Source organism: Corallococcus sp. AB011P (assembly GCF_003611605.1).
GTDB classification, from domain to species: domain Bacteria; phylum Myxococcota; class Myxococcia; order Myxococcales; family Myxococcaceae; genus Corallococcus; species Corallococcus coralloides.
In genome coordinates this window covers 115,343-229,731 of the sequence record NZ_RAVX01000008.1, presented here as the reverse complement: position 1 = coordinate 229,731, position 114,389 = coordinate 115,343, and the positions used below count along the sequence as shown (strand labels likewise).

The 114,389-nt window shown below is 70.1% G+C and carries 92 protein-coding genes, 11 tRNA genes and 1 other RNA gene (2 of these 104 running past the window's edge); 64 read left to right on the top strand and 40 right to left on the bottom strand.

The genetic code is table 11. The annotated features are described in order from the left end of the window. Positions 1–1,465, top strand: the 3' portion of a protein-coding gene (locus D7X30_RS22200; protein ID WP_120564934.1) for a glycosyltransferase family 39 protein. Its footprint begins 8 nt before the window's first position; the window shows 1,465 of its 1,473 coding nt (coding positions 9–1,473); its start codon lies beyond the left edge, outside the window; the stop codon is at positions 1,463–1,465. 86 nt (positions 1,466–1,551) lie between these two features. Here D7X30_RS22200 and ffs read toward each other — a convergent pair. The 9 genes from ffs to D7X30_RS22155 all read right to left on the bottom strand — a co-directional run bounded on the left by ffs (position 1,552) and on the right by D7X30_RS22155 (position 9,241). Further along, positions 1,552–1,644, bottom strand: an RNA gene (gene ffs / locus D7X30_RS22195) — signal recognition particle sRNA small type. A 28-nt stretch (positions 1,645–1,672) separates the two neighbouring features. Next, a tRNA-Ser gene (locus tag D7X30_RS22190) sits at positions 1,673–1,759 on the bottom strand. A gap of 13 nt (positions 1,760–1,772) precedes the next feature. Then, a tRNA-Ser gene (locus D7X30_RS22185) sits at positions 1,773–1,859 on the bottom strand. A 7-nt stretch (positions 1,860–1,866) separates the two neighbouring features. Continuing rightward, positions 1,867–2,334: a tRNA adenosine(34) deaminase TadA gene (tadA, locus tag D7X30_RS22180; protein ID WP_120564933.1), complete on the bottom strand. Its 468-nt coding sequence runs from the start codon at positions 2,332–2,334 to the stop codon at positions 1,867–1,869. A 24-nt stretch (positions 2,335–2,358) separates the two neighbouring features. Beyond that, positions 2,359–2,435: transfer RNA gene (locus D7X30_RS22175), tRNA-Arg, on the bottom strand. 29 nt (positions 2,436–2,464) lie between these two features. Further along, positions 2,465–2,554: transfer RNA gene (locus tag D7X30_RS22170), tRNA-Ser, on the bottom strand. Positions 2,555–2,596: 42 nt separating this feature from the next. Next, positions 2,597–2,683 (bottom strand) — tRNA-Ser (locus D7X30_RS22165). A 125-nt stretch (positions 2,684–2,808) separates the two neighbouring features. Then, a complete protein-coding gene (gene serS / locus D7X30_RS22160; protein WP_120564932.1) occupies positions 2,809–4,089 on the bottom strand; it encodes a serine--tRNA ligase in 1,281 nt (426 codons plus the stop codon). 169 nt (positions 4,090–4,258) lie between these two features. Then, complete coding sequence (locus D7X30_RS22155; protein ID WP_120564931.1) at positions 4,259–9,241, bottom strand: tetratricopeptide repeat protein; 4,983 nt, start codon at positions 9,239–9,241, stop codon at positions 4,259–4,261. Between the two features lie 229 nt (positions 9,242–9,470). Here D7X30_RS22155 and D7X30_RS22150 point away from each other — a divergent pair, with 229 nt between their 5' ends. From D7X30_RS22150 to D7X30_RS22140, 3 genes are all read left to right on the top strand, one after another. Further along, on the top strand, positions 9,471–10,784 hold the full coding sequence (locus D7X30_RS22150; protein ID WP_120564930.1) for an NAD(P)/FAD-dependent oxidoreductase: 1,314 nt from the start codon (positions 9,471–9,473) through the stop codon (positions 10,782–10,784). 78 nt (positions 10,785–10,862) lie between these two features. Continuing rightward, positions 10,863–11,573, top strand: a complete 711-nt coding sequence (locus D7X30_RS22145) for a glycosyltransferase family 2 protein (RefSeq protein WP_120564929.1) — start codon at positions 10,863–10,865, stop codon at positions 11,571–11,573. Positions 11,574–11,588: 15 nt separating this feature from the next. Further along, positions 11,589–12,536 carry a polysaccharide deacetylase family protein gene (locus D7X30_RS22140; protein WP_120564928.1) on the top strand — a complete coding sequence of 316 codons (948 nt, stop codon included), beginning with the start codon at positions 11,589–11,591 and terminating at the stop codon, positions 12,534–12,536. Between the two features lies 1 nt (position 12,537). Here D7X30_RS22140 and D7X30_RS22135 read toward each other — a convergent pair whose 3' ends face one another. Further along, positions 12,538–13,962: a DUF2252 family protein gene (locus tag D7X30_RS22135; protein ID WP_120564927.1), complete on the bottom strand. Its 1,425-nt coding sequence runs from the start codon at positions 13,960–13,962 to the stop codon at positions 12,538–12,540. 91 nt (positions 13,963–14,053) lie between these two features. Between D7X30_RS22135 and D7X30_RS22130 the strand changes: the two genes are divergently transcribed. Together D7X30_RS22130 and D7X30_RS22125 are read left to right on the top strand one after the other, a co-directional pair. Further along, positions 14,054–14,908, top strand: coding sequence for a lysophospholipid acyltransferase family protein (locus tag D7X30_RS22130; RefSeq protein ID WP_120564926.1), 855 nt, complete (start codon positions 14,054–14,056; stop codon positions 14,906–14,908). Continuing rightward, positions 14,905–15,870, top strand: coding sequence for an SDR family oxidoreductase (locus tag D7X30_RS22125; protein ID WP_120564925.1), 966 nt, complete (start codon positions 14,905–14,907; stop codon positions 15,868–15,870). The genes D7X30_RS22130 and D7X30_RS22125 overlap by 4 nt, the downstream gene beginning before the upstream one ends. 345 nt (positions 15,871–16,215) lie before the next feature. On the opposite strand, the gene D7X30_RS22120 is transcribed toward D7X30_RS22125, so the two are convergent. Continuing rightward, entirely contained in the window at positions 16,216–16,665 is a 450-nt protein-coding gene (locus D7X30_RS22120; RefSeq protein WP_120564924.1) for a hypothetical protein, read from the bottom strand. 92 nt (positions 16,666–16,757) lie between these two features. Here D7X30_RS22120 and D7X30_RS22115 point away from each other — a divergent pair, with 92 nt between their 5' ends. Both D7X30_RS22115 and D7X30_RS22110 read left to right on the top strand, forming a co-directional pair. Further along, entirely contained in the window at positions 16,758–20,360 is a 3,603-nt protein-coding gene (locus D7X30_RS22115; RefSeq protein ID WP_120564923.1) for a tetratricopeptide repeat protein, read from the top strand. 52 nt (positions 20,361–20,412) lie between these two features. Beyond that, positions 20,413–20,757 carry a hypothetical protein gene (locus D7X30_RS22110; RefSeq protein ID WP_120565008.1) on the top strand — a complete coding sequence of 115 codons (345 nt, stop codon included), beginning with the start codon at positions 20,413–20,415 and terminating at the stop codon, positions 20,755–20,757. Here the strand turns inward: D7X30_RS22110 and D7X30_RS22105 are convergent. The 4 genes from D7X30_RS22105 to D7X30_RS22090 form a co-directional block, all read right to left on the bottom strand. Then, complete coding sequence (locus D7X30_RS22105) at positions 20,754–22,811, bottom strand: ATP-dependent DNA helicase RecQ (RefSeq protein WP_120564922.1); 2,058 nt, start codon at positions 22,809–22,811, stop codon at positions 20,754–20,756. The genes D7X30_RS22110 and D7X30_RS22105 overlap by 4 nt on opposite strands. A gap of 51 nt (positions 22,812–22,862) precedes the next feature. Next, complete coding sequence (locus tag D7X30_RS22100) at positions 22,863–23,123, bottom strand: DUF3006 domain-containing protein (protein WP_120565007.1); 261 nt, start codon at positions 23,121–23,123, stop codon at positions 22,863–22,865. Next, positions 23,123–23,884: a DNA repair protein RadC gene (radC, locus tag D7X30_RS22095; RefSeq protein WP_120564921.1), complete on the bottom strand. Its 762-nt coding sequence runs from the start codon at positions 23,882–23,884 to the stop codon at positions 23,123–23,125. Before radC ends, D7X30_RS22100 begins: the two co-directional genes overlap by 1 nt. A 179-nt stretch (positions 23,885–24,063) precedes the next feature. Continuing rightward, complete coding sequence (locus tag D7X30_RS22090) at positions 24,064–24,522, bottom strand: cyclic nucleotide-binding domain-containing protein (RefSeq protein WP_120564920.1); 459 nt, start codon at positions 24,520–24,522, stop codon at positions 24,064–24,066. 81 nt (positions 24,523–24,603) lie between these two features. Between D7X30_RS22090 and trxB the strand changes: the two genes are divergently transcribed. The 3 genes from trxB to moaC are packed head-to-tail and all read left to right on the top strand — an operon-like array spanning position 24,604 to position 27,232. Continuing rightward, positions 24,604–25,569 (top strand): thioredoxin-disulfide reductase, encoded by a 966-nt coding sequence (gene trxB / locus D7X30_RS22085; protein WP_120565006.1) that lies wholly within the window; start codon positions 24,604–24,606, stop codon positions 25,567–25,569. Between the two features lie 38 nt (positions 25,570–25,607). Continuing rightward, the gene (locus tag D7X30_RS22080) at positions 25,608–26,795 is read left to right on the top strand and encodes a PLP-dependent aspartate aminotransferase family protein (RefSeq protein ID WP_120564919.1); all 1,188 of its coding nucleotides are present in this window, start codon (positions 25,608–25,610) and stop codon (positions 26,793–26,795) included. Continuing rightward, positions 26,792–27,232 (top strand): cyclic pyranopterin monophosphate synthase MoaC, encoded by a 441-nt coding sequence (moaC, locus tag D7X30_RS22075; RefSeq protein ID WP_120564918.1) that lies wholly within the window; start codon positions 26,792–26,794, stop codon positions 27,230–27,232. The genes D7X30_RS22080 and moaC overlap by 4 nt, the downstream gene beginning before the upstream one ends. On the opposite strand, the gene D7X30_RS22070 is transcribed toward moaC, so the two are convergent. The 4 genes from D7X30_RS22070 to D7X30_RS22055 form a co-directional block, all read right to left on the bottom strand. Continuing rightward, positions 27,229–27,807, bottom strand: a complete 579-nt coding sequence (locus D7X30_RS22070; RefSeq protein ID WP_120564917.1) for an NUDIX hydrolase — start codon at positions 27,805–27,807, stop codon at positions 27,229–27,231. The genes moaC and D7X30_RS22070 overlap by 4 nt on opposite strands. Positions 27,808–27,825: 18 nt before the next feature. Beyond that, the gene (locus D7X30_RS22065; RefSeq protein WP_120565005.1) at positions 27,826–28,650 is read right to left on the bottom strand and encodes a SirB1 family protein; all 825 of its coding nucleotides are present in this window, start codon (positions 28,648–28,650) and stop codon (positions 27,826–27,828) included. 85 nt (positions 28,651–28,735) lie between these two features. Then, positions 28,736–29,011, bottom strand: a complete 276-nt coding sequence (locus tag D7X30_RS22060; protein WP_120564916.1) for a hypothetical protein — start codon at positions 29,009–29,011, stop codon at positions 28,736–28,738. A gap of 19 nt (positions 29,012–29,030) precedes the next feature. Further along, positions 29,031–30,626 carry a YiiX/YebB-like N1pC/P60 family cysteine hydrolase gene (locus D7X30_RS22055; RefSeq protein WP_120564915.1) on the bottom strand — a complete coding sequence of 532 codons (1,596 nt, stop codon included), beginning with the start codon at positions 30,624–30,626 and terminating at the stop codon, positions 29,031–29,033. Between the two features lie 203 nt (positions 30,627–30,829). Here D7X30_RS22055 and D7X30_RS22050 point away from each other — a divergent pair, with 203 nt between their 5' ends. The 3 genes from D7X30_RS22050 (at position 30,830) to D7X30_RS22040 (ending at position 32,574) form a co-directional block, all read left to right on the top strand. Beyond that, a complete protein-coding gene (locus D7X30_RS22050) occupies positions 30,830–31,147 on the top strand; it encodes a DUF2795 domain-containing protein (protein WP_120564914.1) in 318 nt (105 codons plus the stop codon). Between the two features lie 84 nt (positions 31,148–31,231). Next, on the top strand, positions 31,232–32,134 hold the full coding sequence (locus D7X30_RS22045; protein WP_120564913.1) for a hypothetical protein: 903 nt from the start codon (positions 31,232–31,234) through the stop codon (positions 32,132–32,134). Further along, positions 32,131–32,574, top strand: coding sequence for a CoA-binding protein (locus tag D7X30_RS22040; RefSeq protein ID WP_120564912.1), 444 nt, complete (start codon positions 32,131–32,133; stop codon positions 32,572–32,574). Before D7X30_RS22045 ends, D7X30_RS22040 begins: the two co-directional genes overlap by 4 nt. Positions 32,575–32,652: 78 nt before the next feature. Here D7X30_RS22040 and D7X30_RS22035 read toward each other — a convergent pair whose 3' ends face one another. After that, on the bottom strand, positions 32,653–34,254 hold the full coding sequence (locus D7X30_RS22035) for a S8 family peptidase (RefSeq protein ID WP_120564911.1): 1,602 nt from the start codon (positions 34,252–34,254) through the stop codon (positions 32,653–32,655). 155 nt (positions 34,255–34,409) lie between these two features. After that, on the bottom strand, positions 34,410–35,288 hold the full coding sequence (locus D7X30_RS22030) for a patatin-like phospholipase family protein (protein WP_014394832.1): 879 nt from the start codon (positions 35,286–35,288) through the stop codon (positions 34,410–34,412). Positions 35,289–35,387: 99 nt separating this feature from the next. Here D7X30_RS22030 and D7X30_RS22025 point away from each other — a divergent pair, with 99 nt between their 5' ends. The 3 genes from D7X30_RS22025 to D7X30_RS22015 are packed head-to-tail and all read left to right on the top strand — an operon-like array spanning position 35,388 to position 40,948. Continuing rightward, entirely contained in the window at positions 35,388–36,284 is an 897-nt protein-coding gene (locus D7X30_RS22025) for a metalloregulator ArsR/SmtB family transcription factor (protein WP_120564910.1), read from the top strand. Continuing rightward, positions 36,281–39,796 (top strand): methionine synthase, encoded by a 3,516-nt coding sequence (metH, locus tag D7X30_RS22020; RefSeq protein ID WP_120564909.1) that lies wholly within the window; start codon positions 36,281–36,283, stop codon positions 39,794–39,796. The genes D7X30_RS22025 and metH overlap by 4 nt, the downstream gene beginning before the upstream one ends. 57 nt (positions 39,797–39,853) lie before the next feature. Beyond that, on the top strand, positions 39,854–40,948 hold the full coding sequence (locus tag D7X30_RS22015) for a hypothetical protein (protein ID WP_120564908.1): 1,095 nt from the start codon (positions 39,854–39,856) through the stop codon (positions 40,946–40,948). Between the two features lie 26 nt (positions 40,949–40,974). Here D7X30_RS22015 and D7X30_RS22010 read toward each other — a convergent pair whose 3' ends face one another. Both D7X30_RS22010 and mutY read right to left on the bottom strand, forming a co-directional pair. Next, a complete protein-coding gene (locus D7X30_RS22010) occupies positions 40,975–41,217 on the bottom strand; it encodes a DUF2934 domain-containing protein (RefSeq protein ID WP_014394836.1) in 243 nt (80 codons plus the stop codon). Between the two features lie 199 nt (positions 41,218–41,416). Beyond that, positions 41,417–42,607: an A/G-specific adenine glycosylase gene (gene mutY, locus D7X30_RS22005; RefSeq protein WP_199724483.1), complete on the bottom strand. Its 1,191-nt coding sequence runs from the start codon at positions 42,605–42,607 to the stop codon at positions 41,417–41,419. Positions 42,608–42,750: 143 nt separating this feature from the next. Here mutY and D7X30_RS22000 point away from each other — a divergent pair, with 143 nt between their 5' ends. Beyond that, positions 42,751–43,716, top strand: a complete 966-nt coding sequence (locus tag D7X30_RS22000) for a PD-(D/E)XK nuclease family protein (RefSeq protein WP_120564907.1) — start codon at positions 42,751–42,753, stop codon at positions 43,714–43,716. A gap of 6 nt (positions 43,717–43,722) precedes the next feature. Here D7X30_RS22000 and D7X30_RS21995 read toward each other — a convergent pair whose 3' ends face one another. Together D7X30_RS21995 and D7X30_RS21990 are read right to left on the bottom strand one after the other, a co-directional pair. Next, positions 43,723–44,622, bottom strand: a complete 900-nt coding sequence (locus D7X30_RS21995) for a ThiF family adenylyltransferase (RefSeq protein WP_120564906.1) — start codon at positions 44,620–44,622, stop codon at positions 43,723–43,725. A 29-nt stretch (positions 44,623–44,651) separates the two neighbouring features. Continuing rightward, positions 44,652–45,449 carry a TatD family hydrolase gene (locus tag D7X30_RS21990; RefSeq protein WP_120564905.1) on the bottom strand — a complete coding sequence of 266 codons (798 nt, stop codon included), beginning with the start codon at positions 45,447–45,449 and terminating at the stop codon, positions 44,652–44,654. Positions 45,450–45,588: 139 nt separating this feature from the next. On the opposite strand from D7X30_RS21990, the gene D7X30_RS21985 reads away from it, so the two are divergent. Further along, positions 45,589–47,055 (top strand): PD40 domain-containing protein, encoded by a 1,467-nt coding sequence (locus D7X30_RS21985; protein ID WP_120564904.1) that lies wholly within the window; start codon positions 45,589–45,591, stop codon positions 47,053–47,055. A 349-nt stretch (positions 47,056–47,404) separates the two neighbouring features. Here the strand turns inward: D7X30_RS21985 and D7X30_RS21980 are convergent, their stop codons facing one another. Continuing rightward, entirely contained in the window at positions 47,405–47,653 is a 249-nt protein-coding gene (locus tag D7X30_RS21980; protein WP_014394842.1) for a hypothetical protein, read from the bottom strand. 366 nt (positions 47,654–48,019) lie between these two features. Here D7X30_RS21980 and D7X30_RS21975 point away from each other — a divergent pair, with 366 nt between their 5' ends. Next, entirely contained in the window at positions 48,020–48,982 is a 963-nt protein-coding gene (locus tag D7X30_RS21975; RefSeq protein ID WP_120564903.1) for a hypothetical protein, read from the top strand. Between the two features lie 10 nt (positions 48,983–48,992). Here the strand turns inward: D7X30_RS21975 and D7X30_RS21970 are convergent, their stop codons facing one another. Then, positions 48,993–49,586: a nucleoside triphosphate pyrophosphatase gene (locus D7X30_RS21970; protein ID WP_120565003.1), complete on the bottom strand. Its 594-nt coding sequence runs from the start codon at positions 49,584–49,586 to the stop codon at positions 48,993–48,995. A gap of 105 nt (positions 49,587–49,691) precedes the next feature. On the opposite strand from D7X30_RS21970, the gene D7X30_RS21965 reads away from it, so the two are divergent. Next, positions 49,692–50,957, top strand: a complete 1,266-nt coding sequence (locus D7X30_RS21965; RefSeq protein ID WP_120564902.1) for a metallopeptidase family protein — start codon at positions 49,692–49,694, stop codon at positions 50,955–50,957. A 9-nt stretch (positions 50,958–50,966) separates the two neighbouring features. After that, positions 50,967–52,145 carry a class I SAM-dependent rRNA methyltransferase gene (locus tag D7X30_RS21960; protein ID WP_120564901.1) on the top strand — a complete coding sequence of 393 codons (1,179 nt, stop codon included), beginning with the start codon at positions 50,967–50,969 and terminating at the stop codon, positions 52,143–52,145. Between the two features lie 32 nt (positions 52,146–52,177). On the opposite strand, the gene D7X30_RS21955 is transcribed toward D7X30_RS21960, so the two are convergent. Both D7X30_RS21955 and D7X30_RS21950 read right to left on the bottom strand, forming a co-directional pair. Next, positions 52,178–52,675, bottom strand: a complete 498-nt coding sequence (locus D7X30_RS21955) for a caib/baif family protein (RefSeq protein ID WP_120565001.1) — start codon at positions 52,673–52,675, stop codon at positions 52,178–52,180. 28 nt (positions 52,676–52,703) lie between these two features. Further along, positions 52,704–53,264 (bottom strand): hypothetical protein, encoded by a 561-nt coding sequence (locus D7X30_RS21950; protein WP_233591705.1) that lies wholly within the window; start codon positions 53,262–53,264, stop codon positions 52,704–52,706. Positions 53,265–53,298: 34 nt separating this feature from the next. On the opposite strand from D7X30_RS21950, the gene D7X30_RS21945 reads away from it, so the two are divergent. The 4 genes from D7X30_RS21945 to D7X30_RS21930 all read left to right on the top strand — a co-directional run bounded on the left by D7X30_RS21945 (position 53,299) and on the right by D7X30_RS21930 (position 57,953). Next, a complete protein-coding gene (locus tag D7X30_RS21945) occupies positions 53,299–55,365 on the top strand; it encodes an ATP-dependent helicase (protein WP_120564900.1) in 2,067 nt (688 codons plus the stop codon). A gap of 169 nt (positions 55,366–55,534) precedes the next feature. Continuing rightward, the gene (rplM, locus tag D7X30_RS21940) at positions 55,535–55,981 is read left to right on the top strand and encodes a 50S ribosomal protein L13 (RefSeq protein ID WP_043321175.1); all 447 of its coding nucleotides are present in this window, start codon (positions 55,535–55,537) and stop codon (positions 55,979–55,981) included. A gap of 8 nt (positions 55,982–55,989) precedes the next feature. Further along, on the top strand, positions 55,990–56,391 hold the full coding sequence (gene rpsI / locus D7X30_RS21935; RefSeq protein ID WP_120526842.1) for a 30S ribosomal protein S9: 402 nt from the start codon (positions 55,990–55,992) through the stop codon (positions 56,389–56,391). A gap of 143 nt (positions 56,392–56,534) precedes the next feature. Then, positions 56,535–57,953, top strand: coding sequence for a type IV pilus twitching motility protein PilT (locus D7X30_RS21930; protein ID WP_120565000.1), 1,419 nt, complete (start codon positions 56,535–56,537; stop codon positions 57,951–57,953). 30 nt (positions 57,954–57,983) lie between these two features. Here D7X30_RS21930 and D7X30_RS21925 read toward each other — a convergent pair whose 3' ends face one another. Then, on the bottom strand, positions 57,984–58,721 hold the full coding sequence (locus tag D7X30_RS21925) for a hypothetical protein (RefSeq protein WP_120564899.1): 738 nt from the start codon (positions 58,719–58,721) through the stop codon (positions 57,984–57,986). A gap of 36 nt (positions 58,722–58,757) precedes the next feature. On the opposite strand from D7X30_RS21925, the gene D7X30_RS21920 reads away from it, so the two are divergent. From D7X30_RS21920 to D7X30_RS21860, 13 genes are all read left to right on the top strand, one after another. Further along, positions 58,758–59,264 (top strand): regulatory protein RecX, encoded by a 507-nt coding sequence (locus D7X30_RS21920; RefSeq protein ID WP_120564898.1) that lies wholly within the window; start codon positions 58,758–58,760, stop codon positions 59,262–59,264. Positions 59,265–59,276: 12 nt separating this feature from the next. Then, a complete protein-coding gene (locus D7X30_RS21915) occupies positions 59,277–60,047 on the top strand; it encodes an outer membrane protein assembly factor BamD (RefSeq protein WP_120564897.1) in 771 nt (256 codons plus the stop codon). After that, positions 60,044–60,748, top strand: a complete 705-nt coding sequence (locus tag D7X30_RS21910; protein ID WP_120564896.1) for a hypothetical protein — start codon at positions 60,044–60,046, stop codon at positions 60,746–60,748. Before D7X30_RS21915 ends, D7X30_RS21910 begins: the two co-directional genes overlap by 4 nt. Positions 60,749–60,785: 37 nt before the next feature. After that, positions 60,786–61,508, top strand: a complete 723-nt coding sequence (locus D7X30_RS21905; protein WP_014394857.1) for a lipopolysaccharide assembly protein LapB — start codon at positions 60,786–60,788, stop codon at positions 61,506–61,508. A gap of 37 nt (positions 61,509–61,545) precedes the next feature. Next, a complete protein-coding gene (locus D7X30_RS21900) occupies positions 61,546–62,490 on the top strand; it encodes a DUF4388 domain-containing protein (protein ID WP_120564895.1) in 945 nt (314 codons plus the stop codon). Between the two features lie 12 nt (positions 62,491–62,502). Further along, positions 62,503–63,567, top strand: coding sequence for a selenide, water dikinase SelD (gene selD / locus D7X30_RS21895; protein ID WP_120564894.1), 1,065 nt, complete (start codon positions 62,503–62,505; stop codon positions 63,565–63,567). Positions 63,568–63,630: 63 nt separating this feature from the next. After that, entirely contained in the window at positions 63,631–64,437 is an 807-nt protein-coding gene (locus tag D7X30_RS21890) for an N-acetylmuramoyl-L-alanine amidase (RefSeq protein ID WP_120564893.1), read from the top strand. Positions 64,438–64,485: 48 nt separating this feature from the next. After that, the gene (gene rph / locus D7X30_RS21885) at positions 64,486–65,190 is read left to right on the top strand and encodes a ribonuclease PH (protein WP_014394861.1); all 705 of its coding nucleotides are present in this window, start codon (positions 64,486–64,488) and stop codon (positions 65,188–65,190) included. Continuing rightward, on the top strand, positions 65,187–65,777 hold the full coding sequence (gene rdgB / locus D7X30_RS21880; protein WP_120564892.1) for an RdgB/HAM1 family non-canonical purine NTP pyrophosphatase: 591 nt from the start codon (positions 65,187–65,189) through the stop codon (positions 65,775–65,777). The genes rph and rdgB overlap by 4 nt, the downstream gene beginning before the upstream one ends. 71 nt (positions 65,778–65,848) lie before the next feature. After that, a tRNA-Pro gene (locus D7X30_RS21875) sits at positions 65,849–65,922 on the top strand. A 40-nt stretch (positions 65,923–65,962) separates the two neighbouring features. Beyond that, positions 65,963–66,036, top strand: a tRNA-Arg gene (locus D7X30_RS21870). Between the two features lie 93 nt (positions 66,037–66,129). Then, positions 66,130–66,203, top strand: a tRNA-His gene (locus D7X30_RS21865). Positions 66,204–66,223: 20 nt separating this feature from the next. Beyond that, positions 66,224–66,297 (top strand) — tRNA-Arg (locus tag D7X30_RS21860). Between the two features lie 95 nt (positions 66,298–66,392). On the opposite strand, the gene bet is transcribed toward D7X30_RS21860, so the two are convergent. Continuing rightward, on the bottom strand, positions 66,393–67,469 hold the full coding sequence (gene bet / locus D7X30_RS21855) for a phage recombination protein Bet (protein WP_120564891.1): 1,077 nt from the start codon (positions 67,467–67,469) through the stop codon (positions 66,393–66,395). A gap of 333 nt (positions 67,470–67,802) precedes the next feature. Here bet and D7X30_RS21850 point away from each other — a divergent pair. From D7X30_RS21850 to D7X30_RS21780, 15 genes are all read left to right on the top strand, one after another. Then, positions 67,803–67,875: transfer RNA gene (locus D7X30_RS21850), tRNA-Lys, on the top strand. Between the two features lie 129 nt (positions 67,876–68,004). Then, a tRNA-Leu gene (locus D7X30_RS21845) sits at positions 68,005–68,086 on the top strand. A 103-nt stretch (positions 68,087–68,189) separates the two neighbouring features. Beyond that, positions 68,190–69,467 (top strand): trigger factor, encoded by a 1,278-nt coding sequence (tig, locus tag D7X30_RS21840; RefSeq protein ID WP_120564890.1) that lies wholly within the window; start codon positions 68,190–68,192, stop codon positions 69,465–69,467. A gap of 47 nt (positions 69,468–69,514) precedes the next feature. Further along, positions 69,515–70,135 (top strand): ATP-dependent Clp endopeptidase proteolytic subunit ClpP, encoded by a 621-nt coding sequence (clpP, locus tag D7X30_RS21835; RefSeq protein ID WP_120549147.1) that lies wholly within the window; start codon positions 69,515–69,517, stop codon positions 70,133–70,135. A 232-nt stretch (positions 70,136–70,367) separates the two neighbouring features. Further along, positions 70,368–71,651, top strand: a complete 1,284-nt coding sequence (gene clpX / locus D7X30_RS21830) for an ATP-dependent Clp protease ATP-binding subunit ClpX (protein ID WP_014394869.1) — start codon at positions 70,368–70,370, stop codon at positions 71,649–71,651. Positions 71,652–71,838: 187 nt separating this feature from the next. Next, positions 71,839–74,025: a prolyl oligopeptidase family protein gene (locus D7X30_RS21825; protein ID WP_233591704.1), complete on the top strand. Its 2,187-nt coding sequence runs from the start codon at positions 71,839–71,841 to the stop codon at positions 74,023–74,025. A 194-nt stretch (positions 74,026–74,219) separates the two neighbouring features. Then, entirely contained in the window at positions 74,220–76,679 is a 2,460-nt protein-coding gene (gene lon, locus D7X30_RS21820; protein WP_120564889.1) for an endopeptidase La, read from the top strand. 175 nt (positions 76,680–76,854) lie between these two features. Beyond that, positions 76,855–78,516 (top strand): peptide ABC transporter substrate-binding protein, encoded by a 1,662-nt coding sequence (locus D7X30_RS21815; protein ID WP_120564998.1) that lies wholly within the window; start codon positions 76,855–76,857, stop codon positions 78,514–78,516. 3 nt (positions 78,517–78,519) lie between these two features. Beyond that, positions 78,520–79,404, top strand: coding sequence for an ABC transporter permease subunit (locus D7X30_RS21810; protein WP_120564888.1), 885 nt, complete (start codon positions 78,520–78,522; stop codon positions 79,402–79,404). Then, on the top strand, positions 79,401–80,213 hold the full coding sequence (locus D7X30_RS21805; RefSeq protein WP_120564887.1) for an ABC transporter permease subunit: 813 nt from the start codon (positions 79,401–79,403) through the stop codon (positions 80,211–80,213). Before D7X30_RS21810 ends, D7X30_RS21805 begins: the two co-directional genes overlap by 4 nt. Before the next feature lie 65 nt (positions 80,214–80,278). Continuing rightward, complete coding sequence (locus D7X30_RS21800; protein ID WP_014394875.1) at positions 80,279–80,728, top strand: response regulator; 450 nt, start codon at positions 80,279–80,281, stop codon at positions 80,726–80,728. Positions 80,729–80,788: 60 nt separating this feature from the next. Next, a complete protein-coding gene (locus tag D7X30_RS21795; RefSeq protein WP_120564997.1) occupies positions 80,789–81,334 on the top strand; it encodes a YqgE/AlgH family protein in 546 nt (181 codons plus the stop codon). Further along, positions 81,334–81,591, top strand: a complete 258-nt coding sequence (locus D7X30_RS21790) for a BolA family protein (protein ID WP_120564886.1) — start codon at positions 81,334–81,336, stop codon at positions 81,589–81,591. Before D7X30_RS21795 ends, D7X30_RS21790 begins: the two co-directional genes overlap by 1 nt. A 17-nt stretch (positions 81,592–81,608) precedes the next feature. After that, positions 81,609–81,926, top strand: a complete 318-nt coding sequence (gene grxD, locus D7X30_RS21785) for a Grx4 family monothiol glutaredoxin (RefSeq protein WP_120564885.1) — start codon at positions 81,609–81,611, stop codon at positions 81,924–81,926. A 92-nt stretch (positions 81,927–82,018) separates the two neighbouring features. After that, positions 82,019–83,401 carry a DUF2914 domain-containing protein gene (locus D7X30_RS21780; RefSeq protein WP_120564884.1) on the top strand — a complete coding sequence of 461 codons (1,383 nt, stop codon included), beginning with the start codon at positions 82,019–82,021 and terminating at the stop codon, positions 83,399–83,401. Here D7X30_RS21780 and D7X30_RS21775 read toward each other — a convergent pair. Further along, on the bottom strand, positions 83,382–84,122 hold the full coding sequence (locus D7X30_RS21775) for a 16S rRNA (uracil(1498)-N(3))-methyltransferase (protein WP_043322782.1): 741 nt from the start codon (positions 84,120–84,122) through the stop codon (positions 83,382–83,384). The two genes, D7X30_RS21780 and D7X30_RS21775, sit on opposite strands and share 20 nt — an antisense overlap. 104 nt (positions 84,123–84,226) lie before the next feature. Here D7X30_RS21775 and D7X30_RS21770 point away from each other — a divergent pair, with 104 nt between their 5' ends. Continuing rightward, positions 84,227–85,411 (top strand): tRNA-uridine aminocarboxypropyltransferase, encoded by a 1,185-nt coding sequence (locus tag D7X30_RS21770; RefSeq protein WP_120564883.1) that lies wholly within the window; start codon positions 84,227–84,229, stop codon positions 85,409–85,411. A 6-nt stretch (positions 85,412–85,417) separates the two neighbouring features. Here the strand turns inward: D7X30_RS21770 and D7X30_RS21765 are convergent, their stop codons facing one another. Next, complete coding sequence (locus D7X30_RS21765) at positions 85,418–86,509, bottom strand: acyltransferase family protein (RefSeq protein ID WP_233591702.1); 1,092 nt, start codon at positions 86,507–86,509, stop codon at positions 85,418–85,420. 140 nt (positions 86,510–86,649) lie between these two features. Between D7X30_RS21765 and D7X30_RS42360 the strand changes: the two genes are divergently transcribed. From D7X30_RS42360 to D7X30_RS21745, 3 genes are all read left to right on the top strand, one after another. Beyond that, positions 86,650–87,414 carry a hypothetical protein gene (locus D7X30_RS42360; protein WP_199724480.1) on the top strand — a complete coding sequence of 255 codons (765 nt, stop codon included), beginning with the start codon at positions 86,650–86,652 and terminating at the stop codon, positions 87,412–87,414. A 204-nt stretch (positions 87,415–87,618) separates the two neighbouring features. Next, positions 87,619–88,746 (top strand): cytochrome-c peroxidase, encoded by a 1,128-nt coding sequence (locus D7X30_RS21750; RefSeq protein WP_120564881.1) that lies wholly within the window; start codon positions 87,619–87,621, stop codon positions 88,744–88,746. 50 nt (positions 88,747–88,796) lie between these two features. Next, the gene (locus D7X30_RS21745; RefSeq protein WP_120564880.1) at positions 88,797–89,192 is read left to right on the top strand and encodes a hypothetical protein; all 396 of its coding nucleotides are present in this window, start codon (positions 88,797–88,799) and stop codon (positions 89,190–89,192) included. Positions 89,193–89,247: 55 nt separating this feature from the next. Here D7X30_RS21745 and D7X30_RS21740 read toward each other — a convergent pair whose 3' ends face one another. Continuing rightward, the gene (locus D7X30_RS21740; RefSeq protein ID WP_120564879.1) at positions 89,248–90,711 is read right to left on the bottom strand and encodes a chondroitinase-B domain-containing protein; all 1,464 of its coding nucleotides are present in this window, start codon (positions 90,709–90,711) and stop codon (positions 89,248–89,250) included. Between the two features lie 166 nt (positions 90,712–90,877). Between D7X30_RS21740 and D7X30_RS21735 the strand changes: the two genes are divergently transcribed. Continuing rightward, complete coding sequence (locus D7X30_RS21735; protein ID WP_120564878.1) at positions 90,878–91,381, top strand: hypothetical protein; 504 nt, start codon at positions 90,878–90,880, stop codon at positions 91,379–91,381. 10 nt (positions 91,382–91,391) lie between these two features. Here the strand turns inward: D7X30_RS21735 and D7X30_RS21730 are convergent, their stop codons facing one another. The 3 genes from D7X30_RS21730 to D7X30_RS21720 form a co-directional block, all read right to left on the bottom strand. Then, positions 91,392–92,096 (bottom strand): DUF4476 domain-containing protein, encoded by a 705-nt coding sequence (locus D7X30_RS21730; protein WP_158619321.1) that lies wholly within the window; start codon positions 92,094–92,096, stop codon positions 91,392–91,394. Positions 92,097–92,205: 109 nt separating this feature from the next. Further along, entirely contained in the window at positions 92,206–92,805 is a 600-nt protein-coding gene (locus D7X30_RS21725) for a 2,3-diphosphoglycerate-dependent phosphoglycerate mutase (protein WP_120564876.1), read from the bottom strand. Between the two features lie 94 nt (positions 92,806–92,899). Next, entirely contained in the window at positions 92,900–93,160 is a 261-nt protein-coding gene (locus D7X30_RS21720; protein WP_120564996.1) for a phosphopantetheine-binding protein, read from the bottom strand. Between the two features lie 137 nt (positions 93,161–93,297). Between D7X30_RS21720 and D7X30_RS21715 the strand changes: the two genes are divergently transcribed. Continuing rightward, positions 93,298–96,966, top strand: coding sequence for a type I polyketide synthase (locus D7X30_RS21715; RefSeq protein ID WP_120564875.1), 3,669 nt, complete (start codon positions 93,298–93,300; stop codon positions 96,964–96,966). A 9-nt stretch (positions 96,967–96,975) separates the two neighbouring features. Here the strand turns inward: D7X30_RS21715 and D7X30_RS21710 are convergent, their stop codons facing one another. From D7X30_RS21710 to D7X30_RS21700, 3 genes are read right to left on the bottom strand one after another with little or no spacing between them, the layout of a single operon-like run. Beyond that, entirely contained in the window at positions 96,976–109,800 is a 12,825-nt protein-coding gene (locus tag D7X30_RS21710) for a non-ribosomal peptide synthase/polyketide synthase (protein ID WP_120564874.1), read from the bottom strand. Between the two features lie 55 nt (positions 109,801–109,855). After that, positions 109,856–110,119 (bottom strand): phosphopantetheine-binding protein, encoded by a 264-nt coding sequence (locus D7X30_RS21705; RefSeq protein ID WP_014394893.1) that lies wholly within the window; start codon positions 110,117–110,119, stop codon positions 109,856–109,858. Between the two features lie 19 nt (positions 110,120–110,138). Beyond that, positions 110,139–111,725, bottom strand: a complete 1,587-nt coding sequence (locus tag D7X30_RS21700) for an AMP-binding protein (protein WP_233591701.1) — start codon at positions 111,723–111,725, stop codon at positions 110,139–110,141. A gap of 279 nt (positions 111,726–112,004) precedes the next feature. On the opposite strand from D7X30_RS21700, the gene D7X30_RS21695 reads away from it, so the two are divergent. The 4 genes in view from D7X30_RS21695 to D7X30_RS21680 are tightly spaced (at most 9 nt apart) and all read left to right on the top strand, a layout consistent with a single transcriptional unit that may run on beyond the window. Further along, entirely contained in the window at positions 112,005–112,952 is a 948-nt protein-coding gene (locus D7X30_RS21695) for a 1-deoxy-D-xylulose-5-phosphate synthase N-terminal domain-containing protein (RefSeq protein WP_120564872.1), read from the top strand. Continuing rightward, on the top strand, positions 112,949–113,986 hold the full coding sequence (locus D7X30_RS21690) for a transketolase family protein (RefSeq protein ID WP_120564871.1): 1,038 nt from the start codon (positions 112,949–112,951) through the stop codon (positions 113,984–113,986). Before D7X30_RS21695 ends, D7X30_RS21690 begins: the two co-directional genes overlap by 4 nt. 1 nt (position 113,987) lies before the next feature. Next, complete coding sequence (gene lysW / locus D7X30_RS21685) at positions 113,988–114,191, top strand: lysine biosynthesis protein LysW (protein WP_120564870.1); 204 nt, start codon at positions 113,988–113,990, stop codon at positions 114,189–114,191. A 9-nt stretch (positions 114,192–114,200) separates the two neighbouring features. Continuing rightward, a protein-coding gene (locus D7X30_RS21680) for a RimK family alpha-L-glutamate ligase (protein ID WP_120564869.1) crosses the window boundary here: on the top strand, positions 114,201–114,389 show its start. The gene runs 666 nt beyond the window's last position; only the first 189 of its 855 coding nucleotides appear in the window; its start codon is at positions 114,201–114,203; the stop codon falls past the right edge of the window.

Genomic DNA, 114,389 nt, shown 5'->3' with positions numbered 1-114,389 from the left:
CCCCTCCTCCGACGACGCGCCCCCGGCCCCCGGCTCCTCCCAGGCTCCGCTGGAAGTTCCGGCCCCCGTCGTGCAGACGGGGCTGCCTGGAAGCCTCCGTGTGCTGGGGCTCCTCGCGGTGGCGCTGGCGCCGTGTGTCCTCGCGGTGAGCGAGTTGGGGCGCATCCACCCGGACGAGGTGTTCCAGGCGCTGGAGCCCGCGTACTGGCGCGTGCACGGCTACGGCGTGCTGGCCTGGGAGTGGCGCGAGGGCCTGCGCAACTGGGCCGTCCCCGGCGTGCTGGCCGCCTTCCTGAAGGTGGCGCACGGGTTTGGCGTCACCGACCCGCGCGTCTACCGGGGCGTGGTGGCGCTCCCCCAGTTCGCCCTGCACGCCTGGAGCCTGTGGGCCGTCTACCGCTTCGCGGAACGCAGGGCGGGCCCCTGGGGTGGGGCGCTCGCGGTGTTGCTCGTGGGGCTGAGCGCGCCGGTGCTCCTCTTCGCCGGACGCACCCTGTCGGAGTCCTTCTCCGCGTCCTTCCTCCTCGTGGCCATGGAGGCCCTGGACCGACCGGACACCGGCCTGGCCGCGCGCGTGCGCCGGGCGGGACTCCTGGGCGGCATGGCCCTGGGGCTCGCCGTGGTGACGCGCTATCCGTCCGCCCTCTTCGTGGTGGCCGCGCTCCTGTGGCTGGCCGCCGCCCGGAGGTGGCGCCTGTTCGCCTTCACCTGCGTGGGAGGCGCGGCGGTGGCGGTGGGACTGGGCCTGCTCGACTGGGGCACCTGGGGCACGCCCTTCCACTCGTTCCGGGCCTACGTGGACTACAACCTCCTCTCCGGGAAGGCCGCCGCCGCGTTCGGTGCCTCACCGCCGGACTTCTATTGGGGGCCGTTGCTCCAGGCCGTGCCCCTCTGGGCCTGGGCCGCCGTGCCCTTGTCGCTGGCCCCCCTGCCGCGCTTTCGCGCGCTGTCCCTGCCGCTCACCTGCGCGGCCGTCTACACCGCCGTCCTCCTGGCCACGCCCCACAAGGAGGAGCGCTTCCTCTACCCGGGGCTGGTGGTGGCGCTGCTAGCGGCCGCGTCCCAGCTGGCCGCTAGCAGCGCCACGCTCTCCCGACAGGGCCTGAGGAATGGGGCGGCGGTGCTCGCGCTGGCCCTGGGCTTCGTGCATGGCCGCGGCTTCCCGTCCAACGACCTGCGAGCGGACCAGTTCCGCGCCATCGCCCGGGCCACCCGGGGGGACGCGACGGGGCTGCTCATCGTCAACGAAGGGCTGTGGGGCTCCGGGGGCTTCTTCTACATCGGCAAGAACATCCCCTGGCGCACCTGCGACTGGCCCCGGGACGCGGCCTTCCAGGCCTCCATCCACGACCGAGCCTTCAACCGCGCCGTCACCTTCGAGGGCCGGGCCCTGCCGGAGCTCCAGGCCGCCGGCTTCCGCGTCGTCCGCGAAGTGGGGCGGGAAACCATCCTCGTCCGCGACTGAAGCGAAGCAGCCAGCCGGGCAGGGGAGGGCAAGCCCGCAAAGCCGAAGCGCCGGCATCCCCGGAGGGATGTCGGCGCTTCAGGTGAGACAGAACGGCCGGGACACACGCGGAAGTACGCTACCGTTGCTTCCTTCCGGACCTGGCGGGGTTCGCGCCCCCACGTTGTCCCGACCACAAAATCCGTACTGCTACTTCGAAAATAACAACGGAGAGGGTGGGATTCGAACCCACGATACCCTTTCAGATATGCACGCGTTCCAGGCGTGTGCCTTCAACCGCTCGGCCACCTCTCCAATCACGATGGAGCGGAGAGCGTAGGATTCGAACCTACGGTACCGTTACCGGTACGCCTGATTTCGAGTCAGGTGCCTTCGACCACTCGGCCAGCTCTCCAGAGTATTCAGTTTTCACGTCGCTTCGCGCGCAAGCGCTCGAAGAACGTCTTGAGAAGCTGGCGACTGTCTTCCGCCAGGATACCGCTTGTCACTTGAAGCCGGTGGTTGTGCCGGGGCTCTTCCACCAGGTTGTACAGCGAGCCGACCGCACCCGCTTTCGGATCCATTGTACCAAAGACGAGTCGGGTGACACGAGACTGAACCAGCGCACCGGCGCACATCGCACACGGTTCCAGCGTCACGTAGAGGGTCACCCCGGAGAGTCGCCACGCGTCGCGTGCTTTCGCGGCGGCAGCCAGCGCGAGCATCTCAGCATGAGCAAAGGGGTTTCGGTCGCATTCACGGCGGTTGTAGCCCGTGCCCACGACGTTTCCGTCCAGCACCGCTACCGCACCCACCGGAACTTCACCGAGTGAAGCCGCTTCCCGCGCGAGCTCTAAAGCCTGCTGCATGAAAACGATGTCGTCACTCATGTTACATGCGCGCCTGAGAAGAAGTGGCGCTCCCTGGAGGATTCGAACCTCCGGCCTTCGGATTCGTAGTCCGACGCTCTATCCAGCTGAGCTAAGGGAGCATTTCTTCCGGCTGCTGCTTTACATCAAGTGGCGGAGAGAGAGGGATTCGAACCCTCGATACCCTTTCGAGTATGCAGGTTTAGCAAACCTGTGCCTTCAGCCTCTCGGCCATCTCTCCAACTCTTCTCTGTCAAAGAACCACGAAACTCAAGCTCAAAATCGGAGGCGGTAGGATTCGAACCTACGGAAGGCTTTCACCTTCTGCGGTTTTCAAGACCGCTGCCTTCAACCGCTCGGCCACGCCTCCACAGCAGGTGCCGCTCGGTTCCCGGCGGGCCAACCGCGCCCGTGGGGCCGCCCTTCTACATCATTTCTTCCCTGTGGCAAGAGAGATGTTGGCCCCTTTTTACGTCCGGGGCCCCATCGCCCTGACTAGAGGGGGCGCAGTTCCTTCAGCCCGCCCATGTACGGCACCAACGCCTCCGGGATGGCGACGCTTCCGTCCTCCCGCTGGTAGTTCTCCAGGATGGCGATGCTCGTGCGCCCCACGGCCAGCCCGCTGCCGTTGAGGGTGTGCAGCATCTGGGGCTTGTCCCCCTTCTGGGGGCGGAAGCGGATCTTCGCGCGGCGGGCCTGGAAGTCGCCGCAGTCCGAGCAGGACGAAATCTCCCGGTACGCGCCCTGGCCGGGCAGCCAGACCTCGATGTCGTACGTCTTCCGCGCGCCGAAGCCCATGTCCCCGGTGCACAGCAGCATCACGCGGTGATGCAGCCCCAGCCGGCGGAGGATGTCGCACGCGTCGTCCGTCATGGCCTCCAGCTCTTCCAGGCTCTTGTCCGGCTGGGAGAACTTCACGAGCTCCACCTTGTGGAACTGGTGCTGGCGGATGAGGCCGCGCGTGTCGCGCCCCGCGGCGCCGGCCTCCGCGCGGAAGCACGGGCTGAAGGCGCAGTAGCGGATGGGGAGCTGGTCGCCCTCCAGGATTTCGTCCGCGTGGTAGTTCGTCACGGGGACTTCCGCGGTGGGGATGAGGAAGCGCTCGGGGTCGCCGGACGTCTTGAAGGCGTCGTCCTCGAACTTGGGCAGCTGGCCCGTGCCCATCATCGTCTCGCGCAGCACGAGGTAGGGCGGCAGCAGCTCCGTGTAGCCCTTGGACGTGTGCACGTCGATCATGAACGTGACGAGCGCGCGCTCCAGCCGCGCCAGGGCGCCCTTGTAGAAGGTGAAGCGGCTGCCGGACACCTTCGTGGCGCGCTCGAAGTCGAGCATGCCCAGCGACTCGCCCAGCTCGAAGTGCTGCTTCGGCGTGAAGAGCAGGTTGGGCTTCTCACCCCAGGTCTTCACCTGGACGTTCTCGTCAGCGCTCGCGCCCACCGGGACGGAGTCGTGGGGCACGTTGGGGATGACCAGCAGGATGCGGTTGAGCTCGTCCTCCACTTCCTTGAGGCGGGCCTCCTTCTCCTTGATCTCCTGGGAGACGCCGCGCAGGTCGCCGCGCAGCTTCTCCATGGCGGACGGGTCCTCCTTGGCCTTGCGCTTCATCTCCTCGTTGGCGGCGTTGCGGCGCGCGGCCAGCGCCTCCATGGAGACATAGAGGTCGCGGCGCTCGAGGAAGAGCGACTGGAAGGGGCCGAGGTCCAGGCTGCCGCCCCGAGTCTTCAGTCGGGCGACGACCGCATCGAAGTTCTGCGCAACGTTCCGGAGGTCCAGCATAGGGGCTCGCCTTGTAGTCATCCCGGGCGTGGGCCGGCAAGGCTCACCACGCGCCGGGTGCTCAAGGCCGGACGCCCCCAGGCCCCGGGGGCTGACCGGAAGGGCCCCGCCAGCGGTCTACTGGCGGTCCGGGCGGTCCTGGAAGGAAAGGCCCGCCCGCCAGGCCCGGCTAGTGTTCGAGGTCGTAGATTTCGTCCTCGATGTCCTTCTTGTCCGCCGCGTCCGGCTTCTTCACCAGGTACTCCTTGAAGGCCGTGATGGCGTCCTTGCGCTTGTTGCGCTCCTTGTAGGCGAAGCCCAGGTAGTAGAAGGACTGGGCGTTGTCCGGCTCGGCGGTGGTGGCCTTCTTGTACCAGTCGATGGCCTTGGCGTACTGGGCCTGCTCCGTGAAGGCGCGAGCGACTTTGTAGTAGACGTACGTGAGCTTCGGATCCGCCTTGAGCGCCGCCTGGTAGCGGCGGACGGCGTCGTCCCAGCGGGCGGCGTTGAAGAGCACGTCGCCCATGGCGCCCAGCACCCGCGTGCGCTGCGGATCCGCCTTGAGCGCCGCCTCGAAGGAGGCGATGGCGTCGTCGAACCGGGCGCGCTCCAGGTGGGCGTGGCCCAGGGCCTCGTGCGCGTCCGCGTAGTTGGGCTCCAGCTCCACGGCGGCCTTCCACTGCTCGATGGCGTCCGGCAGCCGCTTCGCGTCGCGCAGGATGACGCCGTACGCGTAGTGGTAGTCCGGGCGCTTGGGCGCGCGGTCCACGGCGGTCTTCATGCTGTCGAGCGCCTGGGTGTATTCGGAGCGCTTCGCGCGCACGAGGCCCAGGTAGTAGAGCGCCTCGTGGTTGGACGGCTCGTTGCGCAGCGCGAGGCCCAGGTTGCTCTCCGCGCCGGCCAGGTCGCCCTTCTCCAGGAGCACCGCGCCCAGGGTGATGGGCGTGGTGATGGAGCGGGGGTCCTCCGCCTTGGCCTTCTCCAACTCCGCGGCGGCCTCGTCCAGCCGGTGCAGCCGCCAGAGGACCAGGCCGCGCTGCAGCCGGCCGTCCTTCAGCAGGTGCGGATCCAGCTCCAGGGCGCGGTTGGCCTCCGTCTCCGCGCGGGTGGCGTCGCCATTGAGCAGGGCCACGCGTGACAGGCCCAGGTGGGCGTCCGCCAGGTTGGGATCCAGCTGCACTGCGCGGTCGAACTCCTGCTGCGCGAGCAGGCTGTTGTTCTCCGCGAGCGCCAGCTCACCCAGGCCCGCGTGCACGCCCGCGTGCTCCGGGGCCTGTTGCGCGGCGGCTTCCAGCAGGGCGCGCGCGTCCGCGTTGCGGTGCTGCCGGAGGTACAGACGGCCCAGGTACAGGCCCGCGTCCACCAGCTTCGCGTCTGCGGCGTTGGCGCGCTTGAAATGGCCTTCCGCCTCCGTGGGCTTGTCGAGCGCGTCCTCGATGCGCCCGTAAAGGTACGCGATGCGCGCCTCGTTGGGGAAGCTCTTGCTGGCGGCCTCCACGGCGGTGAGGGCGTCCTGCATCTTGCCCGTCATCACCAGCGCGGTGATGTGGCCGTCCACGAACCCCAGGTTGTCGCTGTCCTCCTTCGCGAGCGAGGCGTAGAGCGGCAGCGCGCCGTCGTAGTCGCGCTGCGAGCGCAGCACCTGGGCCAGCTGGGCCTTGATGAAGTCGGAGTCCGGGTTGTCCTTGAGGGCCTCCTTCAGCTCCGCTTCCGCTTCCTTGGGCTTGAACTGCTGGAAGAGGGCCATGCCCTTGAGGCCGCGGGCGCGGGCGCGCTCGGCGGGCCCCAGCGCGTCCTGGAGCTTCAGGGCGCTCTCCACGGCCTGGGCGCCCTGCTCGATGTTCGACTTGCGCACCAAGAGCTCCACCGCGGCCAGCTCCACCGCGGAGGCGGCGTGCTGCGGATCCGCGGCGAGCGCTTCCGCGTAGGACCTGGCGGCCTCGTCGGCCTTGCCCTGCGCCTGGTACAGGTCGCCCAGCGCGTGGTGGGCCTTGGCGGACTTCGCGTCCTTCTCCAGCACCTTGGTCAGCGTGGCGACGGCGTTGCCGATGTCCTTCTGCTGCGCGTAGGACTCCGCCAGGAGGAAGGAGAGCTCCAGGTCGCCCTGGTTGTCCTCGCGGATGGCGGCGTCCTGCAGGCGGGCCTGCACCTCCGCCGCCTTTCGCTGGGTGAGCGCGATGCCGGCGGTGGTCTTGATGACCTCCACGTTCTTCTCGCCCAAGAGCTCGATGGCCGCCATGTGCTTGCCGCACGCGCTGAGGTCGGAGCGCTCTCCGTCCGCGTAGCGGCGCTGCAGGTAGGCGACGGACTGGCACCAGAGGGCGCGGACCTCCGGGTACTCGTTCTTCGCCAGCACCTGGGCGCTCTTTTTGCGCGCTTCCTTGTAGCTGGCGTAGGTGTCCGCCAGGAGCCCCTTGCGCGCCTCCTCGACGAGCTTCGCCTCGGCGGAGCCGGAGGACACGCGGGCCGGGAAGAACTTGTTGCGGCCGAAGGCGCCGTAGCGGCTGGCCTCGAAGCTGGCGCCGGTGACCAGCACGAGCACCGACACGCCCGCGGCGATGATGACGGGCAGGCGCTTCTTCCATTTGGCGTCGGAGGCGCTGCGGTCCACGACGGACACCGCGGCCATGCGGCCTTCGTAGAGCTGGCGCAGCCGCTCCATGCTGGCCTGGGGGTTGGCGGGATCCGCGGCGCCCGCCGTCTCCGGAGCCGGCGCGCCCGGGGTGGCCGCGAGCGGCACGGCCTTGGACGGGCCCTCCATCAGCCGCTGGATGGCGGCGGCGAAGACGGGCACGGTGCCGATGGCGGTCCACGCCTCCGAGTCCGGCGACACGTCCTCGTTGCCCAGGAGCTGGCCGTCCTCGAGCATCTTGACGATGACGCCCTCTTCGAACGGGCCGAACATCTTCCCGGAGCGGCGGCGCACGTGGAAGCGCTTCACCTGTACGCGGCCACCGGCGTCCTTGCCGGCGCTGTCGTCGATGAAGCTGAGCATCTCCAGGCCGTCCGCGGGGCCCGCGGCGGGCGGGGGCGGCAGCGGCGCGGAGAGGTCCGCTTCCAGGTCATCCATGGGCGCGGCGGTGGGGTCGAACTCCAGCGCGTCCGGCAGGCCCGTGGCAGCGGAGGACGGGACGGGGGCGGGGTCGCCGAAGTCCACGTCGCCGAAGTCGGTGGCGGGGTTGATGCGCGCTGGCGGCGCGGCCGGGGCGGGGTCCCCGAAGTCCAACTGGAAGTCCGGAGCGGGCGGCGCGGCCGGGGGCGGCGACGTGAAGTCCACGGCGAACGGATCATCCGCGGGCACGGGGGCCTGGCCGTACGCGGGGGCCGGCGGCTCCGCGAAATCGAAGGACACGGCCGCGGGCGCGGCGGGCGAGGGCAGGTCCGAGAAGTCCATCGCCTGGGGCGCGGCGGGCGAGGGCAGGTCGGAGAAGTCCAGGCCGGGCGAGGGCGGCAGGGCGAAGGGGTCCTCGCTCGAGGAGGGCAGCCCGCCCAGGTCGTAGGACGGCGCACCGGCGGCGGGCGGCGGGGGCAGGGCGAACGGGTCGTCGTCAGGGGCCGGGGCCGCGTAGGCGGAGGGCGGCGGGAGGCCGAACGGATCCGCTTCCGGTTCCGCGGGGGGCGGGGCCAGGGCGAACGGATCCTCCTGGGGCTCCGGCTCGCCGTAGCCGTAGGTCTGAGGATGGGGACGCGACGCCGCGGGGCCGTGGGCGTTGTTCGGGTCGTTGATGTCGAAGGTGAACGCGTCTTCCGGCGCGGGCTGCGCGGGGACGGGCAGGGTGCCGTCGTCCGCGAAGTCGAAGTCGGGCGTGCCGAAGTCGGCCTCGGCGGGCGGGGCGGCGGCGACGGGCTCTTCGGAGAAGTCGAAGTCGCGCGCGGTGCCGGCGGGCTCGTGCGTGCCGTAGGCGGCGGGCGCGGCGGGCTCGCGGAAGGCGGCGTTGGGGACGGGGATGGCGACGACGCGGGTCACGTCCTCGCGCGGCTCGGCGAAGTCGCTGGTGTCGACCGAGGAGAACTCGCCGCTGCTCACCTCCGCGAAGTCGTCCTCCGCCGCAACGTGCGCGGGGGCCAGCGGCGCGGCGTCCATGTCGAAGTTGAACGAGTCGTCCGGAAGGGCCACCGGCGCGCCAGGTCCCGCGTCCAGCGAGATGGCCCGGGGCGCGGCCACGCCCGGCGAGGCATAGGCCTCGGGCGGGATCTCGTCGTCGAAGGAGAACGGATCCTCGGGGACGGGCGGAGCGGCGTTGCCCGGCAGCGGGATGGCGGCGGACTGGGGCGCGGCACTGCCCGGGAGCGGGATGGCAGCGGCGCGCGGCGCGGCGGTGCCAGGGAGCGGGATGGCCGGGCCCGCGCCCATGGGGATGGCGGCGGACTGGGGCGCGGCTGCTCCGGGGAGGGGGATGGCGGCGGACTGCGGCGCCGGAGCGGCTGCGCGCGGCGCGGCGGTGCCCGGCAGCGGGATGGCAGGGCCCGTGCCCATGGGGATGGCGGCGGACTGGGGCGCGGCGCTGCCCGGGAGCGGGATGGCGGCGGACTGGGGCGCGGCGGTGCCCGGCAGCGGAATCGCGGCGGACTGCGGAGCCGGGGCGGCTGCTCGCGGCGCGGCGGTGCCCGGCAGCGGAATCGCGGCGGACTGCGGCGCCGGAGCGGCTGCTCGCGGAGCGGCGGTGCCCGGCAGCGGAATCGCGGCGGACTGCGGCGCTGCGCTACCCGGCAGCGGAATGGCGGCGGACTGGGGCGCGGCGGTGCCGGGGATCGGAATGGCGGCCGACTGGGGAGCGGCGGTACCCGGCAGGGGAATCGCGGCGGACTGGGGGGCGGCCTGGCCTGGCAGGGGAATCGCGGCGGACTGCGGCGCGGCGGCACCCGGCAGCGGAATGGCGGCGGACTGGGGCGCGGCGGCACGGGGCGCGGCGGTACCCGGCAGGGGAATCGCGGCGGACTGGGGCGCGGCGGTGCCCGGCAGCGGAATGGCGGCGGACTGGGGCGCGGCGGTGCCCGGGAGGGGGATGGCGGCGGACTGGGGCCCGGCCTCGGGAGCTTCGGAGCTCACGCCATCGGCCTTGATGGGGAATGTGGTCTGGCACCGGGCGCACTTCAGCTTCGCGCCGCCGGGCGGGATCCGCCTGTCATCGATGTTGTAATTCGTCTGGCACGACGGGCAGGAGACTTTCATTGTTTTCCTTCGACGAGACCGGCTGGCGCGCGCACGCGCAGCAATGACGGGGGCGTGCGATGGTCCGCGCGGCGCTTGCAGGCTAGCAGAGCCGTTTCAAGCCCGGAAAGAACGCGTCCCCGGTGCGCACCGTTGTCACCCGGCCGGGCAGGAGGGCGGGCGCCCGCCAACACCAACAGTGTGCATCCCTTTTCCAGGCCCCCTCCCAGGGTGGTAGACCCGGCGGCGCATGGATCCCATCGTCATCCTCGGAGCGGGCCTGGCGGGCCTGTCCACCGCGCACTTCCTCAAGCGCCCCTGGCGCCTCATCGAGAAGTCCGACCGGGTCGGCGGCCTCATCAAGACCGAGGTCATCGACGGGTGTTACTTCGACCCCACCGGTCACTGGCTCCACCTTCGTGACCCGGAGATCCAGCAGCTGGTCAACACGCTCTGGATGCCGGACCAGCTGGTGCGCATCCAGCGCCGCGCCGCCATCTTCTCACGCGACACCTTCACCCGCTTCCCCTACCAGGTGAACACCCACGGGCTGCCGCCGGAGGTCGTGGCGGAGAACCTGGTCGGCTACGTGGAGGCCATCTACGGGGAGAAGGGCCGCGCCCTGCGCGAGCGCGACCCCGTGAACTTCGAGGAGTTCATCCTCCGCTACATGGGCGAGGGCTTCGCGAAGAACTTCATGCTGCCCTACAACCAGAAGCTCTGGACTGTGCACCCGCGCGAGATGTCCGCAGCGTGGGTCGGCCGGTTCGTGCCACGCCCCACCCTCAAGGAGGTCGTGGACGGGGCGCTCGGCGCGGGCAGTGATCAGCTGGGCTACAACGCGTCATTCCTCTACCCGCGCGAGGGCGGCATCGAGAGCCTGGCGCGCGCGATGAAGCAGCACCTGACGGGCGGCGAGCTGAGCGTGCGCACCGAGCCCGTCTCCATCGACTGGAAGGCGAAGCAGGTCACGCTGTCGGACGGACGCACCGTGCCGTACTCGGGGCTGGTGTCCTCCATCGCGCTGCCGGCGCTGGTGGAGCTCATCGGCAAGGGCGCCTCCGGTGTGCCGGACGAGGTGCGGGCCGCGGCGAAGCGCCTGCGCGCCTTCATCGTCACGTACGTGTGCGTGGGCGCCCGGGGCGCGAACCGCCAGCCGTGGCATTGGATCTACCTGCCGGAGCCGGAGTTCCATTCGTACCGCATCGGAGCGCCGTCGGCGGTGTACGCGCCCCTGGCCCCGCCGGACACGGCCAGCTTCTCCGTGGAGTTCAGCCACCACGGCGAACTGTCCGTGGCGGACGCGGAGCAGTTCGCGGTGGAGGACCTGGTGCGCTCGCGGATGATCCACTCGGCGGACGACATCCTCTTCGCGAAGGGGCGTGAGATTCCCAACGCGTACGTCCTCTACGACGACGCCTATGGCCCCGCGATGGCGGAGGTGAAGCGCTTCCTGGAGCACGCCAGCATCCTCATGGCGGGGCGCTATGGAAAGTGGGAATACGCCTCCATGGAGGACGCCATCCTGGACGGGCGAGCTTGCGCCCGGACGCTGAACGGCTGACGCAAGGAGTCGTCTCCTGTCGACGGTGGTCCGGGGGCGTGCTACGCCCCAACGCCTTCCCTTCGGATTTCCGGACCCATGGCCCTGCACCTCTCCGTCGTCATCCCCGTCTACAACGAGGAGTCCATCATCGCCCAGGCAGCCGAAGAGCTGCGTCAGGGGTTGGATGCTCGCGGGCTCGACTACGAAATCATCTTCGCGGAGAACGGCTCGCGGGACGCGACACCCCGGATCCTGGAGGAGCTCTGCGCGAAGAACCCGCGCCTGCGCTGGTTCCACTCGGAGACGCCCAACTACGGCGTGGCGCTCAAGGCCGGCATCCTCAAGGCCCGGGGCACCTATGTGGTCTGCGATGAAATCGACCTCTGCGACCTGACCTTCTACGACGCGGCGCTGCCCCGGCTGGAGCGCGGCGAGGCGGACATGGTCGTGGGCTCCAAGGCGGCCAAGGGCGCGAGCGACCAGCGCCCCCTCGTCCGCCGCGCGGCCACGCGGGTGCACAACAAGCTGCTGCGCGTGGCGCTGGGTTTCCAGGGCACGGACACGCACGGCCTGAAGGCGTTCCGCCGGGAAGCGCTGCTGCCCGTCATCCAGAAGTGCGTGGTGGACATGGATGTGTTCGCCAGCGAGTTCGTCATCCGCGCGTGGCGCGAGGGACTGAACGTCATGGAGATCCCCATCCAGCTCCATGAGAAGCGCCAGCCGTCCATCCACCTGTTCAAGCGCGTGCCCAACGTGCTCAAGAACGTGGGCAAGCTGTTCTACGTCATCCGCGTCCGCGGGACCTGAGCGGAGGGTTGCCCCATGACGGCAGCGCGCCTGGCGTCCATCTCCGTCGACCTGGATTCGCTGCCGCACTACTGCCGGATCCACGGGCTGCCCGAGTCGCTGCTCGATGAACGCGCGCGGACGCTGATCCACCGCGTGGCGGTGCCTCGCTTCCTGGAGTTGTTCGCGGCGGTGGGAGTGCCCGGGACGTTCTTCGTCATCGGCGAGGACCTGGAGTCGGACCCCGGCGCGGCGGACGGCATGCGGCGCTCCCACGCGGCGGGCGTGGAGATTGCGAGCCACAGCCACGCCCACGACTACGCGCTCACCCGGCGCGGGCCGGACGCCATCGCGGAGGACCTGTCGCGCGCGGACGCGGCCATCCAGAAGGCCGTGGGTGTGCGCCCTTCGGGTTTTCGCGCCCCGGGCTACACGCTGAACGCGGACCTGTACGCGGCCACCGTGGCGCAGGGCTACCGGTACGGTTCGTCCGCGTTTCCGGCGGCCCCGTACTACGCGGCGAAGGCGGCGGTGATGGGGGCGCTCGCGGCGCTGGGGCGGCCGTCACGCTCCGTGCTGGACACCCCTCGCGTGCTGCTGGCGCCGCGCGTGCCGTACCGGCCGGACCCCGCGCAGCCCTACCGGCGCGGCTCGGGGGCGGTGCTGGAGCTGCCCATGACGGTGACGCCCGTGGTGCGCTTCCCGTTCATCGGCACGTTCGCGACGACGCTGCCTCGCGGCACGATGCGCGCCGCGTACCGCACCTGCCGGGCGGATGCCTTCTTCAACTTCGAGCTACACGGTGTCGATGTGCTGGACGCCACGGACGGCATCCCGCCGGAGCTCGTGCGCCAGCAGCGCGACCTGCGCGTGAGCGCCGCGAAGAAGATGGAGCGGCTGCGCAGCATCTTCCAGTGGCTGAAGGACGACTTCGACGTCGTCACCCTGCGCGACGCGGCGGGGCAGCTGTCCGCGACGCTCTGAATCAGCGCGCGGCCTTCAGGGCCTTCCAGTCCGCTTCGGCCTGATCCGCGTAGGCCTGCGCGAAGGCGACCAGCCGCTTCGTGGCCTCCTTCGTGTCTCCGCCCACCCAGTCCTCCAGGCACTTCGCCTGTGCCCGCGTGTTGCCGTGGGCGCGGGCCAGCACGACGCCCGCCTGCTCGAAGGTCGAGCGCAGGGACTTCTTCTTCCCGAGCACGGCGTCGTCCAGCTTGTTCTTCTCCGGCTCCACCTCGCGCACGATGAACGCCCGGCCGCCCATGCTCACCGCGCCCGTGAGCGGGTTGATGGCGCCGCCCAGCTCCTCTTGTGCCTTCACCACGTCCGCGCCGTTCGCGGGCACTGGTGGTGACGCCACGCCGGACGCGAGCAGCTCCTTCAGCTCCAGCAGCACGGGGGGCGCCTTTGGATCCGCCGCGCCCACGAGCACGTAGTCGCGTTCCAGGCCATAGCTGCTGCCCCCCGCGTCCAGCCGCTCCGCCAGGTCCATCACCTTCAAGGGGACCGCCACGCCCTCCGTGCCGTCCAGGGTCTTCTCGTAGGACGCCAGCGCGGCCCGCACCGCCGCCTTCTTCTCCGAGTCCAGCGGCTTGAGCGTGTCCGACGTGAGGAAGCGCGGGCCCTTCGCGCCGTCGAGCTTCACGTACTTGGACAGCAGGTCCCTGGCGGACGTGTCGCGTGCCTTGTTGATGAGGTCCTTCACCGGGCCGGAGGCCTCCTTCTTGTCCAGGAACGCCCCAGGGTTCGCGTCGCCGTCCGCCAGCAGCTCCAGCGTCTCGAAGTAGTTCTTCGCGAGCGCCTCCACCGCCTTGGTCTGCTCGCTGGAGGACAGGCCCGCCTCGCGCGCGGTGAGCACTGCGCTGGTGGCCAGGCGTGTGAGGTCCGCTTCCGGCGACGCGGTGCCCGTCTGGTCGAAGTCGTTGAGCCCCCACACCGCCTTGCCGTCCGGCCCCCGGAACGTGCCCAGGTTCCCCACGTGCGCGTCGCCCACCACCCGGAGGTCCGGCGCGGGCCGGTCCGTCAGCCGTGCCTCTTGCGCGTACGGGCCCCGCAGGTCTGCGTGGAACAGGGCGGGCATGGCGCGGAACATGGCGGAGGGGCTCTGCCGCATCTGCGCCAGCTTCTCCTTCAGGCGCGCGGGCGGCAGGTCCAGCCGCGCGTTGAAGTCGTGCACGAAGGACACGGCCTGTGAAGGCTGCCGCTCCAGTCCAGATGCCCGGGCCCGTTTGGGCACAAGCGTGTTCACCGCCACGGTGTTGCCGGTCCGTGACGTGGTGGCCTGGGGCTGGAAGTCGCTGACGTCGGGGGCCAGCCGCCCCGCCGAGGCCCCGGAGGTGGCGAGCGTCAGCACCGTGGCGGCGACGGTGGAGCCCGAAACGGACGTCCGGGAGGGCTTGGAGGGGATGCGCATAGGGGACCTTCCGGCGGATTATCGTCAGAAGGGCACTGCGGGTTGTGGGCCCACTCCCGGCGTGCGGGCGGGGGTGCTAAGGAGCCAGCCCATGCTGGAGCGTTTCAGCGACAAGGTGAAGAAGGGCCTGCGCGGCTGGACCGAGCGCATGGCCGGCGAGCAGCAGTCCGACCAACTCCAGGCCCTGGCCCGGACGGAGAACGAGTACGGGGTGGATCCGTTCGGGTTCAACCTGGACTACAGCCTGGCCGCCATCGCCCCGTTCATGTGGCTCTACCGCCACTACTTCCGGGTGGAGGCCTACGGCGCGGACCGCATCCCCTCCGGGCGGGTGCTGTTGGTGTCCAACCACTCCGGCCAGCTGCCCCTGGACGGCGCGATGATTGGCATCGCCCTGATGGTGGAGGGCAACCCGCCGCGCGCCATCCGCAGCATGGTGGAGAAGTGGGTGCCGTCCCTGCCGTACGTCTCCACGTTCATGGCGCGCGTGGGCCAGATTGTCGGCACGCCGGAGAACTGCCGGCGGCTCCTGGAGGCGGAGGAGGCCATCCTCGTGTTCCCGGAGGGCACGCGCGGGCTCAACAAGCTGTGGCCCCAGCGCTACCAGCTCCAGGAGTTCGGCCTGGGCTTCATGCGCCTGGCGCTGGAGACGAACACGCCCATCGTGCCCATCGCCGTGGTGGGCGCGGAGGAGCAGGCGCCCGCGCTGATGAACCTGAAGCCGGTGGCGAAGCTCTTGGGCTTCCCGTCCTTCCCCATCACCCCCACGGGCACTCCCTTCCCTCTGCCCACGAAGTACCGCATCTACTTCGGCGACGCGCTCCACTTCACCGGCCGCGCGGACGACGAGGACAGCGAACTGGACAAGAAGGTGCGCACCGTGAAGGCCTCCATCCAGGCGATGCTCCACCAGGGTCTCAAGGAACGCCGGGGCGTGTTCTGGTGAGCGCCTCCACGGAAGAGAAGGACGCGGTCGTCGCGGACAAGCGCCCGGCCGTCGTCGTCACCGGCATCAGCGGCAACCTGGGCCGCACGCTGGCGAAGATGCTGCACAAGCGCGAGCGCATCATCGGCATCGACCGGCGGCCCTTCATCGGGAAGCCGAAGGACGTCGAGATGCACCAGCTGGACCTGCGCAAGAAGAAGGCGGAGGACGTCTTCCGCAAGAACGAGGTCCGCGCCGTCATCCACATGGGCATCATGCATGACCCGCGCATGAGCGAGGAGGAGCACCACTCGTTCAACGTCGTGGGGACCACGCGCCTCTTGGAGTACTGCGCGAAGTACGGCGTGAAGAAGGTGGTGGTGCTGTCCTCGGCGAACGTCTACGGCCCCAGCCCGGACAACTCCAACTTCCTCACGGAGGACGCGCCGCTGATGGCCGCGAGCCGCTTCTCCGGCGTGCGCGACCTCATCGAAGTGGACATGCTGGCGCACAGCTTCTTCTGGAAGCACCCCGACATCGAGACGGTCATCCTGCGGCCCGTCCACATCGTCGGGCCCACCATCAAGAACGCTCCGTCCAACTACCTGCGGCTGCGCCACCCGTGGACCATGGCGGGCTTCGACCCCATGGTGCAGCTCATCCACGTGGAAGACGTCGCCCGCGCCATGGTGGAGGCCCTGCGCCCGGAGCCCAAGGGCGTCTACAACGTCGTGGGCCCCGGCCAGGTGCCCCTGTCCGCCGTGCTTCGCGAACTGGGCCACACCGCGATCCCCGTGCCACACCCCGTGGCCCGGCCCCTGTTGGGCCTGATGTTCCGCTACCGGCTGGCCAACTTTCCGCCGCCGGAGCTGGACCACATCCAGTTCCTCTGCGCCGTGGACGGCAAGCGTTGGGTCCAGGACGTGGCTTGGAAGGCCCGGCACTCCATGCGCGACACCATCCGCTCCGTCATCGGGGAGTAGCGGGGCGCAGCGGCTTTTCGTGGGACCCCACGACAGTTCCCTGACACCCATGTCAGGGGGGACGTGGCGTGATGGCAGGGAGGGCCTGACAACACTGTCAGGCATGGGACGGTGGCGACGGGGAGTGAGAGCCGCCAAGTACCTGATTTCCCGTGGGAACTGGGGGTGGGGCAGGGGGCTGAGCGGTTGGCACTCGCATTGCTCTAGAGACCAGGCAACACGGCGGGGTCGCAGCGGGCCGGAAGTACCGCGCGACATCGTCACCCTGGTAGGGGGTTCCATTGGGGAACCCTCGACGCCCATCGTCTCGGCCGGCCCCGAGACGGTGGGCGACTTTTTTGCGGGCTACGGAGACGGCGCCGACGGTGCCTCCCGTGGCTCCAGCTCACCCGCGAAGGGACCGGACTGCTGCTTCTCCAGCAGCCAGACGCCGTCCCGGAAGATGAACTCCGAGGTGACGGTGTCGTTCTGCTCGGTGACGGAGGGCAGGCGCATCCACTGGATGCGGCTGTGGACAGTGGCGCGGCGGCCGTCCTCGGCGAGCTTCACGTCCTCGATTTCGTAGTCGGTGACGGTGAGGTCGCGGTCGTCGTGGAGCTCGCGGCGCTTGCTGTCGAAGTCCTTGCGCTCCTCGGGGACGAGGAAGGTGGACAGGGCGCGGTAGTTCCTCCAGCGCAGGTTCTTGTGGAAGCCCTCGACGACGGGCTTGAGCGCTTCCAGGTCCGACTTGGGAGGGGTGTGGGCACAGGCCCCACCGAGGACCAGGGCGACCATCAGGGCAGGCAGGCGGTTCATGCGCGCGACGCTACCAGCCGCTGGGCGGAACGGACGAGGGCAGTGGTATGGTCCGCGCTCCCCCGCTAAGCGCACCGGAGTCGCGACTCAACATGGCCAAGTCGATGGTGGAGCGTTACGAGCAGCTCCTCCGGCAGGACCCGACCTCTTCCGTCTTCGTGGAGCTGGCGAAGGCGTTGCTGGAGAAGGGAGACGCGCAGCGCACCATCGAGGTGTGTACGCAGGGCATCTCCCACCACCCCACGTCCACCGTGGGCCGGGTGCTGTGGGGCAAGGCGCTCATCCAGCTGGGGCGGCCCGCGGAGGCGATGGAGCAGTTCGACCAGGCCATCGCCATCGAGCGGGACAACCCGTACGCCTACAACCTCATTGGCGACGTGCTCCTGCAGCGCGGGCTGTACCGCTCCGCGCTGCCGATTCTGCGCAAGGCCGTGGCGCTGCAGCCCAACAACGGGCGCGTGAAGCAGTGGTTGGACCAGGCCCAGCAGGCGCTGTCCGGTGGACCGGCGCCCATCTTCGAGGACCTGGGCGTCCTGGCGACCCCCGCGGCCGCGCCGGAAGAGGATGCGCCGGAGCCGCCTGCTCCGGAAGCGGCCCCGTCCGCGTTCGAGGCGCGTGCCGCCGCGGCGGCGGGACTGGAGCCGCGCCGCGCTGCCCGGACGGAGACGCCGGCGGGTGGAACGGATGCGCAGGCGGCCTCCAGGGTCGCCTCCATCGAGGCGCATGGTGGGCCCACGGCTCCCGTCGGGACGCCGGTGCCGGAGGACGCGCGGGGCCCCGGTCCCGTGGCGGAGGGTGATCAGGAGCGCGGTGCTGATCCGGTGGATGCGGCTCGTGGTGGCCCGTCGGATCCGGGCCAGGAGCCGGGTTCGGGACGCGGGCGTGCGACGTCGGACGCCGGAGCGGATCCGGGCCAGGCGCCTGAGTCGGGGGACCTCGCGGATCCGGCGGGCGCCGCGCCTGCGGATCCGGATCAGGGCGCGGAGGATCCTTCCGCTCCCGTGCAGGTAGCGGATCCGGGGGCCTCCAACCGTGGGCGCAAGTCCGGGATGCTGGCGGATCTCCCGGATGCTCCTCCGGCGGATGAACCCTCCGCGTCGCAGGGCGGGGGATTGCTCGGGGACCTTCCGCCTCCGGAGGTGGTGCGGGCTCGCCCGGCCGCGCCGGTGACTCCGGCTCCGGTTGCTTCGGCTTCGGGTGGCAAGCGCTCGCTGCTGGACGACATCCCGGACGCGACGGAGCTGGCGGCGGCCGCGGCGCGCAACAAGGCGGCGGCGAACGCGAAGGACACGGAGGCACTCGCGGCGAAGTACGAGCGCGAGATGCACGAGAAGATCGCCAAGGAGCGGGCGAAGCAGTCCCTCCTCGAGCGCTATGGCGCGAAGACCGTGGCGCTCTTCGTGGCCCTCATCTTCCTGGGCGCGAGCGCGGGCTTCTTCATCCTCTACCGCTCCCGCCAGGGCGGCCAGACGCTGTCGGAGACGCTGGAGCTCGCGAAGCGCGCCGTCGCGCAGGACACCGGCGCGTCGCTGGATGAAGCGCTCCGCCAACTCGACCGCGCGCGCGACATGGACGAGGCGAGCCCCGCCGCCTGGGCGCTCGCGGGCTACGCGCACGCACTGCGCTACCTGGACCACGGCGCCAAGGCCGATGACCGCCGGCTCGCGCTGGAGGCCCTGGAGAAGCCGGGCGTGAAGGACGGCTTCAACGGTCTGGTGCTGGCCACCAACGCGCTCGTCGCCGACGACCGGGCCCGCGAGTCCGCGAACCGCGCGCTGCTCGCCTCGCAGGACGACGTGACGGAGGTGCACGCGCTCGCGGGCAGCCTGCTCATCGCCGCCAAGGAGGAGAAGAAGGCCCTGGACCGCTTCGACCGCGCGCTCAAGGCGTCGCCGGGCAACGTCCGCGCGCTGGTGGCGCTGGGCAACTACTACCTCGCCTCCGAGGACTTCGCGCAGGCGCTGGAGATGTTCAAGCGCGCGCGCGACGTCTCCAAGGAGCACGCCGCCGCCCGCATCGGGATGGCGGAGAGCCGGCTCGCACTGGAGCAGGACCTGGACGCGGCGCTGGCGGACGTGGCGCCGCTCGCGCAGGACGCGAAGGTGCCCCCTGCGCTCCAGCCCCGTCAGCAGCTGGTGCACGGCGAAATCCTGTCCGCGCTGGGCAAGTACGATGAGGCGCACACCCTGCTCTCCAAGGGCACGCAGGGGCCGCTGGCCATGGACTTCCAGCTGGCGCTCGGGGCCGCGGGCCGCGCGGCGGGCAAGCTGGAGGCCGCGCAGCAGGCCTATGAAGCCGCGCTGAAGCTGCAGCCCAAGAGCGAGGCCGCGAAGGAGGGCCTGGGGCGCACGCTGCTGGACCGCGACCGCGAGAAAGAGGCCCTGCAGCGGCTGGAGGCCGACGGGGGCCGCAAGGTGTCGCTGGTGCGGGGCGCGGCGTACGCGCGGCTCGGGGACTGGAAGCGCGCCCGCGCGGAGCTGGGCAAGACGCGCGTGAACGACCGCTATCCGCCGGAGGCCGTCGCGTGGCTCGCGCTGGCGGACGCGCACGAGGGCAACGGCGCCCAGGCGCGCGACGTGCTGGAGAAGGCGCTGGCCAAGAAGCCGCGCACGGACCTGCGCGTGGCGCTGGGACAGGTGTACTGGCGCGAGCGCGCGCTCGACAAGGCGCAGACCCAGTTCGACGAGGCGATGAAGGACCCGCGCGACTACGAGGGCGCGTGCTCGCTGGGGCGGCTGCTCCTGTCGCGCCGGCTGCCGGACATGGCGCTCAAACCGCTGACGCAGGCGGTGGAGCGCAACGGCGCGCACGGCGAGGCCCGCGACGCCCTGGGCCGCACGCTCCTGGCGCTGGGCCGCACGCCGGAGGCGCTGAAGCAGTTCGAGGCGTGGCAGCTGGACAACCCGGGCAGCGCGGCCGCGCAGAAGGGCTTCGCGCTGGCGCTGTACCAGTCCGGCCGCCGCAAGGAGGCGGAAGGGGCGTCCGGCCGGGCCGTGAAGCTGGCGCCGGACGACGCGGAGGGGCAGCGGCTGCGCGCGGCGCTCCTGTTCGCCAACGGCGACGCGAAGGGCGGCTTCTCCGCGCTGGAGCGCGCCAACAAGCTGGACTCCAAGGACCCGGACACCTTCTGCGAAATCGCCCAGGCGTTCCTGCGCCAGGGGCAGGTGGAGAGCGCGGACGCGGCCTTCGCGGCGGCGCGGCGTGAAGGGCCGGACGCGACGTGCGGCCGCGTGGGCGAGCTGTACACGCAGCTGCCGGGCGGTGGCCGTGGCGCGGCGCGCACGCTGCAGGACCTGGCCGACAAGGCGCCCACCGTCTGGGACAAGGCCTTCGCCCAGGTGACGCTGGCGCGGGTGCTGCTGGGCGCCGGGGCCGTGAAGGAGGCCCGCACGGCGGCGGACGAGGCCGTGAAGCTGGCCCCCTACAACGGGCGTGCGTACCTGGCCCTGGGCCTGGTGGCCTTCAAGCAGCGTCAGGAGGCCCCCGCGCGCGAGGCGCTGGCCAAGGCCGTGGAGCTGGAGCCCACGGACGGCCTGGCGCACCTGGCGCTGGCGGACGTGCTGGTGCGCGAGACGGCGGAGCTGCCCCGGGCGGTGGAGGCCTACGAGTCATTCCTGAAGCTCGCGGGGGGCTCATCGGAGGCGAACCGGGTGAAGAAGGCCCTTCCGCTCCTCAAGCGCCGGGCGTCGCGCTAGCGTGGTCGACGTGAGCGACCCGCGGCCCCCGTCCTCCCCCCTGCTGAAGGTCATGTGGGGCAATGCCTTCCTGCTGTCGGTGCTCTACCTGCTGACGGGCATCGTCGTGGAGACCATCCGGCGGCGGTACCACTCGCCCTTCTTCGATCGCCTCTCCATGGCGCTCGACTCGTTGCCGGCGCGGGCGCTGGAGCTGGTGCGCGCCATGGAGCCGCTGCGCGAGGCGTACTTCAGCGGCCGCATCACCGACCTGGGCGTGCGCGTCGTCTTCGGCCTCGTCACCGTGGCGGTCATCTTCGTGCTCGCGCTGGTGGTGGGCGCCATCATGGCCGTGCTGCGGTGGGCGCTGCTGCGCGCCACCCGCGGCGGTGAAGGCCCCCCGCCAGGCAACGGCTAGCGGCGCGACTTCGCCTTGCGGATGCGCGGGGCCACGGGCGCCGCCTGCGGCTCATGGCCCGCCGCGCGCGCCATCAGGCAGATGTCCACCACCTTGGGGCCGAAGCGCTCCCAGCGGCTCTCCCCGGTGCCCTTCACCGCGAGGAAGGACTCCCGGTCCACCGGCAGCGCGGCGGCCAGCCCCAACAGCGTCGCGTCGTTGAAGATGATGAAGGGCGCGACGCCCAGGTCCTTCGCCAGATCCTTGCGCCAGCGGCGCAGCTCCATGGACGCCAGCTCGCTGTACACCATCACCGGCGCCCCGGACGCGGCCGGCATGGAGCGCGAGGCGGAACCGGACGGCTTGGGCATCATGCTGCCCGCGCACCGGTCGCACTTGCCACACACCGCCGCCGCGTCCGCCTGCCCGAAGTAGCGCAGGATGAACGCGCGCCGGCACTTCGGCGTGTACGCGTAGTCCGCCATCCGCTTGAGCATCAGCCGGTTGAGCCGCTCCTGCTCGCGCACCCGGGAGAGGTCCACCGAAAGTTCGCGGAACGGGACGCGCTCCAGCGCGCGGATGGATCGCCCCGCGAACGGCCGGCGCACCCGCACCACGCCCGACTTCTCCAGGAGGCCCAGCGCGTGCCGGACGTCGTCCTCCGTCAGCCCCGTGCGCCGCGCGAGGATGGGCAACTCCGTGGTCGCCTGCCGCCCCACGGGGAAGGTCTCGAGCAGTGAGCGCAGGAGCCGCTGGGACTCCGCCGCGTGCGGCTGCGCGCTGGCGGCCTTGTCCGTCAGCGTGATGCCGTACTCGCCTTCACCTCGGCCGCCACGCTCCAGCTTGCCTTCGCGTTCGAAAATCTTGAGGGCGGCGGAGACCTCGAACTCGCTGGCGCCCACCATGCCCGCGAGCGCGTGCACGCCCCGGTCGAACTCCTCCACGGCCTGCAGCTGCGCCCAGATGTCCGACAGCACGGACTCGGATGGGTGGCTGCCCTCGATGAGGCGCTCCTGCGTGTACACGTCCGCGTGGTTGAACAGGAGCACCGCCGTGGCGGGGTTGCCGTCGCGGCCCGCGCGGCCAATCTCCTGGTAGTACGCCTCCACCGCGCGGGGGATGTTGGCGTGCGCGACAAAGCGGATGTCCGGCTTGTCGATGCCCATGCCAAAGGCGTTGGTGGCCACCGCCACCGCCTCCTTCGCGGACATGAAGTCATCCTGCGCGCGGCGGCGGGCGTCGTCTTCCATGCCCGCGTGGTACAGCACCGCCTTCACCTTGCGCGTGACGAGCGCGGAGTGCATCCCTTCCGCCGCCTTGCGCGTGGAGCAGTAGATGATGCCGCTGCCGCCGCCCTTCGCCGCCAGGCTCGCGCACGCGTCCCGGCGCTCCTCGTCCCCGCTGACGTTCACCACGTCCAGGAAGAGGTTGGGCCGGTCGAACCCCTGGGCGAACACCGCCGGGTCCTTCATCAGGAGCACGCGGACGATGTCCTCGCGCACCTCCGGCGTCGCCGTGGCGGTGAGCGCCACCGTGCGCGGAGGCCGCAGCCGCTTGCGCACCTGTCCCAGCAGCGCGTAGTCCGGCCGGAAGTCGTGGCCCCACTGGGAGATGCAGTGCGCCTCGTCCACGGCCAACAGCTCCACGCCCAGTCCGGACACCAGCTCCAGGAAGCTTGCGCTGCGGAAGCGCTCCGGCGCCACGTAGAGCAGCTTGTACTCGCGGGCGCGCAGCTTGCGCAGGCGCTCCGCCCGCTCCACGTCCGACAGGGACGAGTTGATGTACGTGGCCGCGATGCCCTTCGCGGTGAGCTGCTCCACCTGGTCCTTCATCAGCGCGATGAGCGGCGACACCACCAGCGTGATGCCCGGCAACAGCATCGCCGGCAGCTGGTAGCAGAGCGACTTGCCCGCGCCCGTGGGCATCACCACCACGGTGTTGCGGCCGCTGAGGACGGAGCTGATGACGGGCGCCTGGCCGGGGCGGAACTCCGGCAGGCCGAAGTGCCGGACCAGTCCCTGCTGGGCATCTTCAAGGAAGGGCAGGGACTCCGTCATCGCGCGCATGTTCATCATCCTGGATGGGCCGTCAACGCCAATCCCCTCGTGGATACCGGTGTCCCCGCGTCACAGCTCGAGCCCCGGAGGAAGGGGAACCGCCAGCGCGGCCCGTTTCAACGCCACCTCGCGCCGCAGCGCCTCCGTCCGCTCCGGGTCCAGGCGGCCGTCCACGAGGACGTCTCCCTCGCGCGCACCCGGTGGCAGCCGCCAGCGCTCCACCGTGCACGCCTGCCCGCCGCCGGTCCGCACCACCTGGGCCCGCGTCTCCTCCAGCACCTCAACACGCACGGGGCTTGTCCCCAGCCCCAGCAGCACGCCAGCCCCCATCACCAGCTCCCGCCCGAGACGCACTTGCGCCGCCCCTCCCGCTCGCTGTCCGGCAGGATGCCCCGCTCCAACATGGACACGAACGCACCGTCCCCCACGACGACGTGGTCCAACAGCTTCACCCCCAGGAGGCCCGCCCCCCGCGCCAGGTGCTCGGTGAGCCCCACGTCCTGGACGCTGGGCTCCGGGTCTCCGGAAGGGTGGTTGTGCGCGAACACGATGGCCGTGGCCCGCGAGGAGAGCACCGCCGCGAAGACCTCCCGCGGGTCCACCGGGCACGCGCTCAGCGTCCCTTCCGCCACCCGCGCGTCATGCACCAGCACGTTGCGCGGGTTGAAGCACAGCACGTGGAACACCTCGCGCCGGAGCGCGCCCAGCGTGGGCGCCAGATACGCGTGTACCTCCTTCGGATTGCGCAGCCGGGGCCGCTTCTCCGAAGAGCGCTGCGCGCGCCTTCCCAGCTCCAGCGCCGCCAACAGCCGGGACGTGCGGGCCGGCCCCACGCCCCGCCGCGCGCACAAGACGCGCGGATCCTCCTGCACCAACGCCTTGAGCCCGTCCCTCGCCACGCCGTCCGCCGCGTCCCCCAGCCCCTCCGTCCACAGGAGCCCCAACAACTCCAGGTCGGTGAGGGCCTCCGCGCCCAGGCGGAAGAGGCGCTCGCGCGCATCCCCCCGTCCCGCGCCTCGCGCCCTCACCGACCTGCCACCCGTGGCTTCCCCTTCGCCCGGCTCCGCCCACGCCTCTCCACCCTGTTCCATCCCGCCTCCGTCCACGCGACGGCGGGCTTGAGCAAGGCATGTGCCCTTCAGGCGCTACTCCTGGACGCCAGGGCAGGGCCCGTCCAGCAACGCGTGAAGAGGCCCCGTGGCGGGACGGACAGCGATGCTCCACTCGCACTCCTGGCGTGCGAGGAGCCAAGAAGCGCAGGGGCCGCTGGCTAGAAGCGGGAGATGGCGAAGAAGCCCTTGATCTTGTCGTTCGTCTCGCGGAGCCGCTCGCTCAGCGTGCGGACGAACGTCCAGAGAAGGACGTAGGCCAGGTCCTTGTCCGTGAACATCAGCTGGTCCAGCTTCGCGCGCTCGATGACCCACACCGTACAGGAGGTGTGGGCGATGGCGTCCGCCGAGCGGGGCGAATCCTCGATGACCGCCATCTCCCCGAAATACTGACCGGGTTCGAGGATGGCGAGCGCCTCCTCCCCGATGCCCGGCACGGATTTGGAAATGCGCACCTTGCCGTCGGCGAGGATGAACATGTCCTGGCCGGTGTCACCTTCGCGGAATAGGAAGTCTCCGGCCGGGTGCGACCGGGATTGGGCAATCCGGGCGACCTTGGCGAGCTGGCCCTGGGTCAATCCCTCGAAGAGCGCAACCTTCTTGAGGACAGCGGCATCCATGGGGTCCAGGTTCGTATCATGGCCAGGAAGGCGGCGTCTGTTACCGTCCGGGCCCGTCAACGTATGAGCGCAGGAGGCGCCGTGTCGCAGGACAAGATCCAGAAGGTCACCATCATCGGCTCGGGACCGGCGGGCTACACCGCCGCCATCTACGCGGCGCGCGCCAACCTGGAGCCCGTGGTGTTCGCCGGCGGCCCCACCCTGGAGCACCCGCAGCGCGTCCCGGGCGGCCAGCTCATGGTCACCACCGACGTGGAGAACTACCCCGGCTTCCCGGAGGCCATCACCGGTCCGGAGCTGATGGAGCGCTTCCAGAAGCAGGCGGAGCGCTTCGGCACCGTCATCCACATGGAGAACGTCACCAAGGTGGACTTCTCCAAGCGGCCCTTCCTGCTGGAGAGCGAGAGCGGCATCCAGGTGCGCTCGGAGACGGTCATCATCTCCACGGGCGCCACGGCCAAGTGGCTGGGCGTCAAGGGCGAGGACACCTACAAGAACCGCGGCGTGTCCGCGTGCGCCACCTGTGACGGCGCCTTCTTCAAGAAGCAGGACGTGCTGGTGGTGGGCGGCGGCGACACGGCCATGGAAGAGGCCACGTACCTGGCGAAGATCGTCAACCACGTCACGCTCATCCACCGCCGCGACTCGCTGCGCGCGTCCAAGGTGATGCAGGAGCGCGCGCTCAACAACCCGAAGATCTCCTTCATGTGGGACTCCGCCGTGGAAGAGGTGGTGGGCGACGGGAAGGGGATGACGGGCGCAGTGGTGCGCAACGTCAAGACGGGCGACAGCAAGTTGGTGAACGCGCACGGCCTGTTCGTGGCCATTGGCCACACGCCGAACACGGAGCTGTTCCAGGGCATCCTGGAGACGCACCAGAGCGGCTACCTGAAGACGATTCCGGGCAGCACGCGCACCAACGTCGAGGGTGTCTTCGCCTGCGGCGACGTGCAGGACAGCTACTACCGCCAGGCCATCACCGCGGCGGGCACGGGCTGCATGGCCGCCATCGACGCGGAGCGCTGGCTCATCGAGCACGGCGAGTAGTCCCTCCTCCTTTCCGTCCCAAGCGAGACGACACGCGCATGAAGACGAAGCAGAAGACAGTGGCGGTGCACGCGGGCTCCCGGCTCACCGGGAGCAAGGCCGTGCCCGTCATGCCGCCCATCTTCCCGGCGGCGGTGAACTGGTTCGACAGCAGCGACGACCTGTCCGACGCGCTGGACGGAAAGGACTACGCCTACGCCCGCATCAGCGCGCCCAACGCCGCGCTGCTGGAGGAGGCGGTGGCGGCGCTGGAGGGAGCGGAGGCCTGCGTCGCCTACGCCAGCGGCATGGCCGCGCTGCGCTCGCTGTTCGACGCGCAGCCGTGGAAGGCCGGGGACGTGCTGGTGATGCCCACGGACGGCTACGGCGTCACGCGGGCGCTCTACAAGAACCTGTGCGCCCGCTGGGGCTTGGAGCTGCGCCCTCTGGACCAGACGTCCCCGGACGCGCCCGCGCGCATCCGCGAGTGGCGCCCGCGCCTGGTGCTGGCGGAGAGCATCTCCAACCCGCTCCTGCGCGTGCCGGACATCCGCGCGCTCGCGCAGGCCTGCAAGGACGCGGGCTCGGTGTTCGCGGTGGACGCGACGTTCCCGTCGCCCTTCGGCCAGCGTGCGCTGGAGCTGGGCGCGGACTATGCGGTGCAGTCCACCAGCAAGTGGCTCAACGGCCACAGCGACGCGCTGGGCGGCACGGTGAGCGGTTCCAAGGCGCGCATCGATCCGTTGCGCTCGGCGCGCATCCTGTCCGGTGACGTGCTGGGCCCCTTCGAGGCGTGGCTCACGCTGCGCGGCCTGCGCACGCTGCCCGTCCGCATGAAGGCCCACAACGAGCACGCCGCCCACGTGGCGAAGCGGCTTTCGGATTCGCCGCTGCTGGAGCGGGTCATCTACCCGGGCCTCTCCTCCCACCCGGACCACGCGGTGGCGGCGCGGGTGCTGGAGGGCGGCTTCGGGCCCATGGTTGCGTTCGAAATCAAGGGCGCGGGGCAGAAGGAAGGGGACCGGTTCCTGGAGGCGCTTCGCGTGGCGAAGCCCGGTCCGTCGCTGGGTGACGTGGGCACGCTGGTGATGCACGCGGCCAGCGCCAGTGCGCGCCGGATGACACCCGAGGAGCGCGCCCAGGCGGGCATCCGCGACAGCCTCATCCGCGTGTCCGTGGGGTTGGAGGATCCGGACGACGTGGCGGACGACCTGCTCGCCGCGGTGGCGAAGGGGGCCGGCCGGTGAAGATGGTCGACGTTGGCGACAAGCCGAAGACGGACCGCGTGGCGGTGGCCACCGCGCGCCTGCGCATGCTGCCCGCGACGCGTGAGCGCATCCTCGCGGGGCAGGTGGAGAAGGGGGACGTGCTCGCGGCGGCGCGGCTCGCCGGCATCATGGCCGCCAAGCGCACCCCGGACTTCGTGCCCTTGTGCCATCCCATCGCGCTCGCGGGCGTGGATGTGACGCTCACGCCCGTGGACGAAGGACTGGAGGTCCGCGTGCGGGTGAAGACGGTGGACCGCACGGGCGTGGAGATGGAGGCGCTCACGGCCGCGTGCGCGGCGGCGCTCACCGTCTATGACATGTGCAAGAGCGTGGACCGGGGCATGGTCATCGAAGCGGTGCAGCTGGACCACAAGTCCGGCGGACGCTCCGGCACCTGGGAGCGCGAATCGGGTTAGCGCTTCGCTTCCGCGCGCAGCCGCTCCAGGAAGAAGGCCACCACCACCAGCGAGTGCGTGATGTGGCCTTCCAAGATGAGCCGGGGCAGGTCCGCGCGCGGATGCAGCTCCACGGCGATGTCCTCTCCTTCATCCAGGTCCCCGTCGCTCACGCGCTCGCAGTCCAGCGCCAGGTACGTGTGGCAGCGGTTGGTCTGGAAGGCCGGGTTGGGGTGCACGACGCCCAGCGCCTCCAGCCGGCCGGCGCGGTAGCCCGTCTCCTCCTCCAGCTCACGCGCGGCGGCCGTGGCCGGGTCCTCGCCCGGGTCGATGACGCCGCCGGGCGCCTCCAGCGTCGCCGCCTCAATGCCGCAGCGGAACTGGCGCACCATCACCAGCTCGTCCTGCTTCGTCACCGCGATGACGTTCACCCAGTCCGCGCAGTCCATGTGTACGCGGGGGTGCTCCAGGTTCGTGCGTGGATCCATCACCACGTCCTCGCGCACCTTCACCACCGTGAAGTCGTGCTCCAACCCCCGGCGCAGCCGCGGCCAGGGCTTCACTTGGGACTTGGGCGACTCAGGCGCGGACGACATTCGACGGATTCCCTTTCTTCAGTTGAGCAACTCGGCGCGCTCGCGCAGCTCCCGGGCGGACAGCTCCAGGCGCTCGCGGTCCGGCGCGTCCGGGGACAGCTCCAGGCAGCGCTCCACGTCCTTGAGCGCCGCGCGGAAGGCCCCCAGCGTGGTGAGCAGCGACGCGCGGGTGCGCAGTTCGCCCGGGTGGTCCGGGGCCAACAGCAGCAGCAGGTCCACCACCGCCAGCCCCTGCTGGCTGTCGTCGCGCCCCAGGTACACGCGGCGCAGGTTGGACAGCATGCGGTACGCGATGAGCTCCACCGGCGCGGGCGCGAGCATCGCCCGGTCGAACTTGAGCTGCGGCGCCACGCGCTTGAGCAGCTCCTCGCAGCCGTGCTCCGTGAGGATGTCGCCGTGGTGGAACGGGTCCATCACCAGCTTGTGGTCGCCCGCGTCGCACGCCACCAGGAAGTGGCCGGGGAAGGGGACGCCGTACAGCGGGATGCCCGCGCGGCGCGCCACCTCCAGGTAGAGCACCGACAGGGTTATCGGCAGCCCCACCTTCCGCTCCAGCACCCGGTCCAGGAAGCTGTTGTCCGGGGAGTGGTAGTCGTCCTCGTTGCCCCGGAAGCCCTCGATGTCCGCGAGCACGTGGCGCAGGGCGCGCAGGGGGGCCAGGGCCTCGCCCTTCTCGCGCAGGCGCTCCGCCTCCACCTGCACCCGCGCGGCGAGCGCATCCAATGTCCGGAGACAACCCGGAGCATCCAGGTCCTCACGGCCCAACGTCGCGATGGCCAGGGCCGCCAGGTCCAGCCGCGGTGGCTCCGCGGCCAGGGAAGACACCAGCCGCTCTCGCGCCAGCGGAGGGCCGAAACCAGAGGAAAAGCTCACGGTGCGCACCAGTAACCCACGGATGCTCCTCACGGCAAAAGCAGGCAGCCGAGCATCAGGCGCCCGGTGGTGCCGCGGGCAGCCGGCCCTTGATTTCCGCACGCAGGGCCATTTGGGCTGAAATCAGTCCCGCCAGGATGCCGTCCTCGAACTCGAAGGTCGGGTGCTCCTTCAGCTCCGGGAAGTCGTGCGGGTTGCGCAGCTCCTCCGGCCCGATGTTGGGCACTGCCTCGCGCGCCAGCTTGAGCACCTTCGCCTGTTGCTGCGCAATCATCCGCTCGTAGAGGGGGGAGGCCAGGGCCAGGAACTCGTTCGCCGTGTCTTCCGTCATGGTGTGTGTGCCTCTAGCCTCACTCTTGGGCGATGTCCCACTTCATCCGCCGGTAGGTGTAACGGAAGGACTCGGCGTTCGCTTCGACGGCGTCCGCCGTGCCCTCCCGCCCGTCCAGGAAGGCGACGAAGTCGAACTGCCGGCCGGGCTGGCCGTACTCGGCGTCGAACACGCGCACGATTTCGTTCGCCGGCAGCGTCCTGCGACCCGCCACGCTCACCAGGGGGATGTCCAGGCCCTTCATGTCCTTCGACGGGGCGTAGGACTTCCACACCAGCTCCGTGCACACCAGCGACTGGTCGGAGAAGAAGTCGAAGTTGAAGTCGTACGGCCGGCCCTGGAAGGTAAAGGCGCGCAGGATGGCGCGGGCCTTGTCCACCTGTGACAGCCGGGGCCGCAGCACGCCCAGGTAGTCCACGTGCATGCCGTGCTCCACGCCGGTGAAGCTCACGCCCTCGCTGATGGACTCGATGATGCGCAGCGGGTCCCCGTGCGCGTCCTTGCCGGTGTACTCGGCCCACTTGGCGGGGAAGGCCTTCGCCAGGTGGGCGGTGAACGTCTCTGGGCGGCCGGGCAGGGTGGCCACCCAGGCCTTCACCTCCGGGTTCGCGTCGAAGGTCTGGGAGAGCTCCTGCGCGGTGCCCACGTACAGCTCCGCGTGCGGCCAGAAGCCCGGCAGCCCGATGTTGGACAGGAACCAGTTCTGCCGCGCGACCATCACGTCGCCCGGGGCCATGCGCGGCAGGAGCGCCAGCACCTGCTCCCGGGAGATGAGCGGCCTGCCGGAGCGGTGCACGCGCGTGTCGCCCATCCACTCGGCCACCGTCTTCTGCACCGGGAACACCGCCCTCGCGGTGGTGTCCTGGGTGAGGTCCGCGGCGGCCTTGGCGAAGAGCACCGGGCCGCGCTTCAAGAGGCGTGAGCGGGCCGCCTTGCTGTCCTGCCGCATGGTCTGGAAGAGCGCGGGGACACCGGGCTCGTCCAGCACGCCGGACTTCGACAGCACCGGGTGCAGCGTCGCGCGGTAGCCGTCGCCCGTGAAGAGCTGCGTGCTGGTGCCCACGTGGACGACCTTCTCCTTGAATCGGCTGAAGGCGCGCGCGGGCAGGCCGTACTCGGGGCCGGGCTCATCCAGCAGCACCTCCAGCTGCGCCTGTCCCCCGGTGAGGTCCGCGAAGGCCATGCCCTGCGCCAGCTCCGACGCGAGCGCGGCGTGGGTGAGGAGGAAGCCCCAGGCGTGCTTCTTCGGCTGGGTGAGGGCGGGCACCTTGAGGAAGTCCCAGTAGCGCTGGCGCACCACCTCCGTGGAGACGAAGCAGTCGAAGAAGGCGGCCCAGGTGGACACCAGGAGCTGCTTCTCGTCCGGGGTGTACGGCGCGTCCTTGCCGCGCCGGTACAGCGCCTTGGAGCGGAAGGCCTCCTCCCGCAGCCGGCGCAGCCCATCCGTCCCCTGGCGCAGCGTCTCCAGGTCGCGGCGGGCCTGGGCCACGAAGGCGGCGTCGTCCAGCGCGTAGACGTCGCGCGGGGCCGTGTTGGCGACAGGGGGGGCGGACGGCGGGGCGGCGGGAGGGCTGGCGAGCGTGAGCCAGGCGGCGAGCAGGGAGGCTGCGGACATCAGGGAGGACACTCCGGCGGGCGTTGGCGCGGGGGACTCTACCCTGAAGCGAACGCGGGCAAGACGGCCGGTCCCTTGGCCGCCCGGCGTCGTAGGAGGTGGCGGGCGGCAGGGTGGCCCTGGGCGGGCACCATCCCCACGTTGAGGCATGGATGGCCGTCCGGGCACTGGACGCTCCGGGCGCAAGAAAGGTGGAAGACACGATGGCTTACGGAAAGGCTGAGGATCCCTCGCGCTCCATCACCCCGCATCTGGATGGGGTGGAGTACCCGGCGACACGCGAGGAACTCGTCGAGGCCGCCGCGGACAACGAGGCCCCCGTCGACATCATCAACATCCTCAAGTCCCTGCCGCAGGATGAGTACATGCTGCGCGACCACGTGCTGCGCGACCTGGCGGAGGCCGAGCGCCGCTTCGCGATGAACGGCCTGAAGGACGACGATGGCGTGGACCGCGACCGGCGCAACATCGGACGCGACCGCATCGAGGGTGCCTCCGAGGGTGAGACGCGCCACCCCTAGTGTCGACCGCGCGCTGACACTCCACACAAGGACGTTGCAAGACGCTCGCGGGCGCCCTGGCTTTCTGCCAGCGTTCGCGAGCGCATGCGTACGGGCCTCTTGTGGAGCTATCTCCTGCTGTTGCTGGCTGCCGGGTGCAAGTCCCGGTATCCGCCGCTCAACCCCGCGCCGGGGCTGCCGCCGCCGGTGCGTCTGGACTTCAAACCCCCCGTGGATCGCCTCCTCACCGAATCCGTGCGCGCCACCCGCACCCTCCAGCGCGAGGGCCGGCCGGAAGTGCGCGACGAGGCGGCCTTCACCACCGAGACGCGCTTCACCCCGTCCGACGGCGGCTGGCGCGTGGCCCAAGCCGTGCGCACCCCGCGCCAGGTGCATGACGGGCACGACGTGCCGTCCGTGTCCGGCGCCGTGCTGGAGCGCTTCACGCTGCGCATGCAGCTGGCGGCGGACGGCACCTTCGTGAAGCTGGTGGGCCCGGAGGCCGCGCAGGAGGCGCTGCGGCAGGTGGCGCCCGAAGGCACCGGCGTGCCGGAGATGGAGCGCTTCTTCAGCCCGGAGGCGCTGGAGATCCGCACGCGCCGCGAGTGGGAGGCGAAGTACGCGGGGCTGCTCCAGCGCAACCTGGTGGAGGGGCAGCGCACCTGGGCGGTGGACTCCGTGGACGTGAACGGCGAGGAGCGCGCCTTCCTGCTGGAGCGCACGGTGCAGGGCACGCGGCTCACGACGTTCGGCGACGCAGTGGTGCTGACGCTGAAGTGCCTGGACGCGCTGCCACCCAAGGCCCCGGCGGAGCTGAAGGCCGCGTGGGCGGAGGCCGGTTCGCCCGAGCTTTCGAAGGGCGTGACGTGTGAAGGCGAGCAGGTGGTGACGTGGTCCCGGTTCATCCCGGTGCGCCGCCTGCTGAAGGTGAAGGCGGTGGGGGCGGGCGGCACGCTGACGCTCACCACCGAGTCCCAGGCGGAAGCGCTCCAGGAGGAAGGGCCATGAGCCACGACGAGTACCTCATCGAGACCGAAGCGGGTGTGAAGCACGTGGTGCAGGAAGCCAGGCGCGTGGCGGTGCTGGGCATCAAGACGGAGGACCACTCCGCCCAGCCCGCGTACTACGTGCCGGAGTACCTGGCGAAGGCGGGCGTGGACGTGGTGCCGGTGCCCGTCTACTACCCGGACGCGACGGTGATCCTGGGCAAGCCCGTGTACCGGAAGCTGGTGGACATCCCGGGCGACATCGACCTGGTGGACGTGTTCCGCAGGCCCGGTGACATCGACCAGCACGTGGACGACATCATCGCGAAGAAGCCCAAGGCGGTGTGGTTCCAGTCCGGCATCCGCAACGACGCCGCGGCGAAGAAGCTGGCGGCCGCGGGCATCCGCGTGGTGCAGGACCGCTGCCTGATGGTGGACCACCGCCGCTACAGCGGGCGCTGAGAAAGACAACGGCCCTCCGCACCCGAAGGGCACGGAGGGCCGCGTGGCCGCGCGTGGAGGGCGGCGGCCTTTGTCAGCTCAGTAGTTGCCGGAGATGACCTTGGGCAGGGCCTTCGCCAGGTCCGGCAGCGGGCCAATCTGCCGCGAGTCCGCCGCCTGCGCCGTGCCGTTGTTGCGCAACAGGCCGCGCATCTGCACGGACGTCAGCAGCCGGCCGTTGGCCTTCGCCACGCCCTGGGCGCTGACGGCGGCGCCCACGACGATGGGCGACGCGCTGGAGGTGCCGCTGAAGGTGGACGTGTAGTACTGGTCCTCGCCGTAGCCGCTGCCGAAGCGGTCGCCGTAGCCGGTGGTGACGACCTTCTCACCCCAGGCGTGCACGTTCACGCGCTGGCCGAAGTTGGTCCAGCACATGGGCACGCGCGTGGTGGAGGTGCTGGCGCCCACCAGGATGGCGCCCGAGTCACGCGTGGCCGGGTTGAACCGGCCGCCGTAGGCCGCCGCGTCCAGGTTCGCGCTGCCGTTGCCCGCCGCCTCCACCACGACGACGCCGTTGGCGGTGGCGTTGCGGATGGCGTCGTAGTTGTCCTGCCAGTACTCCATCGCGATGTAGTTGCACTGGGACGTGTTGCACGTGCAGGCCGTGCCGTCCGCGGGGCCGCCCGCGTGCAGCTCGATGAGGATGACGCCGCCCGCGCCCACCGCCGCCGCCGCGTTGGTGATGGCGCTCGCGCTGCTCTGCGCGCCAATGGCCTCCACGCCCGGGGACGCCGCGCTGGCGATGCCCGTCACACCGTAGGCATTGTTCGCGCCCACGATTTCACCCATCACCGCGGTGCCGTGGTTGCGCCAGCCCAGGTCGTTGTACTGCGTGCCGCCCACGCGGAAGAACGTGGGGAAGTCCTCGTGGGTGGTGCGCCAGCCACCCTCGATGTCCACGATCTTCACGTTGGTGCCCCGGCCGCCCGTCTGCGTCCACGCGTACGTCGCGTTGATGCCGGAGGGCGCCGCGTTGAGATAGCCCTGGGCGGACTGGTACGCCGGCGTGGTGGGCGGCAGGTCCGCCGCGGACAGCAGCGTGCGCAGCCCCGCCTCCATGGCGAAGTTCACCATCGCCGGCTCCGGGGGCGGCGCCGCGTAGGCCGTCTCCACGCTTCCAACGCGGTTGAGCGCCGCCACCAGGTCCGCCACGGTGTCCGCGGTGGTGCCGGGCAACAGCGGTACTTCGAAGTACAGGTTCAGGTCCGCCAGCTGCTCGCCGCTCGCCCGCTCACCGGACGCCTTGCTCGCGTCCAGCGTGGCCTCTTCCGCCTGGAATACCCGGTCCAGAGCACCGATGCGCGGCGCGCGCTCCAACAGCGACACCACCTCCGCCAGGTCCGACTCCACGCGCGCGGAGTCCAGGCGCAGGCCGGACAGCAGCTCACGCTCGCCAGCGCTGCGCTCGGAAGCCAGGGCGCGCAGCGCGTTGTCGCGCAGGCGCACGTGGCTGCCCTCGTGGAACTTCACCACCAGCCGCTCCACGAACGTGCCCGCGGGCAGCTCCCGCCCCGTGGGCTTCGCCAGGAGCGCGCGCGGCGCCAGCGAGGGGGCGGCGCCAGCAGCGGGGGCCAACGCCAGCAGGGACACAGCCATGACCGCGCCACGCAGGCGGAGCGGGGACAGCGTCGACTTCAGCATGGACTTCCTCCGGGATGAACAGCATCCCCACCATGCCACGCCGGTCTGTCATTCAAATCGGGCTATTCAGTTATTTCTTTCCTGGTGACTTATTCGGCCCTTGTTGAAACAGGCGGTCGTGCCCATGGGGCACCGGAGCCGGCTCCGGTGCCGGCTCAGGTGGTCTGCTCGAAGGGCACGGGGGGCCGGGCCAGGGCGCGCTCCGCGGACAGCCGGGCTTGATCCAGCGCGTCGAAGCCGCGCTCCAGCGTGGCGGGTGTCACCGGCGGCAGGTTGGAGACGACGACGTAGACGGGCACGTTGCGCGTCTGGAGCACGGTGAGCTGGAGGCGGAAGTGGTCGCGCCGGAGCGCGGCGGACCCGGCGGCCAGGCCCTGCGGATAGGCCATGGGACCGCCCACCACCTTGCGCGTCCGGCTGGGCAGGTAGTGCACGAGGATGGCGTCCAGGTCCTTGCCAATGGCGCTCTCCTGGAGCGACAGCGCGGGCGCCTTGTCCACCAGGCCGCCGTCCCAGAACAGCTGGCCGTCCAGCGGCACCGCGCGGAAGAGGCCCGGGTACGCGCAGGTGGCGTGGACGCGCGGGGCCAGCTCCCCGGTGGTGAACGCCTGGTGCGTGCCGTGGGTGAGGTTGGCGACGGTGAGCAGCAGCGGGTGCGGCAGGTCCTCGAAGGTGGACACCGGCAGCGTGTCCTCCAGCAGGCGCCGGAAGCGCTCGCCCTTGAGCAGGCCTGTGAAGCCGTGCCCCTGGGACGCCACGTTCAGCACCGCGCCAATGGGGTCCGGGTCCCAGAAGTTGGCCCGCGTCTGGCGCAGCACCAGCTCCTCCAGCGCCGGCATGGGCATGCCCGCCGCCGCGTACGCCGCCACCATCCCGCCCGCGGACGTGCCCGCGTACGCGTGCGGCTTGAGGCCGGAGGCGTGCAGCCCCTTCAAGAAACCCGCGTGGCCATAGAAGCCGAAGTAGCCCGCGGAGAGGACCAGTCCGAACCGCTTGCCTTCGAGCAGGGAGTGCAGCGTCGAGGAGGGAGCCATTTCGGATTTTTATGGGATGGGTGCACTCCAAGGCAACGCAATGCGTTGGCGGGGCCATTGTGGTTGGGGGCGAGCATCGATATATGTTGATGGCTCGATATGGACGTCCTCTCCCAATCCTTCCGTGTCCTGGGGGACACGACGCGGCTGCGCATCCTGCGGTTGGTGGCCCAGGCGCCGCTGAACGTGACGGAGCTCGTGTCGCTGGTGGGGGTGGCCCAGTCGTCGGTGTCGCATCACCTGTCGAAGCTGAAGGGGCTGGGGCTCATCCGCGAGGAGCGGCAGGCGGGCTTCACCTACTACTCGCTGGCGCTGGAGTCGGATGACTCGCGCTGGCCGCTCGTCCGGCTGGCGCGCGAGGCGGAGGACGCGGCGGGGGACTCCGCGCGGCTCAGTGACTTGCTGCGCGCGCGGGAGGACCGGCAGGCGCTCAACGAGCGGCTGTTGGAGCCCGGCCAGTCGTGGTTCCTCTGGGCGGGCGCGCTGGCGTCGCTGCTGCCGCCCTTGGACGTGGCGGACTTCGGCTGCGGCACGGGCGTGTTCAGCCGGGCCATGGCGCGGTGGGCGCGGCACGTGTGGGCCATCGACCAGAGCGAGGACGCGCTGTCCCAGGCTCGAACCCTGGCCCTGCGTGACGCGCTCACCAACATCACGTTCCTGCGCGAGGACCTGCACCGGCTGTCCCTGGCCGGCGGGCGCATGGACCTGGTGGTGATTTCGCAGAGCCTCCACCACGTCGAGTCGCCCGCGGCGGTGGTGGCGGAGGCCGCGCGGCTGCTCAAGCCGGGCGGCCGGCTGGTGGTGCTGGAGTTGCTGCCGCACGAAGAGAAGTGGGTGCTGGAGCGGTTGGGGCACCGGCACCTGGGCTTTTCGCCCGAAGTCTTGGAAGCGGCCCTTCGCGAGGCCGGCTTCACGTCATTCACCCGCGAGACGCACGCGCGCGACGGGGCCAGTCCCTTCCGCGTCTTCCTGCTGACCGGAGTCAAACCGTCATGACGAGCCACATCGCCCACCCCCTGCCGCTTCCCCCCGGGGAGCACGGCCAGCGCGTGGAGGCGCTCAAGGCCGCGATGCGCGAGCGCATCCTGGTGCTGGACGGCGCCATGGGCACGCTCCTGCAGGGGCACCAGCTGGTGGCGGCGGACTTCGGCGGCGCGGAGTACGAGGGTTGCAACGAGCACCTGGCCCTCACCCGCCCGGACGTCATCGAGGGCATCCACGCGAAGTACTTCGCCGCGGGCGCGGACGTGACGGAGACGGACAGCTTCGGTGGCACCCCCGTGGTGCTGGCGGAGTTCGAGCTGGGCCACAAGGCGATGGAGATCAACATCGCCGCGTCCCGCCTGGCGCTCAACGCCGCGAAGGCCGCGGAGGCGAAGGACGGGCGGATGCGCTGGGTGGCGGGCTCCATTGGCCCCACCACCAAGGCCATCAGCGTCACGGGCGGCATCACCTTCGAGGAGCTGGTGGACAACTTCGCCGTGCAGGCCGAAGGGCTCGCGGTGGGTGGCTCCGACTACCTGTTGGTGGAGACGGCGCAGGACACGCGCAACGTGAAGGCGGCGCTGCTGGGCATCGACCGGGCCTTCAAGAAGCTGGGCTGGGCGGTGCCGGTGGCGGTGTCCGGCACCATCGAGCCCATGGGGACCATGCTCGCGGGCCAGTCCGTGGAGAGCCTGGCCACGTCGCTGGAGCACACGGAGTTGCTGTACCTGGGGCTCAACTGCGCCACGGGTCCGGACTTCATGACGGACCACATCCGGTCGCTGTCCTCCATGAGCCCGTTCCCGGTGTCGTGCGTGCCCAACGCGGGCCTGCCGGACGAGAACGGTCAGTATCTGGAATCGCCGGAGATGATCTCCCGGTCGCTCAAGCGCTTCTGTGACAACGGTTGGATCAACGTGGTGGGCGGCTGTTGTGGCACGCACGCGGGCCACATCGAGGCGCTCGCCGCCATGGTGAAGGGCCTCAAGCCGCGCACGGAGGTGCCGAAGCCGCGCTCGTCGCTGTCCGGCGTGGACTACTTGGAGGTGACGGACGAGCAGCGCCCCATCATCGTGGGCGAGCGCACCAACGTCATCGGCAGCAAGAAGTTCAAGGAGCTCATCGTCGCGGGTGCATTCGACGACGCGTCGGAGATTGCCCGCGCCCAGGTGCGGCGCGCGGCGCAGGTCATCGACATCTGCCTGGCGAACCCGGACCGGGACGAGCTGGAGGACATGCGCCACTTCCTGGAGGTGGTGGTCAAGAAGGTGCGCGTGCCGCTGATGATCGACTCGACGGACGAGAAGGTCATCGCCATGGCGCTCACGTACTGCCAGGGCAAGGCCATCATCAACTCCGTCAACCTGGAGGACGGAGAGGAGCGCTTCGAGAAGGTCGTCCCCCTGGCTAAGGCCTTCGGCGCGGCGCTGGTGGTGGGCTGCATCGACGAGGTGGGCATGGCCGTCACGCGCGACCGCAAGCTCGCCGTGGCCGAGCGCAGCTACGAGCTGCTCACCCAGAAGTACGGCATGCGCCCGGAGGACCTGTACTTCGACCCGCTCGTGTTCCCCTGCGCTTCGGGTGACGCGCAGTACACCGGCAGCGGCGTGGAGACGATTGAGGGCGTGCGGCTGATCAAACAGCGCTTCCCGCAGTGCCGCACGGTGCTGGGTATCAGCAACGTGTCCTTCGGCCTGCCCACCGCGGGCCGCGAGGTGTTGAACTCCGTGTTCCTGTACCACTGCGTGCAGGCGGGCCTGGACATGGCGCTCGTCAACTCGGAGAAGCTGGAGCGCTACCCGTCGCTGCCGGAAGAGGAGCGGAAGCTCTCCGAGGACCTCCTCTACAACCGGACCGCGGACCCCGTGACGCCCTTCGCGGCGCACTTCCGCGAGCGCAAGCCCGCGCGCGCCCAGGTGAGTAGCCTGCCGCTGTTCGAGCGGCTCCAGCGCTACATCATCGAAGGCACGCGCGACGGCCTGACCGCGGACCTGGACCTGGCGATGAAGGAGATGCCTCCGCTGGAGATCATCAACGGGCCGTTGATGAAGGGCATGGACGAGGTGGGCCGCCTCTTCGGCGCCAACGAGCTCATCGTCGCGGAGGTGCTCCAGAGCGCGGAGTCCATGAAGGCGGCGGTGAACCACCTGGAGCCGCACATGAGCCAGACCCAGGCGGCGTCGCGCGGGAAGATCGTCCTCGCGACGGTGAAGGGGGACGTGCACGACATCGGCAAGAACCTGGTGGAGATCATCCTCGCCAACAACGGCTTCCAGGTGGTGAACCTGGGCATCAAGGTTCCGCCCGAGCAGTTGGTGCTGGCGGTGAAGGAACACCGCCCGGACATCCTGGGCCTGTCGGGCCTGCTGGTGAAGAGCGCGCACCAGATGGTGGCCACCGCGGAGGACCTGAAGCGCGCGGGTGTGGAGACGCCCATCCTGGTGGGCGGCGCCGCGCTCAGCCGCAACTTCGTGGACCGCAACATCGCCCCGGCCTACGGCGGCGGCACCGTGGCCTACGCGCAGGACGCGATGAACGGCCTGGAGCTGGCGAAGCAGATTGTCGAACCGGGCGCGCACGCGAAGCTGCGGGACGACCTGGCCGCGCGGCGGCTGAAGCTGGCGCAGGAGGCGAAGGACCGGCCCGCGCCCGCGGCCCCGGTGCGCCGCTCGCGCAGCACGGAGGTGCCGGTGCTGGACGCGGTGCCGCCCGCGCCGGACTTCGCGCGGCACGTGCTCACCAACACGCCGTTGGACCACATCTGGAAGTTCATCAACCCGGTGATGCTCTACGGCCGCCACCTGGGCCTGCGCACGTCGTCGCGCGCGCTGGGCACGCCGGCGGAAGCGGAGCTGGCGAAGACGGAAGAGGGCCGCAAGGCGCTGGCGCTGAAGGAGGCGGTGGAGGAGCTGAAGACGCTGCTCCGTGGTGGCGTGATGCACGCGCGCTCGGTGTTCCAGTTCTTCAAGGCGGCCAGCGACGGCGACCGCGTGCTGCTCTTCGACGGCACGACGGGCGAGCCGGTGACGTCCTTCGACTTCCCCCGGCAGGACAAGGACAACGGCCTGTGCCTGGCGGACTACGTGAAGCCGCTGGAGAACGGCAAGCCGGTGGACGCGCTCTCGCTGTTCGTCACCACCGCGGGCACGGGCATCCGCGAGCTGTCCGAAGGCTTCAAGGCCAAGGGCGAGTTCCTCAAGATGCACGCGGTGCAGGCGCTGGCGCTGGAGACCGCGGAGGGTTACGCGGAGCTCCTGCACACGCAGCTGCGCAGCATGTGGGGCTTCCCGGACCGCGCGGACATGACGATGCTGGAGCGCTTCCGCGCGGAGTACACCGGCAAGCGCTACTCGTTCGGCTACCCGGCGTGCCCGCGGCTGGAGGACCAGACGAAGCTGTTCGCCGCGCTCAAGCCGGAGGAGATCGGCGTGCAGCTCACCGACGGCTGCATGATGGAGCCCGAGGCGAGCGTGTCCGCCATCGTCTTCCACCACCCGAACGCGACGTATTTCTCGGTGACTTGATGCGTCGCGGGCCCGAAGGCCGGGCCCGGGCGCGGCGGAAGGGTTAGATTGCCGCCCATGCCTTCGCCCACCATCCGTCGCGCCGTCCAGCTCCTGCCCGCGTGTGCCACGACGGGCATTGGCAGCCTGCCGCACACCCAGGTGGAACTGGGTCTGCAAGCCGCGCTCGCCATGGACATCCCGTTCCTGCCGCAGCTGCCGGTGGGCCATCCGTCCGAGCTGATGATCCCCGCCGCGCTGGAGGGCCTGCCGGGCCTGCGCTTCGACGAGGACGGCGTCTGCACGGTGGACGTGGACGCGTGGAGCGCGGGGCGCGAGGCCTTCGAGAAGCGGCTGGAGGCGGCGCTCGCCTCCGGGAACCTGGAGTCCTTCGAGCCCACGGCGGACGCGTGCCGCGCGTGGAAGCCGTTCCTCTGGGAGGTGGAGCACCGCAAGCTCGCCTTCGCGAAGGCGCAGCTGTCCGGCCCCTTCACGGTGCGCTCCGTGGTGCGCACCGCCACGGGCGAGCCGGTGCTGGCGGTGCCGGGCCTGGACGCGGCGCTGTACCGGCTGGTGATGGTGCGCGCGCTGGCCATGGTGCGCGCCCTCAAGCGCACGGGCACCACGCCCCTGTTCTACCTGGACGAGCCGGGCCTCTACGCCTACGTGCGGATGAACCCGCAGCACCTTTTGGCCCAGCAGGAGCTGCGGCTCTTGGTGGTGGCGCTGCAGCGCGAGGGCGCGCTCGTGGGCGTCCACTGCTGCGGCAACACGGACTGGGGCGTGCTGCTGGACGCGCAGGCGGACCTGGTGTCGCTGGACGTGAGGCTGTCGCTGGACGCGATGCTGGAGGAGACGGACGCGCTGAAGCGCTTCCTGGACTCCGGCGCCACGCTGAGCCTGGGCGTCATCCCCACGGACCTGGCGTCCACGTATTCGGTGGAGGAGCTGTCGGACTCGGTGGAGGCGTCGTTGAAGGCGGCGCTGCCGAACGACATCGGCTTCTCGCGCGCGCTGTCCACGGTGTTGCTGACGCCCGCGTGCGGCCTGGCGATGCGCTCGGTGGTGGACGCCGAGCGCATCCTGGAGGAACTCAAGCAGGCCCAGCGCCGGCTGAAGCGGGCGCTGGAGTCCGAGCGCCCATCCCTCCAGGGGCTTCCGCCCGCGCACTGAAAAACGCGGGCGGCCGTTGCGGCTGACTACTGACGGCCGAGCCGCAGCTCGCGTTCAGCCTGGTGCCAGTCGTGCTCGGGGTTGCCGTGCGTGCCGCCCCGGGCCTGGAAGATTTCGTAGGCACGGCGGGCGATCTGCTCCTGCGTGGGCGCGGCGGTCTTGCTCGTGGGCGCGCTCGCCGTGGCCACCGGCTTCTTGTCCTCGGTGCGCTCCGGCGCGGCCTTGGGGGCCGGGTTCGGTTGCGACTTCTGCGCGTTCTGACGGGCCATGGGGCTTCCTCCTGGAAAAGGCGGCCTGAAGCTTCGGACGCGCTCCTGCATCGCGGAAGAGACCCAAGGCGTGCGGGGTTGCCGGAGCGACATCCCAGGTCGCGAAGTGTTGAGGGACCAACGGGCCATCCCGCTCGGAAAATCCATCAGCGGAATAGGCCCGCACGTGCGGTCCGGGAGTTGAAGGCCGCCATGCGCTTCAGCGGCCGGCCGCCTTCCGGGCAGGGCGGCTCGCCGTCTTCTTCTTCGCGGGCGCGGCGTCGTCTCCCAACACGCCGTGCCCCAGCGCGGCATCGAGCGCGCGCTGCATCGCGGTGCTCATGCCCAGCGCCTCCGCCTCCCGCGGCGTGCACCAGCGCAGCTCCTGGAACGCGGCGGACTTCGTGGGGCGCTTGCCGCCCGTCACGCGCAACAGCCGCAGCGTGAGGTCGCGGTGGGTGAGCTGCCGGCGCACGCTGTCCAGCGTGCCCTCCAGCGTGAGCGGCGCGCCCAGCGTCGTCGCCAGTCGCTCCGTCGCCTCCGCTTCGGACGTGTCCTCCACCACCTCCACGGCGGGCAGCTCCCACAGGCCGCCGAAGAGGCCCTTGTCCGCGCGACGCGCGAAGAGGAGCGTGCCCGCGTGCGGCCACACGGCCAGCGCCAGGAACAGCTTGCGGGGCGCGGCGCGCACCTTGGCCGGAGGCAGCTCGTCCACGCGGCCCTTCTTGAACGCGATGCACCCGTCGCGCACGGGGCACAGCAGACACAGCGGTGACTCCGGCCGGCACACCGTGGCGCCGTGCTCCATCAGCGCCTGGTTGAAGTCTCCGGGCCGCTGCCCCTTCACCAGCGCGGAGGCCAGCGCCCAGAGCGTGGCCTCGCGGTCGCGGTCCCCGGGCAGGCCCTCCACCTCGAAGAGGCGCGACAGCACGCGGGCCACGTTGCCGTCCACGATGGGCGCTTCCTCGCCAAACGCGATGGAGGCCACGGCCCCGGCGGTGTAGCGCCCGAAGCCGGGCAGGGTGAGCAGCTCCTCCGCCGTGGACGGGAGCTTCCCGCCGAAGCGCTCCACCACCTCCTGCGCGGCCCGGTGCAGGTTGCGCGCGCGCGAGTAGTAGCCTAGCCCCTTCCACCCGGAGAGCACGTCGTCCAGGGGCGCGGAGGCCAGGGCCTTCACCGTGGGAAAGCGCGCGAGGAAACGCTCCCAGTACGGGATGACCGTGGACACCTGGGTCTGCTGGAGCATGACCTCGCTGAGCCAGATGGCGTACGGGTCGCGCGTGCGGCGCCAGGGCAGGTCGCGCTTGTTCCGGTCGTACCAGGAGAGCAGCGGACCATGAATGGCGGCGTGGCGTTCAGGGGAGACGGGGGCGGGGCGTGCCCCGCTGTCAGTGCGCTTGCGTGGGCTCATGTGATTCTCCGCGGGGGCGGCGCGGCACCATACCCGTACGGTCGGGCGCACCCGGCGTTTTTACCGACGGCACGGGGCGGTTGTCCGGCCGCCCGTCCCTCTTCTGGCGGGGCGGGCGATCGTCTATAGGATGCCCCGCGTCCATGGCCCGCCCTCCCATCACCAACGACTTCTCCTGGTCGAAGAGCCGCCACGAGAAGTTCTCCGAGTGCCTCCGGGCCTACTACCTCTACTACTACCGCTCCTGGGGCGGCTGGGAGGCGGAGGCGGCGAAGGACGTGCGCGAGCTCTACGTCCTCAAGAAGCTGCACAACCGCTACACCTGGGCGGGCAGCATCGTGCACGAGGCCCTCAAGGACGTGCTGCTGGACTGGCGCGCCGGCCGTGACGTGGACCCCGCGAAGGTGGAAGCGCGCACGCACAAGCTGATGCAGGACGACTTCCGGCACTCGCGCTCCAAGGCCTACTGGACGCAGAAGTACCGCAAGCCCTTCACCGGCCTCGCGGAGCACGAGTACGCCGAGGACGTCCCCAACGAGTCCTGGAAGCAGAACTTCGAAACGGTGCGCTCCGCGCTCGCGTGGTTCTTCCAGTCGCGCTGGCCCACGGTGGCCAAGGGGCTCAAGCCCGCGCAGTGGCTGGAGGTGGACGCGGGCTTCGACTTCGCCCACTTCGTCATGGACGGAGTGAAGACCTTCGCCATCCCGGACTTCGCCTACGTGGACGCCGAAGGCTCCGTCGTGGTGGTGGACTGGAAGACGGGCCGCTCGCGCGAGGGCTACGACGAGCAGGTGCTGGGCTACGCGCTCTACATCGCGCAGCGCTACCGCTACCCGCTGGAGAAGGTGCGCGCGTCGCTCGTGTACCTCAACGAGGGACTGGAGCACGACGTGACGGTGGATCCGTCCGCCATGGACGCCTTCCGCCAGCACTTCGCCCGGAGCGTGGACGGGATGCGCGCGCTGCTCAAGGACGTCGCCACCAACACGCCGAAGGATTCCGAGGCCTTCCCGCAGACGGGGAACCTGGACGCCTGCGCCCGCTGCGTCTTCCGCCGTCCGTGCGGCCGGGAGCCCGCGGTGGCGCAGGCCCGGCCCCGAGTCGCCTGAAGCGCGCTACCGCGTGGAAGCGAGCCGGCGCACCACCACGCCCGCGGCGTTCATGCCGAAGGCGGAGGTGACGAACGCCACGCTGCCGTCAATCTGCGTGCGGTGGTCGCAGGTGTGGAACTCGTTGTCCTGCGGGCAGACGCACAGGAAGCCGTCGGTCGCGTCGTCGTAGTTGAGCGGCACCGGCTGCCGGCGCGTCTCGATGGAGTACACGGCGGTGATGCCCGTGTGGCGCTCCGTCTCCACGCCGTACTTGCGCTTGAGCAGCTTGCGGATGTCCTTGGCGAAGGGGTCCATGTGCGTCTCGCTCAGGTCCTCCACGCGGATGGCCGTGGGGTCCAGGCGTCCCGCCGCGCCCATGGAGCTGACCACCGGCAGGCCCATCGTCACGCACCGGTGCAACAGGTGCAGCTTCGCCTTCACGTTGTCGATGGCGTCCACCACGAAGTCGTAGCGGCCCGCGGGCAGCAGCGTCTCCGCCAGCTCCTCGCGGTAGAACTCGCGCAGGGCCTCCACCTTCGCCTGCGGGTTGATCTCCTGGCAGCGCTGGGCCATCAGCTCCGCCTTCGACTTGCCCACGGACTTCACCGTCGCGTGCAGCTGGCGGTTGGTGTTGGTGACGCACACGTCATCGTGGTCCACCAGCGTCAGCCGGCCCACGCCGCTGCGCACCAGGCCCTCCGCGGTGAAGCTGCCCACGCCGCCCAGGCCGAACACCACCACGTGCGCGTTGGCCAGCCGCTCCATGGCGTTGTCGCCCAACAGGCGCGCCGTGCGGTCGAAGCGGCGCGACAGCTTGAAGGGCCTGGCCAGCGAGGCCGCCGGCTCGACGGTGTTCGAAGCGGCCGGGGAGGCGGGGGGCGCCTCGGTCTCGGCGGTGGGGGTGGGGGCGGGCTGCGGGTTCATGAGGGGCTCCTCTATCACGCGACGCTCGCCTACCGCGAAGGGGAGGGGAAAGCTTCCCGGAACAGGCGCCGGGCATTCTCGGTCGTCCGCTGGGCGAGCGCCTCCACCGGCTCCCCCAGCACGTGCGCCATGCCCGCGAGGATGTGGGGCAGGTAGCCGGGTTCGGAGCGCTGCCCCCGGAAGGGCGTGGGTGCCTGGTCCGGCGAGTCCGTCTCCGCCACCAGCCGGTCCGCCGGAATCACGCGCAGGGCGTCCAGCGGCTTGCGCGCCTCCGCCCATGTCACCGGGCCCGCGAAGGAGAAGTGACAGCCCTTCTGGATGTAGAAGCGCGCCAGCTCCGCGCCGCCGCTGTAGCTGTGCATCAGGATGCCGGCCTCCGGCCACGCTTCCTCCTTCAGGAACTCCATCAGCGCCGGGTGCAGCCGGTGGCAGTGCATCAGCACCGGCAGCCCGTGCTTGCGCGCCAGGGCCAGGTGTCCGCGCAGCACCGCCAGCTGCCGCTCCAGCGGGGCGCCGGGGAGGGACGGGCCGTCCAGGCCGCACTCGCCCACGGCCACCGCGCCGCCTTGCGACAGCAGCGCGTCCAGCCGCTCCAGGTGCGCGCCGTCGTCCTTCGCTGGCAGGTCCGGCAGGAACTGGGGATGGATGCCCAGCCCCACCTGGATGCGCGCGTCCTTTCGCGGCAGCGCGAGCAATGGTTCCCACGTGTCCGGGCCCACCGCGGGGATGAGGATGCCGTGCAGGCCCGCGGCCCAGGCGCGCGCGACAACGCTGTCCCGGTCCGGGTCGAAGCGCGAGGCGTCCAGATGGCAGTGCGTGTCGATCATTGAGCACCCTTCTTCCCATTCCAGTTCAATCACTGACAGCCCCGGATGCCGTGCCCTTCAAGGCCTGCCGGCACCCGTGAACGCGAAGCTATGACGCGCCCCCTGACTTTGGAGCCATCGCGACTTTGGAGACGTGGAAATGATCAAGCGAGTGGTGTTGGGGGCGTTGTTGGGGGCGCTGACGGTGCTGGGGACGGGCTGTGGCGATGAGTGCGTCGACCTGTTCGACTGCCGTGACAAGGGCTCGGCCCCGGAGGGCCAGGCGTGGATCTGCAACGCGGACAACACGTGCGAGCTGCAAAACCTCGCGCCCCTGCCGGAAGAGGACGCGGGCACGGAGGCCGACGCGGGCACCGAGGACGCCGGGGCGGAGGTCGACGCGGGCACGGAGGCCGACGCGGGCACCGAGGACGCCGGGACGGAAGTCGACGCCGGCACCGACGCGGGCATGAACGTGGCCAAGGGTGATGCGTGCACCGCGTCCACGGACTGCATGGCGGGCCTGCGCTGCGAGGCCGCCACCTGCCAGTCGCTCCACATCGCCGTGACGGGCAACGACGGCGGCACGCGCGCGCTGGTGACGGAATACGACGTGCCGGGGATGACGTCGCTCAGCGCCGACGGCGTCGCCAGCGCCTACCCGCGCTTCGGCCCGGACGGCGCCCAGGTGGCCTTCGTGCAGGGGGACGTCACCGGCGCCGCGGGTGAACTCGCGGTGCGCCCCGTTCCGCTCACGGCCGCCGCGCCCACCGTGCTGACCACGGGCACGGCCGCCGGCGGTGCGCGCATCCGCTACATGGAGTGGGAGCCGGGCAGCCTCATCGCCTGGGTGCGCGGCAGCACGGGCATCTCCACCATCGCGGCGACGGGCGGCTCGCCTGCGCAGGCCACCGTCAACGGCACCTTCCCGGACTGGGCGCCCGACGGCATGAGCTTCGCGTACAGCGCGGCGAACACTGGCATCTCCATCTCCACGGGCAGCGGCACGCCGACTCCGCTGGCGGGCTCGCCCACCTCGGGCGAGCAGCCGCACTACAACCGCACCACCTCGCAGTTGCTCTTCCTGGCCAACCCGGAAGGCACCACCGTGAACTTCGGCACGGAGGCCACCCCGGTGCTCAAGCTGTACTCGCTGCCGGTGACGGGCGGCGGCGACCCGAAGCTGCTCGCGGGCACCATGCCCCGGCCCGTCGAGGGCGGCTCGGTCGATTCGTACATCGCGAACCCGAACTGGTCGCCGGACGGCAAATGGGTGGCGTACGTGCGCGCGAACTTCCTGCTCATCGGCAACGCGGCCACGCTGTGCGGCAACGTTGGCGCGGAGCTGTGCGGCGCCGACCGGGGCAACGACATCTACGTGCAGGGCGTGGACAGCTCGGGCGCGAAGGTGGGCGAGCCGGTGCTCTTCGCGGAGAACGCCACGCTGCCGTCGTTCTCCCCGGACGGCAGCCTCGTGGCCTACGTCCTGGGCGGTCAGCTCGTCGTGAGGGCCATCGACCCGGCCACGGGCCAGCCCGCCGCCACGGCCATCACCCACCCGAAGGACACGTACACGGTGCTGACGAGCGAGGGTGACGACCACCGCCCGCGCTGGCAGCCTCGCTAGTCACAAGCCTCCCAAGCCCCGGACTCCGGGACTTCCCGGCCCGTGTTCCTCATTTCACTGGGGAGTACGGGCCGTCGTGTTTCAGGTGCGAAGCGCGCCGCACACCCGACGCGAAGTGACGAACGCGGGCAGTCCAGGGTCCGGATGAACCCCGAGTGGATCCATTACCCGGTCCCGCGGATCCAGGTTCCAGGACGAAAAGGAGGGGAGAAGGACTCCACCCGCGCTCACGCGAAACGCGGCACCTGGTGGAGGAAGACTGACAGCCGTGTCGCGACGACTCCGCGCCCGCGCGCTCCGTTTCAACGGAGCACGGCCTGGGCTTCGAGGGCCGGGGCGCGGGCTCTTTTCAGCCCACGACGACGATGCGGCGGCCCAGCGCGCGGGTCATCTGCGGGGACGTGACGAGCTCCAGCACGCCGCTCATCTCTCCGCCCGCCGTGTCGAACGCCGCCGCGATGACCTCGCCCACGGTGAGCTGGGCCTTCTGGGCCGCCACCCGCGCGCGCTTCGCCGTGCGACGCAGCGCGGGCATCACCCGCCGACCCTGCCGCCGCACCGTGCCACCCTTCGTCTTGCCTGCGGTCCGCTTCGCCATGGTTCCTCCCGCCACTGCCAACACGCGGGTGAGTACCTCGTCGGTCTGACACCATGCAGGCGAGGTGCCAGGGCTCAGCCTCCCCGTCAGGTTCCTGAATCCAGGGGTTTTCCTCGCGGGTAGCGGGTTTCCGAGGGGCGAGCGGGCCTTCTTTTTTTCAGCCCTTCAGGGTCATTCCTCGTTCTGTCGAGTTTTTCGTTCATCCAGCGCGGTGATTTCCACGCATCGTTCAATGGCGCGCACCTGCCTGAGGTCGTGCGACGACAGGGCTGGGTCGGGTGTCACCCCCTGGCCACAGCCCCTGCGGGCAGGCGACCACGGTGCGGTTGGGCTGCGGCGGGGCTTTGGGGTAGAGGGCGGGCGCCCATGCGAGTCCAGGTCCTCTTCCACGACAACTGTTTCGACGGCGCGGCCAGCGCCGCGGTCTTCACCCGCTTCTACCGGGAGCGCGTGCGCGCGGATGCGACGTTCAGCTACCGGGGCCTCGCCCACAAGCCAGGGGCGGAGGGAATCGACCCGGCCGTCTTCACCGGCGACGAGAACGTCATCGTCGACTTCCGCTACAGCCAGGACGCGCGGCTCACCTGGTGGTTCGACCATCACGCCTCCGCCTTCCAGCAGCCCGGCGACGAGCCCCACTTCCAGCGCGACACCAGCGGCCGGAAGTTCCACGACCCGCATCGCAAGAGCTGCACGCTGTACCTGGCGGACGTGGCGCGCGAGCGCTTCGGCTGGGACGCGTCCCCGCTGAAGGACCTGCTGCACTGGGCGGAGATCATCGACGGCGCGCAGTTCCCCAGCCCCCAGATGGCGGTGGCGCTGGAGGAGCCCGCGCTGCGCATCATGACGGTGCTGGAGGCGACGAAGGACGACACGCTCATCCCGGAGGTCATCCGGCGCATGCAGACGGAAGGCCTGGCGGAGATTGCCCGCTCGCCGCTCATCGCCGCCCCGCTGGAGCCGCTGCTCTTCAAGCACCAGCGCAACATCGACCTCGTGCGCGAGAAGGCCCGGTACGAGAACGGCGTCGTCTCCTTCGACCTGGTGGACGAGGGCGTGGACAGCCTCAACAAGTTCATCGCGTACGCGCTCTATCCGGACGCGCGCTACACGCTGTGGGTGGGGAGGGGCGCGTCGCGCGCCAAGGTGTCGCTGGGCTCCAACCCGTGGAAGCCGGAGACGCGCAAGCACGACCTGTCCGCCATCGCCGGCCGCTACGGCGGGGGCGGCCATCCGGTGGTGGCCGCGGCGAGCTTCAAGGCGGACCAGGCCGACAAGGCCCGGGCCGCGTACCAGGAGATCCTCGCGGAGCTGTCCGGCCCGCGCTGAGCGCCAGGGCCTACGCCGGAGCCTGGCGGCGGGCGAAGAGGTCGAAGCCCGCCTGCCGCAAGAGCCGCACCACCGACAGCATGGGCAGCCCCTGCACGTTGGTGCGGTCACCCTCCAGCTTCTGGAGCAGCGCCTGCCCGCGGCCCTCCACGCGGTAGCTGCCCGCGCAGCCCTCCCACTCGCCGGTGTCCAGGTAGCGCTCCAGCTCCTCGGGCGGGACGGCGAAGAACGTGAGGCGCGCGTCCTCCAGGGTCTCCGAATGATGGCCGCCCGGTCCCAGCAGGCACACGGCGGTGTGGATGACGTGGGTGTTTCCCAGCAGGCGCGTCAGCTGCGCGCGCGCCCCGTCCCGGTCCTGGGGCTTGCCCAGCACCTCGCGGCCCACCTCCACCAGCTGATCCGCCCCCAGCACCCAGGCGTCCGGGTGGCGCTCCTGCACCGCGCGGGCCTTGCGCACGGCGAGCATCCGCACGGCCTCGTCGGCGGGCAGGTCCTCGGGGACTTGCTCGTCCACGTTGGGGGCTTCGGTGCGGTAGGGCACGCCCAGCCCGTCCATCAGGACCCGGCGCGCGCTGGAGGTGGATGCCAGGATGAGTTCTCTCATGGGAGGCCGGAGGGTAATGCAGCCGAGGAGGGGATGGGACCCCACAGGCGGGCAGGCACGTCCCCGCTTCCTGTGCATGGGGCGGATGCCATAGCCTCCCGGCCCATGTCGCGGCGCGGTCTGCTCGCTGTCTGTCTCCTCCTGCTCGCCTCCTGCAAACGGCCCCCTCCGGCGGACGCCGACGCGGGCACGGATGCGGGCGCGGCTACGTCCGCCGTGGCGGCTGACGCGGGCACGGACGCGGGAGCGCTCGCCGGGGCCTCCGTGGACGCGGGCCCCCACGCCTCCGTGAAGCACCCGGACGACGCGGTGGCGGAGGTGCATCCGCTGGCGGTGTGCGACGCGAAGGGCGGAGCCCCCCTGGACGCGGCCCGCGACTACTACGACGCCGGCCACTACGAAGAGGCGCTCTCCTGCGCCGCGCAGGCCGCCGCGCAGGAGCCGGACCTCGCCGCCGCCCACGCGGAACGGGGCGCCGCGCTGGCCGCGCTCAACCGCGAGCCGGAGGCGCAGCTCGCCTACGCGCGCGCGCTGGCCATCGACCCGGGGGACGCGGACGCGCTCCTGGGCGCCGCGCACCTGTACGCGGTGCAGCTGCCCTCCACGCGCGAGCGGGACGAACTGGGCGCCCTCTACGCCGAGCGCGGCCTGTCCCAGCCCTCCACTCCCCCGGAGCTCGTGCCGCCGCTGGCGCTGGTGGCCGCCATGGCCTTCAACGACCTGGGGCAGGCGGACCATGCGTTGGATCGCGCCGCCATCGTGCTCGCCCGCGAGCCGGGCAACGCGGAGGCGAAGTACGAGAAGGCCCTGGCCCTCTTCGAGCTGTGCCGCTTCCGCGAGGCGAAGGCGGCCTTCGTGTCGCTCCTGAAGGACAAGGACCGCGCGGCGCACGCGCACCAGCACCTGGGCCTGCTCCTGGAGCGCGAAAGCCAGTGGGCCAAGGCGGAGGACCACTTCCAGAAGGCCCGCGCGCTGGAGCCCGAGGACTTCCCCCCGCCGCCCCTGCCGTCGGCGGACGAGTTCAAGGCCCAGGTGACGCGCGCGCTGGCGGACCTGCCCGCGGACATGCGCCGGGACCTGGAGGGTGTGCCGGTGGCCACGGAGGAGATTCCCTCCGAGGACGACCTGCTCGCCAACCAGCCGCCCCTGTCACCCACCATCCTGGGCCTGTTCCGGGGGCCCTCCCTCCAGGAGCCGTGCGACGGCTCGGAGACGCCCTGCCGCTCGGTGGCCCTCTACCGGCGCAACCTGGCCCGCGCGGTGCGCACCCCGGAAGAGCTGCGCGAACAGATTCGCGTGACACTGCTGCATGAAATCGGGCATCTGCGCGGGGAAGACGACGAGGAACTGGCCGCACGCGGCCTGGAGTGAGCTCAAGACATGCCTTCTCTTCCCACCGCCCGGGTCAGCCTCAAGGGCGCCAAGACACTGCGTCGCGGCACCCCCTGGGTGTACCGCACGGAGCTCACCGACGCCCCCGCCACCGACATGCCGGGCGCGGTGGTGGCCGTGGTGGATCCGCAGGGAAACCCCATCGGCCAGGCGCTCTACGCCCGCCGCTCCCCGCTCGCCCTGCGGCTGCTCACGCGCAAGGGGCCGAATGAAGAGAAGGTGGACGACGCCTTCTTCATCCGCCGCATGGAGGCCGCGCTCGCCCGCCGCGCCGTGCTGCCGGGGCGGGACGGCCTGCGCCTGGTGCACGGCGAGGCGGACCTGCTCCCCGGCTTCTTCGTGGACCGCTACGGCCAGGGCCTCACCGTGCAGACGCTGTCGGAGGGCATGGACGCGCGCAAGGAGATGCTCGCGCGCGCGCTGGTGGAGCGGACGGGCGCGAGCCACGTCGTGTGCCGCGACGACGCCTCCGGCCGCGACTTCGAGAGCCTGCCCCGCGAGGTGCGCCTGCTGCACGGCGAGGGCGCCGCGCGCTTCACCTACCACGAGGGCGACAACCGCTTCGAAGTGGACCTCCTGGGCGACATGAAGACGGGCGCGTTCCTGGACCAGGTGGACAACCACCTGCGCGCGGGCGAGCTGGGCCGTGGCGAAGCGCTGGACTGCTTCAGCTACCACGGCGGCTTCGCGCTCGCGCTCGCGAAGCACTGCACGTCGGTGCTCGCGGTGGAGCAGGACGCGAAGGCCGCTGCTCGCATCCAGACGAACGCGGAGGCCAACGGCCGCGCCAACGTGAAGGTGGAGAACGGCAACGCGTTCGACGTGCTGCGCCGCTTCGACCAGGAGGGCCGCCGCTTCGACACCATCGTCCTGGACCCGCCCGGGCTGGCCAAGCGCCGCGAGGGCCTGGCCACCGCGCTGCGCGCCTACCACGAGCTCAACCTGCGCGCCCTGCGCTGCCTCAAGCCGGACGGCCTGCTCGTCACGTGCTCGTGCTCCGGGAAGCTGGACCGGCAGGGCTTCGAGTCCATGGTCCTGGACGCCGCCGCGGACGCGAAGCGCCCGGTGCAGATCCTGGAGCGGCGGGGCGCGGGCCTGGACCACCCCGTGCTCGCGGGCCTGACGGAGACGGAGTACCTCAAGGCCCTCTACGTGCGCGCCCTTTAAGGCAGGGCGCGGCGGGGCAGGGGGCTGGGCTGCTACGGGATGCCCAGCTCCTTGCGCAGCCGGCCCATGACCTTGAAGTACTCCGTGCGGCTGAAGCCCACGTTGAGGATGTGGAAGTCCTTCTTGGACAGCCCCACGCACCCGAAGCAGTAGTTGCAGTCCTGCAGGTTCTTGCTCATCACCACGTACGCGCTGCTGGAGCAGTTCTCGCTCTGCACGCAGTAGGCGCACGCGTGGCAGTTCTTGCACTCCACGCAGTGCGAACAGTTGGTGCACAGCTCACACCGCGTGCAGTGAGTGCACTGGTGGCAGCTGTCGCAGTCCTTGCAGAACATGCAGTTGGCGCAGCGCTGACAGCCCTCGCACGCGTAGGAGCCGGGGTTGCCCGGGTCCACCGCGTAGCTCTTGGACAGCTTCTGGAACTGGTCCATGAACTCGCGCTTGCCCAGGGACGACACGCCCAGGCGCGCCGCCTTCTCCTGCTCCAGCAACTCCTGGGTCGTCTGGGGCCGCGACCCCTTGTCCTTCACCGCCACAAACGCTCCTTGGACTCTTGAATCACTGCAGCCGGGCCAGCCCGGCCAGGTCGATGCCTCGCGCCACCCGCCGCACCTCCACGGTGCTGGGGAAGCCGCGGCTGGTGACGGCCACCACGAACCTATCTCCCACCAGGAGGTTCGCCTCCGCGACGGCCTCGTCCGCGTCATAGCGCACGAAGCCCACAGCCTCCTTCCACTGGATGGGCGCCGTCGGGTCGCTCGCCGCGCGGCCCTTGGCCTTCTGCGACGCCTCGCGGATGGCCTGCCCCAGCTTCAACCCCATGGAGGTGTCCACGATGCGCACCTTCACCTCGCGGCCCTCGCCCCGGGTGTAGGTACGCTCCGCCTCCGACACGGACACCTCGCCGTACTTACCGGTGGAGCCCGCAGTGGCACCCACCGTGAAGCCCTCCAGCGACTCCGGCAGGAACGGCGCCAGGTCCTTGAAATACACGCACGGTGCGGCGGTCGTCACCACGTCGCGCGGGGTGGGAGATGTCGTGCGTTCGTCGTCACGGCATCCGCCGCCCACGCCGAGCGCGAGCGATGCGATGGCCAGCCGGAGGAAATAGTCGCGCACGAACGAATCAAAGGGTATCCCTGGCCCGCGCGCAATGGACCTTTCGAAGCTCAATCCTCCTCAGCGCGAGGCCGTGGTGACGCTCCAGGGCCCCCTGCTCGTGCTGGCGGGCGCTGGCAGTGGAAAGACGCGGGTCATCACCCACCGCATCGTCCACCTGCTCAACGAGCGGCCGAACCACATCATGGCCCGCAACATCCTGGCGGTGACCTTCACCAACAAGGCCGCCACGGAGATGAAGGAACGCCTCATCCACATGGCCGGGCCGCGCGCCCAGGGCGTGTTGGTGTGCACCTTCCACGCGTTCGGCGCGGAGGTGCTGCGCGAGGACATCCACCGGCTGGGCTGGCCCCGGAAGTTCGCCATCGCGGACATGGGCGACCAGCTCTCCATCATCCGCCGTGCCATGCGCGAGAAGCGCATCGACGACCGCGCCTTCGACGCGCGCAAGGTCCTCACCCTCATCTCCAAGGCGAAGAACTCCGGCGAGGCGCCCCAGCCCAAGCCTGAGGGCATGGGGGACGACTACGACCTCATCACCTCCATGGTCTTCGCGGACTACCAGCTCGCGCTCAAGGCGCAGGGCTCGGTGGACTTCGACGACCTGCTGGTGCTGCCCGCGCGCCTCTTGCGCGAGCACCCGGACCTGCACCGCAAGTACACGGCCCGCTTCCAGTACCTCCTGGTGGACGAGTTCCAGGACACCAACCACGCCCAGCTGGACCTGCTCAAGCTGCTCGCGGGCGAAGCGCGCAACGTGTGCGCGGTGGGGGATGACGACCAGTGCATCTACTCCTGGCGCGGCGCGGAGGTGCGCAACATCCTGGACTTCGACCGGCACTTCCCGGGCGGCAAGGAGGTGCGGCTGGAGCAGAACTACCGCTCCTCCCAGCGCGTGCTGGACGCGGCCAACGCCGTCATCGCCAAGAACCCGGAGCGCAAGGACAAGCGCATGTGGACCGACCGCAAGGGCGGTCCGCTGGTGAAGGTGGTGGCGTGCCCCAATGATGAAGAGGAGGCCCGCTTCATCGCGCATGAAATCCAGAAGCACATCTCGCTGGGCGTCCCCGCGGACGACATCGCGGTGCTCTACCGCACCAACGGCCAGGCCCACCCGGTGGAGGAGATGCTGCGCGAGAAGAACATCGCCTACGAAGTGGTGGGCGGCAGCGAGTTCTTCGACCGCAGCGAGGTGAAGGACGTCATCGCGTACTTCAAGGTCCTGGCGAACAAGCTGGACGAAATCTCCCTCATGCGCATCGTCAACGTGCCCTCGCGCGGCATTGGCGACGTCACCATGGAGCGGCTGCACGCGCACTCGCGCGCGGAGGGTGTGACGCTCTGGACGGCGATGCGCCGCGCGGACACCTATGACGACCTGCCCTCGGGCGCGGGCGGCAAGGTGCTGGAGTTCGTGGAGATGGTGGAGCGCTACCGCGACGCCTTCGCCCAGACGCCCCGCCTGTCGGAGGCCACGAACAAGCTGCTGGAGGAGATCGGCTTCCGGGAGGCCACCCGCGCCAAGGCCGTCTCCGGCACCGCCGCGGACAAGAAGCTCAAGGGCGTGGATGGGGTGCTCGCGTCCCTGGAGAAGTTCGAGAAGCGCGAGGGCCCCAAGGCCAGCCTCCTCACGTACTTGAACCGCCTCAGCCTGGACACGCGCCAGGAGGAGGAGGACGTCCCGGGGCAGAACAAGCGCGTGACGCTGATGTCCCTGCACGCCTCCAAGGGCCTGGAGTACCGGCTCGTCTTCTTCATCGGCATGGAGGAGGACCTGATGCCCCACGGCGGCATGCAGGGCGAGGCGCAGAACCTCGAGGAGGAGCGCCGCCTCTGCTACGTGGGCATCACCCGCGCCAAGGAGCTGCTCTACCTCACCCGCTCCACCGTGCGCGTGAAGCGCGGCAAGGAGGTCCCCCGCACGCCCTCGCGCTTCCTGGAGGACCTGCCCCCGGACGCCTTCGAGACAGTGGATATGGACGCGCCGCGTCAGGGACCGCCGGACGAGAAGGAGAAGAACTTCTTCGCGAGCCTGAAGGAGCGCTTCAAGAAGCCCGCCGCCGGGGGACCAGGCCCGGGCACCCCTGGCCGGGCGCCCTGAGGGGTCCCCCGTACGCCCAACCTTGACTTGATCCCGCCGTCCTACTAGGAGGGTCAGCCTTTCCGGGCTTCTGTCGGAGTTTTGGACGGAGGACCCGCGGTTGGTTACGCACGAGCACGCGGCCCCTGGCATGCACCTGGGCGCCGCGCCGAAGTCTGGAGTGCACGAAATGTCGCAGAAGACCTACAGCGCCAAGGCTGGGGACATCAAGCGCCAGTGGCACGTCATTGACGTGTCCGACAAGGTGCTTGGTCGCGCCGCCAGTCAGATCGCCACCCTCCTGAAGGGCAAGCACAAGCCGACGTACACCCCGTCCATCGACACGGGTGACCACGTCATCGTCATCAACGCCGAGAAGGTGAAGGTGACGGGTACGAAGGAGACGGACAAGCAGTACTACCGTCACCCGTACGCCGGTTTCCCGGGTGCCCTGAAGATCACCAACCTCCAGAAGCTGCGCCAGCGTCACCCTGAGGACATCATCCTCAACGCCGTGCGCCGCATGCTGCCCCGCAATGCCCTGGGCCGTCAGATGATGACGAAGCTCAAGGTGTATGCTGGTGACACCCATCCGCACACCGCGCAGAAGCCGGTGGCGTTCAAGGTCGAGGCGTAAGAACAACCATGGCGATCAATCCTGAACTCGGTTTCTACGCCACGGGCCGCCGCAAGGAGGCCACCGCTCGCGTCTGGGTGCGTCCTGGCAACGGCGCTGTCGTCATCAACGGCCGCGACATCAACGAGTACTTCGGCCGTGAGACGTCGAAGATGGTGCTCAACCAGCCGCTGGAGATCCTGGAGCAGAAGGGCAAGCTCGACGTCACGGTCAACGTGCGCGGCGGCGGCCTCTCTGGCCAGGCCGGTGCCATCCGTCACGGCATCGCGCGCGCGCTGTGCGCCTTCAACCCGGAGTTCCGTCCGGCGCTGAAGAAGGCCGGCTTCCTCACCCGCGACGCCCGCGCGGTCGAGCGCAAGAAGTACGGCCAGCCCGGCGCCCGTCGTCGGTTCCAGTTCTCCAAGCGCTAATCACGCTTGTCGGCCAGCTGTCCGGCCGTTCGTCGGCGGGGGTTTCCTTCGGGAAGCCTCCGCCGTCGTGCTTTGCGGGCAAGCGGGTGGGCGTCGCCCCGTCGCGGTGCGCGCGGGCGTTCTGCTACCATCCCGGCACCCTCATGGAACTCAACGAAATCCTGCAGATCGCCCTGCGCGGCGGAGCCTCCGACATCCACCTGAAGGCGGGCCTGCCGCCCATGTTCCGCGTGGATGGTTCGCTGGTGCCGCTCAAGGACGGCCGCCGCCTGCCCCCGGAAGAGGTGGCGCGCATGGCGTTCGGCATCATGAACGAGTTCCAGAAGGAGAAGTTCAAGGTCAGCAACGAGGTGGACCTGGCCTACGGCGTGCCGGGCCTGGGCCGCTTCCGCGTGAACGTCTTCCAGCAGCGCGGCACGGTGGGCGCCGTGCTCCGCGTCATCCCCTTCAAGGTGATGACGATGAAGGACCTGCTGTTGCCCACGGTGCTGGAGAAGGTGTGTGGCGAGGAGCGCGGCCTGGTGCTGGTGACGGGCACCACGGGCTCCGGCAAGTCCACGACGTTGGCGGCGATGATCGACTACATCAACTCCAACGAAACCAACCACATCATGACCATCGAGGACCCCATCGAGTTCCTCATCCGCGACAAGCGCTCCATCGTGAACCAGCGCGAAGTGGGTGTGGACACGATGAGCTTCTCGCAGGCCTTGAAGTCCGCGCTGCGCCAGGACCCGGACGTCATCCTGGTGGGCGAAATGCGCGACCACGAGACCATCGAAACGGCGCTCCACGCCGCGGAGACGGGCCACCTGGTGATGTCCACGCTGCACACGCTGGACGCCACGGAGACCATCAACCGCATCGTGTCCGCGTTCCCCCCGCACCAGCAGAAGCAGGTGCGCCTGCAGCTCTCCAGCGTGCTGCGCGGCGTGGTCAGCCAGCGCCTGGTGCCGCGCGCGGACGGCAAGGGCCGTGTGGCGGCGGTGGAGGTGCTGCGTGTCACCGCGCGCGTGCGCGAGCTGATTGAGGACAAGGACCGCACGAAGGAGATCCACGACGCCATCTCGCAGGGCACGGACTCCTACGGGATGCAGACGTTCGACCAGTCGCTGATGAGCCTGGTGCGCAACGGCCTGGTCACCTACGAAGAGGCCCACCGCCAGGCCAGCAACCCGGACGACTTCGCGCTGCGCTTCTCCGGCATCAGCGGCACGTCCGACTCGAAGTGGGACGCCTTCGACGCCCAGGCCGGCGAGGAGCGGCCCATCCCGGGCTCGCAGTCGTTCGCGCAGAAGGGCGCGCCCATCCAGGCGGCCCCGGTGGCGCCCACGCCCGCGCCGGTGCCCCAGGCCCCGCGTCCCGGAGCGCCCATGGCCGCCCGGCCCATGACTCCTCCGCCCGGTGTCGCGGCGCAGCGTCCCGCCACTCCGCCGCCCGGAGTCGTCCAGGGCCGGCCGCTGCCTCCGCAGGTGGCGGCCCGTCCGCCCACGCCCGCCCCGGTGGCCGCGCCTGCTCCGGCGGCCGGGGGCGACGACGACTTCCAGATCGAACGCTTCTAGGAATCCCTGCGCGAAGGGGGAGGGCGCCGCTCAGGCGTCGTCGTCCCCCAGCTGCGCGCGCAGCCGGGTGAGGCGCATGGGGCCGATGAGCCCCTGGTGCGCCAGCGTCTGGAGCAGCGACACGGTGGCGCGCACGCGCGCGTCCTGCGCCTCGTCGGACTCCTGGACGACCTCGTTGTCGAGCAGCGTCTCCAGGTGCTCCGGGTTGATGGACGTGGGGCCCTCCGCCCAGGCGATGTCGAACAGCGCCCGCGCCATGTGCTCGCGCGCCTTGCGGTCCGCGTCGTTGGGCGCGGCCTTGGCGAACGCGAGGAACAGCGCGTCCACGGACTCCTTGGACAGCGCGGCCAGGGCGGGCACCTCGCCCAGGGACTCCTTCACGTAGTCCGAGTCGAAGTTGTCCACCTCCTGCTCGTAGCCGAAGGCCTCCTCCAGCAGGATGGACGCGAGGAACGCGTCCGACTCTTCGTCGCTCGCGCCTTCTTCCTTCAGCGCCTCGCGCGCCTTCTGCGTCGCGGCGGACAGGGACTCGTCCTGCGTGAGCGCGCGGGCGGCGGCGTGCGCGGCCAGCAGCACCAGCGCGGCCTGGGCATCGGAGGACAGCGCGCGTCCGCTCACGCCCAGCAGCATGGCCTTCTGCTTGGGGTTGGCGTCCGCGGCGGCCACGAAGTGCTGCTCCTCCGGAGTCAGCGGTTCACCCGCCTTCTCCTTGCGGAGCGTTTCCCTGGCGGCGTCTGCGGTGAGGAAGCGGGCGAGGATGGGGTGCATGGCGAAGGCCTGTTACCACATGGTAGGGACTCCGCGATGGTTGACGAGCCCGAAGGCCCCGAGGCTGTCCAGCGCGCCACCGATGCCTGCCTTCGCCTGCTCAAGGCGCGCGGCCGCAGCCGTCATGAATTGACGCTCGCCCTGGAGCGCAAGGGCTACCCCGACTCCGTCCGCGGCGCGGTGCTCGCCCGCCTCTCGGAATGGGGCTACCTGGACGACGCGAAGTTCGCGCGTGAACGCGCCCAGGCCCTGCTGGGCAGGGGCAGGCTGGGCCCGCGCGCCGTGCTCCAACGGCTCCAGGCCCACGGGCTGGAGGGCACGGAGGCGCGGCGGGCGCTGTCGGAGGCCAAGGACGCGGTGGGCTTCGACGCGCTGGAGGCCGCCCGGCAGGTGCTGGAGCGCCGGCGCCTGGCCGGCCGCCCGCTGGACGCGAAGGAGCAGGCACGGGCAGGGCGGCTCCTGCTCAGCCGGGGGTTCGCGCCGGACATCGTGACCCGGCTGGTGGGAGAACCTTCGCTGGACCCCTCCGGGCAGGACGAATAGTTTGGGGGCGTGATGCGCTCCGTCGTCCTCGTCCTGTCCGCCCTGATGTTGTCCGCCTGTGCCGCCCTCTCCGCGGGGCCCGCGGGCGAGCCTGACTACGCCACCATGGCCGCGGAGAACCTGGCGCTGGGCGAGGCCGCGCTGGAGGACAAGGACTACTTCAAGGCGGAGAAGTACTTCGACCACGTCCGCACCAAGTTCCCCTACCTGGAAGCCGCCCGCGAGGCGGAGCTGAAGCTGGCGGACCTGGACTTCGCCCGGGAGATGTTCCCGGAGGCGCGCGAGAAGTTCGACTCCTTCATGCGACTGCACCCCACGCACCCCAAGGTGGACTACGCCGCCTACCGCGCGGCCCTCTCCTACGTGGAGGAGTTCCCCTCGGAGTTCTTCGCCCTGCCGCCTTCCTACGAGAAGGAGCAGAAGCCCATGTACGACGCGCTCCGGGCCATGAGCGTCTTCCTGCGCGAGTACCCGGATTCGCAGTACGTGAAGGAAGCCACGGCGCACCGGGATGACGCCCGCCAGCGCCTGGCTCGCCATGAGCTGTACGTCGCGTCCTTCTACGCGAAGCGCGAGCGCTGGAAGGCCGTGGCCCAGCGCCTGGAGGGGCTGCTCAAGGACTACCCGGGCACGCCGCTGGAGGAGGAGGCCCTCTTCGACCTCCACAACGCGTACGTGAAGCTCAACGACACGGAGCGCGCGCAGAACACGCTGCGGGAAGTCCTCAAGCGCCTGCCGGGCACGCCCGCCGCCCAGCGTGCCCAGAAGATGCTGGGCTCGTGAGGCGCTCGGAGGACTGGGGCCGGCTGGGAGGCATTGGCATCGCCGTGCTCGCCGCCGCCTGCGTCCTCCTGTTCCTGGGCTCGCGCCTGCTGGGCGCCGTGGCCGGGCCGGAAGCAGAGATCATCACCACGCTGAAGGAAGCCGAGCACGACGGTGTGTCCCTGCCCGTGCCCGGTGCCCAGGCTCCGCTCATCTCGCGGAAGCTCCAGTACGCCCGCATCTCCGTCTCGGTGGCGCCGGATGGCCAGCGCGCGGAGGCCTTCGCCACGCTGGACTTCGAGGGTGTGCTGGGCGCCACCACGGTCAGCACCGCGGGCGTGGAGGTGGTTCCCTTCACCCGCGCGTCCGGCCGGTGGAAGCCCGAATCCTCGGTAGCGCCCCGGCTGGTGGCGGCGGTGGCGGCGCTGGAGGCGCGGCGGCGGGCCCTGGCGGAGGGCCGGCCGGAGGCGCTGTCACGGCTGGCGGGCCCGGGAGGGGATGGCGGGGCAGGGCAGACGTGGGCGGAAGTGGCCCCCTTGAGCAAACGGCGGCTGACGGTCCAGGCGTGGTACGCACGATTGGAGCGGGACGAGGTGACGGTGACGGAGCACTTCCGGGTGGAGGGAGACCTTCCGGCCCGGCCGGTGGATACCCGGGGCGAGCGACCGCTTTTGCTCGTGCGCGAGGGCGATCAATTCTTGTTTTCGCCCGGGCTGATGTAGGCTTCCCGAGGAGGCAGGGGCCCGCGCGGGCCGAGTCATGGACGAAGCCCTCAAGCAACTACTGACCCTCGGGCGCGGCTCCTTCGAGAAGAAGCAGTACGCCCAGGCCGAGCAGTTCTTGACGAAGGTGGTCGAGCAGAATCCGACCTTCGCCGACGTCTACAACATGCTCGGCATCATCTACCACGACCAGGGCCAGTTCGCCCGGGCGCAGCGGGCCTTTGAGTCCGCGCTGCGGCTCAACCCCGCGTACACCGAGGCCGCGCTCAACCTGGCGGTCATCTACAACGACATGGGGAAGTACGCGGAGGCGAAGGAGGTCTACCAGGCCGCCTTGTCCCGCCAGAAGGGCGCCCCCGGCGAGCTGGACCCCTACGTCATGAAGAAGGTGGCCAACATGTACGCCGACATCGGCGACGTGTTCGCCTCCAGCGGTGTGTGGGCCAAGGCCATTGAAGAGTACCGCCGCGCGCTGGCCCACTTCCCGGAGTTCGTGGACATCCGGCTGAAGCTGGGCAACGCCCTCCGCGACGCCGGCGACAATGCGGCGGCCCTGGCGGAGTACGAACAGGTCATCGCGCAGAATCCGTCGTACATTCCTGGACGGATCAACTATGGAATCGCCCTGTACTCGGCGGGACGCCGTGACGAGGCGGTGAAGGTCTGGGAAGACGTGCTCGTGCGCAGCCCCGGCAACAAGAGCGCGCAGATGTACCTCAACCTGGTGAAGGACCCGGGGAAGGCGGAAGTGACGGGTTGAGCACCATGGCAACTTCCATCATCGAGGTCGCGGCACCGTGAGCACTCCTGGCGGTACGGCGAAGTCCTTTGCCCTCAAGTTCATCTCCGGGAAGTACCAGGGCGGTGAGTTCCCGCTGAAGGCCAACAAGCAGATCGTCGTCGGACGGTCGAGCGAGTTGGACATGGTGCTGGTGGAGGACATGGTCTCGCGCAAGCACGCGAAGATCCTGTTCTCCGACGGAGCCATCACCATCGAGGACCTGGGGTCCACCAACGGCACCTTCGTCAACGGCGAGAAGGTCAAGCAGGCCAAGCTGAAGGAGGGGGACCGCATCCTCATCGGGACCTCCATCCTCAAGCTCGTGCACCAGGGCGCGGAGAGCGCCCCGGTGGACGAGAGCGTCGTGAAGCAGAAGCTGGAGGAGGCCGCCGCCGCCCAGGCCGCGCGGACCACCAAGGCCAGCTCCATGACGGGGAAGATTGAAGAGATTCCCCTCCCGGACCTGCTCCAGCTCTTCCACACGTCCAAGAAGAACGGCGTGCTCGTGGTCAACAACGCCCACGAGGGCCGCATCTACCTGCGCCAGGGCCGCGTGTACTACGCGGTCATCGACGACAACCACAACCTGGGCCCGCAGAAGAGCTTCAACCGCATCGTCACCTGGGAAGAGGGTGACTTCGAGCTGCGCCCGGCGGACTCGCAGGAGTTCATGGTGGAGCTGGACTCCTCCACCGAAGCGCTCCTGATGGACGCCCTGCGGCAGCTGGACGAGTTCAAGCGCCTGCAGCCGAACCTGCCGCCCATGGCCACGGCGCTGCGCATCGCGCAGCCGCTGACGGCGCCCTTGAAGGAACTGACGCCGGAGCACCTGGACGTGCTGCAACTGATCCACAACCACGGCTCGCTGGGCGGCGTGCTGGACCATTCGGACGGCGACGACGTGCTCACCGCCGAGACGGTGGTGCAGCTCATGAAGCGCGACTACGTGCGCGCGGAGTAGGGCGGGAACACCATGGCGGGCAAGAAGCCGGTGGCGCCGAAGAAGCGCCTCACGGAGATGAGCCACTGCGCGGGCTGCGCGGCGAAGCTCAAGGCAGGGGACCTGGCCACGGTCCTGGGCGGGCTCAAGGGGGCGGCGTCCCACCCCCGGGCCCTGGTGGGCTTCAACACGAACGACGACGCCGCCGTGTACCAGGTGGCGCCGGGCATGGCCGTGGTGGAGACGGTGGACTTCTTTCCGCCGCTCGTGGACGACCCGTTCCAGTTCGGAGCCATCGCCGCGGCCAACGCGCTGTCGGACATCTGGGCCATGGGCGCGAAGCCGCTGTTCGCGCTCAACCTGGTGTGCTTCCCGGACGAACTGCCGCTCAAGACGCTGCAGAAGATCCTGGCGGGCGGCCAGTCCAAGGCGGACGAGGCGGGCATCCCCATCCTGGGCGGCCACAGCATCCGCGACCCGGAGCCCAAGTTCGGCATGGCCGTCACCGGCGTGGTGCACCCGAAGAAGGTGCTCACCAACGCGGGCGCGAAGCCGGGGGACGTGCTGCTGCTCACCAAGCCCGTGGGCACGGGCATCGCCACCACCGCCATCAAGCGGGGCCTCGCGTCCAAGGCGCTGATGAAGCGCGTGACGGCGCAGATGGCCACGCTCAACAAGGCGGCCGGTGAGGTGTTCGCGTCGGGCGCCTTCAAGGTGAACGCGCTCACGGACGTGACGGGCTTCGGCCTTTTGGGCCACCTGCTGGAGATGATGAACGGCGCGAAGACGCGCGCGGCGGTGGACCTGGAGCGCATCCCGCTCATCGCGGAGGTGCCCGCGCTGGCGGAGGCGGGCGTGATTCCAGGCGGCACGAAGACGAACCTCGCCCACGTGAAGAAGCAGGTGACGTTCCCGGAGGGGCTGCCGGAGCACATCCAGTGGCTGCTCGCGGATGCGCAGACCAACGGTGGCCTCCTGGCCAGCGTGCCCGCGCGCCACGCGCTCAAGGCCATCCAGGCGCTGGAGAAGGCGGGCGTGGACGCGGCCCTCATCGGCGAAGTGCAGGCGGGCCGCCCCGGCATCGACGTCATCGGCTGAAGCACACTCGCCCGGGAGCGGATTTCGCCTCCGGGCCGGGCCTCCGCTAACATCGCGGCGCGAATGTCGCCGCGCCGCTCCCCCCTCTGTCTCTTGATGCTCGCGTGCCTCCTGCCGGTCCTCGCCGGAGCAGGGGAGCGCGGCGCGCGCATCGTCATCGACCCGGGACATGGCGGGGCGAAGGAGGGCGCGAAGGGGCCCGGCGAGCTCTGGGAGAAGGAGGTCGCGCTCCAGATTGCCCAGCGCCTGCGCGAGAAGCTGGAGGCCGCGGGCAGCGAGGTGTTCCTCACTCGCGACCGCGACACGCTGATGGCGCTGTCGGAGCGGGTGGAGTTCTCCAACATCCAGCGGCCGGACCTCTTCCTCTCCATCCACGCCAACTCCATGCCCACGAAGCGGCTGCGCGAGCGCACCGAGGGCATCGAGACGTACTTCCTCTCCGCCAACGCCTCCGGTGAGGCGGCGCGCGCGGTGGCGGACCGAGAGAACGCGGAAGCACCCACGGCCCGTGCGGCGCGTGGGCACTCCACGCTGGCCTTCATCCTGGATGACCTGGCGCGCACGGAGGCGCACACGGATGCGTCCCGGCTGGCCTACGCCATCCACCCGCGCCTCGTTTCCAAGAGCGGTGCGGCGGACCGGGGTGTTCAGCAGGCGCCCTTCTTCGTGCTCACGGGCGTGGAGGCGCCAGCGGTGCTGATTGAAGTGGGCTTCATCTCCCACCCGCAGGAGGGCGCGCGGCTGGGGAAGGCCGCGTACCAGGAGACGCTGGCGGAGGCCATCGCGGACGGGGTGTTGGCCTTCCTGCGGGAGACGCGCCGGCGGGACTCCTCGCCCTCGCAACCGGTGGCTGGATCCACCGCGCCCTGATAAAGCGTGGGGGCTTCGCCTGTCCCTCCCTGTCAGGAGCCTTTCCTCGTGCGTTCGTTCAACCGTGGTGCGCTGGACCTCCGGCCTGTCACCCTCACGCCCAACGTCAACCGCTACGCGGAGGGCTCTGTCCAGGTGGAGTTCGGCCACACCAAGGTGCTCGTCACCTGCTCGGTGGAGGACCGCGTCCCGCCGCACCTGATGGGCAAGGGCAGCGGCTGGGTGACAGCCGAGTACGGCATGCTCCCGCGCGCCACGCACACTCGCGGCTCGCGCGAGGCCGCCAAGGGCAAGCAGTCCGGCCGCACCATGGAAATTCAGCGGCTCATCGGCCGCGCCCTGCGCGCGTCGGTGGACCTGCAGGCGCTGGGCGTGCGCACCTTCACGCTGGACTGTGACGTCATCCAGGCGGACGGCGGTACGCGCACCGCGTCCATCACCGGCGCGTACGTGGCGCTGGTGCTGGCCATGCGCTCGCTCAACAAGCCGGGCATCCTGAAGGGCCTCACCCCGCTGGCCGCGGTGTCCGTGGGCGTGGTGAACGGCGAAGTGCGTGTGGACCTGGACTACGACGAGGACTCCACCGCGGAGGTGGACCTGAACCTCGTGGCCACGGGCGACGGCCGCATCGTGGAGGTGCAGGGCACCGCCGAGCACAAGCTCTTCGACCGCAAGTCGATGGACGCGATGCTGGACGGGGGGCTGGCCGCCATCCAGCAGCTCGCCGCCGCGCAGGCGAAGGTGCTGGGATGAAGCCCCGGCTGCTCTTCGCCACCGGCAACGCCGGCAAGCTGCGCGAGCTGCGCGCGCTCGTGGGCGACGCGGTGGAGGTGGTGTCCCTCAAGGACCTGCCCCCCGTGCCCGAGCCGGTGGAGGACGGCGCCACCTTCGAGGAGAACGCGGTGAAGAAGGCCCGCGAGTACTCGGAGGCCACCGGGCTGCCCGCGCTGGCGGACGACTCCGGGCTGTGCGTGGACGCGCTGGACGGGCGGCCCGGCGTGCTTTCCGCCCGCTACGCGCCGGGGGACGACAAGGCCCGGTACGAGAAGCTGCTCGTGGACCTGTCGGACGTGCCGGATGAAAAGCGCACCGCCTCCTTCCGCTGCGCCCTGGCGCTGGTGACGGGGAAGGGGGACGCCCCGCGGGTGGAGGTGGGCCGCTGCGAGGGTGTCATCCTGCGGGCGCCGAAGGGCACGAACGGCTTCGGCTACGACCCCGTGTTCCAGGTGGAGGGGGAGGGTGGGCGCTCCATGGCGGAGCTGGCTCCGGAGGAGAAGTCGCGGGTGTCGCACCGGGCCCGGGCCTTCCAGTTGATGCGGCGCCATCTGTTGGCGCTCTGACCGGCCGGGCGGGCGTCAGGAACAGCAAGCTTGCGCGTCCGTCCGCGTTAGGCGAAGAATGCAGCACTTCTCGGGGCGTAGCGCAGCCTGGTAGCGCACCTGCCTTGGGCGCAGGGGGTCGGAGGTTCGAATCCTCTCGCCCCGACTTGAAGTGCCGTGGGTATCAGCAGCGTTGTTGTCGACCAGCTCCAGTAGCTCAGCTGGATAGAGCACCGACCTTCTAAGTCGGGGGTCGCAGGTTCGAGCCCTGCCTGGGGCGCAAATCTGCTGGCAGTTGGTTTTGGGCCTTGAACAGCCCCGGTTTCCACGGTAGGAGACCGCCGCCTTTAAAGCCGTGATGTGTGAAGTGACGGCGAATGTAGCTCAATTGGTTAGAGCGCCGGACTGTGACTCCGGAGGTTGCCGGTTCGATCCCGGTCATTCGCCCTTCTTCTCTCGCTTCGCCCGCGCCTATAGCTCAACTGGATAGAGCATCGGCCTTCGAAGCCGAGGGTTGGGGGTTCAAGTCCCTCTGGGCGCAACTCCCTTTCCCAGCTCCCTCGTGGCCTGAAAGCGAAACGCCCGCGCCCCTCTTCCGGGACGCGGGCGTTGTTCATTTCGCGGTCACGCGGGAGTTCAGGCCTCCGGGTTCGTCCCGGCGCGGTCCTTGGCGGACGGCACCTGGCAGCGCAGCTCCGTCTCCGCCTCCAGCGCGGTGAGGTTCTCGCGCATGGCCTTCGCCCACTTGGCCCGGGGCTGCTCCATCAGCTTCTCGTGCGCCAGGTCGATGGTCTCGCTCAGCTCGTCGTCGGACAGCGCGGACGCCGTCTTGCCCTTGTAGGGGCCGAACGCCACCACCACCGCGCTCGCCTTCGGACGCTCGGGCGTCTGGGCCACGGGCACCGCCGCCACCGTCTTGGCCGGCGCCAACGGCACGTCCACGTCCAGCCGGGGCTCTTCCTTCTCCGGCGCACGCGCCGCCTTGGCGGCCTCCGCGGGGGCCGGGGCCAGGGTGGGGAAGGACGCCTTCACCGGGCCCGGCTTCGAGCCCAGCACCTCATAGGAACCGGAGGCGGGCGCGGGCTCGTCGTGCGCGTCGTACTCCTCGGCCGGCATCTCCTCGCGCACGTACAGTCCGCCGAAGGCCTCCGGGTACGCCTTGCGCAGCGCCGCCACGCGCGCGCACTTCTCGATCATCGTCGTGGGAATCTTGGCCCACAGCGGCGTCTGCTGGACGTAGCCGGAGAAGTCCAGCCACACGACGACCGGCAGCTTCCCCTCGCGCACCACGCGCGACCAGGCACCCACCAGGGCGCCCTTGCGCTTGGCCGGGTTGAAGCGGTGCACCACCTCGCCCTTGCCCTGGTCCACGACGATTTCGTCCTCGGCGAACACCGCGCTCGCCTGGATGCCCTTGAAGTCCGGAAAGCGCTCCGCCCGGGCGAGCATGCCCGCCTCGGAGGGCTGGAACTCGTACTTCGTCACCCAGTTGGGCCGCTCGCGGTTGCCCACGTTCTGGCGGCGCGCCACGCAGAACGCTTCCTTGAGGAGCGGATCCAACCCGCTGCGCTTGCACTGCTCGATGAAGAGGGCGAACTCGTCCTCGCTGATTCCCCGCGGGCAGATGGTCCGCTTCACCAGGTCCACCCGCTCCCGGTTCCAGGCCGCGCCCTGCGGCGACGTCGTTCCTTCCGCCTTCACATTCGCATCCATCACTGTGTCTCCAGCACCGCTCGAAAAGGCGGACGACCCTCGCCCGCCCACATGGTTGCCGCGGGAACACGGCGCACGACCGGCGAGGCAGGGGCCCGGAGGGGACCCTGCTACAGGCCTGCAGCGCGAATCGCGGCGTGGATCAACATGCGAGCCGGGCCGCCCCTTCGCATCGCTTCCCGGACGCGGGGACGGACGGCCGCACGCCAGGCATCCGGTTCCAACGCGGAGAATGAAAGGGGGGTGCAAAAACGTTTTGACAGGGCGGGCGGCGACCGGTATTCACCGCGCCACCTCGGACGTCGCGCAGCCAACGCGGCCGAACGCAAAGCCGGGAGCGTAGCTCAATTGGCAGAGCAATGGACTCTTAATCCATAGGTTGTGGGTTCGATTCCCTCCGCTCTCACTCGCAGGGCCCCTTCTGGAAACGGAAGGGGCCCTGTGTCTTTTCCGGCACTCCCTCACCGGGAAGCGCGCGCCGGAAAGGCCCTGTCCCCCACGGACGTTTCGCGGTAGGACGGTCGCACGACGCGTCGGGCGGGTGGCGAAACTGGTAGACGCGCCAGACTTAGGATCTGGTACCGCAAGGTGTGAGGGTTCGAGTCCCTCCTCGCCCATTTCGCGTTGACCCGTTCGTGCCTATCCCCTAAAGCCGCACGTCCCACTTTCCGGTTGCCGCCCCGGGACGTACAGCCCGTGGAGGCGGCGAGCGAGGCCCGCATGAAGGTCCAGGTCGAAGAGCTCTCTCCCATCGAGAAGAAGCTCTCCATCGAGGTCGACTCCGCCCGCGTCGTTGAGGAGCTCAACCGCGCGTACACCGCGCTCAGCGGCCAGGTGAAGATGCCCGGCTTCCGTCAGGGCAAGGTTCCCCGCCGCATCCTCGAGCAGAAGTACCGCGAGCAGGTGGAGGACGACGTCATCCAGCGCGTCGTGCAGCGCGCCTACCTGGACGCCGTGCGCGAGCACAAGGTGGAGGCCGTGGCCTCCCCCCAGGTCACCAACTCCGGCCTCAAGCCCGGCGCCCCCTTCAGCTTCGAGGCCCGCGTCGAGGTGAAGCCGAAGGTGGAGGCCAAGGACTTCGAGGGCCTGTCCCTGACGAAGGTGGACACCGCCGTCGCGGACGACGCGGTGAACCAGCAGATTGAGAACATGCGCCAGAACCTGGGCCGCATCGAGCCCGTCACCGACCGCGACACCGCGGCCCAGGGCGACCAGGTCACCATCGACTTCGAGGCGAAGGTGGACGGCAACGCGTTCCCCGGCAGCAAGGCGGACGGCATTGGCGTGCGCGTGGAGGACGGCGACCTCATCCAGGGCAACATCCCGCAGCTGGCGGGCGTGAAGGTCGGCGAGTCCAAGGACGTGGAGTACACCTTCTCCCAGGACTACCAGGCCGAAGAGGTCCGCGGGAAGACGGCCGTCTTCCACATCACCGTCAAGGAGCTGAAGAAGGCGGTGGTGCCGGAGCTCAACGACGACTTCGCCAAGCAGACGGGCGTCGCGCAGACGGCGGACGAGCTGCGCGCCAAGGTTCGCTCGGACCTGGAGAAGGCCAAGAAGAACCAGGCCACCGTGGACGAGCGCGACGGGCTCATCAAGGCGCTCCTGGAGAAGAACCCGTTCGACGTGCCCCGCGCCATGGTGGAGCGCGCCATCGACTCCATGATGGAGGGCGCCTTCCGCCAGATGCAGCGCCAGGGCATCGACCCGCGCCAGCTGGGCCTGGACTTCAACCGCCTGCGCGACGAGATGCGGGAGAAGGCCACCCTGGAGGTGAAGGGCACGCTGCTCTTCGAGGCCATTGCCCAGCAGCAGAACATCCAGGCGTCCGACGAGGACGTGGAGAAGCGCATCGAGGACCTGGCCATCGAGGCCAACCAGCCGGTCGCCCAGGTGAAGAAGTACTTCAAGGGCCCGGACGAGCGCCTTGGGTTGTCTCTGCGACTCCGTGAGGAAAAGACGATTGAATTCCTCAAGGGCCGGGCGAAGTATTCTTGAGGTCTTTTCCTCAAGCCTTCTGAGTTCCTTCTAGAGGTCCATCCGACATGCCCTTCATGCCCGTCCCCTACGTCATCGAGCAGACCCACCGGGGTGAGCGCTCGTACGACATCTACAGCCGGCTCCTGAAGGACCGCATCGTCATGCTGGGAACGGAGATCGACGATGACGTGGCCAACGCCATCGTCGCCCAGCTCCTGTTCCTGGAGTCCGAGGACCCGGACAAGGACATCAACCTCTACATCAACTCGCCCGGTGGCTCGGTGACGGCCGGTTTGGCCATCTACGACACGATGCAGTACGTCAAGGCGCCCGTCTCCACCATCTGCGTGGGGCAGGCGGCCTCCATGGGCGCCGTGCTGCTGCTCGCCGGCGCGAAGGGCAAGCGCTACTCGCTGCCCTCCAGCCGCATCATGATCCACCAGCCGCTGGGCGGCGCGCGCGGCCAGGCGACGGACATCGAAATCCAGGCCCGTGAAATCCTTCGCATGAAGGCCAAGCTCAACGAGCTCATCGTCAAGCACACCGGCCAGACGATCGAGCGCGTGGAGAAGGACACGGACCGCGACTACTTCATGGGCGCCACGGAGGCGAAGGCGTACGGCATCATCGACTCCATCCAGGACCCCCGGAAGGTCGTCGGGGTGAAGCCGGAAGAGAAGAAGTAGACACACTGACATCCGAACGGACCGGGGCGTCAGGCACCCGGTCGGCGGCCGGGGGTGCTGGGAATCTTCTCCCACGCCTCCGGCCTTCGCGTTTCTCCCGTCACCGCTATTTTCCCCTTGTTAAGTACCCGGAAGGTGCGTGGACGTTCCGGATGGGGGCTGACTAGATTGGTGGGGGCAGGGGACCGGACGCGAAGCGGGTTGGGGCCTTTCAGGCGCAGCGAGGGATTTCATGGCGGGTAAGAACGTGGAGAAGCGAGACAACCAGACCCTCTGCTGCTCCTTCTGCGGAAAGTCGCAGAAGGAGGTGAAGAAGCTCATCGCGGGCCCGACGGTCTACATCTGCGACGAGTGCATCGGGCTGTGCAACGACATCATCGCGGAGGAGATCGACCGCGAGGAGACCAAGGACACCAAGCTGCGCATCCCCCGGCCCTCTGAAATCAAGGCCGTGCTGGACGAGTACGTGGTGGGCCAGGAGCGCGCGAAGAAGACGCTCTCCGTGGCGGTGCACAACCACTACAAGCGCATCGAGTCCAAGGTCGCCATGGACGATGTGGAGCTGCAGAAGAGCAACATCCTGCTGCTCGGCCCCACGGGCTCCGGCAAGACGCTGCTCGCGCAGACCCTGGCGCGCATCCTCAACGTCCCCTTCACCATCGCGGACGCCACGTGCCTCACGGAGGCCGGCTACGTCGGTGAGGACGTGGAGAACATCATCGTCAACCTGCTCCAGGCCGCGGACCACGACATCGAGCGTGCGCAGCGGGGCATCGTCTACATCGACGAAATCGACAAGATCGCCCGCAAGTCGGAGAACCCCTCCATCACCCGCGACGTGAGCGGCGAGGGCGTGCAGCAGGCGCTCCTCAAAATCATCGAAGGCACGGTGGCCAACGTCCCGCCCAAGGGTGGCCGCAAGCACCCGCAGCAGGAGTTCCTGCAGGTGGACACCACCAACATCCTCTTCATCTGCGGCGGCGCGTTCGGCGGCCTGGAGCAGGTGATTGAGCGGCGCCTGGGCGGGCGCAGCCTGGGCTTTGGCGCGGAGATCCAGTCGCGCAAGCAGCGCAACTTGAGCGAGCTGCTCAAGCACGTGGAGCCGGAGGACCTGCTCAAGTTCGGCATGATTCCGGAGTTCATCGGCCGTCTGCCCATCATCACCGCGCTGGAGGAGCTGGACGAAGGCGCGCTCGTGAACATCCTGGGCGAGCCCAAGAACGCGCTCACCAAGCAGTACCGCAAGCTCTTCGAGCTGGACGGCGTGTCGCTGAAGTTCACCGACGGGGCCTTGAAGGCCATCGCGTCGGAGGCCATCCGCCGCAAGGCGGGCGCTCGCGGCCTGCGCTCCATCCTGGAGACGGCCATGCTGGACGTGATGTACGAAATCCCGTCCCGCAAGACGGCCCGCGAGGTGCTCATCTCCGAGGAGGTCATCCTCAAGAAGAGCGAGCCCGTCGTCCTGCACTCGCAGGACAACAAGGAGACACCCGAGCCGAAGAAGGAATCGGCCTAGAGCGAACTCATCCTCTAGGGGCTCGCAAGAGCCTGACGGGGATGACGGGGCGCGTCACGGTCATTGGACCGGGGCGCGCCCTTCGTCTTTCCAAGGGGGCCTTCCGGGCGTGGGGGCGGGCCACGCTTTTTTGCGGGCCGGGGCGGGGGGCTTCTTGTATCTGCTGTCCCCCATGAGAAAGCTCCTCATGCCTGCCCTGTTGTCGCTCGTGGCCTGCACTTCCGCGAAGGAAGCCACGCGTGATGAAGCCCCCGCCGCGTCCCAAGCGACGCCGAGCGCTCCGGCCCAGGAGGGCCCTTCCCGCATGGCCTACCCGGCGACCCGTTCCGACGCGGTGGTGGACACGCTGCACGGCGAGCAGGTGGCGGATCCGTACCGCTGGCTGGAGGACGAGAAGGCCCCGGAGGTCCAGGCCTGGATGAAGTCGCAGGACGGCTTCACCCGCGACGCGCTGGCGAAGATGCCGGGCCGCGACGCGCTGACGAAGCGCTTCACGGAGCTGTTCTACGTGGACTCGGTGACGGCGCCCTTCCGCCGGGGCAACCGCTTCTTCTTCATGCGCACCCACAAGGACAAGGAGAAGGCCATCGTCTACTGGAAGGACGGCGAGTCCGGACAGGAGAAGGTGCTGCTGGACCCCAACGTCATGAGCAAGGACGGCCCGGTGTCCCTGGGCCGCTGGGTGCCGTCGTGGGACGGCAAGCGCGTGGCCTTCCCGGTGCGCCCCAACGCCGCGGACGAGGCCACCCTGCACGTCATCGACGTGGACACCGGTGAGTGGTCCAAGGTGGACGTGATCGAGGGCGCGAAGTACGCCAACACCAACTGGACGCCGGACGGCAAGGGCTTCTACTACGAGTGGCTGCCCACGGACCCCTCCATCCCGGTGGACGCGCGCCCGGGCTACACCACGCTCAAGTTCCACAAGCTGGGCGAGGATCCGAAGAAGGACGTCGTGGTGCACGAGCGCACCGGCGATCCGACGACGTTCCTCCAGGGTGATTTGTCGCGTGACGGCAAGTACCTGTTCGCGTCCATCCTGCGCGGCTGGAGCGAGAACGACGTCTACTGGAAGCACCCGGCGGAGAAGGACTGGCGGCTGCTCGTGAAGGGCAAGGGCGCCAAGTACAACGTCCTCGCCTGGAAGGACCGCTTCTACGTCGTCACCGACGAGGGCGCCCCGCGCCAGCGCGTCTTCGCCGTGGACCCCAAGAAGTCCGAGCGCGCGAACTGGAAGGAGCTGGTGCCGGAGGACCCCAAGGCCACGCTGGAGAGCGTGTCGCTGGTGGGCGGCCACCTGGCGCTGGAGTACCTCAAGGACGTGACGACGGAGCTGCGCATCACCACGCTGGAGGGCAAGCCGGTGCGCACCGTGCAACTGCCGGGCGTGGGCGCCGCCAGCAACCTGATGGGCCTGGAGGACCAGGACGACGCCTACTTCTCCTACAGCTCCTTCACCACGCCCCGGCAGGTGTACCGGACGTCCGTGAAGAGCGGGAAGGTGGACCTGTGGGCGAAGGTGGAAGTGCCCATGGACCCGGACGCGTACACCACGGAGCAGGTCTTCTTCACGTCGAAGGACGGCACGAAGGTGCCCATGTTCCTCGTCTACAAGAAGGGCCTGAAGAAGGACGGCACCGCGCCCACGCTGCTGTACGGCTACGGCGGCTTCCTGGTCAGCATGCAGCCGGGCTTCCGCGCGAGCATCCTGCCGTGGCTGGACGCGGGCGGCGTGTACGCGGTGGCCAACCTGCGCGGCGGCGGTGAGTACGGCACCGCGTGGCACGAGGCGGGCCGGGGCGCGAACAAGCAGAACGTGTTCGACGACTTCGCGGGCGCGGCCGAGTACCTGGCGAAGGAGAAGTACACGCAGGCGAAGAAGCTGGCCATCTACGGCGGCAGCAACGGCGGCCTGCTGGTGGGCGCGGCCATGACGCAGCGCCCTGAGCTGTACGGCGCGGTGGTGTGCGGCGTGCCGCTCCTGGACATGGTGCGCTTCCACCTGTTCGGCAGCGGGCGGACCTGGGTGCCGGAGTACGGGTCGGCGGACGACGCCGGGCAGTTCAAGACCCTGTACGCCTATTCGCCCTACCACCACGTGCGTCAGGACGTGCGCTACCCGCCCCTCCTGATGATGAGCTCGGACCACGACGACCGGGTGGACCCCATGCACGCGCGCAAGTTCGTGGCGGCGGTGCAGAACGCGAAGGGCAATCCGGCGCCCACGCTGCTACGCATTGAGGCGAACGCGGGCCATGGCGGGGCGGACCAGGTGGCCAAGGCCATCGAGTCCAGCGTGGACATGTATGCCTTCCTCTTCCAGGTTCTGGACGTCGCACGGCCGGATGCCGGGGTAGCGGCCGAGAGCCGCTAGAATCGGGGCAGGACACACTCCTGCCTCCCGGTGTTCCCTTGAAGGCAGGGTGCGGACCCCTAATCTTGAGCGGGGAACGGGTCCTGCGACCGGCGTGTTATAGAGCAGCGTTTCACCCTGCATGCGCGCTTGGCGGGCATGTGGGCAACTCTTGAAGGGCTTGCCCGTACGGCAGGCCAGCGGGTGGCGGATACATGTTCTTCGGACGTGACGACAAGAAGGAAGCCCAGAAGCGGGGACTCACCATCCCGCTCTTGCCCCTTCGGGACATCATCGTGTTCCCGCACATGGTGGTTCCGCTGTTCGTCGGCCGGGAGAAGTCCATCGCGGCGCTGAAGGACGCGATGGCCCACAAGGGGCCGGATGACAAGGCGGTCATCCTGCTGGCCGCCCAGAAGAAGGCCAAGACGAACGACCCCTCGCCCGACGACATCTTCCACTTCGGCACCATTGGCCACCTCATCCAGCTCCTTCCGCTGCCCGACGGCACGATGAAGGTCCTGGTGGAGGGCGTGCGCCGCGCCAAGGTGAAGAAGTTCCACCCGAACGACGCCTTCTTCATGGTCGAGGTGGACGAGGTCGAGGAGACGCTGGAGAAGAGCGTGGAGCTGGAGGCGCTGGTGCGCTCCGTCCACTCCGTCTTCGAAGCCTTCGTGAAGCTCAACAAGCGCATCCCGCCGGAGATGCTGATGCAGGTCGCCAGCATCGACGACCCGGCGCGCCTGGCGGACACCATCGTCGCGCACCTGTCGCTGAAGCTGAACGACAAGCAGGCGCTGCTCGAGACGGAGTCCCCGGCCAAGCGCCTGGAGAAGCTCTACGAGCTGATGCAGGGCGAGATCGAGATTCTCCAGGTGGAGAAGAAGATCCGCACGCGCGTCAAGAAGCAGATGGAGAAGACCCAGAAGGAGTACTACCTGAATGAGCAGATGCAGGCCATTCAGAAGGAACTGGGTGAGCGCGACGAGTTCAAGAACGAGATCCAGGAGATTGAAGAGAAGCTGAAGAACAAGCGGATGAGCAAGGAGGCCACGCTCAAGGTCAAGAAGGAGCTGAAGAAGCTCCGGATGATGAGCCCGATGAGCGCCGAGGCCACGGTCGTCCGCAACTACATCGACTGGATCATCAGCCTGCCCTGGTACGACGAGACCCAGGACCGGCTGGACGTCACCGAAGCGGAGCGGGTGCTCAACGAGGACCACTACGGCTTGAAGAAGCCGAAGGAGCGCATCCTCGAGTACCTGGCCGTGCAGCAGCTGGTGAAGAAGTTGAAGGGCCCCGTGCTGTGCTTCGTGGGTCCTCCGGGCGTGGGCAAGACGTCGCTGGCGCGCAGCATCGCGCGGGCCACGGGCCGCAAGTTCGTGCGCCTGTCGCTGGGTGGTGTGCGTGACGAGGCGGAGATCCGCGGCCACCGCCGCACGTACATCGGCGCGATGCCGGGCAAGCTCATCCAGTCCCTGAAGAAGGCGGGCAGCAACAACCCCGTGTTCCTCCTGGACGAGATCGACAAGATGTCCACGGACTTCCGTGGCGACCCGAGCGCGGCGCTGCTGGAGGTGCTGGACCCGGAGCAGAACCACAACTTCAACGACCACTACCTGGACCTCGACTACGACCTGTCCAAGGTGATGTTCATCTGCACCGCGAACACGATGCACAACATCCCCGGTCCGCTGCAGGACCGCATGGAAGTGATTCGCATCGCGGGGTACACCGAGCCGGAGAAGCTCTCCATCGCGCGGCGCTACCTGATTCCGAAGGAGCAGGAGGCCAATGGCCTCGCGGACCTGAAGATCGACATCACCAACGACGCGCTGAAGACCATCGTGCACCGGTACACGCGCGAGTCGGGCGTGCGTTCGCTGGAGCGTGAGATTGGCGGCGTGTTCCGGAAGATCGCCCGCGACGTGCTGAAGAACGGCAAGCGGGACCTCATCGAGGTGGACCGCAAGCAGGCGATGAAGTTCCTGGGCACGCCCCGCTTCCGCTACGGCGTGGCGGAGCGCGAGGACCAGGTGGGCATCGTCACGGGCCTCGCGTGGACGGAGCTGGGCGGTGAGATCCTCACCACGGAAGCCACGTCCATGCCGGGCAAGGGCAAGCTCATCATCACCGGCAAGCTGGGCGAGGTGATGCAGGAGTCCGCCCAGGCGGCCATGTCCTACGTGCGCAGCCGCGCGGAGCGCTTCGGCATCGACCGCAAGGTGTTCGAGAACTACGACATCCACGTCCACCTGCCGGAGGGCGCGATCCCCAAGGACGGTCCGTCCGCGGGTGTCACCATGGCCACGGCGCTGGTGAGCGCGCTGACGCGCGTGCCGGTCCGCAGGGACGTGGCGATGACGGGTGAAATCACGCTGCGTGGCCGCGTGCTGCCCATCGGCGGTCTGAAGGAGAAGACGCTGGCGGCGCACCGCGCGGGCATCAAGACGGTCCTGATTCCGAAGGCGAACAAGAAGGACCTGAAGGACATCCCGCTGAAGATCCGCAAGGCGCTGCGCATCGTCCCGGTGGAGTTCGTGGACGACGTGCTGCGTGAGGCGCTGCTCCTGGAGAAGCCGGAGGAGTTCGGCCGCAAGGGAGCGGGGGACAACCTGAAGATGGGGCTGTCCGTACCGGATGCGGTGTCCACGCCTTCCGCGCCGGCCTCCTGAGGTCTTGAGTCCCGGGCCCCTTGAGGGGGCCTGGGATGGGTGGTGACGAAGCCAGGATGCCGGCCGACCAGGAGTCGCCGGTCTCCTGGCTTCTCTCTTTTCCGGAGCCGGTCGGGGTACAACGCGGGCGGTGGCTCCCCGCGCGCGAATCCTGTCCTACTCCCTGGTGCTGGTGATGGCCGCGGCCTGCGGGCCGTGCGGCTTCCAGCCGGAGCCGGGCGTGAAGGTGGTGGTGCCGGCGATGCCCACCACGCTCGACTGGAGCCACTCGGATCCGCAGAGCTGGGTGAACTACCCGGTGATGCTGGCCACGCAGAAGGGGCTCACCACGTTGGGGGCGGACCACTCGGTCCAGCCGGGCCTGGCGGAGCGGTGGGAGCGTGAAGCGGACGCGGCCGGGCATGAGGTCTACACGTTCCACCTGCGCGAGGACGTGACGTGGTCGGACGGTTCTCCCGTCACGGCGCGCGACTTCGTCTTCGGGTGGCACCGGGCGCTGCTGGGCCGTGAGCGCGGCGAGATGGCGGACCTCCAGGGCGCGGAGGAGGTGCTCGCGCTGCAGGAGCGCGGGGCGCCGCAGGCGGAGGTGACGGCCGCGCTGTCGCGGGTCGGGGTGGAGGCAGTGGCGGCGCGGACGCTGCGGGTGACGCTGGCGCGGCCCCGGAGCTACTTCCTGGCGCGGCTCGCGAACGTGTACCTGTTCTTTCCCGCGCCTTCGGTGGACCTGGAGGGCAAGTCGGACGAGGCGGTGCGCGACTACTTCGACCGGCCTCGCGACGGGCGTCCGCTGGCGGTGGGGCCTTATCGAGTCGAGCGGTGGGACCGCGCGGGCGAGCGCGTGCGGCTGGTCTACAACCCGCGCAGCGCATTCATCCCGCCGATGGGGCCAGGGGAGACGCCCGCGCCGGTGTTGACGCTGATGAAGTCGGAGATCGGTCCTGCGCTGTATGAGCGGGGCAGGGTGGACTTTGTCTTCGTGGACAGCGCGGCGGCGCTTCGCGGGATGAAGGCGGCGGACCTGAAGCGTGAGCCGCTGTTGTCCACGTACTTCCTGGGCTTCAACACGGAGCGTCCGCCGTTGGACCGGCCAGAGGTGCGCCGGGCGCTGGCGCGGGCGCTGGACCGGGAGGCGCTGCTCGCGGGGCTGCTGCCGGCCGCTCGCGCGACGAATGTGTTGCTGCCTCCGGAGCTGCCGGATGCGGCGACGCCAGAGCAGGCGGCTCTGCTGCCTCGCTACGAGCCGGAGCGGGCGAAGGCGGAGCTGGCGGGGGTGAAGGGGTTGGACCGTCCGCTGCGGCTGGTGGTGAAGGCGGGGGATTCGTTCGTGCCGGAGGAGGCGCTGGCGGAGCGCATCGCGGCGCAGCTCGCGAAGGTGGGCGTGCAGGTGGTGGTGGATTCGCGGTCGGACTTCTCCGCGGAGGTGGCGCGCAGGACGCCGCAGGGACCGCGCGCGTATGACCTGTATCTGCGGCGGTTGGGCGCGGACTACGCGCACCCGAACACGTTCTTCACGCTGTTCGAACGGCAGGGCAACCACCAGACGGGCTGGGAGACGCAGGGCGGCGGCGAGCCGATGCGCCGCTTCGAGCTGCTGCTGGAGATGGCGGACGGCGACCCCGACCCTGTGCACGCGCGCGAGCTGTACGCGAAGGCCCAGCAGGTGCTGGTGGGGGATGAGGCCGTCATCGCGCCGCTGTACCACCCGGACCGTTACTTCCGGGCGCGGGCGCGGTTGCACGGCCTGGACGTGGATCCGTTCAACTTCCTCGCGCTGCGTGCACTGCGGCTGGGCCCGGATGAAGCCGCCTCGGCCCGCGCGGAAGGGCAGGGGCCCTAGCGCATGCGCCTCATCGCGACGCGCCTCGTGCGCCAGCTCGTGCTCGTGCCGGTGGTGGCGGTGGCCTCGTACTTCCTCATGGCCGCGCTGCCGCTCACCACGGAGAGCGACAACAAGCGGCAGGTGTCCCCGGAGCTGGCGGCTTCGTATCAGCGCGACCTGGGCATCGGTGAACCGCTCGGGTTCCTTCGGCCCTGGGAGAAGCTCTTCGCCGGGGAACGCCTGGGCACCAGCGCTCAGGGCATCACCGGCGATGAGCTGCTCCAGAAACTCTCCGGCAGCGTGGGTGTGGGCCTGGTCGCGCTTCCCCTCGCGCTCGCTTGGGCGGTGGGCTTCGCGCTCCTTCGCACCCGTTGGCGGCGGGGACGCTTCGCCGTGCTCGGGGACGTGCTCCCCGCCATCGCGTTCGGGACGCCCGTGTTCATCCCCGCGCTGCTGCTGGCCCCAGCCGTGGTGGAGCGCGGACACCTGTTGCCGGAATTGTGCGCGGCGGTCGTCATCGCCATCTGGCCGGGGACCTTCCTGGGCACGCTCGTGGGGGATGCGCTGGAGACAGAGCTGTCCCGTGACTACGTGCGCACCGCGCTCAGCAAGGGCCTGGACCCCGGCACCGTGCTGCGCCGCCATGTCCTCCCCAACGTGTGGCCCGCGCTCCTGGACGCCGTGACGCCCGTCGCCACCGCGCTGCTCGCGGGCTCGTTCGCCGCGGAGCGCGTCTTCGGCCTGCCGTACTTCGGTCAGCTCTACGTGCTCGCCGTCCTCAACAAGCAGGTCGCCGTCGTCGTCGTGTCCACCACCACCTTCGCCACCGTGCTCGTCGTCGTGAGCCTCACCGTGGAGATGCTGCGCATGCTCGTGGATCCCCGCGCCCGGGAGGCCCGCGCTTGAGCCGCATCCCGCTGCGCGCCTGGGTGGGGCTGGTCCTCCTCGTGGGCCTGGGCGCCTTGAGCCTCGTGGCCGGCCGCCTGTTTCCCGAAGCACTCGCGAACACCTGTCCGCTCGGCTGGGACCTGAACCGGCCGGACCGGAGCGTGTGCGAGCTGGCCTTCGGTGGCCTGTGGGTGTCGCTGGCCATCGGGCTCGCGGCCGGCGCGCTGTCGACCGTGCTGGGGCTGGCCGTCGCGGCGCTCGCGAGGCTGTCCGGCGGCGTGACGGAGCAGGTGCTCTTGCGCGCGGTGGACGCCGTGTTCGCCCTTCCGGATGTCCTCGTGGTGATGGTGCTCCAGCTCGCCGGTCAGTCCCTGATGGACGCGGGCATGGGCGGCGGCCTGGGCCCCTTTGGCTTGATGGTGACGTCGCTGGCCCTGGTGGGCTGGGCCGGCCCCGCGCGCATGTTCCGCGACCGCCTGGCCACCCTGGAGGGCCAGGAGTACGTGGCCGCCGCGCGGGCCCTGGGCGGTGGTGGCGCGCACGTCCTTCGCGTGCACCTGTGGCCGCTGCTGCGCCCCTTCGTGCTGGCCGTGTTCTTGAGCCGCCTGCCGAGCGCCATCCTCACCGAGTCCACGGTGAGCTTCTTCGGCATCGCCCGCATGGAGCCTATGTCCCTGGGCCGCTACCTGGGCACGTCCTACGCCGCGCTCATCTACGAGGGCGGCGGCCGCGTGGTGATTCCCGCCTGGGGACTGCTCGTCCTGCTGGTGCTTGGCGCCTCGCTTGCTTCCCAGGCTTTGGGGGGAGGTACCCGTCGCGAAGTGTGAGGAATGCCGCACATTGAGGCAGCGGTTTCACACGGACGGAAACCCTTTGCCCTCAGGTGAACATCATGTCCCTCCCGACGGAAGAAATCCCCCTCTCGCCTGCCCGTGATGAGCGTCCGCGTGACGACGGCCTGCGCAAGGAGACCGTCCGGGGTTCGGTGCTGGTGGTCGAGGACGACGCCGCGCACCGCGAGCTCCTGGTCGAGCTGGTGAGCACCTGGGGCTACGACGCCATGCCCGTGGGCAGCGCCGAGGAGGCCGAGTTCGCCGTGCGCAACAAGCGCATGGACGCCGCCATCGTGGACGTGTTCCTGCCCGGCCGCAGCGGCACCACGCTCATGTCCAAGCTGCGCGAGAAGTTCCCTCAGGCCGTGCTCATCGGCGTGAGCGCCATGAGCGACGCGGCCACCGCTCGCAAGTGCAAGGGCCTGGGCGCGGATCTCTTCATCGGCAAGCCGTTGGATCCGGAGAAGCTGGCCAAGGCGCTGAAGTCCAAGCACCAGAGCTGGCACTGAGAGCAGCAGGGGAGCGGGTTCCGGTTGCACACCCCCGCCGGACGGCCGATGCTCCCTGGCGTGAAGAACCTCGCCACCGGCTTCCTGCTGGCCATGCCCCAGCTTGGAGACCCGAACTTCTACCGGTCGGTCATCCTGATGATCGAACACGGGGAGACGGGCTCCATGGGGCTCATCGTGAACCGGGGAGCGCCCCTGACGCTCGGTGAGCTGGCGCGCGGTCAGTCGATGGACATCTCGACGGACCGCGTGTCGCAGCCGGTGTTCGTGGGCGGCCCGGTGGAGCCCCAGCGGGGCTTCGTCCTGCATGACGACGACTCCGTCGCGGAGAAGCACGCCGTCCTGCCGGGCCTCTACCTGAGCGTCACGCTGGACGCGCTGGGACCCCTTTTGCAGCGGACGGACCCGCGCGTGCGCTTCTGCCTGGGGTACGCGGGCTGGGGCCCCAAGCAGCTGGAGAATGAAATCGCCGCGGGCTCGTGGCTGTACGCCGACGCCACCGCGGACGCGGTGCTGGGACAGGACCCGGCGAAGTTGTGGGATGCCACCCTGCGCGGACTGGGCGTGGACCCGGCCATGCTGGTGATGGGAAAGGGGATGAACTGATGCTCGACGCTGAGACGCTTCGCCGTTACCTCCTCGAGGCCCTGCCGGGCTCGGAGGTGGAGTTGAACGACACCACGGGGACGGGAGACCACTTCGAGGCTCGTGTCATCGCCCCCGCCTTCACCGGCAAGACCATGGTGGAGCAGCACCAACTGGTGTACGCGCCGCTGCAGCAGTGGCTGAAGTCGGGCGAGCTGCACGCGCTGGCGCTCAAGACCTATTCGCCCGAGCAGTGGAAGAAGCTCGGGCCCCGCTGAAGAAGGAGCAACGATTCATGGATCCGACCCTCAAGGCCCAGTTCGACGAGACGGTGAAGTCGCACCCCATCGTCCTCTTCATGAAGGGCAACTCCCTGTTCCCCCAGTGCGGCTTCTCCGCGCGCGCGCTCCAGCTGCTCCAGCCGCTGGGCCCGGTGCACACGGTGGACGTGCTGGCGGACCCCGTCGTGCGCCAGGGCATCAAGGACTACTCCAACTGGCCCACCATTCCGCAGGTCTACATCCACGGGAAGTTCGTGGGCGGGTCGGACATCCTGATGGAGCTGGCCGAGCGCGGCGAGCTGCAGGACCTGGTCGCCGCCGGCGGCAAGTAGGCGTTTGAGAGGGAGCGGGGCCGGGGGGAAGACCCGGGCCCCGTCCCCCGCGTAGACTGGGCGGCGGTCGCCAAGAGGGGTTGAAAGCCGCCGTGCTCACCGTCACACCGCCTGAGTCGAAGCCGCAGGACGCGTCCACCGAAGTGCCCGGAGTGCCGGTCGAGGGGGGCCCCCTTCCTCCCGGCGCGAACGTCGCGGTCGCCACGCCCGGCGCTGGCGTCGTGGATCCGGACGACCTCGTCAGCACGGAGAAGACGCCCACGCTGGTGGACCGCGTGCAGGCCTTCCGCGCGAAGTACGAGCGGCAGGAGATGGCCCTCTTCTTCTTCGCGGGCTTCCTCTACGACGTCCTCACCCTGAGCCCTGTCGACGACGCGCTCACGGAGGTGCAGAACTTCGTCTACCTGGCCATCCTCGCGGGCCTGCTGGTGCTGGAGCAGCGCTATCCCGAAGGCGTGGAGCCGCCGAAGCTGCTGGGCAAGGTGTGGCGCTTCCGCGAGGACGCGCTGCACTTCTTCATGGGCAGCCTGCTGAGCGCGTTCACCCTGTTCCTCTTCAAGAGCTCGTCGGGTTTCACGCCGCTCTTGTTCATGGCGGGCATGTTCGGGCTTCTGGTGGCGAACGAGCTGCCGCGCTTCCGTCAGCTGGGCCCCGTCATCCGTGTGGCCGTCTTCAGCCTGTGCGTGACGCTGTACTTCGCGTCGCTGCTGCCGGTGCTCTTTGGCCGGGTGGGGTGGTGGATCTTCACGCTCTCCGTCGTGCTGGGCTGCGGGAGCATCTACGGGCTGCTTCGCGTGCTCAAGCGGTGGCGCCCGGATGAGAAGGCGCTGCTGCGCACGGTGGCGATTCCCGGCTTCGGCGCGCAGGCGGTGCTGCTCGGGTGCTACTTCCTGGGCGTGATTCCGCCGGTGCCCCTGGCGGTGCAGTACAGCGGCATCTACCACCAGGTGAAGCGCGTTTCCCCGGGCGTGTATCACCTGACGTCGGAGGTGCAGCCCTGGTGGAAGGTCTGGACGGCGTTCCACCACGGCGACCAGGACTTCATGGTGCGGCCCGGCGAGCAGCCCATGTACTTCTTCCGCATCTTCGCGCCCAAGGGCTTCGAGCCGTACCGCGTGCGCGTGCGCTGGTACTTCGACCATCCGGAGAAGGGCTGGACGGCGCTGGGCAAGGGCTTCCTCGCCTCGGTGAGCAGCAACGGCTCGGAGGGCGGCTACCGCTACTACGCGCAGCCGGGCACCACGCCCAAGCCGGGTGACTGGCGCGTCGTGCTGGAGACGGAGGCCGGGCACGAAATCAATCGCCTGAACTTCACCGTCACCGAGGACACGCGCACCGAACCGCGCGAGGAGAAGGTGGACGTGTCCGTGCTCAAGGTCACCAAGCCCATCTCGCTGGAGGACTGGCAGAAGCTCCAGCCCGCGCCGGTGGCGGCCGCGGCGGCTCCCACGCCGGCTACGGCGCCGGCGCCTTGAGCAGTGTCACCTGACCCAGCAGCACCGGCACCGCCGTCTCCACGCGCAGGATACGGGGGCCCAGCGAGAAGGGCAGGAAGCCGTGGGCTTCCAGCAGCTGGGCCTCGAAGGGCACCCAGCCGCCGTCCGGGCCGATGGCGAGCACCACCCGCGTGGCGCGCGTGATGTCCCGGGCCTGGAGGGAGAGGCTGGCGGGCGGGTGGGGGAGCAGGCGCAGCGGCTCCGGGCCGAAGACGGCGTCCAGCTCGTCCTCGACGAAGGGGCGGAAGCGCTCGCGGATCAGCACCTCCGGCATGCGCGTGTCGCGGGCCTGCTCCAGGCCCTGGAGGAGCAGCTCGCGGACGAAGGCCTCGTTGAGCACCTTGGAGTCGAAGTAGCTCTTCTCCACGCGGGCCGCGTTCACCAGCACGATGCGGTCCACGCCCAGGGACGCCACGGCGGGCAGGACCTTCTTCAGCGCCTTGGGGCGGGGGATGGCCAGGAGCAGGTCCACGCCGGCCCTTGGCGGCGGCGGGTCCGTCAGCTCGACGCGCAGGTGGAGCAGGCCGGGGGCGTTCTCCAGCACCTCGCCCGTGCCGGTGAGGCCGTTCAGGCGGCCCACGCGCAGGGATTCGCCGGGTTCGGCCTTGAGGACCTCGCGGGCGTGCTGGGCGCGGCGGCCAGTGAGCCGGGCGGTGCCGTCCGGCTGGAAGTCCTCGTCGAAGAGCAGGAGCAGGTTCACGGTCCCCTCCATGTAGCCGTTCCCGGGCGGGCAGGGGAGGGGGCGAGCCTCCCGGGAGGGCCGAGCCCGGCCGCCAGGGTCAGGGCCGTGATAAAGGGCCGGGCGTGCGTACCTTCTGCATCAAGTGTCTGCGTCCTGAAAGCGCGTGCTACTGCGCGCACGTCCCCCAGCTCCAGACGCGCACGCGCGTGGTGTTCCTCCAGCATCCGCGGGAGCGGCGCGTGGCCATTGGCACGGCGCGCATGGCGCACCTGTCGCTGACCAACTCGGAGCTGCACCGGGGCGTGGACTTCACCGGCCACGCGCGGCTGGAGGAGCTGGCGAAGAACCCCGAGCGCGTCGCGGTGCTCTTCCCGGGCGAGGACGCCATCACCGTGGAGGAGGCCCAGGCGAACCCGCCGGAGACGCTCATCGTCGTGGACGGCACCTGGCCGCAGGCGAAGAAGGTGGTGATGCGCAACCCGGTGCTCGCGGCGCTGCCGCGCATCGGCTTCGTGCCGCGCCGCCCGAGCAACTACCGCATCCGCGCGGAGCCGGCGGACCACTGCGTCTCCACCATCGAGGCGGTGGCGGAAATCCTGGGCCAGCTGGAGGGCAAGCCGGACTACTTCGACCGCATGCTGGGCGCGTTCGAGTTCATGGTGGACACGCAGCTGGAGCGGCAGGAGACGCGCACGGGGCCCAACCGCCGCCGCATCTACAAGGGCGAGTGGCGCCCGCCGCTGGAGCTGCGCTCGCTGGCGGATGTCGCGGACAGGCTGGTCCTCTTCTACGCGGAGGCGAACGCGCACCCGCTGGAGGCGGGCATCCCTCCGGAGCTGGTGCACCTGGTGGCCGTCCGCTACGCCACGGGCGAGCGCTTCGAGGCGGTCATCGCGCCGGAGCAGCCGCTCGCGTACAGCACGCCGCTGCATGTGGAGCTGCCGGAGGAGGAGCTGCGCGCCGGTGAGCCGCGTGCCCAGGCACTGGCCCGCTTCGAGGCGTTCCTGCGTCCGGACGACGAGCTGACGGTGTGGACCGCGTTCGCCCTGGACCTGCTGTGGAACGGGGGCCTGGCGCGCAGGGCCGCGCGCAACGTGCGGCTGGTCACGGCGAGGGCGCTGAAGGGCAAGGCGGGCGGCGTGGAGCAGGCGGTGGAGCTGCTCAAGGCGCCGGAGGTGGCGACGTGGGCCCGGGGCCGCGCGGGCCGCCGCATCAGCGCGCTGGAGTCCGTGACGCGTGAGCTGGTGGCGCGTGGAAGCGCGACCGAGCCGCCCGCGAAGCTGCCGCGCACCGGCTCCGAGGGCTGAAGGCGGCTACTGGCCCAGGCGCGCGGTGCCGACGCTGGCGTTCAGCGTGGTGGAGCCGGCGCGCCAGGGACGGGCCTGCTCGCGGACCCAGCGGCCCACCCGGGCGACGAGGTAGCAGCCCACCAGCAGCGCCACGGACACGCCCAGCGCCGCCGCGATGCCCAGCCGGGGACCGATGCGCTGCGCGAGGCCCGCGATGTCCGCCCAGCCGTACACCACCGGCAGGTGCAGCACGTAGATCCACAACGACAGCCGTCCCAGCGGCGCCAGCAGGCCGCTCACCCGCTGCGGCAGCAGGTTCACGACACCCAGCACCAGCAGGCCCTGCGCCACGCGGTACATCACCATCGTGGGACTGGTGGGCGTCCACTCCACGGGCACCCAACGGGTGAGCGCCAGCAGCGCTCCGCCCAACGCGAGCAGTGCGAAGCCCTGCGGCAGGCCCGGCTTGAGCACGTGCAGCCCGTGCGCGGCGAACGCGCCCGCGAAGAAGAAGCCCGCCCAGGGGAAGAACGGGAAGCGGCTGCCCTCCCCATTGCCAATGAACTGCTGCAGCGGCACCGGCAGGTGCGCGCCCGCCTGCCACATCCCGGCGCTCGCCAGGGGGATGCCCACCGCCAGCGCGCCCAACAGCAGCGCCCGCGCGCCCCGGTGCGGCGTCACGACCAGCGCCATGGCGCCCAGGAGCAGCGCCGCGCCAATGCACTGGAGCGCGTCGAACTGGAACACCTTGCGCAGCATGGCGTCGGAGAAGCCCAGCTCGCGCACCGCGCCCCAGCCCGGCCAGTGCAGCAGGTAGCCCAGGAAGAGCAGCAGCAGCGCGCGGCGGAACCGGCGGCCAAAGGAGTCCTTCGCCGCGCCCGGCTTCGTGCCCAGCGCCATCACCACCGCCCAGCCGCTCACCAGCAGGAACAACGGCGCGGTGATGCCCCGGACCTTCCAGTACTCCTGGATCCACGGGTGGTCCCGGAACGCGGGCGCCAGCAGCGCGTCCAGCGTGTGACCCATCACCATGGCGAGCACGGCCAGTCCTCGCGCGCCATCCAACGCGGGGTGCCGGGTCTGCCGGAAGTTGAGAGAGGGAGCGAAGCCTTTCAAAACGGTCCGAGCATAAGCCCACGTGCGGGCCTCGTCTCGAAAACGCACCCACCGTGGAGGTCGGCAAGCGTGGAAACGCGCCGGATTTTCACTCTCAGCCCAGGTCGCGTCCTCCGCGCAGGATGCTACAGGATGGATGCATGTCCGCCCGTTCCGCGCTCGCCGCCCTGGTGCTCCTCGCCGTCCCGGCCTCTGGCCGCGCCGCGTCTGGTGATGACTGGTTTGGCAACGACAAGCCCAAACACTTCGCGGCGTGCGCGGCGGCCACGGGCGTGGGCTACGGCGCGGGCGCCGTCCTCTTCGATTCGCCGGGCGCGCGGGCGCTCACCGGCGTGGGACTGGGATTGGGCGTGGGGTTGGGCAAGGAGGTGTACGACCGGGCTCGCGGCAGCGTCTTCTCCGTGAAGGACCTGGCGTGGGACGCCGCTGGCACCGCGACGGGGCTACTGGCCTCGTTCCTCGTGGACCGGTTCATCACCGAGGTGCTCCTGCCGCCCCGGAGCGTCGCCGTCGCCGGGAGTGGCGGCGGGAGCGTCCGGGCGCGCGCGGCGCTCCACGAACTTCAGCAGCAGGTCGCGCTGCAGCCGGGGCTCCACCAGCAGCAGGCGGCCTTCGGGATCATCGGAGTCGGAGACGAGCACGGTGACCTGCCGGCGCGGGCACTGGTTCATGCAGCCGGTGGGCGTGACGCGCACCTGACCGGCGAGGCCCCGCCCGGCCAGCTCCCCCTGGAGCCAGCGCGGCAGGTCCTGCCCTCCGCTCCGGGCGCTCTTCGTCAGGCACTTGCGGCAGACGAGCACGTCCACCTCCCGCCCCTTGCCGCCCGTGTCTCCATCCTGCATCCGCCGTCCTCCGTGGCGCCCCGCTTCCAGCCGGATGCGCCGCTGCGTGGTCCCGGTACGTAGCCGGAGCCTTGAAGAAGAGGTAGCGGCGCGGGGATTGTTCCGCAGGAGCCCCGGGCCGCGTCCGCCGGGCCGCCGTCCGGGCAGACGCTGCCGGACTGATGGAATGGGAAAGCCCGCGCCGTGGGTGCGACGTTCCGTCTCGAAGCCAGCCGCCCGGGTCACTGGTACGGTGCGCTCCGCGCCGCACACGGGAGGCTCTCCAACATGATGCGAAATCGACTGCTGCTCGGGTTCACCCTGTCGGTGATGGGGACGGGCTTGTTCGCCGGTTGTGAGCGCTCGCCTGACAAGGCTCCGGAGGCGAAGCCGTCCGCGCCCGCTCCGGTGGCGGAGCAGGCCCCGGCCCCGAAGCCCTCGGCTACGGATGCCGCGGCGGTGGCGAAGCTGGCGTCGCACTTCTTCCAGGCGCCTCGCAACCAGGCCCCGTTGCCCGAGGACACCGCGGAGCAGGTGGCCCTGGGGCGCATGCTCTTCCACGAGCCGCGCCTGTCGAAGAACCACGACGTGTCCTGCAACAGCTGCCACGGCCTCGACACCTTCGGCGTGGACAACAAGGCGCTGTCGGAAGGGCACAAGGGGCAGAAGGGCAGCCGCAACTCGCCCACCGTCTACAACGCGGCCCACCACATCGCGCAGTTCTGGGACGGCCGCGCCGCCACGCTGGAGGCCCAGGCGGAAGGGCCGATGATGAACCCGGTGGAGATGGCCATGCCGGACGCGAAGCGCGTCGAGGCCACGCTGTCCTCCATCCCCGAGTACTCCACGCGCTTCCGCACCGCCTTCCCCAAGGGGGGCAGGCCCGTCACGCTGGCCAACGCCGCCCGGGCGCTGGCCGCCTTCGAGCGCACGCTCACCACGTCGTCGCGCTTCGACCGCTTCCTCGCGGGGGAGCACGCGGCCCTGAGCGCGCAGGAGCAGCGCGGCCTGGAGGCCTTCGTCACCACCGGCTGCACCACGTGCCACAACGGCCCGGCGGTGGGCGGCGCGTCGTTCCAGAAGCTGGGACTGGTGGAGGCGTATCCGGCCCTCACCGACGCGGGCCGCTTCGACGCGACGAAGAACGAGGAAGACCGGGGCTACTTCCGCGTGCCCACCCTGCGCGACGTGGAGATGACCGGGCCCTACCTGCACGACGGCAGCGTGAAGGACCTGCCCACCATGGTGCGCCTGATGGGGCGCTACCAGCTGGGCCGCACGCTGAAGGACGGCGAGGTGGACGACCTGGTGGCCTTCCTCAAGAGCCTCACGGGTGAGCTGCCCCCCGCCGAGCGCATCTCCGCGCCGCCCCTGCCTCCCAGCACGAAGCGCACGCCCAAGCCGGACCCGTCGTAGCTTGCAGGAAACGTCGCGCCCCGCCCGGCGGGTGCTAAACCCTTGCGCCCATGACCTTCTTCTTCCATCTCCACTCGGGTCTTCGCTACCTGGTGCTGTTGTCCGGTGTCATCGCGCTCGCGTTCTTCGCGTTCGCGGTCGCCACGAAGCGCCCGTTCGACAAGGTGGGGCGCATCCTCGGCGCGTCCTACTCCGGCTTCTTGCAGCTGCAGGTGCTCGTGGGCATTGGCGTGCTGGTGACGCGCGGGTACTACCCGGCGCTCATCGGGCACATGGTGATGATGATTCTCGCGGTGGGCGCCATCCAGGGCCCCCTGTCCGCGAACCGCCGGCGCACGCCGCCTGGCTACGTGCTGCCGCTGGTGGGCACGCTGGTGTCGCTGGCGCTGGTGGTGGGCGGCATCCTGGCCATCCGACCGGGCCTGTTCGTCTCCTCCGCGTTCTAAAGGGCGTGAGGGCAGCGAAGCGGCTGGGGTCTCCAGCCGCCTCGCGAGGCCTCCGCTAGCGACGGGCGCGCCGGCGCAGGGCCAGGGGCACGAGCAGCCCGAGGAGCGCGGGCAGCAGGCCGGGGCTCGCGCTGCAACCGCCGTCATCGTCCTCGTCCCCGTCCCCGGACGGGTTCTGCTCAGGGCCCGCGTCCGGAACAACGCCCGCGTCCGTGGTTCCGGTGCCCGCGTCCGTGCCGGTGCCCGCGTCCGTGGTTCCGCCGGTGCCCGCGTCCGTGGTTCCGCCGGTGCCCGCGTCCGTGCCGCCGCCCGTGTTCGCGGGGCAGTCACCCAGTGAGTGCTCCAGCGCTCCCAGCGTGGCCGAGGCGGGCCGGGCGCGCGCGCAGAAGTCCTCCGGCGCCAGCGTGTTCTTCGGGGCCGCGCCGATGAGCGACGACACGTCGCCCTTGAGCGTCAGGTCGCCCTTGAGCGGCGCCACGTACCAGGACGCGAAGGTGGTGGTGGTCACGTTCGAGCGGTTCGTGCTCTGGGTGCCGGTGGCGCTGTCGCGGTTGCGAATGACGCCCGTCAGGACGTTGCCAAAGGCCTCGCCGGTGGACGCGGCGTAACGGTAGTCCACGCCCGTCGTGCCGATGAACGTGTTGAACAGCACGCGCGTGTTCGCGGCCTTGTTCAGGTACACCGCGACGTCCGAGCAGTTGGCCACGATGTTGTTGCGGATGATTCCGTCCGTGTGCTCCGGCGAGCACGGCACGGTCGGGTCGAAGGCCGGCGCGCAGTACTGATTGCCGGTGCCGCCACCGCCGAAGGACAGGCCGATGCGCGTGTCCCCCGCGGGCTGGTCCTTCACGCACAGGACGCGGTTGCGCTCGAAGATTCCCCGCTTGCCGCCGCTCTTCATGAAGGCGCCGTAGGAGATGCCGCCCTGCTTGGAGAAGTCATGCAGCTCGTTGTCGCGGACCACCCAGTCATCGCCGGTGTCGATGTTCAGCTTGTTGACGGGCGTGGACGTCGCGCGCGCGTGCGTGTCGTAGATTTCGTTGTTCTCGATGAGACCCCGGTGCGGCATCTCCCACACGCCGCTGCCGTTCTTCTCCGCGTTCGCCTTGAGCTGCGAGTTGAAGTCGCGCACGCGGCTGTTGCGCAGGACGAAGTTCTCCGCGTGGCCGGTGACGTGGAAGGCGTGCTCACAGTTCTGGTCGTTCGCGCAGATGCCCTCCACCGTGAGCCCGTCGAAGGTCCAGTACCGGCCGGACACCTTGAAGCCCTCCAGCGCGTTGAAGCGCACGGTGGCCGCGTGGCGGTTCTTCGCGCGCACGATGATGGGCGCAGCCTGGGTGCCCTCCGCGGCGCAGGTGAGGTTCGCGTTGACGGTGTACGTGCCGTCCTCCAGGACGATCTCGTCGCCGGCCTTCGCGGACGAAAGCGCGGTCTGGAGCTCGGCCACGGTGGAGACGCTCTTCACGGCCGCGCCGCCCGTCAGCGGCAGCAGGAGCAGGGTGAGGGAAAGGGCTCTCAAGGGGGGACTCCCGGTACGAAAAGGGGAGCGCCGACGTTAGCGGATCCCCACGCGGGGCAGGCGGCCGGGCGTGCGCAGGCATTCCGGGCGCTAGGGAATCCGACTCCGCGTGAACACCTGTCTTCCCATGGCTCGCCAATCCAGAGGCTCGCGACGGGGACGCTCCATGCTCACGGTGTCAGCGCTCGCGGGGGTGCTGCTCGCGGCCCCGGTCGCGTTCGCGCTGCCTTCACCGGGAGAGTCGCTGCCGGAGTTCTCCGCGCGCGACCTGACGAACGGGAAGCATGCGAGCGAGGAGCTGAAGGGGCGTCCCACGCTGATGGTCGTCATCACCGACAAGGACGCGAGCGCCCAGATGCGCGGATGGTTCGACGCGGCGGACCAGCACGTCTCGGACTCGGTGCACCGCCAGTCGCTCATCGCCCTCAAGCTGCCGTTCTTCGTCAGCGAGGGCACCGCGCGCGGCAAGGCGAAGGGCCAGGTGCCCCAGGCCTACTGGCAGGACACCTGGCTGGACAAGAACGGTGGCATGGCCCGGGCGCTGGGCCTCTCCTCCAGCGAAACCCCCTATGTCCTGGCGCTGGACGCGGAAGGACGGGTGCTGGCCAGCGTGCACGCCACCGTGGACTCGCAGGAGGCGCGGACCATCTGGTCCGCGCTCTCCCGGTGACGCGGGAGGGCTAGTAGCGCCCGCCGCTGTCGAGGATGGCCTGCAGCTGCTGCTTGTCGTTGGAGAAGGGGAACGCCTGGTACAGCTGGTAGCCGTTCTGCGGATCCAGCAGCGTGGGCCGCATCAGGCGCACCACCTCCAGCTTGTCGTTGGAGAAGGAGAACTGCCCCAGCACCGACAGGATGTGCGTCACGAGGAAGTTCTCGTTCGGGGCCACCTGCGACAGGATGCGCAGCTTCTCGCGCGGGAAGGACTCGCGCACCATCGCCGCGGTGATGCTGCGGAACTGCTGATCCGTGATGGGACGCACCACCGGCGGCGGGGGCGGCATCGGCTGATGCGGCCCCGGGGGCGGCAGGCCCGTGCCGTACGGCGCGGCGTCGGCCACGTACTCGCTCAGCTTGTCCAGCTCCTCCATGGCCTTGCGGATGCTCTCGCGGCCCTTGGAGTCCTTCGTGCGGGACATCGCGTCGCGCAGCGCGTTCTCCAGCCGGTCGATGCGGCGCTCCGCCTGCTCACGGTCGATGACGACCTGGTTGCGCGAGGGCACCGGCTGCGGCATCGGCACGGGGCGCGGCGTGGAGTGGCCCGGGGGCGGGGGACGGCGGAACTCGGCGCCGCCAGCGATGTTGACTGAGTCCGCCGCTTTGGGCTCCGTCTGGGCCAGGGCAGCGGCGGAGGAGAGCAGGACGACGGCGAGGGTCAGGGCCTTCATGGTGTGCATCCTTGGGGGTGTTCTTGCTTCCTCCCATCTGACGGGACAGAGGCCTGCTCATTCAAGCCCCCTCCCGTCTTCCCCAGGAAGCCCCTGCCAGCAGGGCGTCTCAGCCGCGCTTGGAGACGACCTGGCCGTCGGCGCCAATCTCGTAGACGAGCGGCACGCCGGTGGCGAGCTCCAGGCCCACCACCGTCTCACCGGACAGCTTGTCCAGGCGCATCACCAGGGAGCGGTTGGAGTTGCCGTGCGCCACGACGAGCACGTTCTTGCCCTGGCGCAGGTCGCCCGCGATGGCGCGGTCGAAGAAGGGCAGCACGCGCTTCGCGGTCATCTCCAGGGACTCACCGTTGGGGGGCGGCACGTCAAAGGAGCGGCGCCAGATGTGGACCTGCTTCTCGCCGAACTCCTTGGCGGCGTCCGCCTTGTTGAGGCCCTGCAGGTCGCCGTAGTGGCGCTCGTTGAGGGCCGCGTCGCGGATGACGGGCGGGCGCTGGCCCAGCGTGTCCAGCAGGATGGCGAGCGTCTCCTGCGCGCGGCTGAGGGCGGAGGTGTAGGCCACGTCGAACTTCAGGCCCTGGAGGGCGTCGGCGGCCTTGCGGGCTTCGCCGCGGCCCTGCTCGGTGAGGGGCACGTCCACGAAGCCGGTGAAGCGGTTCTCGTGGTTCCAGAGGGACTGACCATGACGGACGAGGGCGAGGATGGGCATGGCCCCCCTGCTAGCCCAACCGGGGGCGGGGGGAAAAGAGGCAAGCCCCGTCCACCCGCCCGGCCCGTCGTCTTGCGGCCACGTTCCGGGCGCGTCAGCTCGCGGCCTGGGTCTCCTGCTGGAGGCGCTCGCAGACGGCCGCCACCGCGCTCAGCGTGTTGAACAGGTCCACCATGCCCACCTGGAGGCCCAGGTCGTCCTCGATGCGGTTGGCCAGCATCGTGGCCAGGAGCGAATTGCCTCCCACCTCCAGGAAGTGGTCCTCCGGCCGCACGGCGTCCACGCCCAGGAGCTCCTGCCAGTACCCGGCCAGCCGCGCCTCCATGGGTGAGGGGACTGCGCTCTGTGTGCTCATGGTGGGCTGCTCCGGGCGCTGGATTTGCTGCAAATTGAGGAAAATAGAACTACCGCGTCAAGGCTGACCGCGCCAGGGCGAGCAGGCGGGCTTTGTCCTTCCCCGGGGTCCGGACTTCCCTGGCAGGCTCGGGAGCCATGGACCACGCGGACGAGGCCGAAGCGGCCGCCGGGGGCGAGGACGCGCCCATGGCGGTGGCGGTGGTGGGGTTGGCGCTGCGCTTTCCGGGGGCGGAGGACGCGCGCCAGTTCTGGCGCAACCTGGTGGGCGGGGTGGACTCCATCACCCGGTTGGACGCGGCGGGCCGCGAGCGGCTGGGGCTGCCCCAGGGCGACGAGTGGATCACCGCGGCGGGGGTGCTGGAGGAGGCGGAGGGCTTCGACGCGGCGTTCTTCGGGTACTCGGCGCGCGAGGCGGAGCAGATGGATCCGCAGCACCGGGCGCTCCTGGAGTGTGCGTGGGCTGCGATGGAGTCCGCGGGGTATGCGCCCCGGGGCCAGCCGATGCGGGCGGCGGTGTACGCGGGGGCGGGCTTCACGTCGTACGGAGGGCGGGATGTGGCCGCGGGGCTGGCGGGGGCGCTGGGGCTCTCCGGGGACTTCCTCGCCACGCGGGTGTCGTACGAGCTGGACCTGACGGGTCCGGCGATGACGGTGCAGACGGCGTGCTCCACGTCGTTGGTGGCGTTGCATCTTGCGTGTCAGTCGCTGCTCGCGGGCGAGTGCGACCTGGCGCTCGCGGGAGGCGTGTCCATCCGCACGCCGCAGTTGGGGGCGCATCGCAACCAGGAGGGCGGCATCCTGGCGCCGGATGGGCGCTGCCGGCCGTTCGACGTGAACGCGGCGGGCACCGCGGTGGGCAATGGCGTGGGGATGCTGGTGCTCAAGCGGCTGGCGGACGCGGTGGCGGACCGGGACAGCATCCGCGCCATCGTGCTGGGCACGGCGCTGAACAACGACGGGGGCGCGAAGACGGGGTTCGCGGCGCCTTCGGTGCAGGGGCAGGCGGCGGTGATCCGCGAGGCGCTGTCGGTGGCGGGGGTGACGCCGTCGGACGTGTCCTATGTGGAGGCGCACGGGACTGCGACGGCGTTGGGGGATCCGATTGAGGTCGCGGCGCTCAAGCAGGTGTTCCAGGGGGCTGCGCCGGGCGCGTGTGGCCTGGGCGCGGTGAAGAGCAACTTCGGGCACCTGGACGCGGCGGCGGGCGTGGCGGGGGTCATCAAGACGGTGCTGTCGATGGAGCACCGCACGCTGCCTCCGACGCTGAACTTCACGAAGCCGCATCCGATGCTGGAGCTGGAGGGCAGTCCCTTCCAGGTGGTGGGGAGCACGCGTGCGTGGGAGGGCCCGTTGCCGCTGCGCGCGGGGGTGACGGCGCTGGGGATTGGGGGCACGAACGCGCACGTGGTGTTGCAGGAGGCGCCGGCTCTTCCAGAGACGGATGCGCCCCGGCGTGGGGAAGAGGTGCTGCTCTTGTCCGCGAAGACGGAGGGGGCACTGGCGCGGATGACCGCGGCGCTCGCGGAGCGTGTGCAGGGGGCTTCGGGCGCCTGGCTCGCGGACGTCGCTCATACGTTGCAGGTGGGGCGTGCGCGCTTCCCGTGGCGCCGCTTCGTCGTGGTCCGCCAGGGCGAGGACTCGGCGGCGCTCCTGGAGGGGCGGTCCTCCGCCGGTGAGGATGCGCCTCCTCGGATCCGCACCGTGTTCGACGAGGGCGAGTCTCGCGGCGTGGCCTTCTTGTTCCCGGGCGGCGGTGCGCAGCGGGTGAACATGGGCGAGGCGTTCCTTCGTGAGCCCGCGTTCCGCGCGGCCATTGATAGGTGCTCGGAGTGGCTTCGCGGTCCCATGGGCGCGGACCTCCGCGACATCCTCTTCGCCGGACCCGAGCGCTTCGACGCGGCGGCCCGTGAGCTGGACCGGCCGCTGTGGTCCCAGCCCGCGTTGTTCGTCTGCGACTGGGCGCTCGCGCAGCTGTGGCTGTCGTGGGGCGTGAAGCCGGAGGCGCTGCTGGGGCACTCGCTCGGCGAATACGTGGCCGCGTGCCTCGCGGGTGTGTTCACGCTGGAGGAGGCGCTGGGCCTCGTCGTCGCTCGCGGACGATTGATGGAGGCGATGCCCTCGGGCGGGATGGTGTCCGTGCTCGCGCCCGTGGAGCAGGTCTCGGAGCTCGTGGGGCCGGCCGTGTCGGTGGCGGCCATCAACGGCCCGGAGACCTGTGTCCTCTCCGGACCGCTGCCGGAGCTGGAGGCCGCGGAGCAGGCGCTGACGGCGCGGGGCATCGAGCACAAGCGGGTGCGCTACGCGCGCGCCGCGCACTCCTCGATGATGGAGCCGTACCTGGAAGGCTTCGCGCGGGAGGTGGCCCGCGTGAGGCTCCGCGCGCCCTCGCTGCCCGTCGTGTCCAGCCTCACCGGCCGGTGGCTCCAGGAGCGCGAGGCGACGTCACCGGACTACTGGGTCCGGCACCTGCGGCACACGGTTCGCTTCTCCGACGCGCTGGGCTGCCTGCTGGAATCCGGCGACCGAGCATTGATTGAAGTGGGCCCGGGCACGACGCTCACCGCGCTCGCGCGGCAGCATCCGGCGCGCAAGACGCAGCCCGTGCTGGCCACCCTGCCGACGAAGGGCGATGCGCCCGGGAGCGCTCTGGCGGCCCTGGGCGAAGCGTGGGCCGCGGGCGTGGACGTGGACTGGGAACGCATCCGGGACGGCGAGCGGCGTCGGCGCGTGGACCTGCCGACCTACAGCTTCGACCGCGAGCACTACAGCCTGGACGACGCCGCGCCGAGCCCCGTTACTCGCGACGCCATGGCGGCCAAGGCGAAGGCGACCGGCTCCTCGAAGCCGAAGGGAAGTGCTCCCCGTCGCGGTGAGCGCGTGGCACCCCGTGACGCCACGGAGCAGTCCCTGGTCGAGTGCTTTCAGACGCTGTTCCGCCTGGACGACGTGGGCATCCGCGACGACTTCTTCGCGTTGGGCGGCGACTCGCTGGTCGCGCTCCGGCTGCTCGCGATGATCTCCGAGCGCTTCGGCAAGCGGCTCGCGCTGAAGGAGATGCTGACCGCGCCCACGGTGGAGCTGTTGGCCCGGAAGCTGGGAGGACGGGAGGAGGGCCGGTCCCTGCCCCCCGGGGTCGCGTTGCTCCAGCAGGGCACTCGCGGTCCGCCGCTCTTCTTCGTGCACGCGGCCGGAGGTCAGGCGGTGTTCTACCGCGACCTGGCGCGAGCCATCGACGCGGGCCGGACCGCCTACGCCTTCGAGTCCCGGGGGCTGGAGCCAGACGGGCCGCTGCACACGTCCGTCGACGAGATGGCGACGGCCTATTTGGAAGGCCTGCGCGCGTTGCAGCCCGTGGGTCCGTACCTGCTGGTGGGCGCGTCGTTCGGCGGCGCGGTGGTCTACGAGATGGCCCGGCGGCTGACGGCGGAAGGCCACGTGGTGCCGCTGTGCGCGATGCTCGACACGCCGGGCCCCGGGGACATCGCCCGGGCCCGGGTGGGCGGGGTGGGCTTCGCGCAGGAGCAGGTCCTCTCGGATCCGGAGCAGCAGCGGCGGTACGTGCGCGTCTGGGAGGCGAACATGACGGCCCTGCGCGACTACCCCATGCCCCGCTTCGATGGCGGCACCCTCCAGTTCTTCCGCGCGGCGACGGTCATCGAGCACATGCCGAAGCACGTGGAGCTCGAATGGCTGGATTCGGGCGCGGTGGTCCGGGTGGAGACCGTGCCCGGCGACCACCAGTCGATGCTCACGGGCGGGAACGCCGAAGGGCTGGGCGCGAAGCTCGCGGCCTTCCTTTCGTGAGCGAGACGCTCAGCTGGAACCCGGACGTCCGCGCCGTTGGGCCATGCGCCGCAGGTTGTCCCGCCGTTGTGCTCCCGGGTCCTGCGCGGGTGCGGGAGCCGCCGCCGGTGGCGTGTCTTTCGGCGGTGACAGGTGTCCGGCGAGCGCGCGCACCGTGGGGTACTGAAAGAGCGTGACCAGCGGGACCTTGCGGCCCACCAGCGCCTCCAGCTTCGCGTGCACGGACTGGAGCAGCAGCGAGTTGCCGCCCAGGTCGAAGAAGTTGTCACTCGCGCCCACGCGCTCCAGGCCCAGCACTTCGGCCCAGAGCGCGGCCAGTGTCTGCTCCAGGCCGGCTTCGGGGACGCGGTAGTCCTCGCTCAGCTCGGGGCGGTGCACGTCCGGCGCGGGCAGGGCCTTGCGGTCCAGCTTGCCGTTCGCGGTGAGGGGCAGCCGCTCCAACACCACGAACGCCGACGGCACCGCGTGCTCCGCGAGCGAGCGGCGCAGCGAGGTCCGCAGCGCGTCCACCGCGAACGTGGCCTCTTCGCGGAGCACCAGGTACGCGACCAGTCGGCGCTGTCCCGGCACGTCCTCTCGCACCTGCGCTACTGCTTCCTTCACCGAGGGCTGCGAGAGCAGCGCGGCCTCCACCTCGCCCAGTTCGATGCGGAAGCCCCGCAGCTTCACCTGCGAGTCCGCGCGGCCCCGGAACTCCAGCGTCCCATCCGCGAGCCACCGCACCACGTCGCCCGTGCGGTACAGGCGCGCGCCGGGTTCGCGGGAGAACGGATCCGGTCCGAAGCGCTCCGCCGTGAGCGCGGGCTGGCCCAGGTAACCGCGTGCCACCTGGGCGCCTCCCAGGAACAGCTCGCCCCACAGGCCCACCGGCACGGGGTGTCCCGTGCCATCCAGCACGTACACGCGCACGTTGGGCTCCGGGCTTCCGATGGGGGGCAGCAGGCCCTCGGGCGCTTCGGGCTTCACGACGCCGGAGGTCGCGATGACGGTGTTCTCCGTGGGGCCGTAGCAGTTGAGCCACTGTCCCGGAACGGAGGGCCCCGGACGGCGGTGCAGAACGTCACCGGCCACGTGCACCCGGCGCAGCGGCATGCCGGACGGCCATGGCTGCTCCAGCGCCGCCTCCGCCATGGGCGTGGGCAGCGTGGTGAGCGTGATTCCCTCCGCCGCGAGCCACCGCACCAGCCGCGCGGGCTCCGCACGTACCTCGTCCGAGGGTAGATGGAGGCTGGCGCCATGCGAGAGCGACGGCCAGGTCTCGAAGACGGTCGCGTCGAACGCGAGCCCCGTCAGCAGCGTGGCCCGGTCTCCCGGTCCAATCCCCGCCGCCGTGCCGAGCCCCGCGACGAGGTTCGCCAACGTCCCGTGTGTCACCGCGACGCCCTTGGGCCGGCCGGTGCTGCCCGACGTGTAGATGACGTAGGCCATCGCCTCCGCGTGCAGTGCCACGCCGGGCGCGGTGACTGCCTGTGCCTCCAGTGCTGGCTCCGCGTCCAGGCAGAGCACTCGCACGCCGCATCCCTCGAAGCGGGAGGCGAAGGCCTGCCGCGTGACGACGATGCGCGCGCCACTGTCCGTGAGCACGTGCCGCCACCAGGCCTCCGGCCACGTCAGGTCCATGGGCAGATAGGCCCCGCCCGACTTGAGGATGCCCAGCGCGCCCCACACGTAGCCGGGCGTGCGGTCCACGCACAGGGCGACCACGGTCTCCGGCTTCACACCCTGCGCGCGCAGCAGGTTCGCGAGCTGGTTCGACCGGACCTCCAGCTCCCCGAACGTCAGCCGCTGCCCGTCGCCCGCCAGCGCGAGCGCCTCCGGCCTCAGCCGAGCCTGCTCCGCGATGCGCGTGGGCACGCGCAGGTCCGAGGGGACATCGAGCGTGGTGTCGTTCCACTCGACGAGGAGTTGCTGACGCTCCGCCTCCGTCAGCAGCGACAGCGACGCGAGCGGACGCTCCGGATTTCGCGTCACCTGCTCCAGCAGGCGCAGGTAGTGCCCGGCCATGCGCTCCACCGTCGCCGCGTCGAAGAGCGCGGTGTTGTATTCCCAGTGCGTCAGCAACCCGGTGGCGGATTCGCGCATGAACAGGGTGAGGTCGTGCTTCGCGAGCCCTGGATCGAAGGGCACCGGCGCCGTCTCCAGCCCTCGCAGGGGGAAGCCGGGGAAGTCCTTGAAGAGCGCGAACACGGCCTGGAACACGGGCGTGCGGCTCAGGTCTCGCGGCGTCTGGAGCGCGTCCACCAGTTGCTCGAAGGGCACCTCCTGGTGCGCGTACGCGCCCAGGCACGTCTCGCGAACACGGGCGAGGAGGACCTGGAAGGACTCGGCGCCGGAGACCTTCACGCGCAGGGGCAGGGCGTTGACGAAGAAGCCGATGAGCCCCTCCACCTCGCGGTGGTTGCGGCCGGAGATGGGCGAGCCGACCACCACGTCGTCCTGGCCGCTGTAGCGCGACAGCAGGGCGTGGAAGCCCGCGAGCAGCGCCATGAAGGACGTGACGCCCTGCTGGTGACACAGCTCGCGCACGGCGGCGTCCACCGCGGCGGGGATCCGCACCATGTGGGCCGCGCCCGCCTGGGCCTGCACGGGCGGACGCGGCCGGTCGGTGGGCAGCTCCAGCGCGTGGGGCGCCCCGCTCAGCTGCCGCTTCCACCACGCGAGCTGCGCGTCGAGCGCTTCGCCCTGCAACGTCGCGCGCTGCCAGCGGGCGTAGTCCGTGTACCGGATGGGCAGCGGCGGCAGGCGCGGCGTCTGGTCCCGCGTGAAGGCGTCGTAGAGGATGCCCAGCTCGCGCCCCATCACGTCCGTGGACCAGCCGTCCGTGATGATGTGATGCATGAGCAGGAAGAGCGCGTGGTCCTCCGCGTCCAGCCGCAGCAGCGTCGCCGTCAGCAGTGGACCCGAGCGCAGGTCGAAGACGTGGCGCATCCGCTCCTCGGCCCGCTGGCGCAGGACGGTGTCGCGCTGCTGGGGCGGCACGTCCTCCAGCCGCTCGAAGGCGAGCGAGAAGGGGACCGAGGACAGGACGCGCTGAACGGGCTGGCCGTTCGCCTCCGCGAACACCGTGCGCAGGGACTCGTGACGGTCGATGAGCGCCGCGAGTGACCGCTCCAGCGCGGCCACGTCGAGCGGTCCCTTGCACCGGATGAACAAGGGAACGTTGAAGGCGAACCCGCCCGGTGCGAGCGCGTCGATGAACCACAGCCGCTGCTGCGGGAAGGACTGGGGCGCGGAGTCTCCGGCCTCCGTGCGCACCAGGGACGGTGCCTTGACGGGATGGGCTTCCTGACGCAGGGCTTCGATTCGCGCGGCCAGGTCCGCGAGTGTCGGGGCTTCGAAGAGCACTCGCACGGGCAGCTCCATCTGAAGCGATTCGCGCAGACGGGAGGCCACCTGGGTCGCCAGCAGCGAATGGCCGCCCAGTTCGAAGAAGTGGTCCTGAGTGCCCACGCGCGGCACGCCCAGCAGCGGTGCCCAGATGTCCGCGATGAGCTTCTCCACCGCGGAGACCGGGGCCACGTAGACGGTCCCGGGGATGGCCTCTTCCGTCGGAACGGGCAGGCTGTTGCGGTTCACCTTGCCGCTGGGCGTCAGGGGCAGCGCGTCCATGCGCACCAGGGCGGAAGGCACCATGTACTCCGGCAGCCGTCGCGCCAGTGCCTGTCTCAGCGCCTCCGCGGAGAAGGCCGCTTCCGGTTGCACCACGTAGGCCACCAGCCGCTTGAAGCCCGGGGTGTCCTCACGCAACACGACGACCACGTCGCGCACGTCGGGCAGGGCGCGCAGGGCGGACTCGACTTCGCCCAGTTCGACGCGGAAGCCACGCAGCTTCACCTGACCGTCCAGGCGGCCCAGGAACTCCAGTTGTCCGTCCGAGAGCCAGCGGGCCTTGTCGCCCGTGCGGTAGAGGCGTGCGCCCGGCGTGGCGCTGAAGGGGGAAGGCACGAAGCGCTCCGCGGTGAGGTCTGGCCGGCCGTGGTAGCCGTGCGCGAGCCCTTCACCTCCGATGAACACCTCCCCAGGGACGCCGACGGGACTCGGATTCCCGCGTGCATCCAGGACGTAGGTCTGGACGTTGGTCAGCGGTGTTCCCACCGAAGGGAGCGCGGGCCAGGTGCGCGGAGGCCCTGAAGCCCGCCATGCGCTGGCGGCGTGCGTCTCCGAAGGACCGTACTGGTTTTCGAGGATGCACCCGGGCAGCCGTTCAAAGAGGGAGACGAGGGCGGGTGTCACCTGGAGTTGTTCGCCCGCGGTGATGACCTCGTTGAGCGGGGGCAGCTCCGTCGCGGTGCGCGCTGCTTCACTCAAGGATTGAAGCGCGACGAAGGGGAGGAAGAGCCGCTCCACGCGGTGCTGGGTGAGGTAGCGCAACAGCGCCGGTGGGTCGCGGCGCAGCTCGGCGGAGCTGAGCAGCAGTCGGCCACCGATGCACCACGTGCCGAAGATCTCCTGGAAGGAGACATCGAAGTTGAGCGAAGCGAACTGGAGCGTGGTGGCTTCCGCGCGCACCGCCCGACGGGTCTGCCACGCGAGCATGTTGCCGATGCCCCGGTGGGACATGGCGATGCCCTTGGGTCGCCCGGTGCTGCCCGAGGTGAAGACGACGTAGCAGACGGCTTCAGGCGAAAGCCTCACGTGCGGAGACGACGTGGGATGGGACGCCATCGAGACGGTCTCCATCGTCACGATGCGCGCGGAGGTGGCCGGTGGCAGGGCCCGCACGAAGCCCTCATGGGCGAGGACGACTGGAGCGCGCGTGTCCTCCACCATCAGGGCCAGTCGCTCGGCCGGATAGTTCGGATCCAGTGGGACGTAGGCGGCGCCGGCCTTGAGGGTAGCGAGGACGGCGACGGGCATGTCCAGGTTGGAGCGCTCCAGACACAGCCCGACGGAGCTACCCGGCGTGACGCCCAGAGCGATGAGGTGGTGCGCGAGTTGGTTGGCGCGTGCATCCAGTTGCGCGTAGGTCAGTGACTCCGCGCCGTTCGTCACCGCGACCGCTTCCGGTGTCCGTTCGACCTGTGCCTCCACCCAGCGGTGCATGAGCCCGGGCTCGAAAGAGACGTCCTTCGCGGCGTTCCACGTCACGACGACCTGGCGTCGCTCCTCCTCGGAGAGGAGTGGCAGGGCCGACAGGGGCTGCTCGGGATGGCGGACCGCTCCTTGGAGCAGCCGCACGTAGTGCCCGGCCATCCGGGTGAGGGTCGCTTCCTCGAAGAGGGCGGTGTTGTATTCCCAGAAGGCCGTCAGCCCCTGCTCCGACTCGCGCACGAAGAGCATGAGGTCGAAGCGGGAGACGCCCGTCTGGAACGGGACGTCCTCCGCTTGGAGCCCGGGCAACGAGAAGGGGACGGCCGCCTGTTGCAGGACGAAGAGGGCCTGGACCAGCGGCGCGCGGCTCAGGTCGCGTGGCGGCTTGAGCGCCTCCACGAGCTGTTCGAATGGCAGGTCCTGATGCGCGAAGGCGCCCAGGCAGCTCTCGCGTACGCCGCGCAACAGGTGGCGGAAGGAGCGCGAACCCGTAACGTCCGCGCGCAGGGCGAGCGTGTTGACGAAGAGGCCAAGCAGTCCTTCCACCTCACGGCGGTTGCGGCCGGAGATGGGCGAGCCAACCACCACGTCGTCCTGGCCGCTGTAGCGCGCGAGCAGGGCCTGGAACCCCGCCAGCAGGGTCATGAACAGCGTGGTGCCCTCGCGCTGGCCCATGGAGACGAGGGCGCTGGTCAGCGCGGGTGGCAAGGGGACTTCGATGTACGCGCCCCGGAAGGTCTGCACGGGCGGACGCGGCTTGTCGGTGGGCAGGTCCAGCACGGGCGGTGCCCCCGCCATCTGCTCGCGCCACCATGCCACCTGTTCTTCCAGCACGTCGCCCTGCAACCACGCGCGCTGCCACAGCGCATAATCCGAGTACTGGATGGAGATGGGCGGGAGTGCGGCCTCCGTGCCCTGGCTCCGGGCGAGGTAGAGCGCATCCAGCTCCCGCTGGAGCAAGGCGATGGACCACCCGTCGAAGACGCTGTGATGGAAGTTGAGGATGAGGATCTGATCCTCGTCCGCGATCCGGAGCAGCGTGGCCCGGACCAGGGGGCCTCGCCGCAGGTCGAACGGCACATGCGCTTCGGCCTCCACCTGGCGCTGGAGCGGAATGCGCGGCTCCACGTCCACCTGCTTCAGGGCGAGCTTCCACGCGGGGCCGATGCGTTGCACCGGCTGGCCGTCCACTTCGTCGAACGTGGTGCGCAGGACCTCGTGACGCCGGATGAGGGCGTTGAGCGCGTCCTCTAGCGCGTGCGTGTCCATCCGTCCCCGCAGCCGGGTGACCAGGGGCAGGTTGTAGGCGTGCGCGCTGGTGTCCAGCTGCGAGACGAACCACAGCCGCTGCTGGGAGAACGACTGCGGAACGAGCTCGCCGCGAAGCTGGGGCACCAGCGGCGGGACGGCCTTCCGGTTCGCGCCGTGAAGCTGCTCCTCCAACCTCGCGGCGAGCTGCGCGACGGTGGGCGCCTCGAAGAGGACGCGCAGGGACAGGTCCACCTGGAAGGCCTCTCGCAACCGGGAGACCACCTGCGTGGCGAGCAGCGAGTGCCCACCCAGCTCGAAGAAGTGGTCTTCCAGGCCCACGCGCGGCACCACGAGCAGGGACGCCCAGATGTCGGCGATCACCTTCTCCACCGCCGTCATCGGCGCCAGGAACCCGGTGTCGTCCGCGGCTTCTTCTCTGGGCGCGGGCAGGCCGTTGCGGTTCACCTTGCCGCTCGGGCCCAGCGGTAGCGCGTCCATGCGCACCAGTGCGGAGGGCACCATGTGCTCCGGCAGCCGTCGCGCCAGCGCCTGCCTCAGTGCCTCCGGTGAGAGGGATGCTTCCGGTTGGACTACGTAGGCGACCAGTCGCTTGTGGCCCGGTGTGTCCTCGCGCACCACGACGACCACGTCGCGCACGTCGGGCAGGACGCGCAGGGCCGCTTCCACTTCGCCCAACTCGACGCGGAAGCCGCGCAGCTTCACCTGACCGTCCAGGCGGCCCAGGAACTCCAGTTGTCCGTCCGCGAGCCAGCGGGCTTTGTCGCCCGTGCGGTAGAGGCGTGCGCCCGGCGTGGTGCTGAAGGGGGAAGGCACGAAGCGCTCCGCGGTGAGGTCTGGCCGGCCGTGGTAGCCGTGCGCGAGCCCTTCACCGCCCACGTACAGCTCGCCCGGAACTCCGACAGGACAGGGCTCGCGGCGCGGATCCAACACGTAGGCCTGGACCGAAGGCAGCGGCGTTCCCACTGGAGGCAGGGCGGGCCACGTGCTCGGGACGCCCGAGGCGCGCCACGCGGAGACCGCATGGGTCTCCGACGGACCGTACTGGTTTTCGAGGACGCAGCCGGGCAGCCGTTCGAAGAGAGCGACGATGGCGGGTGTCACCTGGAGTTGTTCGCCCGCGGTGATGACCTCGTTGAGTGGGGGCAGCTCCGTCGCGGTGCGTGCTGCTTCGCTCAAGGATTGAAGCGCGACGAAGGGCAGGAAGAGGCGCTCCACGCGGTGTTGGGTGAGGTAGCGCAGCAGCGCCGGTGGGTCGCGGCGCAGCTCGGCGGAGCTGAGCAGTAGGCGGCCACCGATGCACCAGGCGCCGAAGATCTCCTGGAAGGAGACGTCGAAGTTGAGCGAGGCGAACTGGAGCGTGGTGGCTTCCGCGCGCACCGCCCGACGGGTCTGCCACGCGAGCATGTTGCCGATGCCCCGGTGGGACATGGCGATGCCCTTGGGCCGGCCGGTGCTGCCCGAGGTGAAGACGACGTAACAGACGGCTTCAGGCGACAGCCTCACGTTCGGAGGCGACGTGGGACGGGACGCCAGCGAGACGGTCTCCATCGTCACGATGCGCGCGGAGGTGGCCGGTGGCAGCGCCCGCACGAAGCCCTCATGGGCGAGGACGACCGGAGCGCGTGTGTCCTCCACCATCAGGGCCAGACGTTCTGCTGGATAGTTCGGGTCCAGTGGGACGTAGGCAGCGCCGGCCTTGAGGGTGGCGAGGACGGCGACGGGCATGTCCAGGTTGGAGCGCTCCAGACACAGCCCGACGGAGCTACCCGGCGTGACGCCCAGGGCGATGAGGTGGTGCGCGAGTTGATTGGCGCGCGCATCCAGTTGCGCGTAGGTCAGCGACTCCGTCCCGTTCGTCACCGCGACCGCATCCGGTGTCCGTTCGACCTGTGCTTCCACCCAGACGTGGATCAGCCCAGGAGCGGGGAGCCGGTCCTCACGGCTGTTCCACGCGACCAGGAGTTGCTCGCGTTCCTCCCTCGACAGGAGCGACAGTTCCGCGAGGGACTGCTCAGGGTTCGCGGTGACGCCTTCGAGCAGCCGCACGTAGTGCCCGGCCATCCGGACAAGGGTCGCCTCCTCGAAGAGGGCGGAGTTGTACTCCCAATAGGCGACGAGCCCTTGTGGTGTCTGCCGCATGAACAGCATGAGGTCGAAGCGGGAGACGCCCGACTGGAACGGGAAGTCCTCCACCGCGAGGCCGGGCAGGGACAGCGGCGTCGCGGCCCGCTGCAGGACGAACATCGTCTGCACCAGGGGCGTCCGGCTCAGGTCTCGCGGCGGCTTGAGCGCGTCCACGAGCTGTTCGAACGGCAGGTCCTGATGCGCGAAGGCACCCAGGCAGCTCTCGCGCACCCCGCGCAGCAATTGCCGGAAGGAGCGTGAGCCGGAGACGTCCGCGCGCAGGGCGAGCGTGTTGACGAAGAAGCCGATGAGCCCCTCCACCTCACGGCGATTGCGGCCGGAGATGGGCGAGCCGACGACGACGTCCTCCTGGCCGCTGTATCGCGCGAGCAGGGCCTGGAACCCCGCGAGCAGCGTCATGAACAGCGTGGCGCCCTCGCGCTGGCCCAGCAGTTGGAGCGAGCCGTGGAGGGGTTGGGGCAGCAGCACCTCGAAGTTCGCGCCCTGGAAGGTCTGCACGGGCGGCCGCGGCTTGTCGGTAGGCAGGTCCAGCACGGGCGGTGCCCCCGCCAGCGCCTCGCGCCACCACGTGAGCTGGTCCTCCAGCTCCTCCCCCTGGAATGACTCACGCTGCCACCGCGCGTAGTCCACGTACTGGAGGGACAGGGGCGGCAATGTGCTCTGGCCGCGTGCGGGGTAGAGCGCGTTCAGCTCGCGCTGGAGCACGTCGATGGACCACCCGTCGAAGACGATGTGGTGGATGACGAGCATCAACACATGGTCGTCGTCAGCTACGCGCAGGAGCAGCCCCCGCATCAGCGGGCCGCGCCGCAGGTCGAACGGGCGTCGTGCCTCCGTGGCCAGTTGCTCCGGGAGCTTCGCGGCCTCCGCGTCCGTCCTCGCCAGTGTGAAGTCCCAGGGTGGCCCGATGCGCTGCACCGGCTGGCCGTCCACCTCGTCGAACGTGGTGTGCAGGACCGCGTGCCGCCGGATGACCTCCGCGAGGCTCCGCTCCAGCGCGTCCGCGTCCAGCGCGCCCCGCAGCCGCGTGACCATGGGCACGTTGTAGGAGTACCCCAGCGTGTCGAGCTGCGAGATGAGCCACAGCCGCTGCTGCGCGAATGACTGCGGCAACCAGCCGTCCCGGGGACCGGGAACCAGCGGGAGGGACTGGATCCGGCTGCTCTCTCTCCGCAGCGCATCGATGCGCGCCGCGAGGCTGGTGACAGTGGGCGCCTCGAACAGCGCGCGCACGGACAGGTCCACCTGGAACGTCTCCCTCAATCGCGAGGTGACCTGTGTCGCGAGCAGCGAGTGCCCACCCAGTTCGAAGAAGGAGTCCTGCGTGCCCACGCGCGTGCGGCCCAGGAGCGCGGCCCAGACCTCGGCCACCGCTGTCTCCGTCGGGGTGACGGGCGCCACGTAGGCGTCCTCCGTGAGCGCGTCGCCCACGGGCGTGGCGAGCGCCCTTCGGTCCACCTTGCCCACGGGCGTCAGCGGCAGCCGGTCCAGCTTCACGAAGGCGGCTGGGACCAACGGCGCCGGCAGCTGGGCGGACAGGCTCGAACGCAGCGCGTTCACGTCCACGCTTGCGCCGGCCACATAGGCCACCAGCCGCTTGTCGCCGGGCGCGTACTCGCGCACCTCCGCCACGGCGTCCTCCACTCCGGGCAGGTGGCGCAGGGCGGTTTCAATCTCTCCCAGTTCGATGCGGAAGCCGCGCAGCTTCACCTGCGTGTCCGCGCGCCCCATGAACGCCAGCTCACCGGAAGGCAGCCACCGAGCACGGTCGCCCGTGCGGTACAGCCGCGCACCGGGAACATCGCTGAAGGGATGGGGCACGAAGCGGTCCGCGGTGAGGTCCTGCCTGTCCAGGTAGCCCCACGCGAGGCCGTCGCCTCCCACGTACAGGTCGCCCACGACGCCGGGCGGCACCGGCTCCAGGCGCGCGTCCAGCACCAGCGCCTGCGAGTTCTCCAACGGTCGGCCAATGGGCACGGGCATCCGCGCGTCCAGGTCCCGCTTCACCTGATACGTGGCGGAGAACGTGGTGTTCTCCGTGGGGCCGTAGCCGTTGGTGACCGCTCGGCCCGCGTCCAGCAGCTTGCGCGCGGCCAGCGGGGACAGCACGTCGCCGCCCGTGAGGACCTGTGCCACGCGAGCGAGCGCCGCGGGCCGGTTCAGCGCCATCTGCTCGAAGAACGCCGTGGTGAGGAACAGCACGCTGATGCGTTCACGCTCCAGCGTCGCTTCCAGTTCCTCCAGCGACGGCGTCACCGGCGGATAGAGGAACAGCTTCGCGCCGCTGAGCAGCGCGCCCCACAGCTCCAGCGTCGCGGCGTCGAATGACGTGGTGGCCAGCTGGAGGACGACGTCTTCGGCGCCGAACCGGACATAGGACACGCCCTTCACCAGCCGCGTCACGGCCCGGTGGGGGACGCCCACGCCCTTGGGCCGCCCGGTGCTCCCGGACGTGTACATGACGTACGCGAGCGCTTCGGCGGGGACCTGCACGTCGGGCGCGGCCTTCGGTTGGTCCTCGAAGTCCCGCCAGGATGGGTCGAGCACCACGACCCGTGATGCCAACCCCTTCAGCGAGGACTCGCGTCCCTGCTCCAGCAGGAGCACGGTGATGCGGGCGTCGCGCGCCATGAGCTCCAGGCGCTCGGAGGGATAGCCCGGATCCAGCGGCACGTACGCGCCCCCCGCCTTGAGGATGGCGAGCGTCGCCACGACCATCTCCAGCGACCGGCCCGCGCACAGACCCACCGGCGTTCCCAGCCGCACGCCCTGCGCACGCAGGTGGTGCGCGAGCTGGTTGGCCCGTGCCTCCAGCTCCGCATACGTGAGCCGCTGGCCTCCCGCTTCCACGGCCACGGCGCCGGGCGTCCGCGCGGCCTGCTCCGCGAAGAGCGCGGGCAGGGACGCATCCCGAGGGTAGGGGACGGCGGCTCCCGTCCCCTGGTCGAGCAGGTGCCGCCGTTCCTGTGCGGTGAGCAGTGGGAGCGTGGCCACGGGGCGCTCCGGCTCCGCGACCGCGGCCTCCAGCAGGCGCGTGTAGTGCTCCGCGAAGCGCGCCACCGTCGCGGCGTCGAAGAGGTCGGTGCTGTACTCCCAGAGCCCCACGAGCCCTTCCGGCGTCTCGCGCAGGAAGACGGTGAGGTCCATGCGCGACACGCCCGGTTCGAAGTCCAGCTCGGACGTGCGCAGCCCCTCCAGCTCCAGCGCGGGCACGGCCGAGTGCTGGAGTGTGAAGAACACCTGGAACAGGGGCGGGCGGCTCAGGTCGCGCTCGGGCTGGAGCGCGTCCACCAACTGCTCGAAGGGCACCTCCTGGCGCGCGTACGCGTCCAGGCACGTCTTGCGCACGCGTCGCAGCAGCTCCCCAAAGCCGAGCGCACCTTCACCCCGCACGCGCAGGGGCAGGGTGTTGATGAAGAAGCCGATGAGCGGCTCCACCTCCTGGCGCGTGCGGCCGGAGATGGGGGAGCCGATGACGATGTCGTCCTGGCCGCTCAGCCGCGACAACAGCAGATGCATGCCGCCCAGCAACGCCATGAACAGCGTCACGCCCTGCTTGCGGCACAGCGCCTCCAGCGCCTTCCCCAACCCCGGAGGCAGCGCGTGGCGGTACACCGCGCCCCGCGTGGACTGCGCGGCGGGACGGGGACGGTCCGTGGGCAGCTCCAGCGCGGCGGGTGCTCCAGAGAGTTCTCCCTGCCACCACTCCAGCTGCTGCCGCAGGTGCTCGCCCTGGATCCACTGCCGCTGCCACACCGCATGATCCGCGTACTGCACGGGCAGCGCGGGCAGCGCGGGCGTCGTGCCGGCGCGAAAGGCCGCATAGAGCGCTTGAAGCTCCCGCTCCATCACCGTGAGCGACCAGCCGTCGCAGCAGATGTGATGCAGCATCAGGAGCAGCACGTGCTCCGCTTCTCCCAGCCGCAACAGCCGCACACGCACCAGCGGCCCCGCGCCCAGGTCGAAGGGCACGCGCGCCTCCACCTCCGCGGCCTGTCGCAGGGCGTGTTCCCGCTCGGACGCGGGGAACGCTTCCAGGGACTCCACTCGCAGCGGCAGGGGCAGCGAAGGCGCGATGCGCTGCACCGGCTGTCCGTCCACGACGGCGAAGGTGGTGCGCAGCGCTTCGTGCCGCTCCACCAGCACGGCCAGCGCTCGCTCCAGCGCGGGGATGTCCAGCGCGCCGGTGAGCCGCGCGAAGTACGGGACGTTGTAGGAGATGCCCCCGGGCGTGAGCTGCTCGATGAACCACATCCGCTGCTGCCCGAAGGAGAGTGGCAGCAACGCATCGCGGGGAACGGGCACCACGGGCGGCGCTCGGCGACGGGGCCTCGCCGGGGACTTCGGCGCGGAGGCGGAAGGGGAGCCGGGGTGCTCGGTCGTCATGTCTCGCTCGGGGGAAAGCGGGGAAGGGGGCCGCCCTCGGCGGGGGCGGCCTGGCTCAAGCGGTCTGCTCCTGGCGCAGCTCGTCGCACAGCGTGGCCACGGCCCGGAGCGTGTTGAACAGCTCCACCATGGACACCTCCACGCCCAGCTCGCTCTCGATGCGATTGGACAGGACCGTGGCCATCAGGGAGTTGCCGCCAATCTCCAGGAAGTGGTCTTCCGGGCGCACGACCTCCACGCCCAGCAAGTCCTTCCACCACGCCGCGAGCTTCGCTTCCGTGTCCGTGAGGCTGGCGGCTTCTTCGGGGCTCGGGTTCAAGGCTGTTCCTCCCGCCCGCTCACGTGGGCTTCAGCCTGTCGCGCAGCAGGTACTTGCGCACCTTGCCGGTGGCCGTCTTGGGCATCTCGTCGATGAGGTCCAGGCGGTCCGGCCAGTACTGGTTGGACATGCCCTGCTGCTTGAGGTGGTCGCGCAGCTCGTTGAGCGTGGGTGGGGCCTCTCCCTCGCGCACCACGACGACGGCGCACACCCGCTCGCCGCCAATCTTGTCGTCCGAGTGCGCGACGACCGCGACCTCCTTCACCTTCGGGTGCGAGTACAGCGCGGACTCCACCTCCACCACGGGGATCTTGTACCCGTACCGGAAGATGACGTCCTTCAGCCGCCCCACGATGCGGATGCCGCCGCGCCCGTCGTCGCGCGCCAGGTCGCCCGTGTCGAACCAGCCCTCCGCGTCCACCGCCGCGGCGTACACGTCGTCGCGCTTGAAGTAGGTGAGGCACTGGCTGGCGCCTCGCACCAGCAGCCGCCCCGTCCCGTCCGGATACGGCGTGCCGTCCTCCGCGAGCGCCGGGACGATCTTCGTCTCCATCCACGCCACCGCCCGCCCGTCGCTCTGGCTGGGCCAGTCCGGTGCATCTTCATGCCGGGTGATGGTGACCGCGCCGTTCTCCGTCATGCCCCACAGCGTGTGCAGTCGCACGCCGAACACCTCGCGCACCGCCGCGATGAGGTGCGGTGGCACCGGGATGGAGCCCGTGGCCAGCTGCCGGAGCGAGGAGGTGTTCCGCTGGCGCTTTCGCTGCAACGCGATGAGGTTCATCAGGTACGTGGGGATGCCGTACGTGAACGTGACGCCGTGCTCCTCGAAGAGCTTGAGCGTCAGCTCCGGGTCGCCCACGTCCATGTAGATGGCCGTGGCCCCCAGCAGGATGGGCATCAGGTACGAGTACGTGAACCCCGTGGACGCCGTCAGCAGCGACGGCAGCGCCACCACGTCCGTCGCGTTGATGCCCAGCGTGTCGCACAGCGCGCGCGTGATGCCGTAGTTCGTGTTGTGCGAGTGCACCACGCCCTTCGGCTCACCCGTGGTGCCGGACGTGTAGAGGATGTTGCACACGTCATCCGCGGACGCTGGCGCGATGCCCTCCAGCGACGCTTCCTTCTCCCACTCGCGCTCGATGAAGTGGCGCTCGAAGTCCCGTTCGCCCGTCTGGAGGTCGGTGTTGCTGCCCAGCAGCACCCGGTGGCGCAGGGACGGCAGCACCGACGCGATGTCGCGCGCCATGTCCCGGTGGGAGTGCCCCGTCCACGACGTGGGCCCCACGTACACGGAGGCCTCGGTGCGCCCCAGGATGAACTCCACCTCGCGCCGCCGGTAGTCCGGCGGAATGGGCGCGATGACCGCCCCCAACCGCGCGCACGCCAGCGCCAGCGCCGTGAAGTGCCACCCGTTGGGCAGCTGCACCGCGACGATGTCCTCGCGCCCCACGCCCAACTCGCGCAGGCCCAGCGCGAACCGGTCCATGTATCGCGCCAGCTCCGCGTACGTCAGCCGCGTGATGTCCTTGGAAAAGTACCGTGCGGCGATGATCGCGGTCTTGTCCGGGTGCGCCTGGACGCAGCGACGCAGATCGTCAACCACCGTGGTGTCACGCCACCAACCCTTTCGGCGGTACTCCGAACCCTTCTCCAATGCCGCTGCGTTATGGAAACGCTGCCCCATCTGAAGGTCTCCTCCGAGTGACGCGAAACCGGGAATGCCGGACCTCCCGCGCGTGTAACACCGCGAGATTACCGGGCGAGACGGTTTTTTCTCGTGCGTCTATATCTTAAGAAAATCCGCGTTGACGGCGCATGATGCGATTTCCTAGGGTGTCTCACAACAGCCGGATTCCTGGGCTGTAACAGCGACGCTACGGGCATGACTTTCTCGGCGAATCCAACGACCCCCGGGCTGTCGCGCGACGCGCGGACGCCAGAAGAACCCACGGCCTCCGGCGGCCCGCTGGCGCCTGCCCGCACCGGGGACGGGGCTGCGGGCGCCGCGTCGGATGCGGGACTGGCGTTGCTGCCACGCCGGGCGAAGCGCATCCGTCAGACCATCGTGCGGCTGGCGGCGACGCCGTCGGGCTGTCACCTGGGCGGCTCGCTGTCGATGGTGGAGATTCTGGTGGCGCTGCTGGGCCGGGTGATGCGCGTGGATCCGCGCGCGCCGAAGGCTCCGGAGCGCGACCACCTCATCCTGTCCAAGGGGCACGCGGCGGCGGGGCTCTACGCGGCGCTGGCGGAGTTCGGCTTCGTGGACGTGGAGACGCTGGTGCGCGAGTACAACGCGGACGGCAGCATCTTCACCGGCCACGTGAACGCGGCGGTGCCGGGCGTGGAGTTCGCCACCGGCAGCCTGGGCCACGGGCTGGGCCTGGGCGTGGGGCTGACGCTCGCGCATGTGCTGCGCGGGGAAGCCAACCGCACCTTCGTCGTCTGCGGCGACGGAGAGATGGGCGAGGGCTCCAACTGGGAAGCGCTCCAGGTGGCGTCGCACCGCAAGCTCACGGGCCTCACGCTGATCATCGACCGCAACGGCGGGCAGAACGACGGCCCCACCGAGTCCATCCTGTCGCAGGAGGCGCTGGTGCAGAGGCTGGACGCGTTCGGCTTCCAGTCGCTGGAGGTGGACGGGCACGACCTGCCCGCGCTGGTGGCCGCGCTGGAGGCGCCCGTCGTGGGAGACCGTCCGCGCGCCATCGTCGCCCGGACGCAGAAGGGCGCGGGCGTGCCGATGCTCAAGGGCAAGGGGCCGCACTACGCGGTGTTCTCGCCGGAGCACCTGCGGCGGGCGCTCGCGTCGCTGGGGGAGGACGGCCAGTGAGCGCGTCGCTTGCCCCCGCGGTGGACCTGTCCCATGCGCCGGAGGCGTGGCTCGCCGCGCACCCGGAGCTGTCCAGCCGGCTGGTGTTCCGGCACGCGGCGGCGCGCTTCGCGGAGGAGGACGCGCGCGTCGTCTTCCTGGAGGCGGACCTGGGCGGCGGAGGCGATCCGTTCGAGAAGCGCCATCCCCGGCGCTACTTCAACCTGGGCATCTGCGAGGCCACCATGCTGGACATGGCGTGTGGCCTGGCGCACGGCGGGCACACCGTCATCGCGCACAGCTTCGCGGCGTTCGGCGTGATGCGCGCGTGCGAGCAGGTGCGGCTGAACCTGGCCTATGCGCGCGCCAACGTGAAGCTGGTGTGCGACTACGGCGGCGTGTCGGGCGCCTTCTTCGGCCCCACGCACCACGCGATTGAAGACCTGGCCGTGCTGCGCGCGATGCCCAACCTCACGGTGGTGTCGCCCGCGGACGGCCTGGAGACGGTGCTCGCCACGCGCGCGATGCTCCAGCACGACGGGCCGGTGTACCTGCGGCTGGGCCGCAACCGCGTCACCCGGTTGGACATCCCGCGCCCGCCGTTCGAGCTGGGCCGTGCCGCGCTCCTGCGCGAGGGCGACGACGTGGGGCTGCTCGCGCACGGCGAGGTGGGCGTGTCCGTGGCGCTGGATGCCGCGAAGCTCCTGGAGGCGCAGGGTGTCTCCGCGCGTGTGCTCAACGTGCACACGTTGAAGCCACTGGACGAGGAGGCGGTGCGCGAGACGGCGGCGCGCACGCGGCTCCTGGTGACGGTGGAGGAGCACAACGTGCTGGGCGGACTGGGCAGCGCGGTGTGCGAAACGGTGTGCTCGCTGGACCTTCAGCGGCGCGTGCTGCGCGTGGGCTTGCAGGACCGGTACGACTCGCGCGCCGGTTCGCACGAGGCGTTGCTCAAGGGCCATGGGCTGGAGGGCGGGCAGGTGGCCGAGCGCATCCTGGGAGTGCTCCCAAGAACCCCGGTGTTTGCCGTGGAATCCGCAACGAGGAGGGACTGACATGCAGGTCCAGAACCCGAACCCGATGACGCAGTCCGCTCCCCCGGAGCAGTGCCCGCTTTGCGCGCAGCCGGTGCCGGGCGGCAACCGGCTGGTGGGCGAGGTGCTCTCCTGTGACGGCTGTTCCGCCGAGCTGGAGGTGGTGGGCATCAACCCGCTGCGGCTCGAGGAAGCACCCGAGGTCGAGGAAGACTGGGGGGAGTAGCCCCGCGCCATGCGCAAGGTCGACCTCGTCTATACGCGCGTGCGCACTGAGGAGAAGCTCCTCCTCGAGGCGCTGCGCAGGCGCGACTGCGCCGTCAACCTGGTGCAGGACTCCGGGATGGTGCTGTCCATGGACCGGCAGCGCGTCACCGAGGCCGACACCGTGTTGATGCGCAGCATGTCCTTCACGCGTGCGCGC

Coding starts and splice junctions, on each gene's coding strand:
- D7X30_RS22110 (WP_120565008.1), top strand. CDS start 20,413: ATGTGGGGCAATGCCTTCCTGCTGTCGGTGCTCTACCTGCTGACGGGC.
- D7X30_RS21725 (WP_120564876.1), bottom strand. CDS start 92,805: ATGCCCATCCTCGCCCTCGTCCGTCATGGTCAGTCCCTCTGGAACCAC.
- D7X30_RS21925 (WP_120564899.1), bottom strand. CDS start 58,721: ATGCACCCCATCCTCGCCCGCTTCCTCACCGCAGACGCCGCCAGGGAA.
- D7X30_RS22045 (WP_120564913.1), top strand. CDS start 31,232: ATGCGTACGGGCCTCTTGTGGAGCTATCTCCTGCTGTTGCTGGCTGCC.
- rdgB (WP_120564892.1), top strand. CDS start 65,187: ATGAAGCCCCGGCTGCTCTTCGCCACCGGCAACGCCGGCAAGCTGCGC.
- D7X30_RS21730 (WP_158619321.1), bottom strand. CDS start 92,096: ATGAAGGCCCTGACCCTCGCCGTCGTCCTGCTCTCCTCCGCCGCTGCC.
- metH (WP_120564909.1), top strand. CDS start 36,281: ATGACGAGCCACATCGCCCACCCCCTGCCGCTTCCCCCCGGGGAGCAC.
- D7X30_RS21970 (WP_120565003.1), bottom strand. CDS start 49,586: ATGAGAGAACTCATCCTGGCATCCACCTCCAGCGCGCGCCGGGTCCTG.
- D7X30_RS21975 (WP_120564903.1), top strand. CDS start 48,020: ATGCGAGTCCAGGTCCTCTTCCACGACAACTGTTTCGACGGCGCGGCC.
- D7X30_RS22105 (WP_120564922.1), bottom strand. CDS start 22,811: ATGATGAACATGCGCGCGATGACGGAGTCCCTGCCCTTCCTTGAAGAT.
- D7X30_RS21815 (WP_120564998.1), top strand. CDS start 76,855: ATGGCCGCGGCCTGCGGGCCGTGCGGCTTCCAGCCGGAGCCGGGCGTG.
- D7X30_RS21990 (WP_120564905.1), bottom strand. CDS start 45,449: ATGATCGACACGCACTGCCATCTGGACGCCTCGCGCTTCGACCCGGAC.
- D7X30_RS21825 (WP_233591704.1), top strand. CDS start 71,839: ATGCCTGCCCTGTTGTCGCTCGTGGCCTGCACTTCCGCGAAGGAAGCC.
- D7X30_RS22060 (WP_120564916.1), bottom strand. CDS start 29,011: ATGACGGAAGACACGGCGAACGAGTTCCTGGCCCTGGCCTCCCCCCTC.
- D7X30_RS21800 (WP_014394875.1), top strand. CDS start 80,279: ATGTCCCTCCCGACGGAAGAAATCCCCCTCTCGCCTGCCCGTGATGAG.
- D7X30_RS22080 (WP_120564919.1), top strand. CDS start 25,608: ATGAAGACGAAGCAGAAGACAGTGGCGGTGCACGCGGGCTCCCGGCTC.
- D7X30_RS22145 (WP_120564929.1), top strand. CDS start 10,863: ATGGCCCTGCACCTCTCCGTCGTCATCCCCGTCTACAACGAGGAGTCC.
- D7X30_RS22115 (WP_120564923.1), top strand. CDS start 16,758: ATGGCCAAGTCGATGGTGGAGCGTTACGAGCAGCTCCTCCGGCAGGAC.
- D7X30_RS22025 (WP_120564910.1), top strand. CDS start 35,388: ATGGACGTCCTCTCCCAATCCTTCCGTGTCCTGGGGGACACGACGCGG.
- D7X30_RS21930 (WP_120565000.1), top strand. CDS start 56,535: ATGGAACTCAACGAAATCCTGCAGATCGCCCTGCGCGGCGGAGCCTCC.
- grxD (WP_120564885.1), top strand. CDS start 81,609: ATGGATCCGACCCTCAAGGCCCAGTTCGACGAGACGGTGAAGTCGCAC.
- D7X30_RS21980 (WP_014394842.1), bottom strand. CDS start 47,653: ATGGCGAAGCGGACCGCAGGCAAGACGAAGGGTGGCACGGTGCGGCGG.
- D7X30_RS21715 (WP_120564875.1), top strand. CDS start 93,298: ATGGACCACGCGGACGAGGCCGAAGCGGCCGCCGGGGGCGAGGACGCG.
- clpX (WP_014394869.1), top strand. CDS start 70,368: ATGGCGGGTAAGAACGTGGAGAAGCGAGACAACCAGACCCTCTGCTGC.
- lysW (WP_120564870.1), top strand. CDS start 113,988: ATGCAGGTCCAGAACCCGAACCCGATGACGCAGTCCGCTCCCCCGGAG.
- lon (WP_120564889.1), top strand. CDS start 74,220: ATGTTCTTCGGACGTGACGACAAGAAGGAAGCCCAGAAGCGGGGACTC.
- D7X30_RS21720 (WP_120564996.1), bottom strand. CDS start 93,160: ATGAGCACACAGAGCGCAGTCCCCTCACCCATGGAGGCGCGGCTGGCC.
- D7X30_RS21905 (WP_014394857.1), top strand. CDS start 60,786: ATGGACGAAGCCCTCAAGCAACTACTGACCCTCGGGCGCGGCTCCTTC.
- D7X30_RS21750 (WP_120564881.1), top strand. CDS start 87,619: ATGATGCGAAATCGACTGCTGCTCGGGTTCACCCTGTCGGTGATGGGG.
- D7X30_RS22070 (WP_120564917.1), bottom strand. CDS start 27,807: ATGTCGTCCGCGCCTGAGTCGCCCAAGTCCCAAGTGAAGCCCTGGCCG.
- rpsI (WP_120526842.1), top strand. CDS start 55,990: ATGGCGATCAATCCTGAACTCGGTTTCTACGCCACGGGCCGCCGCAAG.
- D7X30_RS21695 (WP_120564872.1), top strand. CDS start 112,005: ATGACTTTCTCGGCGAATCCAACGACCCCCGGGCTGTCGCGCGACGCG.
- clpP (WP_120549147.1), top strand. CDS start 69,515: ATGCCCTTCATGCCCGTCCCCTACGTCATCGAGCAGACCCACCGGGGT.
- D7X30_RS22040 (WP_120564912.1), top strand. CDS start 32,131: ATGAGCCACGACGAGTACCTCATCGAGACCGAAGCGGGTGTGAAGCAC.
- D7X30_RS21735 (WP_120564878.1), top strand. CDS start 90,878: ATGCTCACGGTGTCAGCGCTCGCGGGGGTGCTGCTCGCGGCCCCGGTC.
- D7X30_RS22050 (WP_120564914.1), top strand. CDS start 30,830: ATGGCTTACGGAAAGGCTGAGGATCCCTCGCGCTCCATCACCCCGCAT.
- tadA (WP_120564933.1), bottom strand. CDS start 2,334: ATGAGTGACGACATCGTTTTCATGCAGCAGGCTTTAGAGCTCGCGCGG.
- D7X30_RS21920 (WP_120564898.1), top strand. CDS start 58,758: ATGGTTGACGAGCCCGAAGGCCCCGAGGCTGTCCAGCGCGCCACCGAT.
- selD (WP_120564894.1), top strand. CDS start 62,503: ATGGCGGGCAAGAAGCCGGTGGCGCCGAAGAAGCGCCTCACGGAGATG.
- D7X30_RS21960 (WP_120564901.1), top strand. CDS start 50,967: ATGCCTTCTCTTCCCACCGCCCGGGTCAGCCTCAAGGGCGCCAAGACA.
- D7X30_RS22130 (WP_120564926.1), top strand. CDS start 14,054: ATGCTGGAGCGTTTCAGCGACAAGGTGAAGAAGGGCCTGCGCGGCTGG.
- mutY (WP_199724483.1), bottom strand. CDS start 42,607: ATGAGCCCACGCAAGCGCACTGACAGCGGGGCACGCCCCGCCCCCGTC.
- bet (WP_120564891.1), bottom strand. CDS start 67,469: ATGGATGCGAATGTGAAGGCGGAAGGAACGACGTCGCCGCAGGGCGCG.
- D7X30_RS21745 (WP_120564880.1), top strand. CDS start 88,797: ATGACCTTCTTCTTCCATCTCCACTCGGGTCTTCGCTACCTGGTGCTG.
- D7X30_RS22010 (WP_014394836.1), bottom strand. CDS start 41,217: ATGGCCCGTCAGAACGCGCAGAAGTCGCAACCGAACCCGGCCCCCAAG.
- D7X30_RS22015 (WP_120564908.1), top strand. CDS start 39,854: ATGCCTTCGCCCACCATCCGTCGCGCCGTCCAGCTCCTGCCCGCGTGT.
- serS (WP_120564932.1), bottom strand. CDS start 4,089: ATGCTGGACCTCCGGAACGTTGCGCAGAACTTCGATGCGGTCGTCGCC.
- D7X30_RS21890 (WP_120564893.1), top strand. CDS start 63,631: ATGTCGCCGCGCCGCTCCCCCCTCTGTCTCTTGATGCTCGCGTGCCTC.
- D7X30_RS22135 (WP_120564927.1), bottom strand. CDS start 13,962: ATGCGCATCCCCTCCAAGCCCTCCCGGACGTCCGTTTCGGGCTCCACC.
- D7X30_RS21810 (WP_120564888.1), top strand. CDS start 78,520: ATGCGCCTCATCGCGACGCGCCTCGTGCGCCAGCTCGTGCTCGTGCCG.
- D7X30_RS22090 (WP_120564920.1), bottom strand. CDS start 24,522: ATGGATGCCGCTGTCCTCAAGAAGGTTGCGCTCTTCGAGGGATTGACC.
- D7X30_RS21945 (WP_120564900.1), top strand. CDS start 53,299: ATGGACCTTTCGAAGCTCAATCCTCCTCAGCGCGAGGCCGTGGTGACG.
- D7X30_RS22120 (WP_120564924.1), bottom strand. CDS start 16,665: ATGAACCGCCTGCCTGCCCTGATGGTCGCCCTGGTCCTCGGTGGGGCC.
- D7X30_RS21985 (WP_120564904.1), top strand. CDS start 45,589: ATGATCAAGCGAGTGGTGTTGGGGGCGTTGTTGGGGGCGCTGACGGTG.
- D7X30_RS22035 (WP_120564911.1), bottom strand. CDS start 34,254: ATGCTGAAGTCGACGCTGTCCCCGCTCCGCCTGCGTGGCGCGGTCATG.
- radC (WP_120564921.1), bottom strand. CDS start 23,884: ATGGAACAGGGTGGAGAGGCGTGGGCGGAGCCGGGCGAAGGGGAAGCC.
- D7X30_RS22100 (WP_120565007.1), bottom strand. CDS start 23,123: ATGGGGGCTGGCGTGCTGCTGGGGCTGGGGACAAGCCCCGTGCGTGTT.
- D7X30_RS22150 (WP_120564930.1), top strand. CDS start 9,471: ATGGATCCCATCGTCATCCTCGGAGCGGGCCTGGCGGGCCTGTCCACC.
- D7X30_RS42360 (WP_199724480.1), top strand. CDS start 86,650: ATGTCCGCCCGTTCCGCGCTCGCCGCCCTGGTGCTCCTCGCCGTCCCG.
- D7X30_RS21995 (WP_120564906.1), bottom strand. CDS start 44,622: ATGAACCCGCAGCCCGCCCCCACCCCCACCGCCGAGACCGAGGCGCCC.
- D7X30_RS22155 (WP_120564931.1), bottom strand. CDS start 9,241: ATGAAAGTCTCCTGCCCGTCGTGCCAGACGAATTACAACATCGATGAC.
- D7X30_RS21965 (WP_120564902.1), top strand. CDS start 49,692: ATGTCGCGGCGCGGTCTGCTCGCTGTCTGTCTCCTCCTGCTCGCCTCC.
- rplM (WP_043321175.1), top strand. CDS start 55,535: ATGTCGCAGAAGACCTACAGCGCCAAGGCTGGGGACATCAAGCGCCAG.
- D7X30_RS22140 (WP_120564928.1), top strand. CDS start 11,589: ATGACGGCAGCGCGCCTGGCGTCCATCTCCGTCGACCTGGATTCGCTG.
- D7X30_RS22000 (WP_120564907.1), top strand. CDS start 42,751: ATGGCCCGCCCTCCCATCACCAACGACTTCTCCTGGTCGAAGAGCCGC.
- D7X30_RS21710 (WP_120564874.1), bottom strand. CDS start 109,800: ATGACGACCGAGCACCCCGGCTCCCCTTCCGCCTCCGCGCCGAAGTCC.
- D7X30_RS22055 (WP_120564915.1), bottom strand. CDS start 30,626: ATGTCCGCAGCCTCCCTGCTCGCCGCCTGGCTCACGCTCGCCAGCCCT.
- tig (WP_120564890.1), top strand. CDS start 68,190: ATGAAGGTCCAGGTCGAAGAGCTCTCTCCCATCGAGAAGAAGCTCTCC.
- D7X30_RS21790 (WP_120564886.1), top strand. CDS start 81,334: ATGCTCGACGCTGAGACGCTTCGCCGTTACCTCCTCGAGGCCCTGCCG.
- D7X30_RS21915 (WP_120564897.1), top strand. CDS start 59,277: ATGCGCTCCGTCGTCCTCGTCCTGTCCGCCCTGATGTTGTCCGCCTGT.
- D7X30_RS22030 (WP_014394832.1), bottom strand. CDS start 35,288: ATGGCTCCCTCCTCGACGCTGCACTCCCTGCTCGAAGGCAAGCGGTTC.